Raw genomic sequence first — 115,343 nt, forward strand, 5'->3', positions numbered from 1 at the left:
CTTTGTTTACATTTACACTGAGTTTGGTCATAAAAAGAAAAAAATAAAAACCCGTAGGAACTTTCAAATAGGCAAAATTTTGCCATCTTTGTAAATCAGATACAAAAGTAATACGAAATAACCGTTTTGCGCAATGTCGACCAAAGAATTTATCAAAGAACAGGTGGAAAAATTCAGTTCTTCGTTTACCCCGGGGCAGTTTACAGAACTTTCCATGATGGAAAATTCCCTTATTATATTGGAGGTTCCGTTGAAAGATTATACACTCACTGAGATAGCACGGATTGTAGAAAGTAACAATGCACATATAACGACTCTCAACGTAATGCCAATTTCCGGAGGGGAATTCCTGCTGATTTCATTAAAACTCGATACAGATGACGTGTCCGTTCTTTTAAGAAGTTTTGAGCGGTTTAATTATAATGTAGTTTACTATTTTATGAAAGAAGGAGAAGTGACCGATACCCAAAAGGAGCGGTTGGATGAGTTGATGTATTATTTGGAAATGTGATGGTTGATCTACTGATGTGATGATTTACTGATGTACTGATGTACTGATTCATCAAGTCAACGATTGGATAATTAAACGATTAAGAAAAAATGAAATTTGCTTTATTCGGGAGTATGTTTCCCGACAGGACCGCCAAAGCCGAAGAACAGATATGTGGGGTATGTGAAGCTATCGGGCGAAACGGGGGAGAATTATGTTTACCTGTGGACTTCTTCTACAGCTTGCCGACCCCTCTTCGCCAACGGATCGCTCCTCTCTGTACACTTGAGGAGAAATTAATCCCGGTGGATATGGCTGTGAGTGTGGGGGGCGACGGTACTTTCCTGAGAACGGCCGGTACGGTCGGTGATTCGGGTATTCCTATTCTGGGTATCAATACAGGACGATTGGGCTTTTTGGCAGCGATTAATTATGCCGATATGGAAGAAACGTTACAGGAGGTAATGAAGGATAAATACAAAGTGGAAGAGCGCTCATTGCTGAAGTTGTCGACCGATGAGGCGTTTCCTCCGGAGCATTTTAATGTGCATGCCCTCAATGAAGTGGCCGTCCTGAAACAGGATACGGCTTCCATGCTTTCAATCCATGCTTATATCAATAACGATTATCTGACCTCTTACCAGGCAGACGGATTGGTGATATCCACGCCTACCGGATCTACTGCCTATTCATTGAGTATTGGGGGTTCCATTTTATCACCCACTACCCCCAGCATTATCCTTTCGGCTATTGCCCCCCACAATCTTACATCGAGATCGTTGGTAGTGGACGACAGCAGTATTATTTCGTTAAAAGTAGAGAGCCGCAGCCATATGTTCCTTGTCTCAGTGGATGGTGAGTCACGCGTATTGGACGAGTCGATAAGTATCCAAGTGAGAAAAGACGATTATACACTCCGTGTGGTGAAGCGGATAGGGCACACTTTTTACGAAACACTCCGGGATAAACTGATGTGGGGGGCTGATGTCAGGAAGCAAAATAAATAGTAGACAGAACCACTTTTCATTCTTCACTCTCTTCCTCTTCGGATATCTCCTCCATAAATTCTTCCACCGGTTTTTCTTCCTGATAGGGAAGGTATTTGTCGAGCGCAAGGATAATCAGGTAGAAAAAGGACATAAAAATAAAAATTCCTACCATCCCTATGGTAGCGATGAACAGCGTTGTTTGTATGGTTGATGTCATAGTCTTTGTTTTTAAGCAAGTAAAGGAACCAGTGTCAATATAATACCTCCTGCCACTACCGAGCCTATCTGTCCCCCTACATTGGCACTGATGGCCGGCATAAGCAGATAGTTATAGGGATCTTCTTTTTGCCCCATCTGGTGGATCACGCGAGCCGACATCGGGAATGCTGAAATGCCGCAAGCACCAATCATCGGATTGATTTTGTTGCCTTCTTTTCGGAACAGGTTCAGGAATTTCGCAAAGATCACGCCACCAAAAGTGTCGAAGATAAAGGCGAAGAGTCCCAGGGCAATAATGATCAGGGTGTCTGTGCGGATAAACCTGTCGGCTGTCATTGTACTGGCGATGGTGATTCCAAGCAATATGGTAACCAGGCTCGAGAGTTCGTTCTGGGCCGACTGAGACAATTTATTCAATACGCCGCATTCACGGATCAGGTTGCCAAACATCAGGAAGCCGATCAGCGACAGAGAAGAAGGAGCGATAATACCTGCTGCCACGGTAATTACAATAGGGAATGCGATAAGTGCTTTTTTGGATATCTTCTTATTGTTGTGGCTTGCCGATGACATCCTGATTAGCCGTTCCTTACGGGAAGTCAGTAGCCGTATCACCGGTGGCTGGATAATGGGCACGAGTGCCATATAAGAATAAGCTGCCACGGAGATGGGACCCAGCAGGTTGGGCGCGAAACGTGAGGCCACCACGATAGAGGTAGGTCCGTCGGCGGCGCCTATAATACCGATGGATGCGGCTTCACGGATATCATATCCCAGCAGTGTGGCGAATATCATTGTTATGAAAATACCGAATTGTGCAGCCGCACCGAATAGGAGTAATGAGGGATTCCGGAATAAGGGAGCAAAATCGATCATTGCCCCGATTGCGATAAATATGAGCAAGGGGAAAATCTCGGTGGCAATACCGGCATCGAAGAAAATATTCAGTACGCCTTCCACGGCTTCTCCCGTGGCGGGATCGATTTGTGTGAGTGCGGATGATAAGGGGATATTCACTAAGATAGCACCAAATCCCATCGGCAACAAAAGTGTAGGTTCATAATTTTTCGCGATGGCCAGATAAATCAGGATGAGGCCTATGCCAATCATCACCAAATGCTGCCATGTCATGCCGGCTATTGCCGGTAACAGTTGTTCTAATCCCATGAAATATCAATCTTTTATATACTCTGTACTTGAATTTGCTATATCGAAAGAGGCGAGACTACTGTCCCGCCTCTGTTTTTGAATAACTCAATATGGTTAATATAAGAATCCCAACAGGATACCGGCAGCTACCGCTGAACCGATCACACCGGCCACATTGGGACCCATGGCGTGCATCAACAGGTAATTGCTGGGTTCGTATTCCAATCCGATTATCTGGGAGATACGGGCTGAATCAGGTACGGCTGAAACGCCGGAATTCCCAATCAGCGGGTTGATCTTCTTCTCTTTCGGCAATATCAGATTGAATAACTTCACGAAGAGGATTCCTGCACAAGTAGCAATGACGAAAGATAATGCACCGATAGCAAATACTTTCAGCGACTCAATCCGCAAGAAAGTCGTTGCCTGTGTAGAAGCACCTACGGTGAGTCCCAACAGGATAGTAACGATGTCGATTAGCGGACCACGTGCCGTTTCAGCCAAACGACGGGTTACACCCGATTCTTTCAACAGGTTACCGAAAAACAGCATTCCCAACAAGGGAAGGCCCGAGGGTACCAGGAATGTAGTCAACAATAACCCCATGATGGGAAACAGTACTTTTTCGGTTTGTGAAACCACACGGGGTGTTTTCATCTTGATGACCCGTTCTTTCTTTGTTGTCAACATCCGCATAAAGGGAGGCTGGATAACGGGCACCAACGCCATATAAGAGTAAGCTGAAATAGCTACCGCACCCAACAGGTGAGGGGCGAGTTTCGAGGTGGTAAAGATGGCGGTAGGACCATCTGCCCCGCCAATGATACCGATGGCTCCTGCTTCATTGGGCGCGAATCCCATTTGCAATGCGATTATATAAGCTCCGAAAATACCGAACTGGGCAGCCGCTCCAATCAGGATTAACTTAGGGTTGGCTATCAGAGCCGAGAAATCCGTCATAGCCCCGATACCGAGGAAGATCAACGGGGGATACCATCCCTTCACCACACCCTGGTACAGAATATTTAAGACCGATCCTTCTTCATAAATACCTACCTGCAGGTTGGCAGCCTCGTTGAACGGAATGTTCCCGATTAGGATACCAAATCCGATGGGGATCAACAGGAGGGGTTCATACTCTTTTGTGATGGCAAGGTAAATGAAAATTAACCCGATGAGGATCATCACTATATGGCCTATCTCCGCATTGGCAAACCCGGTATAGCCCCAGAATGTCCGTAGATTGTCTGTTAATGATAATAATGTGTTCATACTTCATCCCGGGTTTTATTCAATGACTACAAGATCGGCTCCTTCGAGTACCGAGTCTCCTTTCTGTATAAGAATTTCCGTTATTTTTCCATTCCCGTTGGCAAGGATATTGTTTTCCATCTTCATTGCCTCAAGGATCATAAGGGTTTGTCCTTTCTTTACTGTATCTCCCACTTTGCAACGGATATCCAGGATGACTCCGGGAAGCGGGGATTGAATGGTGTTTTTACCGGCAGGAGCGGATGGTTTTGTTACGAGAGGAGTGGATGCACCTTGTGGTGTGGGACCTTGCGCGGAAGTAGGCTGCCGTTGTACGACAGCTTTGGGCTTTGATGCTTTAGGCGCTATTTCAACCGTGTAGGGTGTACCGTTCACTTCAAGTTCTACAAGTTCATTGTCCGACTTGTTAATTACAACCCTGAAAGGGGCACCGTTGATTTTATAATTGAACTCTTTCATATTGATTATTATGTCTTTATTCTTTACTCTTTGTTTTTTATTCTATCTCCTACTTTGGTAATTTCCTTAATGTCTGCAGTTTGGAATTCCACGGAGAATAGTTTCTCTTCACATGTTGGATAGTGAGAATGGTAGATTCTATATCATGCTGATCCTCTTTCATCTCGTGAATAGCGGCAGAGATCGCGGCCAGTACTTCTCCTGATAAATGTGAATGGCTTCTCGCTGCGGAGAGGGTGCCGCTTTTGGCTACCTTCCTCTCTGACATCCGGTTGGCTACATTTCCGGATATTTTGAAAAAGAAGTAGAGTGCAATCAGTGCGGAAAATACCACCAACATGGAGGTGATGGTAAGCATCCCTCCCCATGAGTCGGTTTCCTGAAGGCCGACCACTTTGGGATTTTCTTCCAGAATGGCGTTATTACTGCTGGGGGTTACCCGCTCAAGGTGAGTGGCGAGATTTTTCCCTTCCTCATCAAGTTTAATGCCATCCTGCGGATAGCCGTAGGTCTGGTCAGCCAACATGCCGGCCGGGATCACGATCTCGTCGAGCAGTGTTTTCCCGTCATTTTCATATAATGCGATATAGTTCTCTTTCGTAGGATCGAGCTTGAAGTTCACATGGAATGTTCCGTTGAAAGGTTCGTCATCGGCCCAGAACAAGGCATGTTGATGGGGGGGGATCTTCGTCAAGACATCTCCACGGGGGATTGGGTACTTTTTCGGATTATTGCGGTCGTTGGTGAGGTATCTTCCCCCCAGATCCTGCGTTTTTGCCGTATTGTTGTATATTTCAATCCATCCGTTCCGTTGGCCGAAATCATCCATATAGCTGCCTTCGTTAAGAACCATGACTTCGTTGATTACCCAGGCCGGATTCTTCTGTTTGGAACTGCATCCGGAGGCTAATAGTACCGCGGTGAAAAGAAATAATACTATTTTTAGGTTTCTCATATTCAACTGCATTTAAAGAGGTAGATTATCATGCTTTTTGGCCGGGTTCTGCAATTTTTTGGTTTGCAGTTGCTGTAATGCACGAATAACACGGAAACGGGTGTTCCGCGGCTCAATCACATCATCAATATATCCGTAGCGCGCTGCCACATATGGGTTAGTGAAGAGGTCGTTATATTCGTTCTTCTTTTCTTCCTTCACTGCAACCACTTTTTCAGGATCTTTTTCAGCCGCGATCTCCTTACTGTAAAGTACTTCTACAGCCCCATCAGCACCCATCACCGCGATTTCTGCAGTAGGCCAAGCATAGTTGATATCGCCCCGGAGTTGTTTACAACTCATCACAATATGTGCACCGCCGTAAGATTTACGCAATGTAACTGTTACTTTCGGTACGGTCGCCTCACCATAAGCATACAACAGTTTGGCCCCGTGGGTGATTACTCCACCATATTCCTGTCCTGTTCCGGGAAGGAAGCCCGGTACATCTACCAGAGACACGATGGGGATATTGAAAGCATCGCAGAACCGGACAAAACGGGCCGCTTTGCGCGAAGCGTTGATATCGAGTACGCCGGCCAGGAATTTAGGCTGGTTTGCCACAATACCTACCGATTGTCCGTTGAAACGGGCAAAGCCTACGATGATATTTTTTGCATAATCGGCATGGACTTCCAGAAATTCGCCCTTGTCGATGATCGCGCCGATCACTTCATACATATCGTATGGTTTGTTGGGACTGTCGGGGATAATTTCGTTAAGTGCGTCATCCAGCCTGTCAATGGGATCATCATTGGGTTGCAGGGGCGCTTCTTCCAGATTGTTCTGTGGAATAAAACTGAGCAGGTGACGGATCAGTTTCAATCCATCCTCTTCAGTTTGTACCTGAAACTGGGAAACACCTGATTTGGTAGAATGCACTGAAGCTCCTCCCAGTTGTTCCTGGGTAACATCCTCTCCCGTGACTGTTTTCACTACTTTGGGGCCGGTGAGGAACATATAAGAAGTTCCCTGGGTCATGATGATAAAGTCGGTCAGGGCAGGAGAATACACTGCACCGCCGGCGCAGGGACCAAAAATACCCGATATTTGGGGAATTACACCTGACGCGAGGATATTACGTTGGAATATTTCGGCATATCCTCCCAATGCGTTGATACCTTCCTGGATACGGGCACCACCCGAGTCGTTGATACCAATCACAGGAGCACCCATTTTCATTGCCTGATCCATCACTTTGCAGATCTTTTGTGCTTGCATTTCGGACAGGGAACCGCCGGAAACGGTAAAATCCTGTGCAAAAACATACACAAGACGTCCGTAGATTGTTCCGTAGCCTGTTACCACACCATCTCCCAGGAATGTGGTTTTTTCCATTCCGAAGTTGTGGCAACGGTGTTCCACAAACATGTCGAATTCTTCAAAACTTCCTTCATCCAGAAGCATGGCGAGTCTTTCACGTGCCGTGTATTTTCCTTTGAGGTGTTGCGATTCAATTCTTTTTTCGCCCCCCCCTAAACGAGCTTTTTCACGCAGTTGGATAAGCTCTTTTACTTTCTCGAGTTGGTTGCTCATATAAAAATGTTAATTTAAAACGGTGTAAATATTTTCTATCAATCTGGTGCCGGAGAGGAAATCTTCCGGATTATTCGGGATGTTCGCACAATTCGGTCAGAACACCGCCGGTAGATTTGGGATGCAGAAAAGCGATATTCAATCCTTCGGCTCCCGGGCGTGCTTCATGGTCGATCAGCCGTACCCCTTTTCCTTCCACTTCTTTCAAGGCGTCATTGACATTTTCTGTGGCAAAAGCCATGTGATGGATCCCTTCACCTCTTTTTTCAATGAATTTGGCGATGGTGCTCTCTTCACTGGTGGGTTCCAATAATTCAATCTTGGTTTGTCCCACCTTGAAAAAGGCCGTTTTAACTTTTTGGTCTTCTACTGTCTCGATGTTATAGCATTTTAACCCCAAAACCCCTTCATAATAAGGCAGTTGCTCTTCGATGCTCTTTACAGCAATCCCGATGTGCTCGATGTGTGTAATCTTCATATTATTATATTCTTATGATATTTCAGTATTTAGCTACAAAAGTACGTCTTTCAATTATAAAAAAGAATTAAAAACAGATATTTATTTTTTGAGAACGTGATGTAAGGGGATAACTATCAGATAGAGGAGATACGTAATACCTCCAGGAGTTCCCGGCTGATTTCCCTCTCTTTCTTAATGGCCCGTTTAAACGGGACATATGCGATTTCGTTTTCCCGTATACCGATCATCACATTTCGTTGATTTTCCATCAATGCTTGTATGGCAGCAACACCCATGCGGCTTGCAAGGATACGGTCCTGTGCCGTGGGTGAACCGCCGCGCTGCAAATGTCCGAGTATGGACACACGCACATCATATTGAGGATATTCTGTTTTTACCCTTTCGGCCAATTTCATGGCGCCACCGGTCACTTCACTTTCGGTGACAAGTACCATGCTGCTGCTTTTTGATTTGCGGAAGCCCTGTTCTATGAGTTCTCCCAACTGGTCTTTTTCGATACTTATTTCCGGGATGATCGCAGCTTCGGCTCCCGAAGCAATCGCACTGTTGAGCGCGAGGTAGCCACAATTGCGTCCCATCACTTCTACAAAGAACAAACGTTCGTGTGAAGTGGCTGTATCACGTATTTTGTCCATCGATTGCATGATGGTGTTCAAGGCTGTATCGTACCCGATAGTCGTGTCGGTACCGTTCAAGTCATTGTCGATGGTGCCGGGGAGCCCTACGACGGGTATATTATACTCGCCGGCGAAAATAGAGGCGCCCGTGAGAGATCCGTCACCACCAATCACCACCAATGCTTCTATACCATGTTGCTGCATATTCTCGTAAGCGATCCTGCGCCCTTCCTCCGTCATAAAATCTGTAGACCGGGCTGTCTTCAGCATGGTTCCCCCTTGCTGGATAATATTGCTTACGCTATTGGTTTTGAATTCCACTATTTCGTCAGAGATCAGGCCTCTGTACCCACGGTAAATGCCGTATACCTTCATGCCATTGAATATTCCGGCACGGGTTACCGCGCGGATGGCTGCATTCATGCCAGGTGCGTCTCCCCCCGAGGTGAGGACACCTATACTTTTTATATTAGAGTCCATAATTGAAATGTTAGTCTTTGAAGATTTGGATGTTATTTACCCGAACTTTTTGAAAAACTCTTTTAAATAACGAAGCGCAAAGATAGATTTTTTTTATGATGCATACAAAAAAAGCTGCTTAAAAAGCAGCTTTTTCAACTTCCATCTGGGGCTGTAGTTTTATTATATTCCGGGCTACGGCCTCCATTTGCGACATAGGCGTGGAGGTTGCCCCGCAAATGCCTATACTGATATCTTCTTTTAAAAGGGATGGGTCTATCTCATCCGGATGGTGGATCAGGTATGAATTGGGATTCTTTTTTTTGCATTCGGCAAACAATACTTTACCATTGGAACTTTTTTCACCGGCGATAAAGAAGATGAGATCATGATTTTCTGCAAACTCCTGTATATTGGGAACCCTGTTCGATACTTGCCGGCAGATAGTATCATAAAATTCAAATTTGGCCCCGTTCTGCATTCGGGATTTAATCAGTTCCCCCACTTCCTGAAATCCTTCAAGGGATTTGGTCGTTTGTGAAAAGAGGCTGATATCTTTTGTAAAGTCTAATTTATCTATTTCCTCTTTGCTCTCTATGACGATCGCTGTCTCATTTGTCTGGCCAAGCAGTCCATTCACTTCTGCGTGTCCTTTCTTGCCAAAAATAACGACTTGGGCGTCCTCAGTTTCAGCATGGGTATATTTTTTCTTGATTCGTTTCTGCAATCCCAACACTACGGGACAAGAAGCGTCAATCAGCTCTATATTGTTTTGTTTGGCTATTTCGTAAGTGCTGGGTGGTTCACCGTGTGCACGAAGCAATACCTTTACATTCTTTAATTCCTTGAACTGCTCATGGTTGATGGTGATCATTCCCATTTTTTCCAGGCGTTCCACTTCTATGTTGTTGTGCACAATATCACCCAGACAATACAGTATGCCCTCTTTTTGCAGTTCCTCTTCAGCTCTGGAGATAGCTTTTGCTACTCCGAAGCAGCAGCCGGACTGCCTGTCTATTTCAATTCTGTTCATTTTTTTGCTGTGATTCTATTAAATAAATGTATAGCCCATTGCAACTGACCCTCAATATCTACATGCGTATTGTCGAGTTCAATAGCGTCGTCGGCCTTACGTAACGGACTTTCTGCACGAGTGGTGTCACGCAGGTCACGTTCCTTTACATTGGCCAGTATCTCTTCATATGCCGGGGGATTGATTCCTTTTGCCTTCATTTCATCGAAACGGCGTTGTGCCCGTATCTCAGCCGGTGCGGTGATGAAGAGTTTCAATTCGGCATCCGGAAAAACAACTGTGCCGATATCGCGGCCATCCATTACCACCCCTTTCTCTTTACCCATTTCCTGTTGCTGGCGGACCAGTTCTTTCCGCACAAAGCCGAGTGTACTTACCCGGCTGGCGCCATTGGCCACTTCCAGGGTGCGGATCTCGTCTTCCACATTCTCTCCGTTCAGATAAGTATCCTGCCTTCCCAGTGAGTTGGGGCTAAATGTTATCTTTATCTCCGCGATATGTTCACGAAGCGCTTCCTCATCCATGGCGGTCTCTGTTATCCACCCTTTCCGGATGGCATATAAAGCGACCGCGCGATACATGGCGCCACTGTCGATATAGGTGTATCCCAATTCCCTGGCCAGGTCCTTGGCCATTGTGCTTTTGCCACACGAGGAAAAGCCGTCGATGGCAATATTGATCTTTTTTGCGTGCATATCCACATGAATAATCTCCTCATCCGATATTTACCTGCGATAACCTGCAAAGGGTCAATGCCCCGAATGAGATAAACAAAGTACAAAGATAGAATGTTTTTACGGAATATTTATTTAACAGATAATGAAACAGTCTTTTGACAATTTTATAGAAGGTGAATGACCGATATCAGAGGGCTTATTTTTCGAATGCCAACAGGTATTTATCGATATAGAGTTGTTTCTCCTTTGATTTGTATTGCTGGATATAGCGTGGATGTTCCAATACCGTCATCCGGTCAAATAGTTTTTCTTTTTTATTGAGTTTGGCTATAAAATCTGCGTTCTTCTTCCCCAGGATAAATACTTCGGAAGTATCCAGTCCTATCTCAATATGTTTCCTGAGTGATTCGATCATAAACCCTTTTACCATTTCGAACAGGGTCTTGTCGTCATAGTAATTGGCATTAAGCCAATTGCCGTCTTTTGTGGCACGAATGATGGCCAACGGAAAAGGTGAGTTGATATAAAACTGGCTGTAAAATGCCTCTGCGCCTCCATAAGCTTCAATCATATCGTACATGAACCACGAAGAGACCTCGTGGGTATGGGCAGAATGCATAGTGATTCCGCATACGCTTTCCAACCGTTTGGTATCGGTAAAGGGGACACCTGTAACCCCTGCACCGTGGCGGCTGGGGTTGATGCCGATAATAAATCTGCGTGGATTCGTGTCGTTATAGTATTTGCGGTAGAATGCCTCCATCACCTGCATCGTTTCCGGATTTTCCAGAAAAGGGTTCAGTACCTGAAAGCCCTCCGGCAACTCACCGGCATAACGCAATCCTCTGTTGAAAGCAATAACCTTGTCTGCGATATTGTTTGTCATTCTTACACCTGTCTCTTCGTGACCGCTAAATATGCGTTGTCAATAACGGAAAGTATTCGTTTCACACTTTAATTTTCATTTTACTCCAATCATTGATTTATAATCAAACAAGTTTAAAACTTTTAGAGATTTCTTGACAGGCGTCTGTAGCTCCTTTTTATCTCCTGATACTAGGAAATTACTATGAGACTTGTATGCCAGATCGAACAAAAAATTGTCTTTGGCATCTGCACAATCTTTGAATTTTTCCTCCGTCTTACAATAAATAGTTATCCTTTCGTAAAATGCAAGATGTTCATCGATATTCAAAGGGAAATATTTTTTTATTTTTGGGCGTAACATGACCTCCGTTAGTTCCTGTGTCAACTCATCTGAACGATATAATACCACTCCTTTGTTCAATACCATATCAACTAGTTCAGTCAGTTTGCCTGTTATAAAGTAACTAACCCAGAGATTGGTGTCGAATACCGTTTTATGATCCCGTATATCTGTTTTTTCGTACAGCATTGACTTCTTCTAGAATTTCCTCTATAGTAATACTATTATTTGACACAGATGCATCTAATCTGGCTGCATCTGATAAGAGATAAAGCCTATTTAGTTCTTTTTCCAATAAATCTGGTTGTTTCTTTTTTAATTCACGTACAAAAAAATCAATCCGTTGAGATCTTGTTTTAACTGTTGCATCCATAACCGTTTAATTAAAATATTATATAAGCAAAGATATAAAATAAAACTATCCCGCCATGGATAACGGCGGGATAGTTTTATAAAATTACTCTTCCAGAAAGTTGGGATACATATAATCCGTAGCCGGAACAAATGTTTCCTTGATACATTGCGGTGACACCCAGCGGAGCAGGTTGAACACCGAACCGGCTTTGTCGTTGGTTCCCGAGCCGCGTCCGCCGCCGAACGGTTGCTGGTCGACTACCGCACCGGTGGGCTTGTCGTTGATATAGAAATTCCCGGCAGTGTGAGTCAACCGGGCCGTCATCTTTTCGATATTAGCCCTGTCGGCGGAGAAGATTGCCCCTGTAAGCGCATAATCGGTAGTGGTATCGAGGATGTCCAGCGTCTTGTCGAGATCTGCCGGGTCGTACAGATACACGGTGAGTATCGGACCGAATAGCTCTTCTTTCATTGTGATATAGTCGGGCTTCTTGGCCAGAATGATAGTGGGGTGGATGAAATAACCTTCCGACTTGTCGTAGGTGCCGCCACAAACGATTTCCGCATCGGGGGATGCTTTGGCATCGTCGATCGCCTTGGCCAGTTTATCAAACGAATCTTCATCGATCACCGCATTCACGAAATTGGAGAAATCTTCGGGTACACCCACTTTTATTTTAGAGAGATCATCGCTTACAAACGTCTTTACTTCTTCCCATAGAGTGGTGGGGATATAAGCACGCGAAGCGGCTGAACATTTCTGCCCCTGGTATTCGAATGCTCCACGGGTAAGCGCTGTAGCCACCTGCCTTGGATTGGCTGTGGCATCGGCAAAGACATAGTCTTTTCCTCCCGTTTCACCCACAATACGCGGATAGGATTTGTATTTCGACATATTGCCGGCGATTGTTTGCCACATACCGTTGAATACTCCGGTAGAGCCGGTAAAGTGCAGGCCTGCAAACTCACGATGGTTGAAGATCACATCAGCAGCAGCCCTTCCGTCGGCATAGACGAGATTGATCACACCGTCAGGCAATCCGGCTTCCTGCAATACCTTCATGATAAGGTGTGCAGAATAGATGGCTGTCTTTGAAGGTTTCCATACCACCGTATTTCCCATCAGTGCGGGGGCACCGGGCAGGTTACCGGCAATAGAGGTGAAATTGAAAGGTGTGAGTGCAAAGACGAATCCTTCGAGTGGACGCCATACCATGCGGTTCCATATACCGGCCGAGGAGTTGGGCTGCATCCGGTAAATCTGATCCATATTTTTCACGTTGTAGCGGAAGAAATCGATCAATTCGCACACCGCGTCTATTTCGGACTGATAAGCATTCTTCGATTGGCCTATCATGGTGACAGCATTGAATTCGTAACGATATGGACCGGCAATCAGTTCAGCAGCTTTCAGGAAAATGGCTGCACGGCTTTCCCATTGCATGGCTTCCCATGCCGGTTTGGCTTGTAATGCCGCGTCGATAGCCATCTGCACCTGAGTTTTGTCGCCTTGGTGATAATGACCTAAAAGATGGCGGTGATTGTGAGGAGGACGAATATCCTTGAGGTTACCGGTACGCACTTCCTTTCCACCGATGATCATCGGCAGGTCGAGGCCACCTTGATTCAGTTTTGCCAGTTTTTGTTTTAACGCCACCCTTTCGGGCGTCCCCGGAGCATAGCTCTTCACGGGTTCATTCTTTACTTCGGGTAATTGAAAAACTCCTTTGGACATAAGTTATTCTGTTTAATGAGATTTATTATTGGATGAGACAAATTTACCAAAAAAGTTTGATAAGACCGACTCCATGTGAAATTTTCGTCAAAAAAGTTTGAAGCGCTGGTGTCAAAGGAAATCTTAGCTGAAAAATATTCACATTGGAAATAAACAAGATTTATTTTCGATAATAAAAGAATAAAATCTTTTTGTTATTTTTGTGGACCTTTACAATACTTTTATACAACACTCTTACAGAAAAAGCATGCAATTGAAGGAATCACTACCGGTTTATTTTGAAAACACGGAAATCGCTTTTCGTGGTCAATCCAACGCAAGTTTAAGACAATCTTATCAACTCTTCAGGGTGATGAATAGCCGTACCTTGGTGAATATGGGTAAAAATCTTGTTAATCTGGCATTTGCCGTCCGTTTTCCCGTGGAGGGTATTATCCGCAATACTATTTATAAACATTTTGTGGGAGGTGTGTCTATTGAAGATTGTAGTAAGACGATTGACCGTCTGGCCCGGTGCAAGGTCGATTCTATCCTCGATTATGCACAGGAGGGAGAGGAGTCGGATGAGGCCTTTGATGCTACCTGCCGGGAGGTGATACGTACGGTTGAGTTTGCCGCTAACCATGAAAATGTGCCATTCAGCGTGTTTAAGATCACGGGAGTAGCGCGCTTCGACCTGTTGGCCAAGGTAAGTGAAAATCAGTCCCTGACCGATGAGGAGCAAGCCGAATACCGGCGGGTGGAAGAGCGTGTGGAGGCTATCTTCAGAAAGGGATTTGAATTGGATGTGCCGGTACTGGTTGATGCGGAAGAGACATGGATACAGCCGGTATTGGATGATATGGTGATGAACCTGATGTCACGCTATAATAAGGAGAAAGCTATTGTGCAAAATACTTACCAGATGTATCGACATGACAGTATAGAGCGGATCAAGCAACATCATCGTATGGCATTGGAAGGCGGATTTAAATTCGGACTGAAGATCGTACGGGGCGCTTACATGGAGAAAGAGCGTAACCGTGCTGCCGAACGGGGATACCCGTCACCTATCCAACCTGACAAGCCTGCTACAGACAAAGATTTTGATGATATTATCCGTTATTTTATGGAACATCTGGACAGTATCGACTTTATGGTAGCTACGCACAATGAAGATAGTTCTTTATTATTGGCCCGATTGATCGACGAATATAGATTGCCGAGAAATCATCGGGGAATTTATTTCTCGCAGTTGTATGGTATGAGTGACCATATCACCTATAATCTCGCAGAGAGTGGATATAATGTAGCGAAATATGTACCTTATGGCGCGGTAAGGACCATGATGCCTTATTTGTTCCGCCGGGCAGAGGAGAATTCTTCGGTTAAGGGACAGACCAGCCGCGAACTCAAGATGATCCGGACGGAAATAAAACGGAGAAGGTGATTCAATTGTTATTCGGCTTCGCCGTTATTCGCTTCGCGTTATTTCCCGCTTTGCGGGATAGTACAACCGAATAACGACCTAACTACAACCGAATAACAACTGAATAACAATCGAATAACAACTGAATAACAACTGAATAACAACCGAATTACTTTACTTCCCAAATATTGGAAGAATTAAGCAGAAACTCCGTGAATGATCTTTTCGGAGTCCTTGCCTGTACCTCTTCGATCTGTTTTTCGTATTCTTTTTCGTAAGTAGGTTCTTTCACATTACGGATTACCCCCAGAGCCACCGGGAGACTGTCAGCAGTATCCATCAATGCCAACTTCGTATGCAAAGTATTATCACGGGTGGTGGCGTCGTGTACGAGTACGTCATCCAGCGTATATCCATCTTCACCGATGGTCACTGCTTTGAGTTCCCATCCATCCATAACAATACCTCTGTTTTCCTCTTTTCCAAAGATCATCTTCTCGCCGTGCTGCAATATTATAGTGTTGTCGGCTTTCCAGTTGCGGTCACTGATCCTGTTATGGATCCCATCATTGAAGATTACACAGTTCTGCAGCACTTCTACAACCGAGGTGCCTTTGTGTTTGGCAGCCTCTATGATTACATCGGTTTGGTTTTTGATATCGACATCGATGGCACGGGCAAAGAAAGTCCCTCGTGCACCGAAAGTCAATTCTGCAGGACGGAAAGGATCCTCCACTGTCCCAAAGGGAGATGATTTGGAAACAAAGCCCCTGTCTGAAGTAGGAGAATATTGCCCTTTTGTAAGGCCGTATATCTTATTATTGAAGAGTAGAATATTGAGATCCACATTTCGGCGGATAGCATGGATGAAATGATTCCCGCCGATGGCGAGAGAGTCGCCGTCGCCGGTCGCTACCCATACGCTCAACCCGGGATTTGCCACCTTCACTCCCGTGGCGATAGCTGCCGCACGGCCGTGTATACTGTGAAAGCCATAGGTGTTCATGTAATAGGGCAGGCGGGATGAACAACCGATACCGGAGATGACAGCTATCTGGTGCGGCTCGATATTCAATTCCGCCATCGCTTTTTGGAGGCTGGTTAGAATAGCATAGTCACCACACCCCGGACACCAGCGGATGGCATTTTCACTTTTATAGTCTTTGGGAAGACGTTTCTGATATCTCAATTCCTTTGCTGCTATTTCACTTACTTCCATATTACTTTTCCTCCATAATTTTCGTAAACTCTTCGATCAATGTACTCACTTTGAACGGTTGTCCTTCTATCCGGTTGTATTTGTGGATATTGTCCAAATCCTGGAATCTACCGCTCAGGTAAGCGGCAAACTGCCCGTTGTTTTGTTCTGCCACAATTACTTTTTTATATTTTTTCAGCAGTTGGTGGGTATTTCGGGGGAGGGGATAAATATGCCTGAAATGCGTGTAGGCAACTTTCTTGCCGTTTGCATTGAGGCGTAGCGAAGCTTCCAGCAGATGACCGTATGTGCCGCCCCATCCTACGATCAACGTATCGGCATGTCTGTCGCCTGTCACCTGTTGTTCGGGAATGAAATCGGCTATTTTTTCGATTTTTGCACTGCGGACGTTTACCATCAACTGGTGATTATCCGGATTTGAGGAGATGATACCGGTAAGACGGTCTTTTTCCAATCCCCCGATACGGTGTGTATATCCGGGTGCACCTGCCGGGCTCCAATACCTGACGAGAGTCTCTTCATCACGGAAATAGGGTCTCCACTCTCCCGCGTCCCCCTTATAGTTGTCCTGCACATAAGGCGGTTTGATATCAGGATAGTCGTTCATGTCCGGAATTTTCCACGCCGATGAACCGTTGGCGATATACCCGTCGGTCAGCAAAATCACGGGAGTCATATGTTCCAGGGCGATCTTCGAAGCTGTGAAAGCCGTTTCAAAACAGTCGGTAGGTGCTGCTGCTGCCATCACCACCAGCGGGCTTTCACCGTTTCGTCCGTAGAGTGCCTGGTTGAGGTCACTCTGTTCGCTTTTAGTCGGCATCCCTGTGGAAGGGCCACTGCGCTGCACATCGATCACTACCAGGGGTAGTTCGGTCATCACCGCCAGTCCCAATGCTTCGCTTTTAAGCGATAATCCCGGCCCCGATGTGGAAGTGGCAGCCAGGCACCCTGCAAAACTGGCTCCGATTGCCGAAGTGATACCGGCAATTTCATCTTCCATCTGCAGGGCTTTCACCCCGAAGTCTTTCCGTTTGGTCAGTTCCTGTAGTATGTCGGTTGCCGGCGTGATAGGATAGGAACCGAGGAAGAGTTGTACACCTGCCTTTTCGGCAGCGGCGATCAATCCATAAGCCACGGCGGTATTCCCATTGATATCAGTATAGAATCCTTTGGCCGTCTCAATGGGGTCGATGCGGTAGGTGGAGGCGGTCATATCGGTGTTGTTCCCGTAGTTGTAACCATCGGTGAGCGCCTTGATATTGGCTTGTACCAGTATCGGTTTTTTTGAGAATTTTTGTTCGAGTAGTTTATCGGCTATTTCCAGCGGCCGGTTAAACAACCAACACACAATACCCAGGGCGAACATATTTTTACTGCGGAGTATTTCCTTGTTCTCCAATCCCGAGTCTGTCAGTGAGGCTTTTGTCAGGGTAGTAATATTTACTCCTATGGGTTGCACATAATCGAGATTGAGCTCGGCAAACGGATCTAATGTCTGGAAAAGTGCCTTGTCGAGATCTCTTTTCTGGAAGGAATCGGTATCGAACAGCACGATAGATCCTTTTTTCAGAAACTGAGCGTTTACTTTGAGTGCAGCAGGATTCATGGCGACCAATACATCGGTCTTGTCCCCTGAGTTATAGACATCCTTGGCACCGATTCTCACCTGGAATCCCGAAACGCCGTGTAATGACCCTTGCGGAGCGCGGATTTCAGCGGGAAAATCGGGGAATGTGGCAATTTCATTCCCGAAGATAGCCGATAACGTGGAGAATAAAGTCCCCGAAAGTTGCATTCCGTCACCGGAGTCACCTGAAAAACGAATGGTTACTTGTTTAATGTCGGTCACGACCGGATTCGTTGGCATAATTTTTTGTGGTGTTGAATAATTATAATGTAATATTACGGTTCCACAAAGCAAAATGGTATTTGTGGAATTCTCTTATAAAATGATTACTTTATTGTGCTAAAATTCCACCCCCTCCGTCCTGATCAATGGAGTTAGAGAATGGATATGTAATATTTTGCAGATAATCATATTAAAATTACCTACAAAGTAATAAAAGACTTGCCGAAAAAGCAAATATTTTTGAAGGAAAAGGCTGAATCTATTTCCTTTCAATCCTTGCTCCCAATGCATTCAACCGTTTGTCTATATTTTGGTATCCCCTGTCGATCTGGTCGATATTATGGATGGTACTCATGCCTTCGGCGCTCATGGCAGCAATCAACAATGAGATACCGGCACGGATGTCGGGGGACGTCATCGTCATGCCTTTGAGCCGGAGCCGGTTACCCATGCCGATCACGGTCGCCCGGTGGGGATCGCAGAGTATGATTTGCGCACCCATGTCAATCAATTTATCCACGAAGAAGAGGCGGCTTTCGAACATCTTCTGGTGGATCAATACGCATCCTTCCGCTTTGGTGGCGACCACCAGCATCACGCTGAGGAGGTCCGGCGTAAGTCCCGGCCAGGGTGCGTCGGCAATAGTGAGGATAGATCCGTCGATAAATGATTCAATGGTATAGTTATCCTGTGGAGGAATATAGAGATCGTCCCCACGTTGTTCCACAATAATACCTAAGCGGCGGAAACTTTCGGGAATAATACCGAGATGGGTTACCGAAGTATCTTTGATGGTGATCTCTGAGGCAGTCATGGCCGCCATACCGATAAAACTGCCGATCTCGATCATGTCGGGCAGCAAACGGTGACGGCAACCGGAAAGGAAGGAGACTCCGTTTATTGTCAGCCTGTTGGAGCCGATCCCTTCGATTCTGGCTCCCATACGTACCAGCATCCGGCTCAATTGCTCTACATAAGGCTCACAGGCAGCGTTGTAGATGACTGTCTCCCCTTCGGCAAGGACAGCCGCCATCAGCAGGTTGGCAGTACCGGTAACGGAGGCTTCATCGAGAAGGATGTATTGTCCGGTTAACTTTTGTGCAGATAGCGTAAAGAGTTGCTTTTGCTCGTTAAAGATCAACTCGGCACCTAATTTCATGATACCGTTAAAGTGGGTATCCAACCGCCGGCGACCTATCTTGTCACCCCCCGGTTTGGGTACGACCGCTTCTCCGAATCGTGCCAGAAGAGGCCCTACGATCATGATCGATCCCCGCATGGCAGCGCTCTTTTCCATGAAGTCTTTCGATTGGGTGTAGGTGAGATTTATTCTTTCCGCTTTGAAGGAATAGGTACTGCTATTCAGTTTTTTTACCTCTGCACCCATATCCGAGAGTAATGCAATGAGATTGTTTACATCTAAGATGTCGGGTACGTTCTCTATGATCACTTCTTCTTGTGTGAGCAGGGTGGCACAAATCACCTGAAGTGCCTCGTTTTTGGCTCCCTGGGGTGTGATTTCTCCTTTGAGGCTGCATCCGCCTTCAATGATAAATGATGACATATTGACCGTTTTTTTATAGTTAATAGATGCGCACTTCCGGTTCGAGCATCAAGCCGAATTGTTGCCGTACATCCTGTTGTATCTCCTTCATGAAATGGATGATTTCCTCTCCCTTGTCAGTCCCGTAGTTTACAATAATGAGTGAATGGTGTGCATAAGTTCCTACCATCCCCCGGCGTTTCCCCTTATATCCGGCCTTATCGATCAGGAATGCCGCCGAAGTTTTGAATTGTCCTTCTCCAGCGTTGTAGATAGGAACATCCGGCAATTTTTGTAACAAATGCTCTTTTTCTACCCCGGTAAGGATAGGATTTTTAAAGAAACTTCCCGCATTAGGCAGTTGTGTGTGATCCGGCAGTTTCCGGGTGCGGATACGAATAATGGCATCCCGTACCTGCGTGAGGGTGGGAGAGGGAATAGCTTCCAATTCCCGACTTAAATCGATATATTTTTCTTTGTACTGAAACGATTTGTCCAGCCTGAAAACTACGGATGTAATCACATAACCTCCGGTACGTTTAAAGATACTGTCGCGATAGCCGAACCCGCACTCGTCATTAGAAAGCTCCCTGTAGTGACCCGTTTGTAGTTCTACCGTCTTTACTTTGGTGATCACATCCATCACTTCTGTACCATAGGCTCCGATATTTTGCACAGGGCTTGCTCCCACTGAACTGGGGATAAGAGACAGGTTTTCGATGCCGGCGTAACCGTTCTCCACGCAATACGCTACAAACCGGTCCCAATCTTCGGCCGCCCCGGCTTCAATTTCTATATGCCGATCAGTTTCCGACAGGATATGAATGCCTTGCATGGATGGTTTGATTATCAAACCATCGAAATCTTTGGTGAAAAACGAATTGAATCCGTTCCCGAGCACCAATTTTTCTTCAGCGGGAAAAGTACGGATTATTTCCGAAAGTTCTTCTACCGATTGCGGCTCGCCGAATATTTTAGCTGACGCTTTCGTCCGGAAAGAGTTATAGGGTTGCAGTTGTACGTTATATCTTATGGTCATTACGGAATTGCTGTAATAGAGATGCAAATATAACGAATCCTATCCAATTTCCCGCCAACTGATAAATTATAAACTGGTTTTATGTTTTGCATAGAAAATGGTGATTCTTTATGTAAATCTGTAAATAGACTTTATGAATTACATAATTTGGGTTACCATAGATATTTTAATTTTTATCGAGCTTCGGACTAGAGGCCTTAGCTTATCTCGGTACATATCCGCTCTCTTCTATGATCTTTTTCGCCAATTTCTTTCCTTCTACTTATAAAGATGAAAAAATGAAAAAAACGTTGCATCGTGTTTGAATTAAAATTATTTTGTAATTTTGTATCCAATCGGATACATATTTAGCAAATGTACTTTATTGAAAAAACAACGGAATTTGACAAGTGGTTTAGAAAGCTGAACGATTTAAGAGCCAAAGCCAAAATCATTTTCAGAATATAAGAGATAGAGAATTATGAACATTTTGGCGATTGTAAACCTGTGGGAGAGGGTATTAGCGAATTGAGGATAAACTATGCAAAAGGGTATCGGGTTTATTTCAGAGAGCAGGACGGAAAAATAATCCTTTTACTTATTGGTGGAGATACATCCACGCAACAGCAAGACATCGAAAAAGCAAAAGAGATTTGGAAAAAATTAAGAAAATAAGAAAAATGGAAACTTCAAAATTTGACATCGCAGACTATTTAGACAGCAACGAAATGATTGCTGAATATCTTAATGCCGTTTTGGAAGAGGGCAACGATGTAGATATAATTACCGCAATCGGGCATATTGCCAAAGCTGTCGGAATGACCAAAATAGCCGAACAGACAGGAATGAGCCGAACAAGTCTGTACAAAGCATTATCAGACGGAGCAAAACCGCAGTTTGAAACCATTATGAAAGTATTGAAAGCTATAGGTGGACAAATCAAAGTAACGCCTGTGTCGGCTTAATCGTGAATAAAAGCCTTATTTTCAACTCAAAGGGCTTTTTCCTGAAAACTTTTAAAATATGAAGAAACTATTTACATACCGAAATAAAAGAGGTCGGAAATCGAATCTATCTTTATGTGCTCCAAAAATAATGTCGGGAGGTTTATATTTTCCAGGGTGAAAAAAACGACAGTCATATAAAGTAAACCGTAAATTCCACCGGAGATATGCGCCGAGTGGTTGATACGTCCTGTTTGTTTCCTGTCGAGATAAAAGGAGACCAGCAGGAAAATGATGCCGAAGAGAAAGGCAGGGAGCATGACCGGAATAAACATGATTCCCATGAAATTCATCGGATTGACCAACACATAGGCGAAAACTATGGCCGAAACTGCCCCGGAAGCACCGAGACCCCGGTAAGCATGGTTGTTCTTCTGTTTGAAATAGGTTGGAAGGATGGATATTGCCAGTGAAGAGATGTATAGGACAATAAAACAGATGGAACCAGTGTTGCTGCCGAGCGCCAACTTGCATATCCTTTCCACCTCCATCCCGAAAAAATAGAGGGTAAACATGTTAAAAATAAGGTGGGGGTAGTCGGCATGGATCCCCCCATACGTGAAAAGCCTGTGCCATTCTCCTGCCTTAACCTTTTGTGGGTCAAACATCAGTTTATCCATAAGGTTGTGGTCTTTGAAAGCCCTCATGGATAGCAGTACTGTCAGGATGATGATAGTGATGGTAATCATTTTACGATTTCGTCTGAGGTCAAATCGTTGATTATTTTTTCAATAGTCAATTGTAGAGGAGGGAGGTGTTTTTTCAATGTTACTAAAACCATTTCCGGATCAATATCGGCATATTGGTGTGAAATAAAATTCCGCATACTGTAAATTTGTTTCCAAGGAATTTCCGGATATTCTGAAAATAGAAGCTTATCTGTTTTTCTATCTATTGATGAAATTGCTTCGCCTATAAATTGAATACGCATGAGGGTTGCATCTAAAATAGTCATACCCCAAGGTGAAGAGGCATAATCTTCAATAGAAACAATATCTTCGTTCCTTTCCTGTATAATAGAAATTGATTCTAAAACCAGTTGAAGTCGTTCGATAATTTCCTTATTATGCGTATATTGCATCTTTTTCAATTCGTTGAAGCAGGTGTTTATTTAATCCTTTTCTAAGGCGTATCAAATCGACATTACATTTACAAATTTCCTGCAGATCATCATGAATATAAGCCATAATTACCGGATCAGCTTCGTGAAGTTCCACGAAAATATCCAAATCACTACCTTCTCGTTGTTCACCTCTTGATACAGATCCGAAGATACCTATTGATGTAATGCCATATTTCTCTGCATTCATACGTGTATATGAACGAAGTAGGGTAATATATTCGTTAACCGTTTTCATTCTTCATCAATTCGTCAGACATCTTTGCCAAATATGATTACAAATATAGCATCACCCGGCCGATTTTCCTAATCTTGATAAAACAAAATTATCTCTCATATGTAGTTATGTGATTCTTTTTTACTTGTTTCTGTGCCCTGAATATGATTTTTTCTTTTATTTTCCTCCTCTATAAATCAAAAAAACTGTCGGTTTCTTATGCATGTCGGGCAGTTTGCCCTTCCATGCCTTCACACTCCTTGTTACAATGGATTCGTCCTCGCAGGAGATGTTCATGGCAATACAGAGCAGGGTTTGGGGTTTGCAGTGCTGTAAAACATCTTCGGCAAGTTTATGGTTTCGAAAGGGCGTTTCAATAAAAACCTGGGTCTGGTCTTCGTTGTAAGCCCTTGCTTCCAATTGTTTCAGTTTTTTTGCCCGTTCACCTGCATCGATTGGAAGGTAACCGTGGAAAGCAAAACTCTGTCCGTTGAACCCGGAAGCCATGACGGCCATCAGAATGGAAGAGGGTCCCACCAGCGATACAACCTTATATCCTTCCTCTTGCGCTATTGCCACTACATCTGCGCCGGGATCGGCCACGGCAGGACAACCGGCCTCGGAAATCACCCCCATGCTTTCGCCCGATTTCATGGGCTGTAAGTAATCCGCAATTTGGTTAGGGTTGGTATGCTTGTTCAATTCGTAAAAGGTGAGGCTATCTATATCAATATCGGGATTACATTTTTTCAGGAATCGACGTGCCGATCGAACGTTCTCCACGATAAAATATTTCAGACCGGATACCACTGTTGTGTTAAACGACGGAATTACCCTCTCGACAGGCGTATCACCTAACGTGACGGGAATTAAATAAAGTGCCGGATTCTTCATTGCTTGTTCGTAGACATTTTGATTGCGAAAATAAAGTTTGATTGCAAAAATAACGAAAATAGGGTAAAGAAGAGATGCTTTTTGGTATATATCTTAAAAATAGTTTGGTTGAAGGTGGAATTAATCTGATCAAAATGGTACTTTTGCAAATCAATACATTTTCAGAATTATGACTACAACGACGGCCAAACATCCCAAAGGGCTTTATTTCGTGTTTTCTATTTCCATCGCGGAACGTTTCGGTTACTATGGTATGCGCGCACTATTCGTGCTATACATGATCAATGCGTTGATGATGGATAAAGAGCTTTCAGCACTTGTCTATGGTAACTATACCGGATTGGTTTACCTCACGCCGCTGATTGGCGGTTATGTGGCCGACAAATATTGGGGGATGCGCCGTTCTACCTTCTGGGGTATTGTCCTGATGGTGATCGGACAATTGCTGATGTTTTTCAGCGCCCTCAATTTTCAACACCCGGAGCCGGCACGATGGCTGATGTATTCGGGGTTGGGCTTCCTGATTTTCGGAAATGGTTTCTTTAAACCTAATGTGTCCACTTTTGTGGGGCAACTCTATGAACCGGGTGACAGGAGGCTAGATTCTGCTTATACCATCTTTTATATGGGAGTAAACCTTGGAGCATTTGCTGCTCCCCTTATCTGCGGATTTCTGGGTGATACGGGTAATCCTGCCGACTTCAAATGGGGGTTCCTCGTGGCAGCGTTCGTCTCGGTGGTCTGCCTTATCCTTTATGTGCTGCGGAAAGACAAATATCTGGTTGATCCTGCCGGCAATCCTATCGGGGTTGAAGCTGCCGCAAAGAAAAAGAGGGATACAGACATAATCAAAACAACTGATAACTCTGATCCTAATGCTATTGACTCGACGGATACAACGATTAAAATTGATGCGAATGATACAATCCCCACTCCGATCGTGAAGTACACCTTCAGGGAGATAGCATTATGGCTTGTAGCTGCAGGCGGCTTGTTCGCACTGTTTATGCACCTGTTCAAGGATGACCTGATCGGAGCTTTTATCTTCACCGCCACATTGGTTGTCCCTGCTTTTGTGATATCCGACAAGTCGCTGACGAAAATTGAACGCCAGCGTATCTGGGTGATCTATATCATTGCCTTTTTCGTCATCTTCTTCTGGTCCGCTTTTGAACAGGCGGGCATATCATTGACCTATTTTGCGGCAGAGCAGACCAACCGGAATATTATGGGATGGACCATGCCCACCAGTTGGTTCCAGTCGTTCAATGCCGTATTCGTGATTCTTTTGGCTCCGCTGTTTGCGCAACTGTGGCTTGCCCTGGGAGCGAAAGACCGGGAACCTTCCTCGCCCGTGAAACAGGCCATCGGATTGCTGTTGTTGTCATTGGGCTATCTCCTGATCGCCATTGGTGTGCAGGGCGTGGAACCGGGGGTAAAGGTGAGCATCCTGTGGCTGGCAGGACTTTACTTTATCCATACTATGGGCGAACTTTGTCTTTCCCCTATTGGACTGTCGATGGTGAATAAGTTGTCACCCATACGCTTTGCTTCCCTGCTGATGGGGGTGTGGTATCTTTCTATGGCTACAGCCAATAAGCTGGCCGGAGCATTGAGTTCACTCTATCCCGAAGAGGGAAAAGTGAAACATCTTTTCGGCATTGAGATCGCCACCCTGTTTGATTTCTTTATGGTGTTTGTGGTGATGGCCGCCATAGCTTCTCTCATCCTCTTTCTCTTATCGAAAAAACTGCAAAAGCTGATGCATGGCGTGCGGTGAGAAAAGAGGCCGCCTATTTGCCATACAATGCCATATATTTCCAAAGTGGGGCTGCCATAGTAGCCTGGAGAATATTGCCGCTTTCGAGAAGTTTCTTTAATTCCTCAAAAGAGAGGAGATGTACCGTCAGTTCTTCCGATTCGTCCAAATGCTGATCTCCCATCTCCTCTACATCCTCAGCAATAAAGCAGTAAGAGTAGTTATTCGTTGCACTGGCATTGGGGGATACACACATGAATTCGCTCCATGTCCCGCCGCCGTAACCGGTTTCCTCCATCAATTCGCGTTGCGCCGAGGCAAGGGGAGACACATCCTCTTTTTCGCATACTCCCGCACAAAGTTCGAGACAGGTCTTTTCGATCCCCGGCCTGTATTGTTTTACCAGGATAAATTTTTTTTCTTTGGTAATGGCGATGATATTCACCCAGTTGGGATACTCCAGTACGTAATACTCAGGGACAATGGTACCGTCCGGCATTTGTAATGAATCCCGGCGCACAGTCAGCCAGGGACGCCTGTGGAGATATTCGCGCTCAATTACCTTCCAGCGCATACTGTCGTTTCCACAATCCATGTCAATCATTTGAAATCTGTTTTATCTTTTTAAAAAAGCAGAACAAAGGTACGTTTATCTATGGAAATTAAAAAAGGGGAAGTCCTTTTATTTGGACTATCCCCTTTAGACTTTTATATCTGCAACCTCGTTATCTTTCTTGCAATAGGCGTAACATTATTTTTCCTTTGTGGCTGCAATTACGCCCCTGAAGTAACCGATGGATTCGGCGATACCCGAAAAAGGATCTTTCATATTCCGTTCGTGTTCCAGGCTACATACGCCTTCGTATCCTACCTGACGAAGCATTTTTACGAATGCCGGAATATCGATGATACCACGTCCTATCTCCACAGAATATCCGGCTTTGGTTGCACCGGTCACATCTTTGATATGAATGTCGAACACGCGGGTGTGATATTTCTCCAGATCTTTTACTGCATCTTTACCGTTACGGGTATCGTGGCCGATATCGAGACACATGCCGATACGGGTATCCAGGTCCTTCACATTTTCCCATACATCATCCGCATCGGGATAAAGTGGCATATCCGGACCATGCAGGTGGATGGCATAATGAAAGTCATATTCTTTTACTTTCTTGTCTACATAAGGCAGGAGGTCATAATTGGGGACTCCCACGATCAGTTTCACGCCCACTCTTTTTGCATACTCGAAAGCATCATCAATTTCTTTCTCGGAGCGCATGTAGATAGGACCTACCGCATAACCGGTGACTCCTTTGCTTTTCAGTTTGGCATGGAAGTCGGCTATTTCCTTGTCGGTACTTTTGAGAGGAAGATGGAAATCTTTGATACAAAGATATTTCACATCGCATTTTTCCAGCGTTTCCAACGTTTTGTCGAGATCGAAATTGACAAACGTGTAACCTGCCATACCTACGTTGAATTTTTCGAAGGTGTCAGGCGCCGGTTGGGGATCAGGACGCTCTTGCGCGACGATCGAAAGGGATAACAATAATCCCCCAAGAATCAGAATTTTTTTCATACGATTATTTTAATTTCTCATTTTGGTGTATGGAACTCGCGATAATCTTCATCTTGGGTGCAATGATGTTCATGCTCGTTTCATACGATTACATTATTTGGTGTTAATTGTCGTGTTAAAACTGTGTACGTGCACTTTTCATGTAAAAGTACTTCAAATTTCGAAAAATCACACCAAGTCAGCTAAATTTAACAGTATTTTGCATCTATATTTCAAGTTTTGATAGCTAAATGCGCAGAGCACAAATTTGTAAATAATGTATGGGATGTTATCTTTGTAGCTGGAAATACATCAAGCATTTTCGATAAGCAAATAAATGAACCTCCACGCAGATTTCATATCTTCCATCCATCCGTTGCTCGGAAATGAAACAGAATCATTTTTGTCGGTGCTGTCCGGTGATGCCTCGGTCAGTTTCCGTCAGAATCCCTCTAAGGTGGTTCGTAATCCGATGGAACCGGTAATCCCTTGTAAGCGGGTGCCCTGGTCCCAGTGGGGCTTTTATCTGGAAGAGCGGCCTGCTTTTACCTTTGACCCCCTTTTTCATGCCGGATATTATTATGTGCAGGAAGCTTCTTCCATGTTTGTGGAATATGTGGTCAAAGAATTGGTGACCGAACCTGTAATGTGCCTCGATTTGTGTGCCGCACCAGGTGGAAAATCGATCTCCCTGCTTTCCGCCCTTCCTGAAGGGAGCTTGTTGGTGAGCAATGAACTGGTTCGTCAGCGCGCCCATGTGTTATCGGAGACGATGTCGAAATTCGGTCATCCTAATGTGATGGTCACGAATAATAGGGCAAAGGATTTCTCAGCCTTCCCCCACCTTTTTGACCTGGTGTTGGTGGATGCTCCCTGTTCGGGAGAAGGGATGTTTCGTAAAGATGAAATAGCGGTGGAAGAATGGTCGAGGCAAAATGTGGAGATGTGTGCCGTACGACAAAGGGATATTCTAAAGGATATTTGGCCGGCACTGAAACCGGGGGGGCTGCTTATATATAGTACCTGTACTTATAATACCTCTGAAAATGAAGAAAATGCCATTTGGATTGCAGACGAATTGGGCGCGGAATTTGTAAATGTGGAGATAGATAAAGGATGGGGGATCTCTTCATCCTTCGACAAACGGGTAAACGGCTATCGTTTTTTTCCACATAAAACCCGGGGAGAGGGATTGTTTGTGACCCTGCTGAGAAAACCGGGATATGGAACAAAAGAAACGGTTTTAAGTCGGTCCCGGGCAAAAAATAAAAGAAAACCATCTTTTTTTGTGAAGGATCGCACGGCTTATGTGCCTCTATTGTCACATCCCGATTCTTTTCACTTTATAGAGAGTGATAATCGCATTGTAGCACTCCCTGCACAGTATTCCGAGATCCTTGTTGCACTGGGTGAGCAATTGAAAGTAGTATCAATGGGCATAGAGATTGGCGAGAAAAAAGGCAAGGATTTTATTCCATCCCATGCGTTGGCGATGAGCAGGGAGCTTCACTTCGGAGCATTTCCCATGTATGAGGTAACCTATGAGGAGGCTATTTCCTATTTACGGAGGGAAGCGGTCAGCTTTACGGATGCACCCAAAGGCTATTTGATTCTTGTGTATAAGGGAGAACCATTAGGCTTTGTGAAAAATTTGGGTAACCGGGCTAATAATTTATATCCCCATGAATGGCGTATCCGAAGCGGTTATTTACCCGAAAAAAGAGCTGAAATTTTTACTACGTAAATTTTCTGTCGTCACTCATCCTTAGTCCTTCACTTTTAGTTCTTAATTTTCACTTATCATGCATTCCCGACAACTACTCACTTATCTTTTTGTAATCATGGCAATCATTGTTGCCCTGCTGTCGCTAGGGTTGTCGAATAAGCTGGTAAAGGAGTTGGCCGGTGAGGAGCGCAGGAAGATGGAGATTTGGGCGATGGCAACCGAATCGATGGCCATGGATGAAGAGATAGACATGTCATTGGTATTGCGTATCCTGGAGAGTAATACTACTATTCCCATTATATTGTACGATAAAAATTCCGGGAATTTAACGCCACGCAATGTCAGATTACCCGAAAAGGAAGTGGAATCTTATCTCCAAACAAAAAAGGAAGAGTTTGGGCAGAAACATGATCCCATTGCCTTGTATGAAATGAACCAATTACTCTATTATGATGATTCGAAAACATTGAAAATGCTTCAACTTTATCCCTATCTGCAGTTGCTGGTGATTACCTTGTTTGTCGGTCTGGCATTTTTTGCCCTGAACCGTTCTCAAAGGGCGGAGCGGAACAAGGTTTGGGTGGGATTGTCAAAAGAGACCGCCCATCAGTTGGGTACACCCATCTCATCATTGATGGCGTGGATGGAGTATATGAAGCTGAAAGAGGTAGATCAACACTTATTGGTTGAGATCGATAAAGATATCTTCCGTCTGCAAATGATTGCGGAACGTTTCTCAAAGATCGGTTCTGCACCCGCTTTGATACCTGTGGACCTGAGGGAGGTTATTCTGCATACGCTGGAATATCTGGAAAAACGGGTGTCGAGGGAAGTGCTATTCCGAACACGATTTCCGGAATATCCTGTAAAAATTCACCTGAATGAGCCGCTCTTTGGCTGGGTTATTGAGAACCTTGTGAAAAACAGCGTGGATGCGATGCAGGGGCGGGGAAGCATTACTTTTGATATTTTCGAAAAAGGAAGAATGATCCATCTCGATATTTCCGATACCGGCAAAGGGATGCCGAAATCAAAATTCAAGACCATCTTTTCACCCGGCTACACTACCAAGGAAAGAGGGTGGGGGTTAGGGTTGACCCTTGTGAAAAGGATCATAGAGGAAAACCACAAAGGCGGGATCCATGTCAGGAGATCGGAGCCGGGGAAAGGCACCACTTTCAGGATCCTGCTGAAGAAAAGTTGAAAACGATCGACCTCTTATTAGGACGTCTCTGCCATTAGGCTCCGGTGAGTTGATATTGATATTGCGGTGTTTTTCTTACCGTTTGAACCTAAAACTTAAAAGTACTTCACTTGGGCGCAGTTTATCTGTGCGTGTGATGGTGTTAATAGTATTGTAACTACTTGTAACATGCTTTTGCTGATTGAAAATATTCGTCCAGTCCAGACGAACGGTCATTTTGTTGAAAGCATATTGCAAACCCATATCGGCAAACCACAAATTTGTCACGGAAGAATTGGGCGCCTTATTGTAAAAATGCTGTATAGTGGATGAGAATGACAATTCATCGGTTACTCCCCAGAAGGCGTATAATTGATGGTTTATACTTGGAATATAATTTTCCACCGTTTTTTTATTGATACTCACTCCCGAAATGTACGCATCCATTGTATAGTCGAAATTCAGATTGCTTTTGGCGTTCCATCTTAGAGAGGGGGACAGGGCAAAAGAGTGGTTGACATATTGAATGGCCGCTCCCTGCTGTTCCATGATTGACCTGTTTTGGTTATATAGCACGCTTAAGCCGGCCGTCAGTGAGATGTCGACAAACAATTTGGTTGTAGCCAGCCTGTTCATCCAGAAATAGGAGGGCTTGTCCTTGTACTCCCACCAGGTAAAATTGTGATATCCCTGGATAAAGTTGGCGGGAACGAGATTGTTTTTCAAATAAGAATAGGCGCCTGTATACTGCAAGTTGAAAAAATGACCGATATTTTTGTAGAAGAAGCCCCAGTTCAGGCTTTCCATAGCGTTCCTTTGTAACTCTTCGATCCCTTTGGAGAAAAGATTATATCTTTTCAGCACATAACCTGTCTGCATCTGGTTCAAATCGCCATAACGGATGTTATAGGCATATCCGGCGTTCAATTTAATATTAGCGTTTGGTTCATAGATTATCCGAAACTGAGGATTCAGGTAAAGATAATCATCTTCTTTCTTTGAGTAATTTGTCCGCATATAATTGATGGAGGCTGATGAGGTCATTGTCCATTTCCGGTAGTTCAACCGATACGATGGTTCCGCATAGAGTCGTGATGTTCGCCAAGTCAAACTGTTGTGGAAGTTGTCTTCTATCTCAGGTAACGGCATCAGGACCGATTCAATCTCCTGCCACACCCATTCCATACCCGTTTTGATGGTGATAGAATGGTTCCGTTTCTTGTAGTTGAGTGTGGCATAGGTATCACTATAGCCATCATTGAATTTGACAGACTGATCCACCACCTTGCCGGGAAACGGGGAGAGTTCTTCAGGGGATGACAGGGTGAGGGATTGGGGAAGTCTTGTGAACTCTGTATTGTTACCCGCGCTTATTGAGAAATCTTTTATCAATTTCGAGAACGAAGTGCTGTTCTTCAGGTGTATTCGCGGCAAATCCACGTTTTGCCTAATCGTATGATCGTTGGTGTTGATATTGGCCAATGACTCTTTCCAGTGAATGTTCGCATTCAGCTTCTCTTCAAGGTAGTAAGAAGATTTATTTGCCGTGAAAGCCAATTCATTCTCCAGTTTATGCCAATTGACCGTTTGTTCCGTGTGGTCTTTTAATATGATGGAGGATTGATCTTCGAATCGGTATTCAGTCTCCATGTCCAGTTCCCGTTTTTCCCTTTCAAACCCCCAATTTATATTCAGGCGCAGGTCGCTCTCTTCTGCCACACGCCACAGTTGATTGAGCGATGTGATGGTATTTTCGTTAAACCGGGCACGGTCGCGTGTGAAGAACGAGGATGTGCCGGAAAGAGTGGAGAGTTGGTCGGGGATGCCTTCCGGTAACCCCGGACGAAATATCTGTCCCGGCTTTAACGTATGCATTTTTAATTCCATGAAAATATCTTTTCCGGTGTTGTTGGCTTTTCCTATCAGCATGGATTGGTTATTGCGGGCGAACCGGGCGAGTGAAGTGTTGGCATCGTACAGGAGCGGAAATCCACCCATACCGAAATCGAACGTGTGCAGCCATTTTGCCTTTGCGTCTTCCTTCAATTTGATATTGAGCGCGGCCTGTTCCGAGTCGCTGCGGTCGCGGAGCATTTTCACCGGTTCGTGGTTTTCATACACCTGTACCGTGGAGATATCGTTGGGTGAGAGGTTTTTTGTGGCAATGGAATAGCGCTGTTCCAACAGGTTCATGTTTTCGATGTAAAACCGGTTGATGGGTTTGCCTTCATATTGTACGCGGCCGTCGTTCTGCACTTCTATCCCCGGCATCCGGGAAAGTACATCGGCAAGCGTGCGGTCCTGGGGGCGCACGAAACTTGATATAAAATAATCTATAGTATCACCCCGCTGCTTTATCGGGGGTGAAGTTATTTTGACCTCCCTGAGCGGTATACTGCTTTCTTGAAGTTTGATATCTAATTTTTGCGTTTGGCGCGATACTTTTTTTTGCCAGGGAGCATATCCCAAACGTGATGTGGTAAGTAAAAAGTCTATTTGATACTCGTCCGGAATTTCTATCGTATAGAAACCTTTCTCCGTGGAAAAAGAGTAAGAGAGGATACTGCTTCTGTCTTCACTCATCAGCATCACATACACATCCGCTACGGGTTTATCTGAAATGCTGTCGGTGATAACTCCTGAAAGTTTCCGTTGGGCATTTAAAGGCAAGATTGTGACGGAAAACAGAAATAAGACAAGATATTTTCTGATATGTTCAAAATTTACCATGGTTCCAACGGTATATACGGTACACCACCTTTTTGCTTCAGTTTTTGGTATCGACTTTTTTGTTCTTCTGTCTGATAGATTGTACCGCCTTCAACATGAATATGTATCCTGATGTATTCCAATCCATCTTGATAAAATAATTTCTCTAATCTTTGAAATTCTTTTTTACTTACTTCACTGAAGCTCTCACCTCTGCCGGTTTCTACTGTATATATAATTGGGATGGGGTGTTCTTGTTGTTCAAGTCCGGTGAGTTGAAAGAGAAATAAACCATCTTTGTCCTCAGCTTCCAGAATTAATCCGGGTAATCCCCATAATTTCCAGGGCCCAAAACTGATAGGTATTTCCGGAGTGAAAAATGCCGTCCATTCTCTACCTAAATAGGTTCCTGTCGATTTTTGGCATAAATATCCGCCTATTTCTTTTTGTTCAGTATCTATTCTCCATATAGGTATTGATCGAGGTTCCTCATATGTGTAATATTTCATGAGGTTATCTGTAACATAGATTTTATCATCCTCTACTATATGATATACAACTGTTTTTGTGCCTTTTACATATTTTTGCATATTATCAACAATCTCATAGGCGGATAGAGATTTATCTATTCCCTCTTTCTTTATGGAGTCACGGGTCTGCTCATATCGGCTGTAAAATTTTGAAACTCGTTCCCCGATATCCAGATACATCAAGTCCGTTTTAGCATATTCAGTTTGTGCCGGGTTTGTTTTATAGGAAAAATCATAACTCGCCCGGACATATGCATGGTCTATTATTTCCTGTGAATGAACAGGAAGTATAGAAACGGCTATAACTGATAAAAGCTGCCAAGACTTTATATATAGATTTTTAGACTTCATAAAAGGTATAGGTTTATATCTTATTCAATCGCAAGATACATTATTTTAATAGGATTATATTCCGCATTATTGTTAAAAAATAAAAACGATTTTAGATGATTCGCTCGTCTGAAGAGACTCTTCTATTCTTGTGCATAATCCTGCTTCTATAATACATTTACCACGGTTCTAAAGGGATATGGGGAATAGAAGATTTTCCTTCTATTTTTGAGCCATCAGCCCTGGATGTTGATATGGTTTTTACTCCTAAATACACATCCATGAATTCATTATTGTCTTCGTGATATAGTTTCTCAATTTTTCTAAAAGAGGTTTTGTCATTTTTAGTATAGTTCTTTCCATCATGCGTTGTATGAACGAAAACAATGGGGATTTTGTCCTCTAAACTTTTCAGTCCGATCAACGTATAGTTGAAAAAATTATTTTCGTCCGAAGCTTGTATAATTAAACCCGGTAACCCCCACAATTTCCAAGGTCCTTGATTAATGGGAATTTCCAATGCGAAATAAACCGTCCAATCCCTGCCCAGATAGTGCGCTGTGGCTTTTTGGCAATTATAACTCGAAATTATTTTTGTGTCATTTTCTATTTTCCATTGCGGAATTTTAATGGTCTCATCATAATAGGTGAATAAAAAAACAAAATTAGAAGTCTCCGTTCTTTTTTTTTCGTTCTGAAGATTGTAATATACTGAACGGGTACCTCTTGGGTACCCTCGTCTTAGTTCATTTATTTCAAAAGCAGACAATCCTTTTTGCAAGCCCTCTTCTCCAATTGAATCCCTGATTTGCTCGTTTCTGCTATAGAATTTTGAAGCTTTCTTTCCAATATCCAAATACATCAAATCGGTCTTGGAATATTCTATTTGTTTTGGATCGGTTTTATAGGAAAACTCATAGTTTGCCCGGATGTAAGCGTGGTCAAGTATTTCTTGTGAATGCGCCAGCATTGGCGCACTCACAAGGACTAAAAGTAATACTTTTAACTTATCCGCAGTGATTTTCTTCAAGGTGATCATATACGACAAGTAGTTCATTAACAGTTAAATCCCTTGGAAATAAGTAGCAGGTGAGTGTTCCGCATGATGTTATAAAACATTCTGCAGTTGTTTGCACTTTCATTTCTTTTGCCGGCAAAAAACCGGACAACATAAATAAACCTAATCCAACTAATACAATTTTTTTCATGATTACAAAATTTTTAAAGTGAAACATAAATTAACTAAGTTCAAAAGAAAAACATTGTTGCGAGATATGTAAATATTTTTCATTAAAAAAAAGTTAAGCCGGTATAGGTATGTGGAGTTAGTTTGATAGGATATATGTGAGCAATTGGATGCATGGATTTCAACTTTTAGGAAGGATACGCAGTTATGCTGCTTGTCAGTACTTTACTGCAGGATAAATAATCCGGTTGATCGGCGTAAATGAACAGTAATGATCCTCCCTTTATGGTGTCGATGACCGGTTTTGTCAGTTCCCTGGGAAGGGCGGGACAACCGAAACTCCGACCGAGCCGTCCGGTAGCTCTTATCACATTTTCGCTGCAATAGTCGGCTCCGTGAATGACAATAGCTCGCTGCAAGGCTTTATCGTTGATGCCTTTTTCCAGCCCGTCCAACCGAAGAGAATAACCGTTTCCACCATTATAGGTATCGGTTGTACGGTAAAAACCCAATGAACTCTGGTGTGAACCGTCGCGGTTTGAAAATGATGTGGCGTATTTTTCCCCACTGTTTCGACCATGGGCTACATACGAAACAAAAAGGATTTCCCTTTTTGCCAGATCCAGCACATACATCCTTTTCTCGCTGGATGGTAAGCTGAAATCGATCAGGGTAAGCAAAGGATTATTGCTTTTATTTAACTTCTTATAACCCGAGTAGGCCAATTTGAACGCATCCAAACGTATTAATCCGTCCAGATTCATCTGTTCAAATAACTGTTGGCCCTCATCCTCAGGCGACATTGTACTTTCAATTTCCATATCCTTCTCTTTCCCGCCCATAGGGTCAAAAACGCTGATAGAGAATAATATAAGGAGACATAGAATTATTTTGCGCATATTGTATATTACGGAAATACTCGATGAGTATAATAAAATAGTATCCAAATATACATCTTTCTTCTTAATCAATCACGATCACAACTGATTGTTTAACAGTTGCCCAGTCGAAGACAAACTTTGAATGGGATGATGCATTCCTTACGCACATGTGGGAGCGGGGAATTGTACCCAGGGTGGGACTGGATTCGATAATGCCTTGATTGGGGTATTGGGTAGGAACACCATGTACATAAGCGCCGTTGGTAAAGCGTGATGCATAGGGTGCGAAACCGGCTAATTCGCTGGATCCGTCTTTCGTATAGAACATTTTCACTTTCTTTTCCTGTACTGCGAAGATTCCGGTGGGGGTTTCCTGGGCGTAGGGAGGATTATGTACACCTGTCGTGGCATGAGTCATACTGAGTATCTGCCAGGTATCATCTGTTTTTTCCAATGTGGAGATATTCTGGTTAGTGACATCTACGGCCACCACTTTATCGAACCGTGCACTATCACCCCATGATATGATGTAACGTTTAGGTACCAGAAATTCACCCTCAAATGACACACCTTGTACCTTCACCATGTCAGTCGTATCGTTATCCGGCAATTTCACAATCCATCCATCCCTTCCGTAACGGAGTAATGTGGTATCACCATCTGCGGAATAGAGTGGGGCGGATTGATAGCGCTCCACACCGAATTGATCCGAGACCCTTTTGTATTCATTCCTCACGAAATCAGCGACGGTAGGTGCTTCTTTATTCATATTCTTGTAATTGCTCAGAACGCCCCAATTGGCTCCCTCGGTCATCGCGTTTTCAACCACGGCGATCTGCTCCCGGATTTTCTCCCATTGAAAATGGCGGACAGTGTCTTTGTAGGGGTATTCATCGTCGAGCAGGTATTTGTCGTACCGGATATTTTTCTCTAACCGGATGTCCTCGCCTGTTAGTTCTTTCTTGATTTCTTCCTGAGGTTCTACCTCAATTGTATCAGGAGTGGTTTCGAGTTGATCATTGTCATGGGACTGCCTGGGTGTACAGCAGATAGCGGAAAATGCCAATATAATTAAGGATAAAAAGAAAAGTAATTTACCTGCTTGTCTCATAGAGGTGATGGGAAATTTATTTGTAAACTATAACAGTTTTTAAGGCCGAATGTTCACTCCTAATGTAAGGAAAGAAACGAAATTGGGAAAAGATTAATTAGAATGTGATGGAGCAACTTACGCTTAGTAATTTAGTCTCTATGTGCCGGGCTTCCGCATATTTCTTTAATAATTCCACTGAATAATTGGCAGCTTCCTGTAGTCCTTCCTTCCCGGAATAGCCGTTGATAATCATCAGTAAGCGGGTCGTGCCGGAGGTGATTTTCGTGCGTTCTTCATCGCTGGTGGGAGTACCAATGCCGCCTATCTCATCACGGTAAACAGGTAAGCTTTCAATATTGAGGAATCCTCTTCCGATCCCTTCGAATTTTTCTCCCGCTTCACCAACGCCCAAAACAAGATCACCCTGTATCTTCGCATCGTCGAAGCCTCCGATAGAGTAGCCGGTTTTTAGTGAGACAAGATTGATCAGGTCGACCAGCGTATCGATTTGATAAAGCTCCTGCCCTTTCAATATCCGACGACATAACGCCTCTGAGGAAGGACGGTAGCGATTGGGATCTTTCCCTAACTTTTTATATACCTGCCGTGTGGCATAAATGACCGGACGCCGATTGATATCTTCCATTTTATACGTGGAGGCGAACTGACTGTAAAAAGTATCGATCTCCTCCCATAACCCTGCATTATAAGGACTATTCTTGACTTCACATGCGATGGCGGTTATATGGAATTCCGGGCATACAGCCGCAATTTGACCGCTGATTGTTATATTCCTCATTTTATCATTATCCTTTATCTTTCTATCTTCCTATCGTAAGAAGCACATTATCCTCATATCCTCTATCCCAATCCCTAATTCTCAATTTCATATCCAAAGATACAAAATAAGGAATAATTATTTGTTAAACTCCATTTCAATGCTTATATTTGCGTGAGTTTTTGTTTGCATATGGCTGAAGAACATAATAAGCTGCTTGTTGATCTGGAGGTACGAATAAAACAGGTATTGTTTTTATGTGACTCTTTAAAGGAGGAGAATGCCCGGCTAAAGGCGGAAATCCGGTCCGGACGAATTCATTTGGACGAGACGGCAAAAGAGTTAGAGCAGTTGAAGGCAAAATATGATAGTTTGAAGATTGCAAGAACCATCACTGCCGCTTCGGTAGATGTGGACACTGCCAGGGAGAAACTGTCGAAACTGGTGCGAGAAGTAGACAAGTGCATAAATTTGTTGAAATAGTTTTCTGAAAAATTTATGTGATGGGCGACGAGAAATTTTTATTGACATTAGTGATTGCCGGCAGAAAATATCCACTGAAAATTAAACGGTCGGATGAGCAGGCTTTCCGTGATGCCGCCAAAAAGATTAATAATAAAATAAACCAATATCGCGTTGTGTATGGAGGTGAAAACTCCAACATGACAACGCAGGACTTTGTGGTGATGACAGCCATTCAGGCATTGGCAGAAAATTTTTCTCTTGGAGATAAGAATAATACGAAACCCTTTGAAGATAAGATAGATTCGTTAATCGGCGAATTGGATGATTATCTAAAAAATAACTAATCCTCTTGCTAGTCAATAGGATAGTGTGCACGCACCATTTATATGCATCGTTGGAGATGTGTGTAATTGAGTGCGATTTTTTTATGGAATAAAAGAAGACCGGTAAGGTTTTAATAATCAATTTAATAATAGACAATATGGAAATAGTGATAGGTGTTATCGGATTACTGATCGGAGCTGTTATAGCCTGGTACGTGACCGGTAAGATGGCCAATTCGCGGGCTCAGAATATCCTGAGTGACGCGGAAAAAGATGCCGAAGTAATAAAGAAAAAGATATTACTGGAAGCAAAGGAAGAGACGCTTCTGATGAAGACAGAAGCTGAAAAGCAAGCGAACGCACGTACATCCAAAATTCAGATTACTGAAAACAGGTTGAAACAGCGTGAGATGACGCTCAATCAGAAACAGGAAGAACTGAACAAGAGAATGAGCGAGGTGGATGAGGCAAAACAGAACCTGTCAAACCAGCAGGAGTTTCTTGAGAAGAAAGGAACAGAGTTGGAACGTCTCCACAGGCAATCGGTGGAAAAGCTGGAGACTATTTCCGGACTTTCTGCTGATGAGGCCAAAGAGCGGCTGGTGGAATCTCTGAAAGAGGAAGCCAAGACCGGTGCCCAGTCTTATGTGAATGAAATCATGGAAGAGGCCAAAATGACGGCCAACAAAGAGGCTAAACGCATTGTTATCCAGAGTATTCAACGGGTAGCGACCGAAACATCCATTGAAAACTCAATTACGGTATTCCATATCGACTCTGACGAGGTGAAAGGGCGCATCATCGGTCGTGAAGGCCGTAATATCCGTGCTTTGGAAGCAGCTACAGGTGTGGAGATCGTTGTGGACGATACTCCTGAGGCCATTGTCCTTTCCGGTTTTGATCCCGTCCGCCGAGAGATAGCGCGCCTGTCGCTGCACCAGTTGGTAGCCGACGGACGTATTCACCCGGCCCGAATTGAAGAGGTGGTGTCGAAAGTGAAGAAACAGATTGAAGACGAGATCGTGGAGACCGGTAAACGTACGGTGATTGATCTGGGCGTGCACGGCTTGCATCCTGAACTGGTACGTATGGTGGGTAAGATGAAATATCGTTCTTCTTACGGTCAGAACCTGTTGCAACACTCCCGTGAGGTGGCCAATCTTTGTGCCATAATGGCTTCGGAGTTAGGCTTGAATCCCAAGAAAGCAAAACGTGCCGGATTGCTGCATGATATAGGAAAAGTACCCGACGACGAACCCGAATTGCCTCACGCAGTACTGGGGATGAAGTTGGCAGAGAAATTCAAGGAAAAACCCGATATCTGCAATGCCATTGGCGCTCACCATGATGAAGTGGAGATGACCAGCCTGTTAGCACCTATCGTACAGGTGTGCGACGCTATCTCCGGTGCACGTCCCGGCGCTCGTCGCGAGATTGTAGAGGCTTATATCAAACGGTTGAACGATCTGGAGCAATTGGCGCTCTCTTATCCGGGTGTGATAAAGACATATGCCATACAGGCCGGACGTGAGTTGAGGGTGATTGTGGGGGCAGACAAGATCGATGATCAGGATACCGAAAAACTATCATCCGAAATCGCACGCAAGATACAAACCGAAATGACTTATCCCGGCCAGGTGAAGATCACGGTCATCCGTGAAACCCGTGCGGTAAGTTACGCGAAATAACGGGGGAGTGGCTCCCGGTTATAGAACAACCATAATTAGAAATTGAGAGTTTGGGTTTGTTCCCAAACGAAACAAATAAGAAAAGGGTGGATCACAAATAAATGTGTTTCACCCTTTGTATAGTATTGAAAATTTGTAATATTTACTTCTCTGCTTTTTGTACTTTTGGATTCTTTTCCACTAATAGTTCCTCGTTGGTTCCGATCACCTTTTTCAATTCCGACTGAAGACGTTTGATTTCCATCTCCTGATTATGGATGGTGGTAAGAAGTGCGTTCAATTCTTCGTTGTCCACCGTATCGGGATACTGTGCTTTTACACGTCCAATAAAATCACTCAGCACGTTCATATAATTGTTGAAGGCATCGTAAGGCGACATATAGGGACTGAACTGGCTTTGTCCGCTACCGAAATGTTTGGTGGACATATAGTGAAAATGGTCGCTGGTTTGCAGGTAGAGCCAATCCTGTTTAAGCCGTCGATCGGTACATAACCGGACCCTTTCTCCCATTTCGTATAGTGATTTGAGGGCACTTTGCTGTAACTTATTTCCTGTCCAGGCACTCAGGTCCCGCTCCTCGTCTGTCCATGAGATGGGGTTGGGTACATTCATTTCGCCGATTGGTTTGTGGAAATCCAATGCCTCTGCCGGTGTCGCAAAATTGATGTCATGCTCAAATGCAAAACGAGGCAATGCTTTGAAAAATTCAAAAATACCGGTATAGGCAGGCTGAATGTTACCCAAGGTCTCATAGTTCATAAAAAGATTGACAACTTCTTCTTCGGGTGCGCTGCCGGCAATCCATGAAATGAATTTTTCTGCCGTCAGTGGATACTCGTTCCAGCTATAATTAGAAAAACGATAGGTGATGTCATCACTGAAGCGGCTGTTTTTAAGCAATAGTTTCAGTTTGGGTTGTGTAGCCGACTGGTAGACGTAATTCGGACTTTTCCATCCCAATATATGCTTCGCACCCTCAGTGATCATTTTGGTATAGCCCATATCGTATACCATCTCGCCGATCTCGTCGGAGTAAATCAACTCCGTATTGCGTAATACGGTCGGTTTTTGTTCGAAAAGCATCTCTATCCTTTCAGAATGCTGCCTCACCTGATTACGGAATTCTTCCGGATCGTAAAGGCTGACCAGTGAATGGGCGTAGGTTTCGGTCAGAAATTCCACATTACCGGTTTTGGCAAGTTCACGAAGCCCGTCTATTACCTCCGGCGCATACACCTCGAGTTGTTCTAAAGCCACTCCCGAAATGGAAAAGGCTACTTTGAATTTTCCCTTATATTGATTCACCAGGTCGAGTAACATGCGGTTGGCAGGGACGTACGATCGGCCGGCAATCTGCTGTAGTATATCTTCGTTGGCATAGTCATCGAAGTAATAATGATCCCTGCCGATATTGAAAAAGCGATATCTTTTTAGCCGGAACGGTTGATGGATTTGGAAATAAATGCAAATTGTTTTCATATTGTTGCTGGTTACTTGATTTTACATAAGACTATCATAGATCCGGCGGACTTTCCATCCGGCATCTTCCCACTTTATATTGTCCACTTCTATCTTTCCCTCTACTTTCAGGTGTTCTGCCATTGCCGGATAAGTACATATGGAGTAAATGGCATCAGCCATTGCGTCTACGTCCCAGTAATCGGTTTTGATGACATTATTCAGTATCTCAGAACAACCCGATTGGTAGGAGATAATACTTGGTACACCACATTGCATTGCCTCAAGGGGCGATATTCCGAAGGGTTCCGATACGGAAGGCATTACATAGACATCGCTCGATTTCAGCATCTCATATACTTGTTTACCTCGAAGAAAGCCCGTGAAATGGAATTTATGGGCGATGCCACGGTCGGCTACCAGGCGGATCATCTGGTCCATCATGTCGCCACTGCCCGCCATCACAAAGCGGATATGGTCAGTTTTTTTAATTACCTGTGTGGCAGCATCCACAAAGAATTCAGGTCCTTTCTGCATAGTGATGCGTCCTAAGAAAGTAACCACTTTGTCCGATACACCGGAAATCCGTTCAATGGCTTCTATTTCAGGACTGAGTGGTTCTACCGCATTATGCACTGTGGTCACTTTCCAATGAGGTTGATGGTAGTTTTCAATTACAGTGCGCCGTGTCAGATCACTCACGCAGATGATGTGGTCGCAGTTGTCCATGCCGTCTTTCTCGATTCCATAGACGATCGGATTGGGTTTGCCCCTGCTGCGGTCGAATTCGGTAGCGTGTACATGGATGACCAACGGTTTACCGGTCACGGTTTTTGCATGCAGTCCTGCGGGGTAGGTGAGCCAGTCGTGCGAATGGATGACGTCGAAACCATAAGTGCGGGCAATCACGCCTGCCACGATAGAATAGTTATTGGTTTCCTCCAGGATGTTGTTGGGGTATCTGCCCGAAAATTCGATGCATCCCAAATCGTTGGTATGCATGTAGTTGAAATCGGCATAGATATGATCCCGTAAGTGGTAGTATTCCTGTGGATCCATGAATTTTTCCAATCGTGGTTTTACGGTTTCCCATGGTACATCCCGCCAGACGATGGGGGTATTGTTGGCTCCTATGATCTTCATAAAGCTCTGGTCTTCATCGCCCCACGGTTTGGGGATCACAAAAATGGTCTCCAAATCTTCCTGTTTTGCCATCCCCCTTGTGAGTCCGTAACTTGCCGTCCCGAGCCCCCCTAATATATGCGGCGGGAATTCCCATCCGAACATTAATGCTTTCATATTTATCTTATTAGAGCAAAGAATAAAGAGTAAAGAATAAAGACTTTACTCACTATTTGTCCCGATTTATCGGGATTATTCTCATTAGCACATTATTTTCATTATTCACATTGACTTCGTCCATTTTCTGTCGTCACTCGACAAAGCTCAAACAAGTTTGGCTATGTGCTCGTTCCTAAGAAAATTGGCACATCATTTCCCGTTTTCTAACTCTTCGCTGTACCTCTTAATGATCCGTTGCGCCCTCAGCAATTCACCCACACTCATGGCAAAGGAATATCCTCCATGGGCGATAAATGGTGGGTGGGAATCGTAAAATTCAGAGATGCTTCCGATACAGTCGTTTTGTATTTGTCCTTCCATCTCCACCATGATCCTGTCAGCCAATGATAATCCACTCATATTGAACAGGTTCAAGTAGGCTTCAATATAATGGCCGAACAGCCAGGGGAAAGACATTCCGTTGAAATAGGCGAATTTTTTTTCATTTTCCGTTCCGGTGTAGTGAGGTCGGAATTTGTCACTTTTCGGGGTTAATGAACGGATACCACAGGAAGCGAACAGCTCTTTGGTAATAAAATCGATGACTGATTTTTTTTGGCTTCTTTCAAGGGGTGAATAGGGAAGCGATACGGCAAAGAGCATATTGGGACGCACATCCGGATCTTTATGATTCCCGTCGACATAATCATAGAGATAGCCGGCAGGATTAAGGAAGACCTCTTTGAATGAATTACCCACTGAGCGTGCACGTTCTTCAAAATCAGAGGCCACTTTGTCTTTACCCTTTACCCGGGATATTTCTTCAGCGAATTTCAGTGCATTGTACCAAAGGGCATTGAATTCTACCAGATAGCCTGATCTGGGTATAACCGGTTTTCCGTCGATGATCGCGTTCATCCAACTGACAGCAACATCGCGGCCGTAGGTTGATAATAATTCAGTTTCGTGGTCCAATATCAGATTCGGATGTTTCCCGGCAGCGATATAATCGATAATTTCATAGAGGAAATCACTGTATTTTTCTAAGAAAATAGCTTTCTTTTCTTTCCAGAATTGCTGAAGCGCCCATATCACCCATAGTAATACGTCGGGATCGGAGATCTGCTTCAGGTTGCTTTTAGATGACTTGTCCTCCATAAAACTTTTCAGGTGAGGTATAGCCGTATCCATCATCAATTCGAAGTCCTGCGGTTTATCCACTGAAAGTGTACATCCCGGGAGAGCGATAAACTGGTCACGAGCGCGCACTTTGAACCAGGGATATCCTGCCAGAAGGTAATATTCATCCTTTTGAGGTATATAATAAAACTGATGGCTGGAGTTTTTGAGGCAATTATAGAAACAGGACCGGGGAGTTCTTTTATTTATTTCATAGTCAAATTCTTCTGCCAGGGTGGAAGTGTCTACCATAATGTCTCCGGTGGAGAATATGATTTCTTCGCCTTTGGCAATAGACAATTCGAAATAGCCGGGCACATAAAGATCTTCCTGGAATGTGTCGCCGCTCTGCAAGTCCTGCAGATATTCAACGTCGCGGTACCAGTCGGGATGATAGACAAATTCCGGTTTTTTGTTGAATTGCATGAACAGTTCGGGATAGCCGAAATACATACAGGTACTGATGCCGTTCTCCACTTCTCGATAAGATTTATCTACCTGGTCGTTTTCCCGTGTGAGTTGGGAAATTTTCCGGAAAGCCAGGAAAGGTTTAAAACGGATAGTGGTGGGTGAATGGGCGTCCAGCAATGTGTAGCGGATCATTAACCGGTTCTCCTTTGAGGAGAACATGATCTCCTTCGACAGAATCACTCCCCCTACGCGGTAGATAGTTTTGGGCACGCTGTCGCAATTGAACTCCCGGATATATTTGTGTCCTTTCGGATTGTAATTGTCCCCGGCATAGCGGTGAATACCCAGGTTAAATTCTGCCCCGTGCTGTATAACCGTTTCGTCAAAAGAGGAGAGGATGAGATGATTCTCATCGTCAAGGTAAGGTACGGGCATCACAAGAAGCCCCTGGTATTTTGTTGTATTGCAACCCGATATAGATGTATTCTGATAAGCCCCCCTTCGATTTGTTCTCAGAACATTTCGGTATAGAGAATACTCCAGGTTAATCATCAGGTCCTTGTCGAATTTCAAGTAACTCATCGCTGTATAATTTAGGGTAATGGTGTGCCGCTTAATTCCTGCGAAAGATAATCAAATGAAATCAAATCCACAAGCAAAGAATGAATAATTTTTGGGTACGGGACTTATCAAAATAGTTCGTATATTTGTAAACAGCAGATGAAAAGAGGCTATATTTCAGGAAATGAATACAGATAACTCATCATGGTATACGATAGAGAAGAAACGGGCGCGGCTTGCTTTCCTGCCTGCCATTGTGTTTGTCGTGTTGATCTGGTTGGCATTTATTATTGACTATGCAGGCGTGTTTGGAGGAAGATTGCCACGTTTGGGCATATTGCCGGGAACTGTGGACGGGCTGGCAGGGATCATCTTTTCACCATTTATACATAGCTCCTTTTCCCACTTGTTGTCGAATACACTTCCGTTGCTGATATTGATCTGGTTTCTGTTCTATTTTTACAGTAAGATTGCCTTTGGTGCTTTCGCCTGCCTCTGGTTGTCGAGCGGATTTTTTACATGGATCATCGGCCGTGAAACTTACCATGTGGGAGCGAGCGGACTTGTCTTTGCACTTCTTTTCTTCCTCTTTTTTAGTGGTATCTTCAGAAAGTACATCCCTTTGGTCGCGGTATCCCTGATCGTTGCATTTATTTATGGAAGTACTATCTGGAGTATTTTCCCGATTACCGAGATGGTGGATGCTTCCATTTCATGGGAAGGACATCTGTCGGGCGCCATTAGTGGGCTCATTTTTGCGCTGGTTTTTCGTAAACAGGGGCCGCAAAAACCGGAGGTGGTGTGGGAAGAGGAGGAAGATTAACTTCCTCCGGAGACGACGATCATGGCCAGTCCTGCGATAAAAAGGATAAACATAAGCGTCAGCAGCAGATTTACCATTTTTGATGATCCTTTGAACTCCTTCCATATAAATACTCCCCATAGCGCGGCAATCATGGGTGCTCCTTGTCCCAAAGCATAAGAAATGGCCGGACCGGCTTTTCCCGCGGCAATATAACTTAAAACTGTACCTACTCCCCAGATAATACCGCCCAAAATTCCTACTGAATGTGTGCTCAGGTTACCTTTAAAATACTGGGAATAATTCACTGGTTCTCCTACGAAGGGCTTTTTCATAACAACGGTGTTGAAGATGAAGTTGCTTCCCAATATCCCCAGCGAAAAGATAAAGAATGCACCATAAGGGGTCAGCATTCCCGCTGTGGGATTCTCCAGATTATTCAAATCCATTGCAGCTGCGACAAACCGGTAAAAGAAAGACATCAGTATACCGGCACAGATGGCAATGATAATTCCTTTCTTCTTGTTCTTGCTTGCTTCCGTGTTTGAGTTTGTTTTTCCCGAAGCCAGCCCGTTCAGTATAATGGCGACAACAATCAGTGCCACACCCAGGAACAGGATAACGGGATCACCCTTGGGCGCTCCGAAATAGTTGATAAATACGCCTAATACTAATGCCAATCCTACTCCTACCGGGAAAGCAACCGACATTCCTGCCAGTGAGATGGAGGCCGACAACAATATATTGGCTGCATTGAAAATAATACCTCCTACAAAGGCACTCCAGAAATTATGGGTATTCACCTGTAAGATGTCGTCGATAAAACTGCGTCCCTGGTCGCCGATGCTTCCCAACGTGAATCCGAAGATAAGGGAAAGCAACACGATGCCAATCACGTAGTCCCAATAGAACAATTCATACCGCCACGTTTTTGCGGCCAATTTTTGTGTATTACCCCATGATCCCCAGCAAAGCATGGTAATAAGGCAAAGTAATACTGCGAACGGATAGTTTTGTACGATAAACATATAATTCTATAAATTAATGAGCTATTGTGATGTTTTTCAAAAAAATACGCACTTCTGTTTCTGTAGGAATGGATGGTTGTGCCCCCATACGTGTCACACAGATGGCCGCAGCTGCCGAAGCAAATTTCAAAGCCTCATTCCAACCATGCCCTTTGCTTAACTCTGCGGCCAACGCGCCACAGAATGTGTCGCCTGCTCCGGTTGTATCCACTGTATCAACCATAAAAGCCGGTATCTGTAAATATATTTGATCATTTTTCAATATACAGCCTCGTTTACCCAGTGTTAAAACAACTGTTTTCACTCCCAAAGCCAATAATTTGTCAACGACTCCGTCTTCTCCGATATGCTCGATTATTTCTCCTGAAATTGTCTCGGCTTCGGTTTCGTTCACAACCAGAATATCGATCTTTTGAATGATGTCCGTATCTAACTTCTTCGCAGGAGCAACGTTCAACAGTACCCGCTTATTATTTTCATAAGCGATATTACAGACTGTTTTTACTGTGTTGTATGGAATTTCCATTTGCAGCACAATCAAATCTGCTTCAAGTATCTCCTTTTCGATCTCGTGGATATATCCCGACGAAAGTTCATCATTGGCTCCCGGGATGATAACGATGCTGTTTTCACCCTTCTTATCCACCCAAATCATCGCTACTCCTGAAGGAATACCTTCGGCAATGTAGGATAAAGAAGTATCCAATCCCTCTTTCTTAAAATATTCCAGCGAATTTATTCCATTGGAATCTTTCCCCAAGCTGGTGATAAATTTGACATCTCCACCTAACCGGTGAGCGGCCAATGCCTGGTTAGCCCCCTTGCCCCCCATCGCCTGTAAATAGGAAACTCCCTTGATTGTTTCCCCTGCTTTGGGAAACTCTTGTACTTTCGCGATTAAATCCGTATTGGAACTGCCAATTACTACTATCTTACTCATATATTTTCTTTTACTGGTGATTTTTTCAAATAGGGAATATTCTATCAGCGATATTCCTATTTATAAGTTGTATCGGGTTATATCCTATTTATAGGCTCCCGTTTATTGTTCTGAAAATAAATTGTATCGGGATATTTATTTGAAATTTATCGGATGCCGGCTGATTATTTGAAGAAAATGTTGTTTGATATTCTCAGCCTGAACAGAATCTACCATTAAATAATACCGATTTCCGTTTTCATCTGCGGTAAAGCTTGTGGCACCCTTATCGGTTATATCAATCTTACCTGCAGGTGAAATATTGAAATAAGAAGAACCCTCTACCGAATATAATACAGAAGTCAAATCCCATGTAGGACGGTCATAAGGCATTTCGAGATAACATTTATAAGCTTCTACCATAGGATGTACAGATGCCCATCCGAAGTCATTTTCGATGCTGGTAGCCGGATAATTGATCGCAATTCCCACTTCAAACGGTGAAGTTACCAAAGGTGTCGGCCATTCAGTGAAAACTTTTCTTGCAGCCGGGATGTCCTTCACTATATTATACTCATATAGATCCGGATTATTAAAACATCCTGCCATGGTACATAATAATTTCACTTTGCTGGCAACCAATTCCTTTCCGGTAAGAGGAGAGAAGTCATCAGCAGGTGTATCCAGCAATCTGGCAAGATTGGTGGAGAAGCCGACCGAGACAACTGTGACGGAATGATCGGGCTGTTGAGCCAATATTTTGCGATACAAAATATGTGCCTCAGGTAGTTTGGAATAGTCTTTTAAAGAACGTTGGAACATCGGATTCTCGTTCTCATTTTCCATCAGGGATACACATTTGGCATAATTGGTGGCGTCATTTTCACAGTCCGCACCATTAAGAATAATTCCTATAGGAACATCAGGATAACCATACCAAGTATTCATAATATCGGTATATTCTCCAGGATAGGGACCCTCTTTGTTGATCATGATGGCCAATAAATCTATATCCCCGGCGTCCATATATTTATAGAGCATATCCAGGGCTAACGCGTCATCTACATCATTCCCAATATCTGTTTCAAAGATCATCTTTTGCCTATCTGAAACAACTTCCGCACGCTGGCGGTCTTTCGATGTACAGGCACCGAAAGCAATCAGGAACACAAAGCCTGTTATATACAGTTTATTTCCGGAGATGGAACTGCCAATCGCTGATATCTTACTCATATAGTATGGATTAAAAATGAATCTGTTTTTCCGGATCCTTTTCCGAATACATGATCGCGTCCCTGACATGTATAAAATAGTTTTCAGGTATATGTTTCACCTTTACTTGTATGGTATGCTTTCCCTCCGGAAGATCATAATTCCAGGTAACCTCATGTTTGCGGATAAGAGATGAAGTCGGCATTTTTATGGTTTCCGTGAATTTATCATCAATAAGGAGTCGGGAGCATCAAGACCATGCTTTTCAAAAACATCCACAAAAGTCAAATCCATATATACATCGTCATATAAAATGATAGACAAGTAAATTTATATTATTTATATCTCATACACCGATATTCTTTATATTCTTCGAGAGTCACAAACTGTTACTTTTCCATTGGTGAAATAAGACTCATTGACTTCATATTTTTATAATGGTACAAGTCAATAGTTGAAGTTAATCCGCACTTTATTTTATTAAACAATTGCAAATGTATACACAATATTTAATTGGACAAACGTTTTCTCAATTTTATTTAGTTAAATAATATTATTTGATGTTTTATTATCAACTTATTCCGTTATTTCTGTTAGCTTTGTTAAAAAATAAGGTTATGCAGCAAAGATCAAATATCATCGATATTGCCGAAAAATCGGGGTTTTCTATTACCACCGTCTCCCGTGTATTGAATGGCCAGGCTGATAAATATAGAATTAGTAAAGCCACACAGGAGAAGATAAAGGCTACAGCGGAAGAGTTGAACTATGTGCCCAATGAATTTGCAAGGAATTTGCGGACGGGTAAAAGTAAAACGATTGCGCTAATTGTTCCTTCTTTGAAAAATCCTTTTTTTGCTGAAATAGCCAGTGTGGTGAATACGGAAGTGAGAAAGTACAATTATATCACTCTTATCGGCGATAGTGACGACAATATAGAGAATGAAAAAACAGAAGTCTCGCATTTGTCATCGAGAAGCCTGGATGGAATGATCATAGCCCCATGCGGGAACGAGTGGGGGCATTTAGAAAAAATGCAGGAGAAGGGTTTGCCTTTGATCTGTATCGACAGGTATTTTGAAGGTCCGGATATCTCTTTTGTTTCCTCCGACAATTATGAAGGAGGTTATTCAGCTTCAAAATACCTGATTGAGCATGGGCATAGATCCATCGCCTGTATTCAGGGTGTCAGACATTCTACTCCCAATATACAACGGGTAAAGGGATTCGTGGATGCTATGGTCAGTTCGGGAATCACCTCATATACAGTCACCGGTGATGCTTTTAGTGAGCAAAACGGATATTTGGAGACAAAATTATTGCTCCGTCAAAAAGTGAGACCTACCGCTATATTTGCCTTCAGCAATACGATCGCGATGGGATGCATAAAAGCACTTAAAGAGGAGAAGGTGGAAGTGCCGGAAGAGATCTCTTTAATTACTTTTGACGATAATCCCTACCTTGATTATATAGAACCACCGCTTACCTGTATATCCCAACCGGTAGAAGATATTTGTAAGATAGCTGTAAAAATACTGTTTTCGAATATTCTGGAGCATGATACATCTCCTAAGCATGTATTGCTAAAAACCCAATTGAAAGTGAAAGCATCGGTAAGAAATTTAGGCCGTCCATTATAATGGAGAGGCTTTCTCGGCCGATTTGTGTAAAAAATGCCGGAAATATGCTTTGTATATACTTTGTTTTGTCTATTTTTGGGTAAATTTAATGATATTGCGTGATGTCAAGGAAAATCAGAGCAGCCGTAGTTGGCTATGGAAATATAGGGAAATATGTGGTGGAAGCGTTGCAGGCAGCTTCCGATTTTGAGATTGCCGGAATTGTACGGCGGGACGCTACGAACGTTCCTGCCGAATTGAAAGAATATAAGATCGTAAACACTATATCCGGACTTGAAAAAGTGGATGTGGCAGTACTCTGTACTCCAACCAGGAGTGTGGAGAAATTTGCCTTGGAATGTCTGGAGATGGGGATCAATACTGTGGATAGTTTCGATATCCATGGCCTGATCGTGCAACTTCGCTCGTCGCTCGATGCGGCAGCCAAAAAGCATAATGCTGTTTCCATTATTTCGGCCGGATGGGATCCGGGAAGCGACTCAGTGATCCGTACCCTGATGGAAGCCATGGCGCCACGGGGTATTACCTATACCAATTTCGGACCGGGCATGAGTATGGGGCATACGGTAGCCGTAAAGGCTATCGATGGTGTAAAAGCGGCACTCTCGATGACTATTCCCACAGGCACAGGCGTACATCGCAGAATGGTCTATATCGAGTTGGAGGATGGACATGACTTTCAAACAGTCTCCCAGGCCATTAAGGGCGATGATTATTTCGTCCACGACGAAACCCATGTTTTCCAGGTAGAGGATGTGGAAGCGCTCAAGGATATGGGCCATGGTGTGTTGATGGAACGGAAAGGTGTTTCGGGAAATACCCAGAACCAGTTGTTTAAGTTCGAAATGCGTATCAATAATCCCGCCCTCACCGCACAAGTGTTGGTGGCGGCAGCACGCGCATCCTTGAAGCAACAGCCGGGAGCCTATACCATGATCGAGATTCCCGTCGCGGATTTGCTGCCGGGAGAAAAAGAGGCCTGGATCAGGAAACTGGTGTAGGTTCATACTACTCTCATATGGAATCATTTGTTGCCATAGATTTTGAAACAGCCAACCAGTACCGTAGCAGTGTGTGTAGCGTGGGGATGGTGGTAGTTGAGCACGGAATAATTACAGACAGTTTTTATCACCTTATCAAACCCAATCCTAATTTCTATTGTCGTTGGGCGACAGATATTCACGGTATCACTTATTGGGATACGATAGGCGAACAATCCTTTCCCGAAGTGTGGGAAAGGATTGTCGAAAGAATCTTTAATTTACCGTTTGTAGCCCATAACAGCCCATTCGACGAAGGTTGTCTGAAAGCGGTACATGCATTATACGATATGCCTTATCCCGGTTATCAGTTTTATTGTACCTGCCGTGCGGCAAGAAGAGTGTTTCCTGATTTGGTAAATCATCAATTGCACACGGTCTCCTCTCATCTCGGGTTTGAGTTGAAAGATCATCACAATGCTTTGGCCGATGCCGAGGCGTGTGCGCACATTGCGATCAATATTTTATAGTAGTTTTTTCACATTCTGCGTTTCGCATCTTGCGAAATTATTGGAAACGAATTAATTTTCCGGGAAAAAATATCCGGTTAGTATTGGCATATCAATACCTTGAATAATTAACCAGTTCCTTATTGTCTTGGCTCTAAAAATCTTGATTCTTGGTTCTTTTTCACTATCTTTGTCGAAAATATCAATTCTGATGGACATATTACTCTCTGTAACCTGGAATGTAGATCCTGAAATATTTACCATTTTTGGCCGCGAGATCCGCTGGTATGGCCTGTTGTGGGTCATAGGGCTGATTGTTGCCGTGTATGTGGTGCAGCGTATCTTTAAACGTGAGGATCTTCCCGAAAAGTGGTTCGACTCCCTCTTCTTCTATATGATTGTCGGTATTATTGTGGGAGCCCGCCTTGGGCACTGCCTCTTTTATGAACCGGCTTATTACCTGGCCAATCCCGTAGAAATCCTGAAGGTTTGGGAAGGTGGTTTAGCAAGCCATGGAGGTGTGATCGGGATTATCATTGCCGTATGGCTCTATTCACGAAAAGTGACCAAACTCAGTCCATTGTGGACATTTGACCGGGTAATGGTGCCGACGGGATTTACTGCCGCGATGATCCGTTTCGGCAACCTGATGAATCATGAGATCTATGGCGGGCCGACCGATCAACCCTGGGGATTCCGCTTTGTTACCAACCTCCATCAATGGATGCAGGGGGCGGAACCTATCTATTCAGAACCGTCACATCCCACACAGATATACGAAGGTGTGTTCTATCTGCTTGTTTTTGCTGTTACCGTGTTCATGTATTGGAAGACCGATGCCAAAGACCGGCAAGGATTGATTCTTGGAGTAGGTATATTGCTTATTTTCCTGTTCCGCTTTTTTGTGGAATTTCTCAAAAATGTGCAGGTTCAATCCGAAATTGCCATGCGTGAGGATACCGGCCTGATATTAGGCCAATGGCTGAGCATCCCATTTATTATCTGGGGAATATGGCTTATCTGGAACGCTTTGAGACATCCTGCCCGGGTAGCGGTTACACCCAAACAGTCGCAAATGGCACAGCCCAGACCGAAGAAGAAAAAATAATCCCGATGAATCGGGACGAGTCGTGAATAATAAAGCACGGTATTTGTAATTAGTAATTGGTAATTAGTAATTGGTAATTTGTAATTGGTAATTAAGCAACATATATGTACAAACCGATTGAAATAAAGGAAGATATTTTTTATGTGGGTGTGAACGACCGCACCAAAGAGTCTTTTGAGAGCCTTTGGCCCCTGCCGAAGGGAGTTTCTTACAATTCCTATATTATAAGGGGTGAAAAGACGGTGCTTATCGATACCGTCGATATTTGTTACTCCGATCTTTTTATGCGTAAGATTCGATCGGTATTGGGAGATAAATCCATTGACTACCTGGTGGTGAATCACATGGAACCCGACCATTCCGGTTCCATCGAGTTCCTGGTCTCCAAATATCCGGATATCCAGATTGTGGGGAACAAGCGGACCCTTGAGATGCTGAAAGGCTTTTACGGGATTGCCAATAATGTGATTGAAGTGAAGGATCTGGATGAGATGAGCCTGGGAAAACATACGCTTCAGTTCTATATGACTCCTATGGTGCACTGGCCGGAAACAATGATGACCTACGTGAAGGAAACAAAAACCCTGTTTACCGGCGATGCATTCGGTACTTTCGGTACACTCGACGGGGGCGTGTTGGATACCCAACTTTGTCCTGAAAGATACCATGACGAGATGATCCGCTACTATTCCAATATCGTGGGTAAATTTGGGTCTCCTGTGCAAACAGCCTTGAAGAAACTTTCCAATGTGGGGATAGATGTTATCTGTTCCACCCACGGACCTGTATGGACCATCCCGGAAAATATAGACAATGTGGTTGGACTCTACGACAGGTTAAGCCGCTATGAGGCGGAAAAAGGATTGGTCATTGCTTATGGAAGCATGTATGGCCATACCGAGGAGTTGGCTGACATCATCGCAACCGAAGCTGCCGAAAACGGTGTAAAGAGCATCGTGATGCACAATGTATCGAAAAGCCATGACTCGGATATCCTTCGTGATGCTTTTAAATACAAAGGATTGATCATTGGATCACCTACTTATAACAACAAATTATACCCGGCCGTGGATGGTTTGGTTTCCGCCCTCCAAAACCGTAATCTGAAAAATCGGTTCTTCGGATATTTCGGTAGTTTTACCTGGGCTGATGCCACTGCCAGACAATTCGAAGCTTTTGCAGGAGAGATGGAGTTCGAATTAGTGGCCGAGCCTGTAATCATGAAGCAGGCGATGCTGGCCGACGTGGTCGAAAAAGCCCGTAACCTGGGTCGTATCATGGCGCAAAAGCTGACTTCAGATACGCAAGTAGTGCCAAACAATGCAACTGACTGTTAATAAATAAAGAAAGAAATATGAGACTTATTATTCAGCCCAGTGCCGACCAGATGGCACAATGGGCAGCCAATTACATTGCAACAAAGATCAATAATGCAAATCCGTCAGCTGAAAAACCTTTCAAACTGGGATTGCCAACCGGTTCATCACCCTTGAATACCTATAAGGCGTTGATAAAATTGTACGAAACGGGCCGGGTATCATTCGAAAACGTGATCACGTTCAATATGGATGAATATCTCGGTTTGCCGGCAGATCATCCGCAGAGTTACCACACTTTTATGTGGGATAATTTCTTTCAGCATATCGATATTAAGAAAGAGAATGTGCATATCCTCGACGGGATGGCAGGAGATCCTGAAGCCGAATGTGCTGCATATGAACTGGCTATTAAGGAAGCAGGTGGTATCGACCTTTTCCTTGGGGGAATTGGCCCCGACGGACATATTGCATTCAACGAACCGGGTTCATCGCTCAGTTCACGTACAAGAGTAAAAACATTGACCACCGATACGGTAATTGCCAACTCCAGGTTCTTTGATAATGATGTGAACAAAGTACCTAAAACGGCGCTTACAGTAGGGGTCGGTACCGTACTCGACGCTAAGGAGGTCCTTATCCTTGTCAACGGATATCATAAAGCCCGTGCGCTTTATCACGCAGTGGAAGGGGCTGTTAACCATATGTGGACGATCAGCGCCCTGCAATTGCATCAAAAGGGAATCATTGTTTGTGATTATGATGCCTGTGCCGAATTGAAAGTAGGCACTTACAAGTATTTCCTCGATATCGAGCATGATAACCTGAATCCCGATTCACTGTTATAGTGTATCGGTTGATTTGTGACTATTCCTAAATAACCGTTGCAGGTTTATAAGACAAAAAGTGTGGGGCCAGCCCGCACTTTTTTTGTTGATGCCTTAACGTTTTTACTTGATATTTAACAAGTTCCATTAAATTTCTGTTGAACAAGACCCGTTTATTGTTTGTTTATTTATCGAGAAATCATATTATTAATCGCACGAAACAATGAGCAAAATAAAAGATATATTTCGCCTGCTTCCGGGTTTGCTGTTTTTGCTGATTCCGTCCCTTCTTCTTTCAGAAAACAGAAAAAGCGAAACGGAAATAAAAGTGGTCGATTTTAAGCAACTTCAACCTTTGTTAGAGCAGAAGGACGATACGATATATGTGGTGAATTTCTGGGCTACATGGTGTGCACCCTGTATCAAAGAAATACCCTATTTTGAACAGTTCGGCGAAAAATACCGCAGCAGGAATGTAAAAGTTCTTATGGTCAGCCTCGATATGCGCAGCCAATTAGAAACAAAACTAATTCCATTTATTGAAAAGGAAAAGATGAAGAATGAGGTAATTCTTTTGGATGATCCCAAGTTCAATGACTGGATACCTTTGGTGGACAAAAGCTGGACCGGTGCTATACCTGCCACGCTTATTTATGGGAGCGGATTCAGGGAATTTTATCCGAAAGAATTCACTTTAGACGAACTGGAAAAGATTGTACAACCCCTATTGGCAGATTGACAATAGAGGAACGTAGGCAATTCAAACAATCTATCTTTAATAAACATTTTAAAATTACAGTAACAATGAAACGAATCTTAATTTTATCCGTTTTGGTGTTGGGTGCTTTATCATTGAGTGCACAACCTATCGCCGTCGGTTCGGTTGCTCCCGATTTCTCACTGAAGAATATCGACGGTACAACAGTGTCATTGTCCGATTACGCGAGTGAAAAAGGAGTGATGGTAATCTTCTCCTGTAACCCTTGCCCTTATGTGCAAGCATATGAAGATCGGATGATCGCTTTACATAACGAGTTTGCTCCGCAGGGAGTACCTGTGGTATTGATCAACTCGAATGACCCGGTGCAACAACCTGCCGACTCTTTTGATGAGATGAAAAAGAGAGCTGCTGACAAGGGTTATCCTTTCCCTTATCTGGTGGATGAAGGACAGACAGTATATCCTGCCTATGGTGCTACCCGTACTCCGGAGATCTTCCTGTTAAAAAATGAGGGTGAGGGACGGTTTGTGGTAGTTTATACCGGAACCGTGGATGATAATTACCAGGATGCAGCGGCAGTGACAGTTCCTTATGCTGCCAATGCGATACGTGCATTATTGTCAGGTAATACCCCCGATCCTGCGACAACCGTTGCTATCGGATGTGGAATAAAAGCGAAAAAATAGTATTTTTAAGTTTTCGGCCTAATCCCACAGGCTTCTCCCGTGGGTTCATCTCCTGAACGAACCCATATATCACTATAATCATCAGGGCGTCTGCGAAATTTGGCAAGAACATACGAACATGAGGGAATTACCTGATAACCCTTTTCGCGTGCGTAATTGACCAGCTCATTGAACAACATTCCGGCAATACCCTGTCCTTCCAATTCGGGGCGTACGCCTGTATGATAAGCATTCAGTAAATTATCTTTCACCTCGAAGTCAAGTTCGGCAACCTGTCGCCCTTCCTGTTCTATATAGAAACTACCCCGGTTCCTGTCGTTTATTTTGAATTGTACATCCATCTTGTTATATTTTTAATATGTGATCTATCTATTCATAAAACATATTCCTCTTCCGGTTTGTTGACATTGGAAATTATTTAACTGTCAAACAAGAGGTGATTGCAGTAACGAAGTGGATTGAAAATAAGCTTTTTGTAATTTATTTGAAAAAATATTACGAAAAAAGATATTATTTTTTTGGTAGAATGAACAAAAATATACTACTTTTGTTTTTTAAAGTAGAAATTAATAAAGATAGCTACAGTGAATATTTTTTTACAAGATACAACAACACTCTGTGATACTTCAGTAAGAAGGGGATGTTGCATGTGTATGTGTATGGACATGTGTTGTCCTTCAATCTCAGTTGTGTCGGAGTAGCGTAAAGAAAGCATATAAGATAGTAATAATACTTTAGTATAGAACTCTCCTGATACAATAAAAATCAGGAGAGTTTTTTTATATCAGGTTAGTATCAACTAAAAAAATTAAAATAGTATAAACAAAATGAGTAAATACTTTATCCAATATAACAATAATACTTGTGCTGCATGTTGTATGACAATGTGTTGTGGCATGTCTATGTCCATGTGTATGCGTAAGAAATATATCGTATTGGATAGGGGAAAGTGAGAAATCTCATAGTAAGAAAGAGAAAGTATAAAAACTCCACCGATACGGATTCGGTGGAGTTTTTTTTTGATCGAATATTAATTATTTAAAATAGACAGCAATGAAAAAGGTTAGATTTATTAGGTTATCATTAGTAGCGGCGGTGTTGTTTTCAACAAACGTTATAGCACAGCAGAATCCCAAAGAGGTGGTATATATAAAGAGTGCGCGGTTTGCCACGCCACTTATTGAAAAATGGGCTTCTGAGTATCAAAGAGTGAATCCCCAGATAGAAATTAAGTTTACAGAAGGGCAATCATCCGGAAAAGATGTCGATTTAAGTTTTGTTACTTCTATCAATGAAGAGGAACCGGAAAATGATACGCATATTATATCCTATACCGGACGATATGCTTTGCTTCCGGTTACCAATGTGGGCAATCCTCTCTTAGGCGAACTCAACCAGAAAAGGTTGAACGGTAAGAGGTTGGAAAATCTGTTTTTTGAAAATGATGTTTTCGATGAGAAATCCGATTCTCCGAACAAACAAAAGTATGATATAACTATCTATTCCGGTACGAATAATAATTCCTTTGCAAGTGCCTTTGCAACTCATTTCGGATATGCTGCCGCAGATATCAAAGGACGAAAAATATCCGGTGATGATATTTTTCTTATCAATGCCATACAGAAAGATAATTCGGGTGTCACCTTCAATAATCTCGGCTATATCTTCGATATCGAGACACGGGGATTGAAAAATGGTCTGGCCCTGATCCCTTTAGATCTGAAAAAAGAACAGCGTGAAATATTGCAGGAGGCCGATATCGACAAGACCATAGCCTTGCTCGAAAAAGAAAGGATATCTCTTATTCCTGTCGGGAATATCGGATTTACTTATCAGGAAAATAATGTCCGGGCAAAAAGATTTTTGAAATGGATCCTCTCGGAAGGACAGAAATACAATCAGGAATACGGTTTTCTTAAGATAGAAGAGACTATTTTATCGGCTCAGTTAAAAGAGATTGAGGATTTACTTCTTACATCCACTCGCTGATTCATTTGAAGATAAAATAAATACTATCATTCGTCGTAACAAAAAAAGATAAGCGCTCCCATTGGCCAATTGCAGTCGGACGCGGAAGCGCTTATATTCACTCTAAAAAATTAGAATATGACAAATATATCACTTTTTTGCAGGAATATACGATTATCCTGCCTATTAAAAAAAGGCATTTACGTTTTTTTAATCCTTGTTTTTTGTTCTTTCAATATGTATGGACAGCAGACCATACGGGGTATAGTCGTTGATAAGGAGAATCAACCACTTCCCGGTGTGGCTGTGGCTATAAAATCGACCGCTACCGGTACCGTTACCGATATAGACGGAAATTTCAGTTTTACCACAGATCAATCACTGCCATTTGCATTAACGATTAGCTTTTTGGGATACAGAACGCAGGAGGTTGATGTGTATGAGGCAAATGAAATTATCACTATCACTTTATCGGAGGATATTAATTTATTGAATGAAGTAGTAGTAACAGGCGTTGCAGAAGGAACCAGTCGAAAAAGATTGTCGTTTGCTCTCACCAAAATAGATGACGAATTAATCAACATTGTTCCGGCCACAGATGCTTCCACATCATTACGGGGAAAAGTCGCAGGATTGCGTATTGATCAGTCGGGAGGAAATAGGGGCGCATCGGTTTATCTGAGAGGTGCTAAATCAGTGGCCGGCAATATAGAGCCCTTGATTGTCGTGGATGGTTTTGTTACCGGCCTCAAACTTTCGGATATAAGTCCCAATGATATTGAATCGATAGAAGTGGTGAAAGGGGCTGCGGCTTCCGCTTTATATGGTACCCGGGGGGAGGGCGGTATCATACAGATACTTACCAAAAAAGGAAACAAGAACAAACGGATAGCCATTATGGTAGATAATGAAGTCGGTTTCTCAAATGTTCTTTTACTTCCCCCTACTTCAAAATTTCATCATTACAAGGTGAATGCCGATGGTTCTTTTTTATTGGTAGATGACAAAAGGGTTATTGATTATCAGGAGAATGGATTTTCGGTGAACTTACACCCTTACAAAGAGTATCATGATAATGTGAAAAATGTTCTTGGCGATAATACTTATTTTACCAATTCAGTAGCGGTATCGGCGAATGAAGACAAATATACGGCCTATTTATCTGCACAAAACCAGTACAAAGGCGGGATCTCGGATGCAGTGGATGCAGATACCAAACAAAGTGTATTGTTCAACCTGACCTATAAAGCTACGCCAAGAATAACGGCTGATGTCACGGCACAGTACTCCTATGCAAATAATCCTTCCAATGCTGTTTCCACCAGAGCCAACGGACTTTTGTATTCAACTTTATTGGTAGAACCGCACATAAATTTAGCAGAAAAGGATTCAGAAGGGAAATATGTGTTTTTTCCAAAAGGGAGTGATTTGTCGGGACAACAATGGGATAATCCTCTTTATAGACTCTCTAATGCAGAATATAGCTATATTACAGAGAATCTTCTATTAGGGGGAAAATTCAGGTATAGGATAACGGATAATTTAAGTGCCGAAGCTTCTGCCTCGCTGCAGAACAGGCATTATAATACCGAAGAATATTATCCTATAGGATTCAGGACCGTTTCTCCGAATATTGATTTAAATAACGGGAATTATGCATTATCTACCCTGAAGGAAAGTACAAAAAATGGGCAACTGCAATTGAATTATAATCGCAAAACAGGAGATTTTGATTGGGGTATTGCGGCAAAGTATGTTTACGAAGCGTATCAGTTGACAGGATTTAACGCTTCCGGCCGTAATCTCACAGCTCCTGTAAAGAGTCTGGATGTAACTGAGGCAAGTACAAGGGATATATCGTCATCCTGGGCCAAGACAATTAATTATGGCTATTTTCTCAATGCTAAAATAGGATGGAGGGATAAGTTATTTCTGGATGTGCTTGGTCGTTTGGATCAGAGTTCCCGTTTCGGACGGGATGCAAGTACTGCATTCTTTCCCCGCGCTTCTTTGGCATATCGCCTCACGGAGGATGTGAAACTGGGGCCGGTCGATGAATTGAAGTTGCGTGTGGCATACGGACAGGCAGGCAGTTTACCTCCTTTCGGAGCCAGGGAGAGTAAGGTAGCGATTGAAGGTTCGGGAGGTGTAAGTTATACCCAAAACGATAATACAAATCTAAAGAGGGCAATCACGGAAGAAACCGAGTTGGGTTTTGACGCCATACTTTTTAATCGTGTAAATGTCCAGTTCAATTATGCCTTCTCAAATAGTACGAATGACTTCATTTCAGTGCCGGCTTTTGCACCTATTTCGGGTTCGGCAAATATTTATGATAATTTAGGTGCTGTAAAATCCAACTCTTTTGAATTGGAAATTAATGGAAATATCATTGATCAAAAGAATTTTAAATGGAGTTCCGGTATCGCATTTAGCCGGGTTCGTAGTAAGATCACATCATTGGGAAGTGTGCCGGAATTCACTCAAAATGGCTACCGAAAAGCGGTAGGAGCCAGTACAACGGCCATTTATGGCTATAGTATATTTTCAGATCTTTCACAACTCGTGACAAATGGACAAGGGTATGTGACCAATGCCGGTGATGGAACGAAACGAGTAGAAGATTATGTAGTCAACGAGTTCGGGGTGGTTGTTGAAAAAGCAGCTTTAGGCACCGCCAATGAAGCACCGGTATTTTACGTGAATCCGGCCACAGGAAATTCGAAAATCATCGGCGAAGCTTCACCTGATTTTATCGTAGGGTTTAGCAATACATTCAGTGTTGGCCCTGTCACTTTGTATAGTGTGTTCGACTGGCAGCAAGGCGGAGAAAAGTTCAATGAAACGGCTCAGTACCTCTCTTATGTGTATCGTTCGGAGTTCACAGACCTGACAGCACAAGCCGGTAAACCGCTTAATTTTACTACATTGGTGTTTAACGCATCACAGGTAACCGATTACTGGATTGAAAGCACAACCTATCTTGCATTACGAGAGCTATCACTATCCTATAAGATTCCCACTCAAAAATTGGGAATCAATAAATGGGTAAATGATGCCAATCTCTCTTTAATCGGACGTAATTTATTTATCCTGACCAATTATAAAGGGGTGAATGTGGATGGAATTGCACAAGATGGGTTTAATTACCCCACTTACAGGATTATTTCCGGAAAACTAACGATTAATTTTTAAGAAAATGAAGAAACTAATATATTTGACAATTAGCGCATTATTATTGATCTCATGTGAGTCAATTAATTTTGATGATCCCTCTACATTGACCAATGAAGAAGCTGCGCAAAAAATCAAAAGTTTGGGCTATGTGCTGACCAAGAGCAGCATCCAGACAACTTTTAAAACAACCACCAACAATGCCGGAGGATCCCATTTCAGCCTCTGGGCAGATCAATCTACCAATACAAATGGAAGCCAGTCCTGGTGGGATTTTGCTGTTGAACCCAGGATAAGGTTGAATAATAATTCCGCCTATCGCGGAAATGCAGCAGTGCGTGAGATATATTCCAATTTTTATCAGGCAAACCTGGATGCTACAAAAGTAATTGATTTGGTAGAGAATCAACAGATTGTAATTTATGATGATGCAGGGAATGACCGTACTTCCGATTGTTTGGTAGGAGCATATTATGCGAAAGGTATCAGTCAGGGATCTTTGGGTGTAATTTTTGATAGAGGCATTATTGTGGACGATGTGAATCTTACTACACGTGATTTTCCTGATTCATATAAAGAACTCATTGAAAACGGTATTGCTCATCTGGATAAGACATTGGAATTAATATCCGATGCACCCAATCTGAAGTTTGATTTTCTGACCGGTATAACGATCTCGAGAGAGGACCTGGTTAAGCTGATTAACTCTTTTGCCGCCCGTATTCTTTCGTCTGTGGCTCGTGATAAAGAGGAGGCAGGGGCATTGGGTGATGCTTATTGGGAAAGAGTTTTCAGCTATGCGTCAAAAGGATTTACCGGGGATTTCTTAATTCCTACGGTTTCAGGGGGATATTATAATGCTTTAGTCGATGTGTTGGAACGCCCTTACGGTGGGGCATCCTATGTCCCGGTAGATATTAAAATTCCTTATCTGGCCGATAAAAACAAATCGACGCCACTTACTTATCCTGTGAATAATACTATTATTCTCCCTGCTATAGAGACCGATGACGAACGTTTTTACGAATACTTTACTTATACGACAAACTTCGGGATTCTTTTGGAAGCGCGTGGTCGTGGATTATTCAGTAATTATATCAGGTCGCGCTGGATGTACCCGGAAAGATCAACTCTGGATGTGGAAGGAGCGTTAAATCCCTATTTCTTGGCGGAAGAATTACGCCTGTTACGAGCAGAAGCCCAACTATGGTTGAAAAATTACAGTGCAGCTGCCAATGAATTGAATGATATCACCGCGAGCCGAAAAGCCAAAGGAAGGCTTCCGGATGTGAGTGCCAGCTACGACGATTTGTTAGCTACATTACATTATGAATATGCCATTGAAATTGATGCAGCCGGCGGTACTTTTATCCCATTTACCTTTATGAGAAGGCATGATTTGCTACAAGGAGGAACTCCTACGCAATTTCCCGTTCCCCAGATACAGTTGGAATTGATAGGTATAGAAACTTATACTTTCGGCGGAGACGCTTTTCAGGGCGAAAAGGGTATATATGGTGAAACTGCCACGGCAGAAGGTGAGGGATGGAAACAATTTTAATAACAAATTATAGTATAAAAAACAATGAAAAAGAATTTATTATTAGTCGTGATAGCTTTTGTGGCATTCTCATGCAACGACAAAAACAGTCATAATTTGACGCTCAACGGTAGTGTTGATGGCGTGCAATCCGGCACGGTTTATTTGCAGAAGTTCAGTAACAAAACATTTTTTGTAATTGACTCCGCAGAAATAACAGGCGGGAAATTCCATTTTTCCAAAGATGTGGAACTCCCTGAGATCTACGGCTTAACATTGGACACATTGAAAAATTCATTCCTTGTCTTTTTCGATGAGAATCCGGTAACGGTGGTGCTCGACTCGTCCCGTTATTACCGCAGCACGAAAGTGGAAGGTTCCGAGTTGCAGGATTTGTTCTTGGAATACAAGTCGCAACGTCATGTGAAGATCGATTCGTTTATCCGCCAGCATCCTGCATCATTGGTCTCTGCGTATGCCCTTTATCGTGATTTTTCCTACCGGTTGTCTCCAGAAGAGATCAGGTCGAATCTTGCATTGCTTGATCCATCTTTAGCGCAAACACCATACGTGCAAACGTTGGAAGAATTGATAGGTACGCTCGAAGTAGTGGCGATTGGTAAACAGGCACCCGATTTTACGGCGAATAATAAAGACGGAAATCCGGTGAAATTTTCGGAGTATCTGGACGGAGAAGGAGAATATGTGCTGCTTGACTTTTGGGCATCATGGTGCGGGCCTTGCCGCAGGGAAAATCCCAATATCGTGAGGACATACAATAAATACAAAGACAGAGGTTTTGATGTTTTCGCCGTGTCGCTCGATAAGAGTAAAGAAAGATGGCTGGAAGGGATTGAAAAAGACAGCCTTACATGGACACATGTTTCCGACCTGTTATTTTGGGATAGCGAACCGGCAAAATTATACGGCGTGAGAGCTATTCCGGCAAATTTCCTGATAGACAAGAATGGTATTATCGTCGCCAAAAACCTGAAAGGGGAGGACCTGGATAAAACATTGAATGATTTATTGTCAAATTGAAAGTTGGAAATCGGCAAATCATCACGACCTCCTGAAGATCGGGACAACCTGTCCCGATTTATCGGGATGAGTAAAATGTCTTGGGTCCTGATCCTCTCTTGAGAAACAAAATTAAAACCCAACTGTTTCATCCCATTTTTTGAACGGAGAAAACGTTCTGGGATGCTTGGTTCTGATTAAAAAATTGTATGAAGAAAGCAATAACGACAATTATAGTATTAGTTGCTATACTGTTCTCTGTCCATGTGAATGCGGAGAAAACGGATTATTTCTTTGCTCCGGAAATCATATTCGATTCAGAAATTCCGACTCCGGAAGAGTTTTTAGGTTATGAAATTGGCAGCAGGATTACCGAACATAGCAGGATAAATGCATATTATGAAAAACTGGCCGAACTTTCCGACAGGACTTCTCTGATAGAGATCGGACAGACGCACGAAAAGCGCAGGCTGTATGTGCTGATTGTTTCATCTCCGGAAAATATAAGGGATTTGGACAAGTATAAAGAAGTCCGGAAAAAAGTCCGTCAGGGAGAAAAGCCGGATAGTCCACTGGTCGTCTTTTTAGGAAATGCAGTGCATGGCAATGAAATTTCTTCTTCTGAAGCAGCGCTATTGTCGGCTTATTATTACGTAGCAGCACAAAATGATTTCGTGAAGAAACAGCTTGAAGAGGGGATCTATTTCATTGACCCCGTCCGCAATCCCGACGGACAGGAACGTTTCGCCTCATGGGTAAACTCCAATGCAAGCGTAAATAGCTATAATATTTCCCGGTTCGACCGTGAACATACGGAGGGTTGGCCCAGGGGGCGCGGGAACCACTACTGGTTTGACCTCAACCGTGACTGGGTGAATATCGTACATCCTGAGAGTAAGTCACGTGTAGCGTTTTATCAGGACTGGTTGCCTCATGTACAGGCCGACCACCATGAAATGGGGGCAAACAGCACCTTCTTCTTCGAACCGACCGATCCCGATGGGAATGAGAGCCGCTTTGTGCCGCAATCGACTTATCAGCTTAACCGGCTTTTTGCAGACTATTACGCCAGAGCGCTGGATAAGATCGGCTCTTTTTATTACACAAAAGAATCTTACGATAATAAAAACCCGAATTTCGGTTCTACCTATCCCGACTATAACGGAGGAGTGGGAATCCTTTTCGAGCAAGGATCGTCGAGAGGCTTGCAACAGGAATCGGAAAACGGGATCGTGACGCTTCCCTTTACCGTACGGAACCAGTTGGTGACAAGCATCGCGACGGTTGAGGCGGCCATCGCACATAGGGATGCCCTGTTCGACCTTCAAAAGGAATTTTTCACCCCCCGCCGGGGAAAAGAGGCTGCAAAATCATATATTATCGGCGATAGTTATGATTTGTCCCGATTACATAAATTCATTCAATTATTGCTCGACCACCGTCTGGAAGTGTATGAAAACGCCAACGACATCATAATAGACAGCATAAGATACGAAAAAGGAAAATCATTCATTATTCCGGCAGGACAACCTAACAGCGCATTGGTGGGAATTATTTTCGACGATATAAAAGATTATGAGGATCCCTCAAAATTGGGTTACGGAGCTGGTTTTTCCGTAGCTTATTCCACCGGACTTTCCTACGGCATAACAACCTCGTCGTCGCGGGGAGCAAGGGTGCAGATATTACCGCAAGTATATGCCGGTAGTTTGCAACCGTCGGAGTATGCCTATCTGGTGGATTATCGCGACTCCAAAAGCCAGCAGTTGCTTTTCAGATTGTTGGAAAAAGATATTTTGGTTAAGTCTGCTTTTAGGCCTTTTTCTATAAATACCGATAAAGGTGAGAAAGATTTTTCATACGGCAGCTTGCTTATTCCCGTAAAAAACCAATCGATCGCTTCTTCCGGGTTATATGCGGTATTAAAAGAATTGGGAGAGCAGGAAAAAATTGATATCATTCCCGTCTCTACGGGTTATAATGTGAAGGGAGCCGATTTGGGTAGCAACACCTTCAAACGGATAGAGAAACCGAAAGTTTTGGTGGTGACCGGAGGTGATATCTCATCGCTTGAAGCCGGTGAGGTGTGGCATCTGTTCGACCAGCAATTGAAATATGAGCTGGTACGGGTCGATTCCGACGTTTTCCGACGGGTTCCTTTGCTTGAATTCAACCGGATCGTTTTTGTAACCGGAAATTATTCGTTCTTGAATGATTCGGATATCGACAATCTAAAAAGCTGGGTTAGGAACGGAGGTGTGCTGATCACCCTTAACGGAGCTTCCCGGTGGGCAATAAGCAATAAAATTGTTTCTGCGGGATTTGTAGAAAGACCTGATACTGCCGCGCAAAAGCGGGACAGAGGTGTTTCATCCCGTTCGTTCGAAAGATTCGCCACATCCATCTTCCAGACAAAAATAAATCTGGAACATCCTCTGGCTTTCGGGTTGACAAACGAGAAACTACCCGTAGTCCGGGAGAGTACCTTGTTCCTTGCCCCTTCATCCAATGCGGTATCCGTATATACCGACGATCCCTTGCTTAATGGTTATATCTCTTCCGCCCATTTGGAGAAGTTGAAAGGTTCTGCTTCTATTCTGGCGTATAACTCCGGCAGGGGAAGCGTAGTCCTTTTTGCCGAAAATCCGTTGTTCCGGGGAATATGGGACGGAACGGGCCGCACTTTTGTGAACGCGGTCTTATTTGGCAATAATATTTCCGGAAGATTTCGAGAATAAATATTTTAGTCTATATATCAAATAAGTACTTCAAAAAATCGCTGTTGGATAGCCTCTTGAATTTTAGACGAATAAAGGATGACCTAAGAATGATTTTTAGTTTAAAATGTTTTGGTTCTAAATTTTAAATTGTATGAAAAAAATAGTATTCATTGTCTTATGTGTTTCTGTTGTTTTTTCGAACGTTTACGCACAAGCAGAAGAAAGTGAAGGGAATCTGTTGGAGAATGTTTCAATAGAGTATTTAAACGGTTCATTCAACACGTACGATCAATTGCAAAAAACAATATGGGCTAATCCCGAATTAGGTTTTCTGGAATACAAAAGTTCCGGTTTTTTGCAGGATCACCTGAAGGAAAAAGGGTTCACAGTAGAACCCGGAGTGGCCGGCATGCCGACTGCTTTTGTCGCCACTTATGGATCGGGAAACCCTGTTATCGGTATCCTTGCCGAGTTTGACGCACTGCCCGGTTTGTCGCAAGATACCGTGCCCTACGTGAAACCGTTGATAGAAGGCGGTAACGGACATGGATGCGGTCACAACGTGTTTGGCGTAGGGTCGGTTGCCGGAGCCGTGGCCATCAAGGAGTGGCTTGTAAGCAACGGGCATGCCGGTACGGTTAAAGTTTTCGGTACGCCTGCCGAAGAAGGCGGCGGAGGGAAAGTATATATGGTTCGCGAAGGATTTTTCGACGGCGTGGATGTGGTGCTCGACTGGCATCCGGGTACGAACAATGGTGTAAGCGTGGGAAGCGGGACGGCCATACAAATGGTAGATTATACTTTCCACGGAGTGGCGGCACATGCGGCCGGTAATCCCGATAAGGGACGTTCAGCGCTGGATGGTGTAGAAGCAATGAATTATATGGTTAACCTTTTACGGGAACATATTCCCATTACCTCCCGTATTCATTATGTGATCACGAATGGAGGGGAAGCCCCCAATGTAGTACCCCATTACGCAAAAGTGTCCTATTATATCCGCAGCCCGAAAAGAGAGATTTTGAAGGAACTTGCCGAATGGGTCGGGCAGGCGGCGGAAGGAGCGGCAAAGGGGACACAAACAACCGTGACGAGCGAAATAATATCAGGGTTTTACGAGAAACTGCATAATGAGAAACTCGCGGAATTGGTACAAAAAAACCTTGAACTGGTCGGTGGCGTTGCATATGACGAGCGCGAAAGGGAGTTCGCGGAAGCGATAGTAAAAGGATTAAACCAGGATATAAGTACACTGAAAGAAGTACAGGAGATAAAACCTTTAGAAGAAGAAAAACCCTCTTTGGGCGGCGGTTCGAGTGATGTGGGCGATGTGAGTTGGATAGTGCCTACCATCAGTTTCAGGACAGCTGTATTTATTCCCGGCAGCGCAGGGCACAGCTGGCAAAATGTGGCTTCGGGCGGTTCTACCATAGGCACCAAGGGATTATTGAATGCGGCGAAGGTATTTTCCCTTACGGCTATTGACCTGTATACCAATCCGGAATTGATAGAAGCGGCCAAAACGGAGTTTGAAGAACGAAGAGGAAAAGATTTTACCTATGTTCCCTTGCTAGGAGACCGTGCCCCTGCCCTGGATTATCGGATGAAAAAATGAAAAAATAAATTTAATGATACATTGAAGTGAAACGATTATTTTCTAATACAAGTTTCCGGTTATTTCTTGCGGTAATAGCCGGACTGGTGATAGGACGGTTCGCCACGGAAGGAGTCATCGGGATTATCCTTCCGATAAAACATATATTGGGACAGGTCATCTTTTTTCTTATTCCCCTGATTGTTTTCGGATTTATTACTCCTGCCATTACCCGCTTGAAGAGCAATGCCTCAAAGCTCCTGAGCCTGTCGCTTGTTTTGGCGTACGTATCATGTGTAGGCAGTTCGGTATTGGCCGCTTTAGTGGGTTACAACACCATACCACTCCTGGATATTACACCCGGTAATGAAGGGTCAAAGGCGCTTCCTGAAATGATATTCCGTCTGGATATTCCGCCTTTAATGCCGGTATTGAGCGCACTGGTACTGGCTTTTTTAGTAGGAGTAGGCATACTATTGACAAAATCCCGGAGAATAGAAAATGCCTTGTATGAATTTCAGGATATCGTGTTTGTAATGGTTAAAAGAGTGCTGATACCGCTCCTTCCGTTTTTTATCGCGGCAAATTTCAGTGTCTTTGCTTACGAAGGGAATTTAGTGTCAAAGCTACCTGTTTTCCTGTTGATCATTCTGATTACAATTCTTTGCCATATCGCGTGGCTTACTTTTTTATATGTGTCTGCGGGAATATATTCGGGCAAGAATCCGTGGCAGGTGCTCAGGTATTACGGGCCGGTAGTATTGACCGCGTTAGGATCCCAATCGTCGGCGGCAAGCCTGGGTGTTGCTATCGAACAAACCCGGAAAAGTCCCGCGTTGAAGCCGGAAGTAAGGGATTTTTCCATTCCGTTGTTGGGTAATATCCATTTTCCCGGATCTGTTCTGGACATTGTTTTTTTAGCATTGGCTGTGTCGTACTTGCTATATGGAACAATGCCCGGCATTGAAAAAATCGCTCTCTTTATCCCGCTTCTTGCCATTTTTGGTGTTGCCGCCCCGGGACTGCCCGGAGGAACGCTCTTTGCGTCACTTGGGTTGATACAGGCTGTGCTTGGCATAGGTGAGGCCGGAATTGCCTTGATGATCACTATTTTTGCTTTATTGGACAGTTTCGGGACAACGCATAATATCACCAGTGATGGCGCCTTGTCGTTGATCCTGACCAAATATTCCGATAAGAAGGAGCAAAATCTGTCAAAACAGGGTTCACAGTGATTTGAATATAAAATTCGACGTACCTTTTCCCGTTTTTTGTATCTTTGGGAAGTCGATCTACTGATGTGATGATCTACTGATGTGATGATGACTAAATGTGCCAATATGAATAATAAAAAAGAAGTCAAGAAGTTGAGAAGTCAAGAAGTTATTATTTAATTTTTTACTTATAAGTCTTGGTTCTTGGCTCTTGATTCTTGGTTCTAAATAAAATGATACAAATGAAGAGATTTGCAGTTGTTTTCCTATTATTTCCCCTGTTCGCCCCTGGAGTTTTCCCTGCGACAGTTGATACTGTGGGTGTAGTGAGTGAAAAAATGAATCGCGAGATTAAAACGGTCGTTATAAAGCCCCAATCCTATGAAGGGCAAGATGCTTTTCCCGTTCTTTATTTACTGCATGGATATAGTGACCGTTATGATGGATGGGTGAATAAGGTGCCTAAAATCAAGGAATTGTCTGATCAATATGGAATGATTATTGTCTGTCCCGATGGCGCTTTCGGAAGCTGGTACCTTGACAGCCCTGTCGATCCTGCGTTTCAGTTTGAGACATTTGTATCAAAAGAACTGGTCGCATGGGTGGATACGAATTACAAAACCGTTGATTCCCGGGAAGGGCGGGCTATTACCGGCTTGAGCATGGGAGGCCATGGCGGGTTATACCTTGCCTTCCGGAATCAGGATGTGTTCGGTGCATGTGGAAGTATGAGCGGCGGCGTGGATATCCGCCCGTTTCCCAACAATTGGGATATCGCTAAACGGATTGGTTCCCAACATGATTATCCCGAAAGATGGGAAGAAAATACCGTCATGGGATTGTTGCATTTGTTGACACCCGATGCATTGAAAATAATTATAGACTGCGGGACGGAAGATTTCTTTTATGCTGTGAATGAACGGCTTCACAATGAATTGCTGTACCGGAACATACCACACGATTATATTACCCGCCCCGGTGCACACAACTGGGAGTACTGGAGCAATGCTGTGAAATACCAGGTGCTCTTCTTCAATGAATATTTCAAAATGTCCGCAAACAATCGGGTAAAATGAAACGCTTAATCCTGTCGTTTTTATCGCTGGTCGTACTTTGTGGGATATCCGGACAACCGATAGAACCTTTCCGGTTTGCCTTGGTGACCGATACCCATGTGGGTGGAGCGACCGGCAAAGAGGATCTTTGTCGTACCGTACAAGATATCAACTCTCTGGATGGAATTGCGTTTGTCATTGTATCGGGAGATGTGACCGAATTCGGCTCTTATGAGGAACTGCATACAGCGAAGTCACTGCTGGACGGTCTGGATATTCCTTACTATACGATTCCGGGGAATCACGATGCAAATTGGTCGGAGAGTGGCACCAACGATTTTTTGCGGATTTTCGGGAATGAAACATTCGGTTTTGAATACAACGGTTATAAGTTTATCGGACTGGCATCAGGTCCGAATATGCGTATGGGGCCGGGACAGATCCCGCGGGAGAACCTCACTTGGTTTTTCGAAGAGCTGGAGAAGACCGATACCGGTATGCCTATTATCTACGTGAACCATTATCCTATGGATAACGGATTGAATAACTGGTTTGAAGTAATGGACGCGCTGAAGCCTTATAACGTGCAACTGATGCTATGCGGGCACGGACATGCCAATCAGAAACTGGATTTTGAAGGAGTGAACGCAGCGATGTGTCGCTCCAACCTGCGGGCAAAAGAAGAATTTGGCGGATATACCATTATTACTGTTGACAGCGATTCGATCACCCTGCGGGAACGGAAGGCTTCGGGCGAGACGCTCGCCCCATGGCTTGCCTATCCGGCAAGGCAACGGCCGCAATGGGAGGCCGATCCGCCCCGTCCCGATTACTCTTTTAACCGTGATCATCACTATGTCTCCGAAATATGGAACGTGCAGGAGAAAAGCGATATGGGTAGTGGTATGGCGTTGCATAACGACCTGCTGATATATACCAATACAGCCGGTGAGGTGAAGGCGGCAAGGGTAGAGGACGGTACTCCCGTCTGGAGTTATAAGACCGGTGGTAAGATCTATTCAACGCCGGTGATACATGAAAACCGCGTTTGGGTCGCCTCTTCCGATTCCTACCTGTATGGTCTGGATCCGCAGGAAGGAAAAAGAGTGTTCCAACTGAAAAATGATAAGGCGATAGTATCTTCTCCTGCCTGTTCGGATAACAAGGTGATGATTGCCGGGGGGGATGGTCATTGCAGGGCATGGGATGTGTCGACAGGAGATCTTGTCTGGCAATTCGACAGTGTGAAGAATTTCGTGGTGACCCGCCCTCTCGTGAAAGATGGAGTCATCTTCTTCGGGAGTTGGGGCAATGAGTTTTATGCCCTTGATGTTGAAACCGGAAAACCGAGATGGGTATGGAACAGCGGACATGCAAACCGGATGCTGTCACCGGCACAAGTGGTGCCCATAGCCACGCACGGACGGATCTATCTGGCTTCGCCTGACCGGTATATGACCGTATTGGATGAACATACAGGAGAGGTAATCTGGCGGTATAATGATCTGGAAAACAGGGTGCGCGAGTCGATTGGCATCTCGGAAGACAGCCATACCGTCTATGCCAAAACCATGGATGGGAATATCCTTGCTATTGAAGCTACTGTTCCCGGAAGAAAAGTAAAATGGATTTCGTCGGGGGAGGATATGGGCTATGAACTTACCCCTACTCCTGTAGTAGAGAAAAATGGCGTGGTATATGCGCCTACCGACAAAGGATTGATTTATGCCTACCGTGCTTCGGATGGATTATTCCTCTGGAAGTACCGTATCTCAAACGGGTTGATCAATATGATCCTGCCGACTGAAAATGGGGAACTGTATGTCTCGGCGATGGATGGCCGGTTAGTGAAGTTGAAAGTCGATTAAGGGCAAAATGGGTCACAAAATATCGTCAGACGAATACTTTAGTTGTAATCAGGTCGGTCATACTTGTACAGCCTTTCCGTTCTTCACATAAAAAACAAACCCTTTCACATTTTGAAAGCCCATTTCCTGAATGGGTCTTACATAGCGTTGCACCTGGCGGATGTATTTCGACTCTTCCGCTTCGCCGAACTTATAATCAACAACAATCACTTCATTGTCGCCAATCATTATCCGGTCGGGGCGGCTGAATCCGGTGTCGGGATGGAGCAGCTGCGTCTCATTCAGCACTGTGTATTTGCCGGAGTACCAGTCGGCGATCTCCGGCTGTGACAGGATATCCGTCAACTTACGGATGGTACCGTCCCTGTCTTCTTCTCCCAACTCCCCCTCGGAGACCTTTTTTTCCACTGCCTGCGCAATATCCGCCAGAGTCTTCACATTACTTACAATGTCGTGCATCATCTGGCCGTAATCGCGGCTGCCGTTGTCGCTGAAATAACCGATGGAGTTGAACCGTAGCTTCAGCCGGTCGCCAAAAGGAACCGATTGCCACTTCCCCGTCTTGTAAGTATTCGCCACCGGCTTCTCTCCCGGTTGGCGGATCGCCGGTTTGCCGTATTCAAAGACAGACTCCGGATCTCCCTCGCTGAAATATTCATTCAGCAGAATATAGCTCCTGCCGGAGCCGGAAGGCATAGGCGGGGGCGACTCCGGATCGGGCGGGGGAGTGTGGTCGGTGATGCTTCTCCACAGCATGTCGGCCACGTCGGATATGTTTTCCGGCTTCCGAGGAATTGGCGCGAAAACGATAAGGCGGTGTTTCGCGCGGGTAAATGCCACGTATAGCAGGTTCAGGTTGTCGATATAGGTAAACCGTTTTTCTTCCAGGTAACTGTCCCTGAAGATGGTATCTTCCAATCCCTTGCCGTATTTCAACGGGGCTATGCCCAAAGTGTTGAACGGTGGCTGCTCCGGTTTGCACCAGATAATATCGTTATGGTATGTATTGTGATCCATCCCCCAATTCACGAACGGCATGATCACGGCACCAAATCCCAACCCTTTCGATTTATGGATGGTAATCAGCCGGATGGCATCCTGGTCTTCCGGTGAAAAGAGCGCTTTCTTGTGACCTTTCTCATCCCACCAGTCCAGAAAGTCATTCAGGTCCGCCGTGGCATTCTCCTTGAATCGAAGGACTATATCCAGGAACGCCTGTGCATAAGCGTTCTCTTTGACATCTAACGCATCTGCCGTAAGTGTGAAGAAATGCTCGCTCATTTCGTAGAAAGGCATCGACGCCAGCTCATTGAGCGTATCTTTTATCTCGTCGGGAAAATCTCCAAGCGACTCTTCCCGGTAGAGTCGTAACGCCTCTTCCGGGGAAACTCCGTATGTATATCGATAGAATTCATAAACCGCCATCATCCGGCGGGTATTATCCTGGGGATTCCTGAAATGACGCATCAGTGCAATGAGAGCCTTCACACTTTGCGCGCTGCGGACAAGGAGTGCCTCGTTGGAGATAATATCATAACGGTAAGGGGATTCCGGATGTTGTTCCCTGTAGGCTAGCAGTGTTTCCGCCACCTGTACCGCTTCGTGGTTCCATCGTACAATGATGGCAATATCTTTCAGTGCAAACCCCTGGTCCTGTAGCGCTTCTATTTCGTGGGGCAGTTGTTCCAGTACATCCGCCTTCCAGTCTCTCTCCTTGTCATCTTTCAAAAAGGTGAGCCTTACTTGTCCGCCGCTATCTGCTTTTTGGGATGGTACCTGTTGATACAGGTCGGCGTAAGCATTGGTAATCTGCGTGTCGTTGTTATTGTCATTCTCACTGTGACCCTCACCATTTGCATGATGCTCCCACTTTTCCACAGTGGCTCCACCTGTCGACGTGTTAAAATCGTTTTGCAGATTGACGGCCGCTTTCATGAAGAAAGCATTGTTGAATTCCACAATATGGGCATCACTACGCCAGTTGGTGTTCAATATGTGTTCCTGTATATTACCGGCTTGAAAATCCTCTTTTACCTGCTCCTCGAGCAACCGCCAATCGGAGTTTCGGAAGCGGTAGATACTCTGTTTCACATCACCCACGATCAGGTTGAGGTTTCCCGAAGCAAGACTTTCCCTGATCAGCGGACGGAAGTTTTCCCATTGCATCCGTGAAGTATCCTGGAACTCATCGATCATATAATGATGTACCCGTGTGCCAGTCTTCTCGTAAATAAAAGGCGAATCGGTACCGGCAATGATATCGTTCAGCAGTTCTGTCGTATCGGAAAGGAAGAGGGTATTATTTTCCTGTTGCAGTTGGCGTAGTCGCTGCTTGATATCGCTAAGAATACCCAGGGTATAGAAATTACGAAGCAAGTGCCTTGCTGTCTGGTAATCCCGGTCATGATCGGAAAGATAAATGATTTGTCTTATGCAATCATTGAGGCCATCGCTATAAGCCGACCGTATAGCGCTCTCTTTCTCCTTGTCGCTGTACCACAGGTCGATATTGTCCGACAGTGCGATAAGGCGGTTGGAGGGTTTCTCCACGGCACCGCCCGCCAGTTTGGTGAATAGCAGGAAGCCGGAATTCCTTTTATGTTTGAAATCATCGTACGACAGGCCATATTGCCGCATAATGGTCACAGCTTTTACTCCTACCGATTTCACCTGGTTCTCGTAGCTTTTTTTGATGCGCATAAGCATCTGTTTGTAGGCTTCGAGTTGTTCCTTATCCTGGAGGGTCGACTGCTCTTCATCGGTAAATGATTTATAAGTCTCGTTGAATAGCTCCCTCGCCAGATCCAGTACCTGCTGTTCTATTTTCCAGCTCTTACCCTCTTCGATATTGTTTTGCATGAACCGGAGGAGCCATTCTGCCAGCATTTTGTTTTCCGGCTTGTCCAACTCCGAAAGCATCAGGTCGATAGTCTCGGTCAGCAGGGCTGTTTCATCCAATTCAATGTTGTATCCACCGGCCAATCCGGTCTCACGGGCAAAGGAACGCATGGTCTGCTGGAAAAAGCGGTCGATAGTGCTGATAGAGAAAGAGGAATAGTCGTGAAGTATGGTTTTCAGAATATTTTTTGCTTTGGTACGGACATCTTCATTGCTCATGGAGAAATCCTTCTTCAAGTCCGCCAGATAAGGAGAGTCGGCACCCGAAGCAAGACGGTGCAGTTCTTCTACGATGCGCGATTTCATCTCGTCGGTCGCCTTGTTGGTAAAGGTTACAGCCAGGATATGCCTGTGATTGTTTGGCGCCGAGAAGAGCAAACGGAGATATTCACCTGTCAGACGGTGTGTTTTGCCCGATCCGGCAGATGCTTTGATTACATGTAAATGCCTGTTGTCAGATGATACGTGATTTGGCATATCCCTCCTTCTGCAAGATGCCCAGTAACTTCTCGCGGTGGTCGCCCTGAATGATGATTTTTCCCTCTTTGGTCGATCCGCCTACGCCGCATTTGGTTTTCAATATACGCCCTAATTCCTCCAGATCGTCGTCACTTCCGATAAATCCGGTGACAAGTGTTACAGCTTTCCCTTTGCGGTTTCTTTTATCGAGGCTGACACGAAGCAGTTGTTTCTCTTTCGGTTGTGTACTCTCTTCTTTTAGTCCCTCTTCCTGATAGTGGTAATCGGGATTGGTGGAGTAAACAATATCCAATCTTTTTTTCCAGTCGTTCATGTTAATTATGTTTTACCTCTAATGATTCAACCACGTTCATGATATAATCCCCCATACGCTCACATTCCGAAATGATGTCCATATAAAAGACGCCATTTTGATAGGAATAGCGGTTTTGATTCAGATTCTCCACATTCTCACGTTTGAGTAGATTCCGTTTTTCGTTGATGCTGCTTTCTATATGTTTGCTTTCTACCAGTTCTGATTCTGTAATTCTTTGATTCTTGAGTAAAGTCTGCATATTTTCAATCGCCTTATCCAACAAATCATACATACTGTTGATATTGTCGATAATGATTTTTTCAAAAACAACATCAGCCTCCATCTTCCGTTTCAAATGTCGTGCTATATTGCAACTCGAATCGGCAATACTTTCTATTTCCGTCACGCCGCGAAGAATGGAACGTACCCGCTCCTTACTCTGGTTACTTAGCCTTCCCTCGGAAACTTTTCCCAGATAGGAACCAATCTCTACCTCCATCCGGTCGCAGATATCTTCATATTTCTCGGTACGGTTATATAGTTTGAGGAATTTTTTATCGTGATGATCCATATTGGTGGATTTCTTCACGAATCCAAACATCTTCTTTACACGTTGTACATACACTTCTTCCTCTTTTTCTGCCTGGAGGATGGAGAGCTCTGCGGTAGATGCCATTCCTGTGGAGATATACTGGAGTACAAATTCTTCGTCTTCCTCTTCGCCCTTCTTCGGCCTTATAACGGCTAGACAAATCTTTTCGTACAGTTTCACGAACCATATCATAATGGCTACATTACAGATATTGTATAGTGTGTGAAATAGGGATAGGCCATAAGATGTAGAAGCCTGATAGCTCAAATACTGGTCTTGCAGGGTTGCCAATGCCGGGGAGAGTTCCGATTTGGAAAGGGTGGTGATTTGACTGTATTCCTCCGGGGAGAGTGAGTTGAGAAATGATGTCATCCCGCTGGGATAGAAAGAGGTCATATTTCCAATGATGCTATCTACCAGTTCCACAAAATATTGGAAGACTATTGTCAACCAGACCAGACCCACTACATTAAATATGAAGTGGGCGAATGCCGCCCTTTTTGCCGATATATTGGCCGGAATAGCCGCTATGTTGGCTGTAAGGGTCGTACCAAGGTTTTCTCCCATCACCATCGCGGCAGCGCTCGGAAAATCGATCCATCCTTTTGCTGCCATAATCAAGGTAAGTGCCACCGTGGCACTTGAGGACTGGACAATGACCGTCAGTATGGTACCGACAAGCAAGAAGAAAAGCACCGAGATGACCCCCCTGTCTGTAAAGTTCTGCAGGAAGGCCAATACTTCAGGGTTATTTTGCAGGTCGGGCATGGAATTCTGTAGCATATCAAGCCCCATAAAAAGAAAGGCAAATCCGAAAACGAATTCGCCCAACGATTTCCTGCCGTTTTTCGAAGAAAAAATAAGAGGAAGTGCCAGCCCCATCAAAGGTATTGACAACGTACCGATCGATAATTTTCCGAATCCGAAAAAGGCGATAATCCATGCGGTCAATGTCGTTCCGATATTTGCCCCCATGATCACCCCGATGGATTGCACCAGGCTCAATAATCCTGCGTTGACAAAACTCACCACCATTATTGTGGTGGCGGTCGATGACTGGATAAGGGCGGTGATTAAAAGGCCGGTCAATACTCCTGTTAGCCGGTTTTTTGTCATCGCCGACAAAATGTTCCTGAGTTTATTACCGGTGAGTTTTTGTAGGCCTTCGCTCATAGTTTTCATACCGTATAAAAACAGAGCCATCGAGCCTAAAAGCTTTAAAAAATCGAAGAAACTATAGTCCATGTGTGAAAAATGGCGTATATTAGCGTGCAAATATTTTCGTGTGCAAATATAGCAAATAATTGTAAAAAGCAAAAATCAAAAATATGACAGATACTGTACGTGTGCATTGTCTTAACACAGATGTTTATAAAGAGGTAAAAATCGGTTCGACTTTAGAAGAGTTAATTGATGTTTTTGGAGTTACATCTCCTTACTTGATCACGAACGCAAAAGTAAATAATAAGACAGAGTCGTTATCCTACCGGATATACCGTCCTAAAACAATAGAGTATGCGGACCTCACTCACTCTTCGGCCATGCGAACTTATGTTCGGTCACTCTGTTTTATTCTTGCCAAGGCGGTAAATGATACCTTATCCCATGCTGAAACCTATATTGAACATGCCGTAGCCAAAGGTTATTATTTTCAGATAGAAGCGGAAGTCCCGGTCGGCAAACCGGAACTGGATGCTATCCGTAAAAGGATGCGGGAGATCGTGAATGCCGATATTCCTTTCGTGCAAGTAGAAGAGGAGACGGTGAAGGTTGTAAAACTATTCCGTGAAAGGGGAATGGAAGACAAAGCAAGGTTACTTGAAACATCTGATTTCCTTTATTCCCGTTACTCGAAATTAGAAGAGTATATCGATTATTTCTACGGTAGCCTGACACCCTCTACCGGATACATCAAATTGTTCGATATCCAGCCGCATAACGGGGGGTATCTCCTAAGGGTTCCTAATCGCGAGAATCCGGTGGAACTGGAGCCTGAAATACAGCAGGAGAAACTGCTGAATGTATACCGCGAACATATTCAATTTTTGAAGATAAGCGGCCTGGATAATGTCGGGGATCTGAATCGGGCAAAACAGGCCGATCGTATGTCAGATGTGATTCAGGTGGCGGAGGCTTATCAGGCTAAACAGATATCCGAGATTGCCGAAGAGATTACCCGTGGATTCAGGGAGGGCGTGCGTGTCGTCCTGATATCGGGACCCTCTTCTTCGGGGAAGACCACCTTCCGTAAACGGCTCGAAGTACAACTGCTGGTGAATCTGCTGAAGCCGCTGGGTATTTCCCTGGACGATTATTTTGTGAATAGGGATCAGACACCATTGGATGAAAAGGGGGAGAAAGACTATGAATCGCTCTATGCACTCGATCTGGCATTATTCGAACAGCATATGCTTGCGCTTATGGCGGGGGAGGAGATTGAACTGCCATCTTACAATTTTATGACAGGTAAGCGTGAATACAAGAAAAACTATCTGAAGATGGAAGAGAACAGTATCCTGATCGTGGAGGGAATACATGGTTTGAATCCGGAATTGACAGCCCATATTCCACGCGAAAAGAAGTTTATGGTCTATGTCTCTGCACTGACTACTATCTCTCTGGACGATCATAACTGGATACCTGCTTCTGATAACCGGCTCATTCGCCGTATCGTGCGTGACTACCGTTACAGGGGCTATTCAGCTGAAGAAACAATCTCCCGTTGGGATAGTGTCAGGCATGGGGAAGATAAATGGATATTCCCTTATCAGGAAAATGCCGATGTAATGTTCAATTCGGCTATGATCTATGAGTTGGCCGCCATCCGGCGTCATGCCGAACCGATCCTGCAGCGGGTACCACGGACTGTGCCGGAATATTCCGAAGCATACCGCCTACTCAAATTTTTAGGATATTTCAATTATATCACCGACCGTGAGTTGCCGCCGACTTCTTTACTCAGGGAATTTGTGGGGGGAAGCAGTTTTAGATATTAGTGTGATGAGTGTGCCAATGTGCCAATGGTTAGATGGCGAGGTGCCTAAGGATGGGATAGATTTATTATGTTATTAGATAAGAGTCCAGTCCCCTGATCCGTACAGGGGCATAAATATGATAGAAGATATAATTTGTGCGATATCTACTCCTCCCGGTATGGGGGCGATAGCTGTTATTCGCCTTTCAGGCGAAGGTAGTTGTGCTTTAACTGATAGGATTTTTCATTCTCCTTCCGGGAGGAAACTGAACGAAGTAGCAGCCAATACCGTTCACTTCGGAAAGATTATGGCGGAGGACGAGGTGTTGGATGAAGTGCTGGTCACTGTCTTCCGTGCTCCCCATTCTTTTACGGGTGAGGAGAGTGTAGAAATATCGTGTCACGGATCGGTCTATATCCAGCAGAGAATTATGGAGTTGTTGTTGGCTCATGGTGCGCGGTTGGCAGGAGCCGGCGAATTTACCCGTCGTGCTTTTCGTAACGGGAAATTCGACTTAAGCCAGGCCGAGGCGGTGGCTGATCTGATATCCTCCTCTTCGCGTGCTTCACATAGGGTTGCGATGAACCAGATGCGGGGTGGCTTTGCCAAAAAACTCTCTGATCTGCGTGATAAGTTGTTACAGTTTGTTTCGTTGATCGAGTTGGAACTCGATTTCTCCGAAGAAGATGTGGAGTTTGCCAACAGGCAGCAACTCTACTTGTTAACACAAGAAATCGAGAGTGAAATAGATAAACTTGTCAGTTCTTTCCGGTTGGGGAATGCTATCAAAAGCGGTATCCCGGTCGCTATTATCGGCGAGACGAATGCCGGTAAGTCCACCTTACTGAACCTGTTGTTGAACGAAGAGAAAGCCATCGTTAGCGATATCCACGGCACTACGCGTGATGTGATCGAAGACACCATGAATATCGGAGGTGTCACCTTCCGGTTTATCGATACGGCAGGTATCCGCCAGACTTCAGATACCATTGAGACGATGGGAATCGAGCGTACTTTCCGAAAAATAGAACAAGCCTCCATCGTGCTGTGGATGATCGACTTGACCACACTGCGTAAAAAAATAGAATCACTGGCAGAGTCCATCGTCCCAAAAACAAAAGAGAAACATCTTATCCTGCTCTTTAACAAAGCCGACCTGATATCCGGAGAAGAACGGACAGAGAAGGAAAATATCCTTCCGGGGGTAGGGAATGACAGGCTCTTTATTTCTGCCAGGCAGCAGTACAACACCGGTCGGTTGCAGGAGTTGTTGGTCGAAGCTGCCGCCATTCCCGCCATTAGTGAAGAAGATGTAATTGTGACCAACCTGCGTCATTATGAATCCCTTACCAAAGCCCTTGAAGCCATCCTCCGTGTAAAAGAAGGTCTGGAGATCGGCATCACTCACGATTTCCTCTCCCAGGATATCCGGGAGTGCATGTTCCATCTTGGCGAAATAACAGGGCAGATATCTACTGATGAAATACTTGGTAATATATTTTCAAAATTCTGTATCGGAAAATAATATATTGATTATCAATAATATAAAAAATCACAAAAACACGCAACCCGCTAACTTATAGCGGGTTTCTTTTTGTTTAGATCTATTGTTATTCCTTTATTTTATTATATATTATCACTATTTTTGTAGCGTAAGGAAAATTTGTTGAAATTGGAAAGTATTTTTACTTATAATCGGGATAAGAAAAAAATATCGGTTATCCGTAAGCAGGTGGAGAAGTACGAACAGTTGGTTAAAGAGCAGGCGGAGAAGATAGAGCGGACGAGGTTGAATGATTCTGAGGTTAATAGGTTGCAAAAGGAAGTGGAAAAGTAAAAAAAATATATTTGAATATGCATGTCTTTGCAATCATGTGTCTTGATTCTATTTGTAAATATTTCAAGGATATATATAGAAGATTTATGCGGGAATTAGTAATATTTGTAATATTCTTGATTTGAACTCTTATATTTGTCAATATAGGACTAATATAATTTTGAAAGAAAAATTATCTACGTAAAATGAATATCTTAAATGCCAAACATAAGCTATTTGAATTGTCAGAACAAAATATTAGGGAAAAATACGAGAACTTATCCGAAGATGAGTATAAAGCCATTTTTTATTCAATAAGAAATCACATACCTTTTAAAGATAAGATTTTAAATATTTCTGTAAAAAAATTTCTTTACTACGGTTCTATAAAATTTGATAAATTTAGTATTCCGTCACCTATTGTATCGACTGAAGATAATTTTATTAATTTTAAATTGTTTTTGAGTGCATTATGGCTTATGGAGGGAAAAGAAAGCGGTAATGCCCCCATACAGGAAATACATAAATTAAAATGGGAAATATATAATCGGTTTAATTTTAAAGATATAAAGGAAGATGATTATGTAGAATTAAACAAATATCTCAATAGGCTTAATCTGCTATCTATTCCAGATTTTTATAAAGAAAAGATTGTCGAATTTGATGAACAAAAACAAAAACTATCATTATTGATACTTGGAATGCTCTCAAATACTTTATTGACAAAAATAAACACAAGGCTTCCTTATAAATTTGCCAACAAAAGAACACTTATTTCATTTGAAATGTATGACGTAAACGTTGAAGTTGAAATAATACCTCATTATTTAGGATGTAACGATTCTTTTCTCCAAGTTGATTTAAATTCAACAATGGAAAGTTACGGTGCTTCTAGATGGCAGAATTTTATTTCTGAAATAAATATAACATTGAAGGGCTTAGTAGACGATTCAAGAAGTGTGCCATCTTTAATGTTAATCACAAGTAAGGATGATGACTGCATTGATGAAAATTGGAATTATTTGTTTGATATAACTTATAGAATCATAGAAAATCTTTGGTGGCATTTCAAGGAAAACAATATAGCCACTTCGAATTGGACACCTGTTCCTAAAGATATTCCATTTATAGAATTTTCTCAGTGGAATAGAGAAACTCAAATAGAATTTAAATTAATGTCGAATCCATGTAATGTTTATCGTATTAGTAACAATAATGTTGAGTTTGAAAAATACAGCATTAAAAACCTAGAGGAAGTAAAGTGGAATACAAAAAGCTATTTGTATGCACAGATTTATTCGGAAATTGGACAGTATAAAGAAGCTTTGTTCTGGCTAAATGTGGCTACAGAGTCTTTAATTGATGGTTTTATTAATTCGGTAATAACAGATAAGAAACTTTTATATGAATTATCAGGAAACGTTTCTTCTTTTGAATCTGCAGAAAGTATATTATCTCAACAATTTCCAGAAATGAAGGGTAAAGTCAAATGGCCTAATTCTACTAAACATCCAAGTGTATACTTTAAGATAAATAAAGTAATTAAAGAATGTAAATTTCCATTGTCAGAGAAAGAAATTCTTAGTAAATATAATAATATTAATTCAGAGAGAAATAAATTATTTCATGGAGTTCCTTTAGATATTCAAGCTAGTAAACTAAAAAAAGCATTTGATGCTTACGAATGGTTAGTGACAAAAATATCTCCTTATCTAACTATTTAGACATAGTATTTCAACAGATTTATAATTATATCCACTTGCATATAAAACCATTTATTTTCCCATTTTTATATGCTTTCAAATATAATTTCATATCTTTGCAACAAAATAACTGCAAAAGCATATAATTATGTCATTAAGTTTAGCCGCATTTATTAAAACAAAACGGAAAGAAGCCAAGCTTACGCAGCAGGAATTTGCCGACAGAGCCGGCGTGGCGCTTACTGTCGTCCGGAAAATAGAGCAGGGCAAAGAAAACCTGAGTTTGGCAAAAGTAAATCAGGTGTTGATGATGTTTGGCAATAAGCTTGCTCCCGTCCATCATAAGGAAATTGAGCCATGAGACAAGGAAAAGTATTCTATAAAGATGACTTTGTCGGAATTCTTGCAGAAACCGATGAAGGCGAATATCTATTTGCTTACGACAAAGCGTATATTCATCATTTCCCGAATCAACCTATAACTTTTTCTATGCCCGTGTCCAATAAAGTATATCAGGATAATCGGTTATTCCCGTTTTTTGAAGGGTTAATCCCCGAAGGTTGGTTGCTGGAAATCGCATCCAAAAGCTGGAAACTCAATCAGAACGACCGTATGGGTTTGTTGTTGGCGTGTTGTAAAAACTGCATCGGAGCGGTAAGTGTAATTCCTATAACAGATGAAAGCAATGAATAAAAAGTGTCTGTATTGCTATCATGAATTAGCTACGGAGGTTGATTTTCATGCTTCGTGTAGTGCACGCTTTTTCGGAAACAACCACCCCCCTGTTTTGAATTACACCATGGCTGAAATGGCTGAATTAGCCAAAGAAGTGGTCGAAAGTTCTGTAACGGTTCCCGGAGTGCAGCCCAAACTCTCTTTGGGCTTTATCAAAGATGTTTTGCAAGATGGCGGTAAGGGACGATTAACAGTCATGGGCGCTTTGGGTGGAAATTATATTCTTAAACCTCAAAATGGCACTTTTCCTCAAATGCCCGAAAACGAGCACCTCACCATGCGAATGGCTGAACTTTGTGGAATTTCGGTAGTTCCCTCTTCATTGATTCGGCTGAAATCGGGCGAACTTTCCTACATTACCAAACGGATAGACCGTACGGAAACAGGCGAAAAAATCCATATGCTGGATATGTTTCAGATTCTGGAAGCTTTTGATAAATACAAAAGTTCTGTAGAAAAGGTAGGAAAAGCAGTTGCCGAACACTCATCGAATACTTTAATGGATTTACTTCGGCTTTTTGAAATTATTGTTTTTAGCTATCTTACCGGAAATAACGATATGCACCTGAAAAATTTCTCATTGATTTTAAACAATGAGGAATGGACATTATCGCCGGCGTATGATTTATTGAATGTAAACCTGCATCTTCCGGAGGATAACGAAGAAACGGCGCTTACTATCAACGGGAAGAAACGAAAACTGACAAAATCGGATTTTATAAACTTGGGATTTAAATTTCAATTGACCGAAAAACAGATTGTGAATACTTTTAATCGATTTATCAAAGCAGAGAAAAAAATGAAACAAGAGATAAAACGCTCTTTTCTTTCTCCGGAAAACCAAGAAAAATATATTGAATTATTGGAAAATCGGTTATTCTTGTTCAAGGAATAGTCAAGTTCTGTGTAATTTGATAAAATACAAATATTTTAATTTATAATCATCTGATAATAAGATATATATTTATGGTTAATTTTATTACAAAAATTAAGTGATACAAATTTGATACAAAACATAAATAATAACTCGCTGTAAATCAAAGAATAGAGACTGTGTGTCAAGCCATTTTTATAACTGTTTGATGCTGATTAACAAAAAAATAAAAAGTAAATTGAAATTTGTATCGTAATTTATTTAAAGTTCTTATTTTTAATTGTTTGCATTTTCCGCATCGGAAAGTGATTGATTACTCATCAACATCTATCGACAACTTGGGATATCCGACGGAATGGTTCAGCATAGGCAATTGGGTATCAGAAAGCTTTAGCAAAGATGCAATGCCTTCCCTGTCCATTCCGGCGCGAGGCCTGGTGCCGATGCCGTTTGCCGCACAGAAGATAGCCATATTCTGCGAAACCAGTCCCAGATCTATTGCTCCCCATTCGCGACGGTCCTCATTTGTCCCCACATCGCCAAACTTGGAAATATCAGTGACAAGAAGAATGATAAGCGGTGACATCCCCCTCTCTCCGAACAGTTTTCTGTGGTCACCCGAAATCACCGGTAATAGTTCATGTTTTGCGGCATCATATAAATGCACGCCCTCCGTCGTGAACGTATAGACCGATACATCCTGCCTGTTCATCGCGGAAGCAGCCGTTCTTTTCCCACTCTCCGGCCGATTAATACCATTAGCAGCCCAAAGCAAATCCGACAAATCATCTATGTTTAACATCCTGTCCGAATACTCGTCCGTTGACCTGCGGTTTTCCAACGCGTTCATCGCAGAACTCCCCCTGTTCATATTCGGTTCTTTTAACTTGATGATCTCTAATTTTTGTGCACTCAACACATTGAAAGCCAGTAATCCCGTAACAAAAAGCACACTTTTCTTCATAAGACTAAAATTATTTGTTTCGTGTAAAGATAGTACTTATTTTTAAATAGAGTGCCAGATGAAGAATCCACAGTATCACTCTATTCAAACCTCATCATATCCACTAACTGCACAAAATAATCATTCGACCAAATATCCAGTTCTTTGGGATTCTTGACAAAAGGAAGCACATCGCTCTTTACCTGATTCATATTTGCCGAAGCCAACTTCTCCTTCAATTGAGCTACGAACACATCACGCTTAATCACTTCTTTGTTGAGTTGAAGAGCACGCTCGGCAAGATGCGCAAAACCAAGCGGTATATTATGACGGACATACCATTCAAAATCGTACCAGTCACGACCCTTCACCCTATTTTTCCATGCCCGATAAACCAATGCGTGCATCTTTCCGGCAAACAGATCCGGAAGAGCGAAGCAACGAGTCATAAAAGAATGAGGCTGTAAAAGCAGTTTCTGCTCTGTCCTGAAATTCAACGGAGGCTGGGTGTCAACCTCAATCTTTATTTTTATAGATTTTTCCGTCTGAAAAGAAATATCATATGCATCTGTATTGTCTTTCAAGAAAGCAGACTCCACTTTGCCAAAACTCCTTTTATCTTTCTTTTTAATCTCTACTTCCCTGCCAACAATGGCAAACTCATCTATGATGGGTTGAAAGTACTTTGTAAAATCGAACTGCTCATCGGAAGCAAGAAGAGAAAAGTCCATATCCTGACTAAAACGCTGAAGGCCATGAAAAATCCGAAGGCAAGTACCCCCGTAGAAAGCAGCCGTGTCAAAGAAGCCGCCATTGTAAAGCCCCGCAAGTATTACCTGCTGGTTTTTACCTCAAAAATCGCATTCCGTTTCTGCTGTTCCGTGGAAAAATCGTATGAGGAAAGCATATTGCCGTAAATATTATTCTTCATTTCTTCAATAATTTCAGTAATGTATGTATTGAATCGGCCTTTTTCCCGACCTTACTATATTCCTCAAATATTTCACTGTTCATGTGCCTGAAATCTTCCAGTTCCAGTCGAATATCCTCTTCCAAATAAATCTCAGCCTCTTTTAGATAGCGGAGGTTTATATGGGTAGAATTGGCAATCAAATCACACAACGCCTTTTCGGGAGTTGCCATCACAAAAGCATATCCATCTTTCTGGATACTGGTCAAGCCTACGGAAAATGCTCTTTTTGAGATATGCGTATATTCAAATCTACCCAGCTGCGTATCAAAAACCTTAGCATGTTTCAAGGTCATTGATTGCTTGGTATATACCGCTTCCGGTATCAAACCGTAATAACGCAGAGCCGACGACATGGAAACATACGAAGGAGCATAAAGATGATTGGCTATCAATTCCGTTGATAGAGTTTTGCCTGTTATTTCCGGGTTGCATACATAAAGCCCCCGCTTGAGACGGATAATTTGCTTATCGCGCTCAAGCAACCTTATTTTTTGGTTTCCCCTCTTGATATGAGGGAAGAGGGATTCCAAGGCGGAAGCCGTGACAGGGATATTGCCTAATTGATGTAATGGGTTGTCCATAGTGCAAAGATAGCTATTTTTTGAATATTAAAACATATTAGACGCGCTTTTCTATTCAAAATATAGCTCCTTTTGGGAGTTCAAATGGAAGAGTTAGAAACAAACCACTCACCCGTACTTCCATTCTGAATCACGATGCATAGGTAGAGGGTCGTTATGCAGCCTTTTTTCGTAGCCAAAATTATTTTTGTTGGTATTCCTATTTTATACCCGATAAAGTATAATAAGTGGATGTAAAACTCTTTTTATACCGGAAGGAGCATCACTTGACCCAAATTGAACTCTCAGAAAAATCGGGAGTCGGTTTACGTTTTGTGCGTGAACTTGAACAAGGAAAAAAGACCTTGCGGTTAGACAAAGTAAATCAGGTGCTAAACCTCGATCCCGATTATCGCCGCTGGGGTCCCGGATATTGGTGGCAGAACACGCGACTGCCTTATATCAGCCTGACTGTTTCAGGCGATTTTGATCTTATGCAGCCTTTCTTTAAGATGTATGCGGACGATATTTATAACCTGTGTAAATACAGGACTAAGAAATATTTCAATTTCGATGGTGTATGTTTTCCTGAGTGCATGTATTTCTGGGGGCTTGTTTTACCAATGATTATGGTTGGACGAAAATGGAAGAGCGTGAGGATAAACTGCAGGATAGTAGATGGCATAAATGGGAATGGGTGGCAGCTCCCGAGTTAGTACACATGATGCTCGATTATTATGATTTCTTATCCGATTCGGTCTTATTACAAGAGAAAATAGTTCCGGTAGCCAATGACATAATGAAGTTTTTCGACAACTTTTACACAACAAACGAAGACGGGAAATGGGTAATGAATCCTTCTAAAATTTACCTGTTGCCGGCATGGCCTAAAGAATGGGATATCGACTTTAAACTACATGCTCCCAAAAATACCGTAATTACGGGGAAAGTGGTGAATGGAGAGATACAGTCATTGGATGTGAATCCTGTTTCACGAAAAAATGATATGGTAATATGTACACCTTAATGAATAACAAGACTTCGACCTTAGGAATAAATTCAATCTGCTGATATTCAGAATAATACAAGTGTGTCAACACTGTTGACACAATTGTATAAGAGACTAGTTTTATCTTTTCTAACGTTGATAAATTGGTCTTTACATAACTTTTTCAGACGTTAGTTCCCGATTGTACAAAATAGTGCAGGGATACTTTAGTACGACTTATTAACATAACCGGAAGGGCGTTTTATCTGGACAATACAATCTCTCTAATATGGCGGTTCAGACCTTTCCATGTAAAAGTCTTTTCATCTTCGCTTAAAACCATGCTATAGTTGTCGCCGAAGAAAAATTTATCCAGGAATAAGTATTCTTCTGAAAAGCGGTCGGAACTGACCGGGAAGGGCTTGCTAATAATCGTGATTTGAAAGGAATAGTTTCATGGTTCAGATAAAAGGATGCTTCCAATTGATTGTATTTTTCCGCATGAATTGGATCATTGTAGATATTGTTTATAAAAATCCTTCCCGGATTGAAAACAACTGAGTCATTCGTAGAATCATCTGAAATATAGCCTTTAGCAATGAGTATTTTCTCTACTTTCCAGTCTCCCCTTACTTTCTCCCTGAAATCTTTTAGAAAGATATTTTCTCGTTCATCGTAGGTTTGATTTTGACCGGTTGGTTCGTCGGAATTGGAACATGATAAAAGTAACCACATGAAAAGAACCAACCCTGTTGATGTGACATACAAATAGTTTGTTTTCATATTAGTCTTAGCTTTATTTAGATTTTAATAAAAGATCCAAATTTAATTGGAATAGTTGATATATCATAAAGTATTCTGAATAAAATTATTCCTGCAAATTGGGCGCAGAATATTTTCTTCTACCTTCAATATTTGGCAGGAAAGCTGTTATTATTCCGATTAGGGGCAAGTAAGCACAAATATTGAACACAAATTCAATATTTGTCTTATCTGCCAACCACCCCCAAAACGCGGAGGCTATGCCTCCCATTCCGAAGGCCAGTCCAAAGAATAACCCGGCGATCATACCCACTTTCCCCGGAACAAGATCGGTTGCATATACCAATATGGCCGAAAATGCGGATGAAAGAATCAAACCTACAAATACGGCAAGGACAATGGTCGCCCAAAGACCAACGTGAGGCATTAAAAGGGCAAAAGGAGCTGTCCCAAGAATTGAGAACCAGATAATGTATTTTCTGCCAAAACGGTCTCCTAATGGTCCGCCGGCAACTGTACCGACAGCCACAGCGGCAAGAAAAATGAACAGGTATAACTGCGAGTGTTGTACGGAGACATTGAATTTTTCAATCAGGAAGAAAGTGAAATAACTTGTCATGCTTGCCATATAAAAGTACTTGGAGAAAACCAGGAAGAATAGGATGATTAATGATCCGATTACCTTTTTTCGGGGGAATGTATTGGCTTTTTCCGTTTGTGCATTTCCCCGGGCCGTCGGTTTTATGTGCAGGTGAGCCTTGTACCATCTCCCGACCCGCAGGAGGATAAGGATTGCCAGCAAAGCAGCCAATGTGAACCATTTAATGGCGGGTTGTCCAAAAGGCAAGACGATCAATGCGGCTAGCAGAGGCCCCAGGGAGCTCCCAAAATTTCCTCCTACCTGAAAAATGGATTGTGCAAGACCTTTTCTTCCTCCTGAAGCCAGTTGTGCCACTTTGGATGATTCCGGATGAAAGACCGATGAACCTATACCCACCAGCGTGACGGCAAGGAGGAAGGTGTGAAAATTGGAGGCCATCGACAAGACGATCAGTCCAACCAGTGTAAAACTCATTCCAATAGAAAGAGAAAATGGTTTTGGATGTTTGTCCGTATAAAATCCTATAAAGGGTTGTAATACCGACGAAGCAAATTGGTATGTAAGCGTGATGATTCCTATCTGCGTAAATGAAAAGTTGAATTTCTCTTTAATAATGGGATATACGGCAGGAATAACCGACTGCATCATATCGTTTAGCAGATGTGCAAAACTAATTGTAAATAAAATGGTATAAATCGTTTTTTGATATATCACTTCTGACTGCACACTACTTGCCGGCTTTTGTCTTTCCTCTGTTTCTGTATATGAATCCATTGTTGAGATATTCTTCTTTTTTTTCTTTCCAATTCTGCTGATTCTGTCTTCCGTCTGTAATAAGAGTCAGGAATGAGGGCGCAAAATTAATAATATTAAGTGACAATGACGACAGAGGGTCCGTTTGTAAGTATTTTTATGACCCCTTTCAGCCTCTTTTAAGAACTATTTATGGTCCGGACTGTTATATTCAGTGCTAAGTGTATTTAAGATTCACAGCGAAGTGTTGTTTAAAATAGTCTGATTGCTTCAGGCTATGTCATACAAAGAAATAGTGCTAAACAGACAGATAGATGATCCAAAATGATTTACCTGCGATTTTTCGTGACTTCGATCCAATAGAAGATAAGATGCTGCAGGTCATCGACAATGAAGGGAATGTGGTGAATGAACCGCTGATGCCCGCATTGGAGGACGAAATAATTATAGATGCTTATAAGCAGATGTTATACGAGCGGCTGGCCGATGAGATGGCTGTCTCTTATCAGCGCCAGGGACGGATGTACACCTATACACCCAATATGGGGCAGGAAGCTATCCATATTGCCGCCGGAATGAATATCCGGAAAGAGGACTGGGTGGTGCCTGCTTTCCGGGAAATGGGTACCCTACTGGCTAAAGGGGTTACCATGAAAGAGATGTTCCTGTTTTATCTGGGAAATGAACAAGGCGGCAGTTTCAAGGATGCCTACCATGTCCTGCCGATCGCGATTTCTATCGGAACGCAATTTCATCATGCCACCGGTATAGGTTATTCCGTGAAATACCGGAAAAAAGATGAAGCGGTATATACTTTTATCGGTGACGGAGGTACTTCGGAAGGTGATTTCAGCGAAGGGCTGAATTTTGCCGGTGTATGGCAGGTGCCGGTCGTCTTTACGATACAAAATAACCAGTATGCTATTTCTGTCCCGGTGAAGTCGCAGACCAATTCGATCAACCTTGCGGTGAAATCGGTCGCTTTTGGTATCCCGGGAATCAAGGTGGATGGCAATGATTTTCTTGCCATGTATCTGGTTTATAAAACGGCCTCCGAATACGTCCGGTCAGGGAAGGGACCCGTGCTGATCGAAGCTGTCACCTATCGTCGTGGTGCCCATACCACCTCGGACGATCCCTCGAAATACAGGTGTAAGGATGAGGAAACGCTATGGGGGCTGACTGATCCGTTGATCCGTCTGAAACGTTTTATGCAGAATAAGGGAATATGGCAGATCGATGAAGAAAAACTTATTGAAGAATACCGGTTGGAGATCGATGCCCAGTTTGTAGATGCGGAAAATAACAAGTCCTATCCCTGGGAAGAGGTATTTGAAAATATGTACACCGACATGCCGGACGAGTTAAAGAGACAAAAGATGGAGTATGCACAATTCTTAAGCTGGAAGGAGAACAGGAGATGAGCGTAATGACAATGGTGAAAGCGATTAATAATGCGCTCGATATAAAGCTGGAAGAAGATAATGATATTGTTGTGTATGGTGAGGATGTAGGCGTGGAGGGCGGCGTTTTCCGTGTGACCGAGGGGTTGCAGCAGAAGTACGGCGTGGAGCGTGTCTTCGACTCCCCCCTGGCGGAGTCGGGGATTGTCGGTACTGCCCTGGGGATGGCTGTGTCGGGTCTCAGGCCTATCGTGGAACTGCAGTTCGAAGGGTTTACCTTCCCTGCCTTTAACCAGATACTCTCCAATGTGTCACGCATGCAGAACCGTTCCCGTAAGAAATACGGAGTGCCGATGGTGATCCGTTTTCCCTATGGTGGTGGTGTCAATGCCCTGGAGCATCATTCCGACAGTCCTGAAGCCCTGTTTGCCCATATACCGGGGCTCAAAGTAGTGATCCCGTCCACTCCCCATGATGCGAAAGGGTTGATGATTTCCGCTATCGAAAGCAATGACCCCATTATCTTTATGGAGCCGAAACGGATTTACCGGGCAATCAAGCAGGAGGTTTCTGAAGAGAAGTTTACCCTTCCCCTTGGCAAGGCCCGCGTGGTGCAGGAAGGGACAGATATAACGATTGTGGCTTTCGGAGCCATGATCCGTGAATGCCAGAGAGCAATCGCAATGGCACAGGAGGCCGGCATTTCGGTGGAGTTGATCGACTTGCGTTCCATTTATCCCATCGACCGGGAAACCGTCGGGAATTCTGTGCGGAAAACGGGACGTATGCTTATCGTGGCCGAAGCACACCAATCTTTCAGTGTCGGGTCGGAGTTAATCGCTATCGCCAATGAGGAGGCTTTCCTCTATCTGGAAGCACCCCCCCGAAGGGTGGCAGGATTCGATACCATTGTTCCGTTGGCACAGGGGGAGAAGTATTATATAATTTCGCCCGAGCGTATTTTTTATGAAATTGAAAAGAGCGTTAAGTTTTAATCCGGATAAATCGGAACAAGTAATGTCAATGAGAATAATCCCGATGAATCGGGACATGTAGTGCCAATGTGACTGATAAAAAAGAAGTCCGAAGTTGAGAAGTAAAGAAGTTGATTTTTCACTTTTTACTTTTCACATTAGTTTAGTTTAGTCTTGGCTCTTGCCTCTAAATATCTAAAAATCAATTATAATGAGGTTTGTATTTAATTTCCCCGACTTGGGCGAAGGATTGGAAGAAGGAACCATATTGGAGTGGTTTGTTTCGGAAGGAGATAATGTGAAAGTGGGTGATTCTCTGGTGCAGATGGAAACAGACAAAGTAGTAGCTGATATTCCTTCTCCCAAAAGTGGCACTGTTATCGCCTGCCACGGCAATGTGGGCGATGTAATTCATGTGGGTTCGCCGCTTGTGGAGATAGAAATAGAGGGCAGTGGAGCGCGCGAGGGTAATACTGAAAAGGAAAATACTGATACCGGCAAACCGATAGTCGTAGATGCGGGATTGCCCGTGGAAGCTATTGTTGAATCGGAAGAGGGTGCAGCGGTAGTAGGAACCATGGAATTGGCCGGTGAAGGCTCTTTACTGGCTTCTAGCAACGAAGTCTCTGCCGAAACAACCAATATGGATAAAGCGGGATGCAAAGTCCTTGCCACACCGGTCGCCCGTGCTATGGCAAAAGAGATGGGGATCGATATCAACCATGTGCCGGGTAGTGGTCCCTCGGGAAGAGTCAAAAAAGAAGATATACTGAATTATACATCACCATCCACAGAGGGGAGTGGTAAAACAAGTGCAATTGCACCCCGGATGGAAGATGTAACCTACAAGCCACTTACCCAGATCAGGAAGACCATTGCAAAGAATATGCTTCACTCCAAACATAACGCGGCACACATGTCGGTTTTTGAAGAGGTGGAGATATCCTTGTTGAAGGAGGTCGTTACGAAATACAAACCCAAATTTGCCGCTAAGGATGTGAAGCTCACCTATCTGGCCTTTGTTGTGAAAGCGGTGGCACAAGCATTGAAACAACATCCCCAGCTTAATTCCCAGATCGATACGGAAAACAACCGGATGATCTTCCGCAACCGTTACCACATCGGTATCGCGGTGGATGCCCCCGATGGATTAGTGGTGCCCGTGATCCGGGATGCAGACCGTTTAACTATTTTCGAAATAGCAAAGGCAATAGGTGAATTGGCCCAAAAGGCACGGGAGAGAAAATTAGTATTGGAAGATATGAAAGAAGGTTCTTTTACCATCACCAGCTTCGGCTCCATTGGCGGTATTTTTGCTACGCCGGTGATCAATTTTCCTCAAGCCGGTATATTGGGTATCGGGCGTATCCTGAAAACGCCTATCGTGAAAGATGACGAAATCGTGGTAGGCAATATCATGCCTGTTTCACTTACCGTCGACCATCGTATTGTGGATGGTGGCGAGACCACCCGCTTTGTTAAGAGGGTAATGGAATACCTCTCTGATCCCGTATCGTTATTGATGGATGATTAGAAAAGTTTATTAAATTTGTACCAGATATTGAAATAAAGTAAATATATGGGATACATTCTTGGTATTGATATGGGCGGTACCTCCATTGTTGGAGGTCGAATAGAAGGTGAGCATATAGCCGGGCAGATTATAGTAGATACCTGTGCCCGGGAGGGGGGTGAAAAAACATTGAATATACTGAAGGGACTTATCCGTCAGCTAAAGACTACTGATACCAGGGCGATCGGAATAGGAGTGCCGAGTGTAGTAGACCGGGAGAAAGGGATTGTCTATAATGTCCAGAATATAAGGAATTGGGATGAAGTACATCTGAAATCCCTTCTTGAAGTGGAATTTGGACTGCCTGTTTATATTGATAATGATGCTAACTGTTTTGCCTATGGGGAGAAAATCTTTGGAAAAGGCAAAAATTTTGAAAATTTTGTGGGTATTACATTAGGAACAGGCGTAGGAGGGGGGATCATTCAGGATAATCATCTGTTATTCGACTCCAACTGTGGTTCCGGAGAATTTGGAGAGATACCCTATCTCGATTCAATCCTTGAGGAATATTGCGGAAGTCGTTTCTTTACCCGGACGACAAGCCGTTCAGGCTATGAAATTGCATTAAAAGCGAGGGAAGGAGATATAGAGTCGATTGAAATATATAACCAATATGGAAAACATATCTCTGCGTTGGTGAAAGTGATATTGTTGATCCTTGATCCGCAGGCTATTATTTTCGGAGGTTCCATATCTAAGTCATTCGACCTCTTTAAAGATTCAATGTATGAGAATCTGAAAGATTTCCCTTATCCCAAGTCGGTGGAGAAAGTTCAAATATTGACTTCCGACCTGCATAATATCGGAATTCTTGGAGCAGGCGCTTTGTGTGTATAGTTTACGGATACCCCTCCGCAATTCTCCGATCTGTTGTGGGCGGCTAACGGCTTTATCCGTGATGGTAAACGCACTGCGCCGACGGCAAACAACCGTCAGGAATTGGACCTGTATGTAATAACCAAGCGTGGAGTCTATTTGAATGATGCCCGTAACCATCTTTTGATATCCCGACTAGCCTCTGTCCCTTGTTTCACTTTCTGTCCTGCCTTCTTCCGTCATGAGGGTAGAATGCTTACCTGTGGAGGAAAAACAAATTTTTAGATGCCCTAAGATAGTTTAATCACAAAATAACAGCCGCGTATGCTAAAAACAACTACTTTTGTTCCTTCATATCGGTTAATGTTGATGTAGGTGGATGAAGGGTAGATCGTTGTATAAGTATTACAGACTGTTTTTCTTGATGAGGCTCATAACCTTTAGCGGGTATGCGCAAACTGTCACATCCGCGTCGGGTTTGGTGCAGGACGCAGTTACGGGTGAAGACTTGCCTTTCGTTACAGTCATGTTTGAAAATTCAACCATCGGCACGGCAACTGATGACAACGGCCAGTTTGAATTGAAAAACACGCAAGGATACCACACCTTGCAGGTCTCTTTCGTCGGATATGAGACGAAAAAAATCCCTTTGAAAGCGGGAACCCATAATGCCGGACTGGAGATATTGCTGACACCGTCCACTATGGAACTCGACGAAGTGGTCATCCGTCCGAAAAGGGAGCGATACCGCAGAAGAAATAATCCCGCCGTCGATTTGATCCGGAATGTGATCGAACACAAGGACCAAAACCGGATCACCTCCCTGGATGAATATCAGGTGGAGACCTACGAGAAAATTTCCCTGGCTTTGGATCAATTTAATCCCGATGCCGGCCAGAACGCATTCCTCCGGCGTTTTCCCTTTCTTGTGAACTATGTCGATTCCTCGGCTATCGACGGAAATCCGATACTGACACTTTCCATACGGGAGAAACTGGCAGACCAATATTACCGCAAAGACCCACGGTCGGAAAAAACAATCTACAAGGCATTGAGACAGGAGGGTATCGACCGGGAACTGGATAATTACGGCGCATTCACTGCCAATCTCGAGGAAATCTTTCACGAGGTGAACATTTTCGACAACGACATTAAATTCCTGCTCAACCGCTTTGTGAGCCCGCTCTCCTCCACGCTGGCGACGGCCTATTATCAATACTTTATTATGGATACCGTGGCAGTAAATGGAGACCAGTGCATCGACCTGGCTTTTGTACCTGCCAATTCACAAAGCTATGGGTTTACCGGACGGCTCTATATTTTGACGGATGGTACCTACGCTGTCAAGAAAGCCACCTTGAACGTTCCGAAACAAATCAACCTCAACTTCGTCAACCATATCCAGATAGAACAGGAGTTCAAACAGACGCCGGAGGGGGTATGGGCACCCGACAGGGTGGATACTTATGTGCAAGGACGATTTGTGAAAGGTACGCAACCGCTGTATGTCCATCAGTTGAAAAGTTACGACCATTACCGCTATGAGGTCACGAACCGCGATTCGGTCTTCGCCTTGCAGGGCGATGTGCATACGGCACCCAACGTTGTCATGAGCGATGCGCTGTGGGCAGAACGGAGGCAAGTACCTCTCCCCGCAAGCGAAGATGCCATGGGAGAGATCATGGATCAGTTTTATGACCGGAACTCGTTCAAGGTCTTCATGAAGGTGCTGGGAGTGGTAGTGTCAGGCTTTATCGAAACCAGTAGGGAACATGATACCAATAAGTTGGATATCGGTCCCATGAACAGCTCTATCTCGTTCAACGAAGTGGAAGGGTTGAGACTGCGTGCCGGGGCTATGACCACGGCCAACTTGCATCCCCACCTCTTTTTCGGAGGATATGCGGCCTACGGATTCAAAGACCATAAATGGAAATATTCGGCCAAGGCAACCTACAGTTTCAACGACAAGGAATACCACGAGAAGGAGACTCCATTGAATAACCTTAGCTTGTCGCACGAGTTCGATATTTTCACACCCGGGCATACATTCTTCAATACCGGCCAGGACAACATGTTGCTCTCCTTTAGGACGGGGAAGGTGATGGATAAGATGAATTATCTCCGCACTACGCGGCTGCAATACGAGAAAGAGTGGCTCAATGGCCTTACGGTAAGCACATGGCTGCAACATCAGAACAATGAGGCCGCAGGCGCGCTGCAATATATCCGGCATGACGGGAACGACCTTTTTACCCAATTGACCGATTTCACCACTGCCGAATGGGGTGCCTCGTTGCGTTTTGCACCGGGAGAACGTCCGTTTAATACCCGTGTGGGAAAAGAATCGGTCGGTAACCTCTCCAACGATACGCCCATCTTTTTCCTTTCCCTCCAAATCGGGACGGACGGTGTGGCAGGAGGCGATTATTCCTACCAACATACGGAGTTGAGCATGGAAAAGCGCATCTGGCTCTCGTCTTTCGGGCATATCGATACGAAGATAAAAGCCGGGAAAGTGTGGGACAAGGTGCCTTTCCCCCTGTTGATCATGCCCAATGCCAATCAATCGTGGACTATCCAGAAGGATGCTTTCCACCTGATGAACGCCATGGAATTTGTCGCCGACCAATATGTTTCAATAACGGCAAATTACCATTTGAAAGGGTTTATCCTCAACCGTATTCCCCTTGTCAACCGCCTGAAAATGCGCGAAGTGGTATCTTTCAGTGGTGTTTACGGGGATTTATCCGATAAAAATAACCCATACCTGACTGACGGGTTATTCCTATTTCCCGAAGGAACTTTTATGTTCGGCAATAAACCCTATATGGAATATAGCGTGGGGGTTGAGAATATACTCAAGGTGCTGCAAATAAGTTACTACCGTCGACTTAGCTACCTCGATCATCCGGAAATCTCCAAAGACGGGATACGGGTAAACCTCAGGTTCACTTTCTGAATGCAAATTCACTGTTTCTATTATTTCTCAAATGAATCTGTTCTGAACGGTACTACCGGTAATTCACGCGTACCGGCAAAGTTCCCTGTCTGAAAGTTACGGAAACAATAACGGACAGCTACCGGTTTGTCAACCCCTTCGCGGAACACTTCCACTTTGCCGTCACGAACTACTGCCACGGCGGGAAGGAACTGTCCGTCTTCGGCAGCAATCTCGAATCCTTCGATACCATCCGTGCGGTTGAATCCCTCTCTTGCATGATCGAAGGAGAGAATTACCTTACCGTCACGAATCTCCATTGAATTATACTCGGGGCCACGGGCAACTACCCGGTCATACCCATAAGTCTGGTTAAGCGCCATGAATGCGAGCCGTTTTCCTACATCCGTTTTATTGCGGGGGTGGATGTTAGTTAACTCATAAGGTTCCACCAAATCGTTCGTGGAGATCATCCCGCTATGAGGAATCAGTTTTTGTGCTTTAAACTGCGCCTCGCGCAGATAGGCTGCACTGCTATCATCTCCATTGCCATAGGCATAAGGAGCAATTTCCACATAGTAAAACGGCAGTTCAGGATTATTCCATTGTTTGCGCCAGAGGGTCACCATATTGTAAAGGCGTTCAGCATAAACCTGATGGGCACCGACATTCGATTCTCCCTGATACCAGATAAAACCTTTTACTATATAATGGGTAAGCGGATGGATCATGCCATTGTACATCAGCAGTGGACGGGCCATTGGATGTAATTTATTGACCGCTTCTTCATTCAGATCCACATCGGGATAAGTCTCGAGGATTTCCCTGCTGGTCCACCCTTCTACTTTAGTACCTCCCCAGGAGGAAACAATAATACCTACGGGTACATTCAGCGACCGGTGGAGTGTTTCGGCAAAGAAAAATGCCGTGGCACTGAATCCCGGTGAATTGGCCGGATTGCATACCTGCCAGCGTCCTTCTACACTCTCTAATGGTTCAAAAGAAGGTGTTTTAGGTATGGTGACAAATCGTATGGCGGGATATTGTCCGGAGAAGGCAATGGTTTCGTTGGCACCCAGTATGGGGTTGTTATTAAAACCTTGTAAGGGCATTTCCATATTGCTCTGTCCGGATGCCAACCATACTTCCCCAATTAGGATATCCTTGAGGACTATCTCTTCTCCATCGGAAATTGTAATGGTCCGTGGGTTAAAGCTTGCTTCGGGCGTTTCGATCACGGCGAGCCAGTTTCCTTCGTTGTCGACTGTGGCTCTCACTGCCGTTTTGCTCCAACAAGGCTTGACCTCTACTGTTTTGCCCGGACCGGCTTTTCCCCATATATTCACTTTGCTATTTTGTTGCAGTACCATCCCGTCGCTCAGGATTTCCGGCAATACCGGCTTTCCGTATAAAACCATACCGAGAATAAGAAGTACCGGTAATAGAAAAAATCGTTTCATTTGCTTTTAGTTTTTTATATGATTGGAACTTAAATGGCTGCATGTTCAATTTCGATTTTATCCTTGTGGAACGATAATGTGATTTCACGAAATGATATAACCGGAATCGTTGTCCATGATTTGCAAATTTAGTAAATTATCCTGATAGAAAGTGAAAATAGGGAAATATTTGAGACGGATTGAATAATTAATTGAAAAAATCAACCTCTGTATTTGCAACAAGCCGGTAATGCATCGTAAGTTGCCTGGTCTGCTTTATCCCTGTCGGTATCATATCCTACCTCGGCAATGGCTTTACTGACAGCATCGAGAGTTGTTTGTTGCGGATTGAAATGCAGATGGAGTTCTTTTTTCTCCACATCCCATTCGGCAGTAGATACTCCGTCTACACTTTTTGCCGCAGTTTCTATATTTTCTTTACACATTTCACAAAGCCCCTGTACACCAAGCACAGCATGCTCGTCCTGATTTTCTGTCCCGGCGGATACTTCCGTTTCAGTCTGTGCTGTTCCGGTTGTAGCAGCACCGCTTTTGGAACTACCCGAATTGCATGCGGCGAACAATGAGGCTGCAACAATCATTGCTGATAATACATACTTTTTCATCATAACTTTTTTCTAATTGTTTATTTAAATCTGAGTTTGCCTTTGTTTAACGAAAATAGGATATTTTTGTTCGTTGTTTCCCATTTTACTTTCTGTACTTACAGCATGCGGGCAGCGCGTCGTATACCTTTTGGTCGGCTTTGTGCTTGTTTGTGTCGTGACCCGCTTTGGCAACGGCCTGGGAGATCTTGTCGAGATCGGTTTGCTGAGGGTCGAAATTCAGGTGTAACAGCTTCGTAGTCCCGTCCCACGAGGCGGAAGATACACCTTTCACACTCATAGCCGTTTTCTCAATACGATCTTTACACATCTCACAAAGTCCTTGTACAGTCATCATTGCATGTTCATGTCCGGCGGGAGCCTGATTATGTACATGTCCTCCGCCTCCCTGCATGGAATGGCCTTCGTGCCCGGTAACGGCGTGGCCGGCTTCATCGTTCATCATACTGCGTTTCCCCGCAAGTTGGGCACTCGCATCAATGGTAAAGGCGCCGTTCGTCACGATCTCATCGCCATCCTCTATCCCTGAAAGAACCAGGTAAGCTTCGCTGAGTGAAGGACCCAGTTCTACTTCCCTGAGGAGGTATGCCGGCGTTTCGGTACCGGGTTGTTTCACATAGACGATGGAACGCTTGCCCGTCCATAGGACGGCTGATTTTGGGATGACGATTTCGTTGTTGTGTTGCTTCAGCGGCGCACTCGCAAGGGCGTTGGCATACATTCCGGGCATCAGTTCAGTGCGGGGATTGGCCGTCTCCACCCTGATTTTGGCAGTACGTGTTGTAGGATCGAGTATAGGATTGATGAAAGATATTTTACCTGAGAATGTTCTTCCGGGAAGAGATTGGAGGGTATACTCCAACCTGTCGCCTACTTTCAGGAAGGGGAGATCGGTTTCATACGCATCGAAAACTGCCCATACCCGGGAAAGATCGGCAATATCAAACAGAATGGTTCCGATGCTGATATAATCACCCTGGTTGACATTCTTGGAAACGACTATACCGCTTGTATTTGCCGTAATATCGATTAACGGAGAGACTTCTCCCGATTGTTCGATGGCGGCTATCTGTTCGTCCGATAATTTCCAGAGGGATAGTTTTTCTCTTACCGCCTGCAGCAATGCCGGCTGGATATCTTTCATCTTTACGGCTTCCAATAATTCCTGTTGCGCACTTAACAATTCGGGTGAGTAGATGGTAGCAATGGTTTGCCCCCGGCGTACACTCTCGCCGGTAAAACTGACCATCAGTTTCTCGATGCGGCCGCCCACATGGGATGTCTGGGATTGTGAGAGCCGTTCGTCCACCTGGATAGTCCCGTAAAGCCGGATATCTTTTACCGGATTTTGCCGGCTGACGACAGTCGTCTGGATATTGGCCAGTGCTACCGCTTCGGTACTTAGTTGAATAGCGTCGGGATCGATAGCGGCATCACCTGATCCGGTTGATTTCAGAGGGATCAGGTCCATCGCGCAGAGAGGACATTTTCCCGGCTTGTCCATCCGTATCTGAGGATGCATGGAGCAGGTCCATATTTCCTCGCCGTGATCATGATCGTGGCCGTGTTCTGCTGTTGCAGCCCCGTCGTTCGACGACGAGCCGCCGGAGAAAATCAACCAACCGAGGAATAGTCCTACTAACAGGATCAATCCGTAGGTAACATACTTATTATTGATCGCTTTCTTTATCTTAGTGTTCATATTTTTTTTAATTAAAAATGTATTCTCAACTTCTTTACTTCTCAACTTCGGACTTCTTTTTAGCTAGTCACATTATCACATCCGTAAATCAACACATCAACTTAGTTACTCTCAAAAGAGATCAGTTTTTGTATCGAAGCTACCATCGTATTGTATTCGGCGATGGCTTCTGCTTTCTTTAACTTATAATCGAGTAATTGGCGCTGTACCTGTATGACATCGGTCAGGTCGCTTTTTCCCGAGATAAACTCCTGTACCAGTAAATGATAGGTTGTTTGTGCGAGTTGTGATTGCTTCTCGTACAGGGCAATTTTTCTCGAGGCATCATCCAGGGAGTGCCTGCTGCGATAAAGTTCAGTATACAAGGTGTTCTGGGTATCGGCATATTGCTGTCGGCTTGCCTGCCAGCGGATATTGCTCTCCTTTTGTTGTGCCTTGTATTTACTTCGATAAATAGGCAGGCTGATAGAGACCATCGGCATGATCATGTCCTTGCCGTTCATATCCGTTACCGGGAGACCTGCATGCCCCATATCCATCCGTTTGCCGATTACCGAATATTGTAACCCTATCCCTAACATCGGATAACCCATTTTTTTGTCCATTTCTGCTTTGGCCCTGTAGGCCGCCCCTTCCTGGTCGATCATCGCCAGCATCGGATTGTTCAGATTGATCTGTTCAGCCGTTAAGGCTACGTCTAATGAAAACGGTATCGCAATGATCGAGTCGGGGAGATGCACCTTGTTGTTGTCCGGTCGGTTCAACAATGCGTTGAAGGCTGCCGTTTCGGCTTCGATTTGCGACAAAATGCTTTCGATACTGTTCTCCAGTTCTGCAATTTCCAATTGGATACGCAATACAACCGACATGCCGGAAGAACTGCCCATACTTTGCATGCTTCCTCCGGAACTCATAGAAGACATAGTGTTGCCGGTAGTTTGAGGCTGGGTCGCTGTTCCTCCCATGGATGACCCCATACTCCCCATATTTCCCGATGCTCCCATACTGCTTGTGGCTGTAGAAGAGGATCCGGTAGCCGGTGTTGTTTGCGTACGTCCCCCGGAACCTGTGGCTCCTGCCGGAGAAGCGGAAAACTTACGTATGGCCAGTGTCTCCAGTTGTTTCAGGTAATCCCGGTTCTCGCGGCTGTTGCTTAATTGCTGCTGCAGACTGCACAGAGTGAACCATTGTGTATAAACCCGCAGGTAAAGGTTGTCGCGCGTCTCCCTGAATTGTTCGAAAGCCATGTTAGCCATGTGTTCTGCTTCGGTGCGTGCAGCTTTGCGCGTTCCGAACCAGGGGAACATCTGCATCAAGGTGAAATCGACAATCTGGCGACCGTCGATGATCTCCATCGGTTGCAGGAAGAAGCCTATTTCCAGTTCGGGATCGGGGTAAGCACCCGCCTGCGGCATCTTTTCCAGTGATGCTTTATAGGCCAAAAAGTCGGCCTTCACTCTCGGGTTATTGCGTGCTGCCACTTCAAGGTAGTGGGGCAGGGAGTCGGAAATCTGAGGTGTCGCAGGTGAGTTGGCCTCCTGTCGGGGGATCGGCAGGCCGGTAGGTGAATCGGCCTGAGCAAACAATGTCCCGGTCATCGCCAAAACGAAGAACAGCGTAATGAAAAATATTCTTATTGTCGACATATCTGTTTTGTTTTTATTCTTTAATGCTACCATGTTTTTTTATCACCGATTCGCGCCACCAGCATTGGAGGACGGGTACAACGAATATCGTCATGGATTGGATCAGCATCCCTCCGAAGGTAGGTATGGCGATCGGCACCATAATATCGGAACCCCTTCCCGTGGAAGTGAGGATAGGCAGTAAGGCGATCAGGGTAACCGCGGTGGTCATCGCTGCCGGGCGTACACGCCGTAAGCCTGCGTACACGACCGCCTCCCTGATCTCTTCTTTGGTCTGCGGGTTGCGTTCGAGGAATGTATCATGAATGAACGATCCCATCAATACCCCGTCGCTTGTGGATATACCGAACAAAGCGATAAACCCTACCCACACGGCGATACTCAGGTTGACCGGGCGCATTTGGAACAGATCGCGCATATTCACGTCGCCCACTGAAAAATTCAGAAACCACGGTTCACCATATAACCATAATAAGATAAACCCTCCGGCAAAAGCGACAAAGACTCCTGAAAAATGGATGAATGACGCGGTAACGGTTTTGAACTGGAAATAAAGGATGACCAGGATCAGGATCAGGCATACCGGAATCAGGATCAGTAACCGATCGGCTGCCCGTTGCTGTTGCTCATAATTACCGGCAAATGTATAGGAGACCCCTTGCGGAAGCCGGAGCTCACCGGAATTTATTTTATCTTTCAGTACTTTGTCCGCTTCCTTTACGACATCGACCTCTGCTTTTCCGGCAATCTTGTCGAAGATGACATACCCTATCAGGAAGGTATTTTCACTTTGAATCATCTGGGCGCCACGGGTATATCCTATGTCGGCCACTTCTTTCAACGGTATCTGTGCGCCGGTGGCGGTGGGGATAATCAGGTTGCCCAGTTCTTCGGGGTTTTCGCGTAGTTCACGTGGATACCGTAACCGTACGGGAAACCGTTCACGTCCTTCCACCGTTGTGGTCAGCGTCATACCGCCCACTGCGGCGCTGATGACATCCTGCAGGTCGGCGACCGTAATGCCGTACCGTGCCATATTCTGCCGGTTCAGGCCAATCTCTACATAAGGAGCACCCACGGCACGGTCGTAAAACACGGTAGAGGGTAAAACTGAGGGTACTTCTTTCAAGGCAGCCTCAAGGAGCTTTCCTCCCTCTTCGATTGTCTCGAGGTTGGGACCTGATACTTTCAATCCCATCGGTGCCCGCATCCCTGTCTGCAACATCACCAACCGTGCTTCGATGGGTTGGAGCTTGGGTGATGAGGTGAGTCCGGGCAGATGGGACACGTTCACGATCTCCTGCCATATATTGTCGGCCGATTTGATTTCCGGACGCCATTGACGGAAATAATCACCTCTGCGGTCGATAACCAGGCTGTCGGCGGGGATCAGTCGGAAACCCTCTTCAGGGTTATAAGTGGCCCCGCTTTTCAGTAGGTATTCGCCTTTGCGGTTGGTTTTAAACCGCATGCGCCGGCCATCCTGGTTGAGGATATATTCCGGGCGGTAATTGATGACATTTTCGAACATTTGCGTGGGGGCGGGGTCAAGCGCCGAATTTACACGCCCCCATTTGCCGACCGTCATTTCCACTTCGGGAATATTGGTTATCCTTTTATCCAATGCTTCCACAAACTGCAGGTTTTGCTCGATACCTGTATGCGGCATGCTTGTCGGCATCAGCAGGAAAGAACCTTCGTTAAGGCTCGGCATGAATTCTTCGCCTATGCCGGGAAACCGATCGGTGGACGCCTGCCAGAAAGCGGTCTGCCGGAAATTTTTCCATCCTGCGGTTTCGAATCCTTTCGCGATAAATCCGAATATAGAGTCGAATCCCAACCAGATAGTGATACCGAATAACACAGTAAAAATCGGGATTACCATAAATTTCCACCGGTTGGCCAGACACCACCGTATCAGTTTTTCGTAGTTGTTGATCAAGAGTGTGAAAAACCCGAGGATCAGCCCGATAAAAACGATCACCATCAGGAAATTAACTACAAAACCTTTTTGAGGTCCCATCGGCAACCATTGGGAAGTCAGGAAGACGGTCGCCGCGAAGATTGCAATGCCTGCGGTAATATAAGTGGTTGTCTTTTTATTTTTCCAGCGGTGGGCATACAAGTTATTTATTCCAAACAGGGGCAATACAATGGCTGCACCTACTCCGGTGAAAATAAACAGCAAGATGCCGCTGACGATAAGCGCGATATTCAGGGATTTTTGTATGGTCCCGGATGATATTCTGATCGAGAAGAAATAGTAGGTGAGGGTGGGGACGACCGTCATTCCCAGTATCAGTGCCGATACCAACGTAATGGTCTTGGTGTAGGCGAGTGGCCGGAAAAGTTTACCTTCCTGTGCTTCCAGAAAAAAAACGGGCAGGAAGCTGACAATGGTGGTAAGCATGGCCACTATGGTGGGTGTGGAAACTTCGCTCACCGCCCGGTGTATCAGTTGCACAAAAGCTTTTCCCTTGGTAATACCTTTGTTCTCCGGTTTCTCCATGTGCTGGATCACGATCTCCACAAAGACGACACCGATATCGGTCATCACCCCGACTGCGATGGCGATTCCCGACAGGGCAACGATATTGGCGTCGATATGTAGCAACCGCATCACGATAAAAGTTGCCAATACCGCTATGGGGAGCAGGCTGGATATGACGACCGACGCCCTCAGATTGACAATGATAATAATGATGACGATGATACTGATGATCATTTCCAGTGTGAGGTCGTCTTCGAGGGTGCCGATTGTCTCCTGGATCAAACCTGAACGGTCGTAGAACGGAACCACCGTTACTTTGGATACAGTGCCGTCGTCGAGTACCTTTTGCGGTAAGCCCGATTCTATCTCATCGATTTTCTTTTTTACGTTATCGATTACCTGAAGCGGATTTGATCCGTAACGGGCAACTACCACGCCGCCTACGGCTTCCACCCCCTCCTTGTCGAGTCCGCCGCGTCGGGTGGCGGGACCAATATTGACGAAAGCCACATCTTTTATCTTCACCGGCACCCCGTTACGCACGGTCACCACAGCTTCCTCCAGGTCGGAGACATTTTTGATATACCCGAGCCCGCGCACAAGGTATTCGGCTTTATTGATTTCGACCGTTTCCGCACCGATATCGAGGTTGCTTTTCTGCACGGCACTCATGATGTCCATGATGGAAACGCCAAAAGCACGCATGGCATTGGGGTTGATCTCTACCTGGTACTCTTTCACAAATCCGCCGATGGAAGCGACTTCCGATACGCCCTCTGCCGAGGAGACCGAATAACGCACGTAGAAATCCTGTACAGTGCGCAGTTCGTCGGGATCCCATCCGCCTGTGGGTTTGCCCGTTTTGGGATCACGTCCTTCCAGGGTGTACCAGAATATCTGTCCGAGTGCAGTGGCATCCGGACCGAGACTGGGTTGAACCCCTTCGGGCAACGTGCCGGCCGGGAGGGAGTTGAGTTTTTCCAGAATGCGTGAGCGGCTCCAGTAGAATTCTATGTCTTCATCGAAGATGATATAGATAAACGACATGCCGAACATGGATGTGCTGCGGATGGTCTTTACACCCGGAATGCCCAGCAGGGAGGTAGTCAGGGGGTAGGTGATCTGGTCCTGGATATCTTTGGGAGAACGTCCCATCCATTCGGTAGCGACGATCTGCTGGTTATCGCCAATGTCGGGGATCGCATCCACGGGTACCGGGTCGCGGGGCAGGATGCCTCCACCCCAGTTGAAAGGAGCGGTGGACAATCCCCATGCAATGATCGCGACTAATAACAGTAGCGTGATAATTCTGTTTTCAAGAAAATATCGAATGATTTTGTTGAGCATAGTGAATTTGATTTTATGATGATATCCCACAGTGATTGAATACTGTCGGATATGGTTACACTAATGATTGGCTTTGTAGTGGAGCCAATGCACATGTTACCGATCATTTTCGTTCAAAACAAACGATCGGGTTCGTAAAATCAAATACGGTAAATACAGATGTAAGTGAGCAGACTTACATCTTTCAGGAAAAGACCTTCAGGAGGAAAGTCCGGATCAAGAGTCTGGATGTTGGTGAATGGATCCGATAATTGATACAACTGAGTCATAACGCCTGCCTGATGCTCTATGGAAAGGGGCAGGAGGCGCAGTTCCGGCTGTTCTACCTTATTCTGGTAGTCATCAGTGGTCAACTCAAGTAGTTGTGTGTCACAGCACCGCTCACCGGGGGCATGCCATTCATAATCGTGATGAGCGGTATCGGTTTTGGGCGCGTCACAACAGGAATGGTTGTTTCCACGCTCTGTTCCATATATGGGACTGGTATTTGTGTTTCCGGGTTGGGCAAACAGGTTGAGTGACTGTAACTCTCCGGCACAATAATGCAGTGCGATGACAGGTTGTATCGCAAAGATCATCATGAGAGGTAGTAATAATATGGCAGTTGTTCTACTCATGTACAGTCACCTTCTTGTTGAAAAAAATATTTCCTTTTTTGCCCGCTGAATGAAATCTCTATCATCAGTACAACAAAGAAACAATTAACAAGTTTGCAAATCTATCCATTTATTTTCTGATAAAAAAATTAAAATGGATATTGAACGTTAAAAACCGGGAATTACAGAAACTGTATTTCCCGGTCAGAATCCGAAATCATCGATCACAATCTCTTCTACCTCTTCGTGTTCAATCTCGATCGTATTTTGTGAACGTAATCCTTCCACATAAATGGCTTTATAGGGGATGGCAGGGCAGACATACTCGCAACCGCCGCAACCCACACAAATCTCCTGCTCGATCTCGGGAATGGTAAGATGTCCTTTGTAGGGTACCATACGGACAGCCTGTGTAGGACAATGTTCCGAACAGGCACCACAGCTTGTCTCATCGTAGTAGACGATGCAGTTCTCAATGATCAATTGCACCTGTCCCATCTGGGTGTGGTTCTTCTCTTCTTTCGTCAGCGGAAGGATGGCCCCGGTCGGACAAACCTCCCCGCAGATGATGCAATCATAATTGCAGAAGCCATGGTCGAAATAGAGTTTCGGCTGCATCATCCCCCCTAAGCCATACTCCAGAAAAGCCGGTTTGATTACGTGCGACGGGCATTTACTTACGCAAAGATGGCATGAGATGCACTTTTCCTGCAAATGATCAAAAGTGAGCGCTCCCGGGGGAGCAATGGGCGTTTGTCGTTTAAAAGCCCTTTTGGGAAGCAGATCGTCCGCTGTCTCTTCCGGCAACAGGCTCCCATTTGTTCCTGCCGGAAATAAACTGTGGGAGGCCGTCCGCGCGGCAAGCTTTCCTGCTGCCAACCCCGTGACCAGTGTCGCGGACAGGAAACGGCGTTTCGATTCATTTACCGGTTTCTCCTCTTTCAGATAAGTGTATGCCGGCACCTCGTTGGCATTCTTTTTAAAGGTATATTTCATCGCGTTGCGGTTACAGCTTTCAATACAATTGAAACAGGTGACGCAACGGCTGTGATCTATCTGCTTGTTTTTGAAATCGATGCAGGATGCTTTACACTTCATGGCGCATAATCCGCACATATTGCATTTTTCGTCTACGAACCGGATCCTGCACAGCGAGAATTTACTCAGAAAACCGAGTATGGTTCCCGCCGGGCAGATGGTATTGCACCAGGTCCTGCCGTTTCTCCATGCCAGGTAACCAATGACTAACAGGGTGATAAGGGCGGTTACAAGCGAAAAGATACTCAGGGTGTAAATGCTGACTTTATAAAAGGTGAAATTATTGAACGAGGTGAAGATCGCCTCCAACAGGTTATTCCCGGCGAGGTAAGCCGGCCGGAACAGATGGGTGACTATTCTGCCATAAGCGCCGTAAGGATCGAGCAATCCCAGCAGAAAGGTGAATCCGGAAACGAATGTCAGGGCCGTACCTGCCAGTACACCCCATCGCAGCAGGGTTTTGGCTTTACTGTAACGGTATTTCTTTTTCCTGTGCACTCTTTTGGAAAGCCATGCTACTATATCCTGGTAAATTCCCATCGGGCAAATGGATGAACAGTAAACCCTGCCGAAAAGAAGGGTGAGTACTGCCAGTGATATCAGGATAACGATATTAAGCGCCAACAGTGCCGGAATAAGTTGTATTTCAGCCAGAAAACTGAGGCGGTCGGGCAAAAATTCCCTGAAATCCAGAAAGTAAAGCGTGATCAGCGTAAAAAGGATCAGAGAGAGTGTGATACGTATTTTTTTCAACATACAATCATATCCGCAATCTTCGGATATTCAGATTATCCAGTTGCATTGTGCCGATGCCCAATTCCTCTCCTTTTGAGATATGTGTCACATTTTTGAGTGGCATCTCCCGCGCTTGATTGAAAAAATTGGCGGCGGCAGTGTCGACCGCGATAATATCCTGGGAAATGAACATGCCTTTGGAGAGTACTACGTCAGAGAGGGATTTTCCCCTCGGACCGCTGGTCTTCATCAACCTGTATGCATCCACTATATTTAAAACCGGTTTCTTGGAATAAGTACACACATCGGCAATACACTGTTGCAGGTCGTTGGCATGGAAATAGCCCCTATCCCAGACAATCCCCATATAATTCTTCATGGAGATAGTGAGTTGTGCACCGCCATGATTTTTCAGGACGGGTACATTGATCCATTTGTCGCTGTCCACGATTGCCTGGTGGATCTTGGCGGTTTTGAGGCTTCTTCCCTTGGGGAGAGATACAGTTTTGTAATAAGACTCCTGATGGGCGGGCATTACTTTGGCCCCCGCTTTTTTTGCCGCCTCCTCAATGCCGCTGCTGTCATACGATTTACGCCAATCGTCGCAGGAATGGTCGAAGACGGTCACTTCCGAGGCGCCGGCATCGAAGCATTGTTTGATGATCTCCGCTACCAGTTTCGGATTGGTGTTGGCTGCCATCTCCACCGGTTGGTCCCATCCGATATTAGGTTTTACACATACTTTATCCCCTTTGCTGATGAAGTTGCCCATTCCTCCTATCTCTGAGATGGCTTTTCGGAACATGGCTTCCGGTTCGCCTCCCATGACGGCGACCAAATCATATTTTTTGGTGGCGTCGGCGGTTTCGAACGACTGGGTGAGTACGCTCATCGCATCTGTCTCTTTTACTGTGGTAAGCGCTGCTCCCGTGAGAGCTACCGCCCGTAAGAAATTCCGTCTGTCCATGGTTGTTTTTTATTGTTTTATTGTTGAATTGTTTTTTGAATAAGAAGTCTGGAGTGAAGAAGTGAAGAAGTGAAGAAGTTGAGAATCTTACATCCTAATTTCTATATCACAAATCTTTATATTATCCAGGGAAATCTGAAGCAGGATTCATCGTAAAGTGAATAATCGGCCTTCCCGTTCACGGCGAATGTTTTTATTTCACGGGCTTCCTGCAAAAGTTCGATGGCATATTGCACTGTTGCCCCCGTTTTTATGCGATCTTCCACCAGCAGGATTGATTTGCCTTTATAATCAAAGTCGATAGGGGAGATTAACTTCGGGCTGTTGTACTTCGGCTGTTGGTTGGGATCACGTAAATTAATCTTTAGAAGTTGTATTTCTATATTCAGCCGTTGGTTGATGATAGCTGCCGGAATGATACCCCCATTGGCAATCGCGACAATCATGTCAAAAGTTTCATGAAAGGTAATCTCACGAAACCGTTGCATGACTTCTTCAAATGATTTTCCTGGGATCATCTTATATTTTGGACAGTGCTTTCAGCACAAGGTAACCGCCAAAGAGTTGAACAAGCATTCCGGGAACACCAAGGCGGAAATCCTGAATGGCAATGGCAAAATTTTGGGTGATAGCCCATTCTATACCCGTGCCGATCAGTTGATAGGCAAGGATGGCCAACAGAATAGCCACAAGGGATACTTTGCCTGCATGTTTGGCTGCGATTGCTGCTGCAATTGCCAGGATTACTGATTTGATCAGGATAGCCGGCAGTACGGCTGCGGGAGGCATACCGAACAGCAAGTGGTTGGCCAGCGGGGATAAGACAGCGGTCAGCAATCCCACGTGGATGCCGTATTTATAGGCGGCGATCAGTGTGAAGAAATAAATGGGCAGGAAGATAAGTCCACCCTGAGGCACAAGGTGCGCCAATTGCGGTAAGAGCAGGTTGCCGACGATAAATATCGCCGCAAACAGATAAGTCTTCGTGTTGGCGAGGTTGAATGAGTACAGTTTGGCTGTTGTTGACATAATTTGTTGTTTTATATCGTAATCTCTACAAAACTATGAATTAAATCTTTGTATCGGAAAAAGGCGGTAGTTATTTTTTATTAAAGAGCATCGGCAGGAATTCCGACAGGTAGATTCGCCAGTTGCGCCATGTATGTCCCCCTCCCGATTCCCGGTAAATATAAAGGAAGTCCATTTCATCCAGTTTTTTCCTGAAATCGATATTGGCCTGATAGAGAAAATCCTCTTCTCCGATAGCGATCCAGTATAACGCATAACCATTGGATTTCTGCGCAGCCAGTGTTTTTTCGATGTTTTCATATACCTTTGATTTGACTGCTTTGTCGGGCATGATGGCAGCGGAGAAAAGCCCCATGTAATCAAACGTATCCGGATAATATCTTGAGATGTGCAAGGTGTGGAATCCACCCATGGAAAGCCCGGCGATAGCGCGTCCTTCTTTTTCAGGGATGGTTCGGTATTGAGAATCGACAAACCGGACAATCTCTCCAAAAGTCTCCTCATATTTTCCATCCATGGTGTGTGGTAACCGGAACCCTGGCTTGTAGAAGCCCAGGCTCGATTCTCCGGGGGCGGCTTCCTGTGCCACATTCCCGTTAGGCATCACAATGATCATGGGTTTTGCTTTACCTTCGGCAATCAGGTTATCCGCAATCTGAGATGCACGTCCGAGGGTCATCCAGGCCTCTTCATCGCCACCCATGCCATGCAAGAGATAAAGAACCGGATAGGAGCTGTTGTTCTCTTCATATCCGGGTGGCGTATAGATGGTGATCCGCCGGGTCATATTGTTGCCGGGCGATTGATACCACCGTTTTGTTATCGTGCCGTGTGGGACACTATTCACCTTATAGAGGTCAGCCTGTCCATCCCCGATAAGCAATACGTTCAGTGTGCTGGCCACGTCTCGCCGGTAATACACGTTGTTGGGATCATTCATCTGTAGTCCGTCCACGTTGAAAGCATAGGTGTACAACTCGGAGGGGAGGGGATGTGTTGTATAACTCCAAACCCCGTCGGCATCTTTTGTCATTTTCGCTTCCTCCCCGGGAGCCAGGAAGTCACCTGTCACAGACACGTCGTTGGCGGTAGGGGCCGTTAAACGGAATGTGACGGAATTGTCGGCATGTGTCTCCGGGGAGATAATCTCTTTTCTTTGGCTGGACGGGAGATTTTCCTGGGCTTGCAATGAGAAAGACAACAATAAAACTACTGCTAAAATTGAGGTAAAATGGATTCTCATTTGTTATTTGGGTTAGAAAGTATATTAATAAATGTTTGAATCGCATTAAAAAGAGGGTTCAGTTCATTTTCGATAATCCACCAAATCTCGTCAGCATCGACATCAAAGTAATGATGAGCAATAAAATCTCTTAACCCCATAATTTTACTCCAGGGAATATTTGGATCTGTACTTAATAACTCTTTGTTGGTTACCTTATCTAATCCCTTTAAACTTTCACCGATTGTTATAAATTGCATACATACCGCATCTAATTTTTCCACATTCCTGGGTTTAGTTAGAAAATCTGACGCACTATGAATTTCCAAAGTCCTATCTTGAATAAGCAAAATAGCCTTTTCAATTTGTTTTAAAATATGTATGGCTAATTCTTTATTATAAGACATAAATTCCTTCTTTTTCAATATGTTCTTTTAAGTATGAATTCATGCTTTCTCTGAATCTAATAATATCTACAGGGCAGCCTAACAAATTTTCCAGATACTCTTTTAAATCCATTATCAGGAAAGGATTCGGCGTCTCAGTTTCCACACATATATCAACATCGCTTATAGACGTGTGTTCATCTCGGGCAACAGAGCCAAAGAGTCGCAAAGATCGAACACCAAATTGTTGTGTTATTAATCTATCCGAAGAGTGAAGTAATTGAATATATTCATCTTTTGTCTTCATACAAACTAATTTTGTTTCACAAAACTAATAAAAACTATCGGTAAAGTAAATAGGTTCAGATTACCAAATACAATCTAATCCATTTTCTTTATAGAGTCTCATTTTATTGTCTTTACTGATTAAAGTGATATTTTGACTGATACACTAACTGTATTTGAGTGCTATTTCCCACAAAGATACTGTACTCACAAAAATCTCGTTTTTACCGTCTTTTATAAATTTAATCGTTTGAGAAGGTAACGCATCACTCTTGCCGATAGTCCACAATAACGTGTGAGTGTCCAACATCAACCGTTTCATTGCAGTGAAATCAATTCTTCGGTTGTCATTTCGAAGTCATCGGCAAATACGATTTTAGCTTTACCGTCCAACACCCCTAGTTTACGATTTCGAATAGTTTTTTTTGAGGAGTCCGCAAGACGGTATTCTTTTAAAAACTGCAACAGGCTGCTTATCATATTCTCATCGGCACTTGTGAGTATTTCACGTGCCAAAAGTGCTTTTTGTGCTTCCAGTTCAGTTGTATTCATAACCGTTATAATTAAATCGTTCATACTCTACCACAAATATAATATAAAACTATCGGTAAAGAAAATTCATCTTGCATTTTTATACAATAAAGTAAATAGGAAACAGGATAAAGGAATAATGTTTAATTTATATATTTTTAACCATCTGATTGTATACTTTTGCAAATCACTTTCCCCTTATTAGTATAAGGGCGTTTTGAACATTCTCATTTAGCAATGTCGCAAAAAGAATTCGTTATATATGTATTGGTCCGATTATGAAAGATATCAGAATTTTCTCTCTTTATTGAAGACAGTATCATGGAGATAGATCTGAAAAAAATGAAAATAAAGAAGGCCGTAAAGATCCGATCCGGTCAGGGTACAGTATTTGACGGGAACGAAGACCTGCTTGCGTTTATGTACAGGACGTATGCGGATAGCCTGTATGCTTATGGCCAGTCGTTTCATTCTGATACAGGACTGATAGAAGATGCAATACATGATGTATTTATAGATATCTATACAAATGAAAAGAGATTCAACCATATTTCCAACTTGCAACAATATCTGATAGCAGCGTTCCGTCATCGGATTTTATTTTTATTAAGAAATAACAAACGCTATGTGGAAATTGTAAATGATGGTTCCGACTCGTTTATCGAAAAAAACAGTCAGGATTTATGGATTGAAAATGA

Annotated in this window: 103 protein-coding genes and 3 pseudogenes (1 of these 106 running past the window's edge); 45 read left to right on the forward strand and 61 right to left on the reverse strand. The window is 44.0% G+C overall.

Annotated features, from left to right (window positions below; translation table 11 throughout):
• Positions 1-133: 133 nt before the first annotated feature.
• On the forward strand, positions 134-511 hold the full coding sequence (locus ABV001_RS10440) for a hypothetical protein (protein ID WP_352422746.1): 378 nt from the start codon (positions 134-136) through the stop codon (positions 509-511).
• An 89-nt stretch (positions 512-600) separates the two neighbouring features.
• Positions 601-1,497 (forward strand): NAD kinase, encoded by an 897-nt coding sequence (locus ABV001_RS10445; protein WP_352422747.1) that lies wholly within the window; start codon positions 601-603, stop codon positions 1,495-1,497.
• Between the two features lie 16 nt (positions 1,498-1,513).
• On the opposite strand, the gene ABV001_RS10450 is transcribed toward ABV001_RS10445, so the two are convergent.
• The 14 genes from ABV001_RS10450 to pruA form a co-directional block, all read right to left on the reverse strand.
• The gene (locus tag ABV001_RS10450) at positions 1,514-1,696 is read right to left on the reverse strand and encodes a hypothetical protein (RefSeq protein WP_352422748.1); all 183 of its coding nucleotides are present in this window, start codon (positions 1,694-1,696) and stop codon (positions 1,514-1,516) included.
• Positions 1,697-1,707: 11 nt separating this feature from the next.
• Positions 1,708-2,865 carry a sodium ion-translocating decarboxylase subunit beta gene (locus ABV001_RS10455; RefSeq protein WP_294082615.1) on the reverse strand — a complete coding sequence of 386 codons (1,158 nt, stop codon included), beginning with the start codon at positions 2,863-2,865 and terminating at the stop codon, positions 1,708-1,710.
• A gap of 96 nt (positions 2,866-2,961) precedes the next feature.
• Complete coding sequence (locus ABV001_RS10460) at positions 2,962-4,119, reverse strand: sodium ion-translocating decarboxylase subunit beta (protein ID WP_352422749.1); 1,158 nt, start codon at positions 4,117-4,119, stop codon at positions 2,962-2,964.
• Between the two features lie 15 nt (positions 4,120-4,134).
• Positions 4,135-4,578, reverse strand: a complete 444-nt coding sequence (locus ABV001_RS10465) for an acetyl-CoA carboxylase biotin carboxyl carrier protein (RefSeq protein WP_294082613.1) — start codon at positions 4,576-4,578, stop codon at positions 4,135-4,137.
• 49 nt (positions 4,579-4,627) lie between these two features.
• Positions 4,628-5,533 (reverse strand): OadG family transporter subunit, encoded by a 906-nt coding sequence (locus tag ABV001_RS10470; RefSeq protein WP_294082612.1) that lies wholly within the window; start codon positions 5,531-5,533, stop codon positions 4,628-4,630.
• Between the two features lie 12 nt (positions 5,534-5,545).
• Entirely contained in the window at positions 5,546-7,108 is a 1,563-nt protein-coding gene (locus tag ABV001_RS10475; RefSeq protein WP_352422750.1) for an acyl-CoA carboxylase subunit beta, read from the reverse strand.
• A gap of 70 nt (positions 7,109-7,178) precedes the next feature.
• Positions 7,179-7,586, reverse strand: a complete 408-nt coding sequence (mce, locus tag ABV001_RS10480) for a methylmalonyl-CoA epimerase (RefSeq protein WP_323424429.1) — start codon at positions 7,584-7,586, stop codon at positions 7,179-7,181.
• A 116-nt stretch (positions 7,587-7,702) separates the two neighbouring features.
• The gene (gene pfkA, locus ABV001_RS10485; protein WP_352422751.1) at positions 7,703-8,686 is read right to left on the reverse strand and encodes a 6-phosphofructokinase; all 984 of its coding nucleotides are present in this window, start codon (positions 8,684-8,686) and stop codon (positions 7,703-7,705) included.
• Between the two features lie 118 nt (positions 8,687-8,804).
• Positions 8,805-9,698 (reverse strand): 4-hydroxy-3-methylbut-2-enyl diphosphate reductase, encoded by an 894-nt coding sequence (locus ABV001_RS10490; protein ID WP_352422752.1) that lies wholly within the window; start codon positions 9,696-9,698, stop codon positions 8,805-8,807.
• Complete coding sequence (cmk, locus tag ABV001_RS10495; protein WP_352422753.1) at positions 9,695-10,393, reverse strand: (d)CMP kinase; 699 nt, start codon at positions 10,391-10,393, stop codon at positions 9,695-9,697. The genes ABV001_RS10490 and cmk overlap by 4 nt, the downstream gene beginning before the upstream one ends.
• 178 nt (positions 10,394-10,571) lie before the next feature.
• A complete protein-coding gene (locus ABV001_RS10500) occupies positions 10,572-11,261 on the reverse strand; it encodes an SMUG2 DNA glycosylase family protein (protein ID WP_352422754.1) in 690 nt (229 codons plus the stop codon).
• A 75-nt stretch (positions 11,262-11,336) separates the two neighbouring features.
• Positions 11,337-11,771, reverse strand: a complete 435-nt coding sequence (locus tag ABV001_RS10505; protein ID WP_352422755.1) for a putative toxin-antitoxin system toxin component, PIN family — start codon at positions 11,769-11,771, stop codon at positions 11,337-11,339.
• Positions 11,737-11,955, reverse strand: coding sequence for a hypothetical protein (locus ABV001_RS10510; RefSeq protein WP_352422756.1), 219 nt, complete (start codon positions 11,953-11,955; stop codon positions 11,737-11,739). The genes ABV001_RS10505 and ABV001_RS10510 overlap by 35 nt, the downstream gene beginning before the upstream one ends.
• A gap of 84 nt (positions 11,956-12,039) precedes the next feature.
• Complete coding sequence (gene pruA, locus ABV001_RS10515) at positions 12,040-13,671, reverse strand: L-glutamate gamma-semialdehyde dehydrogenase (RefSeq protein WP_352422757.1); 1,632 nt, start codon at positions 13,669-13,671, stop codon at positions 12,040-12,042.
• A 247-nt stretch (positions 13,672-13,918) separates the two neighbouring features.
• Here pruA and ABV001_RS10520 point away from each other — a divergent pair, with 247 nt between their 5' ends.
• A complete protein-coding gene (locus tag ABV001_RS10520) occupies positions 13,919-15,100 on the forward strand; it encodes a proline dehydrogenase family protein (RefSeq protein WP_352422758.1) in 1,182 nt (393 codons plus the stop codon).
• A gap of 148 nt (positions 15,101-15,248) precedes the next feature.
• Here the strand turns inward: ABV001_RS10520 and ABV001_RS10525 are convergent, their stop codons facing one another.
• The 4 genes from ABV001_RS10525 to murB form a co-directional block, all read right to left on the reverse strand.
• Positions 15,249-16,298, reverse strand: coding sequence for a 2-oxoacid:ferredoxin oxidoreductase subunit beta (locus ABV001_RS10525; RefSeq protein WP_352422759.1), 1,050 nt, complete (start codon positions 16,296-16,298; stop codon positions 15,249-15,251).
• A gap of 1 nt (position 16,299) precedes the next feature.
• Complete coding sequence (locus ABV001_RS10530; RefSeq protein ID WP_352422760.1) at positions 16,300-18,165, reverse strand: 2-oxoacid:acceptor oxidoreductase subunit alpha; 1,866 nt, start codon at positions 18,163-18,165, stop codon at positions 16,300-16,302.
• Between the two features lie 241 nt (positions 18,166-18,406).
• A complete protein-coding gene (gene murA / locus ABV001_RS10535) occupies positions 18,407-19,711 on the reverse strand; it encodes a UDP-N-acetylglucosamine 1-carboxyvinyltransferase (RefSeq protein ID WP_352422761.1) in 1,305 nt (434 codons plus the stop codon).
• A gap of 19 nt (positions 19,712-19,730) precedes the next feature.
• Entirely contained in the window at positions 19,731-20,729 is a 999-nt protein-coding gene (murB, locus tag ABV001_RS10540) for a UDP-N-acetylmuramate dehydrogenase (protein WP_352422762.1), read from the reverse strand.
• 486 nt (positions 20,730-21,215) lie between these two features.
• Here murB and ABV001_RS10545 point away from each other — a divergent pair, with 486 nt between their 5' ends.
• A complete protein-coding gene (locus ABV001_RS10545) occupies positions 21,216-21,383 on the forward strand; it encodes a type II toxin-antitoxin system RelE/ParE family toxin (protein ID WP_352422763.1) in 168 nt (55 codons plus the stop codon).
• Positions 21,362-21,673 carry an addiction module antidote protein gene (locus ABV001_RS10550; RefSeq protein WP_352422764.1) on the forward strand — a complete coding sequence of 104 codons (312 nt, stop codon included), beginning with the start codon at positions 21,362-21,364 and terminating at the stop codon, positions 21,671-21,673. Before ABV001_RS10545 ends, ABV001_RS10550 begins: the two co-directional genes overlap by 22 nt.
• A 71-nt stretch (positions 21,674-21,744) precedes the next feature.
• Here ABV001_RS10550 and ABV001_RS10555 read toward each other — a convergent pair whose 3' ends face one another.
• The 4 genes from ABV001_RS10555 to ABV001_RS10570 form a co-directional block, all read right to left on the reverse strand.
• Entirely contained in the window at positions 21,745-22,401 is a 657-nt protein-coding gene (locus tag ABV001_RS10555) for a rhomboid family intramembrane serine protease (RefSeq protein ID WP_352422765.1), read from the reverse strand.
• Positions 22,398-22,793 carry a HepT-like ribonuclease domain-containing protein gene (locus ABV001_RS10560; protein WP_352422766.1) on the reverse strand — a complete coding sequence of 132 codons (396 nt, stop codon included), beginning with the start codon at positions 22,791-22,793 and terminating at the stop codon, positions 22,398-22,400. The genes ABV001_RS10555 and ABV001_RS10560 overlap by 4 nt, the downstream gene beginning before the upstream one ends.
• Positions 22,777-23,070: a nucleotidyltransferase family protein gene (locus tag ABV001_RS10565; RefSeq protein ID WP_352422767.1), complete on the reverse strand. Its 294-nt coding sequence runs from the start codon at positions 23,068-23,070 to the stop codon at positions 22,777-22,779. The genes ABV001_RS10560 and ABV001_RS10565 overlap by 17 nt, the downstream gene beginning before the upstream one ends.
• Before the next feature lie 156 nt (positions 23,071-23,226).
• Entirely contained in the window at positions 23,227-23,943 is a 717-nt protein-coding gene (locus ABV001_RS10570) for an SAM-dependent methyltransferase (protein WP_352422768.1), read from the reverse strand.
• A 169-nt stretch (positions 23,944-24,112) separates the two neighbouring features.
• On the opposite strand from ABV001_RS10570, the gene ABV001_RS10575 reads away from it, so the two are divergent.
• Entirely contained in the window at positions 24,113-25,723 is a 1,611-nt protein-coding gene (locus ABV001_RS10575; RefSeq protein ID WP_352422769.1) for a peptide MFS transporter, read from the forward strand.
• A 13-nt stretch (positions 25,724-25,736) separates the two neighbouring features.
• Here the strand turns inward: ABV001_RS10575 and ABV001_RS10580 are convergent, their stop codons facing one another.
• Together ABV001_RS10580 and ABV001_RS10585 are read right to left on the reverse strand one after the other, a co-directional pair.
• Entirely contained in the window at positions 25,737-26,297 is a 561-nt protein-coding gene (locus tag ABV001_RS10580; protein WP_352422855.1) for an NUDIX hydrolase, read from the reverse strand.
• A gap of 156 nt (positions 26,298-26,453) precedes the next feature.
• Positions 26,454-27,284, reverse strand: coding sequence for a sugar phosphate isomerase/epimerase family protein (locus tag ABV001_RS10585; protein ID WP_352422770.1), 831 nt, complete (start codon positions 27,282-27,284; stop codon positions 26,454-26,456).
• A 316-nt stretch (positions 27,285-27,600) separates the two neighbouring features.
• On the opposite strand from ABV001_RS10585, the gene ABV001_RS10590 reads away from it, so the two are divergent.
• Complete coding sequence (locus ABV001_RS10590; protein WP_352422771.1) at positions 27,601-29,007, forward strand: methyltransferase RsmF C-terminal domain-like protein; 1,407 nt, start codon at positions 27,601-27,603, stop codon at positions 29,005-29,007.
• A gap of 97 nt (positions 29,008-29,104) precedes the next feature.
• The gene (locus ABV001_RS10595; RefSeq protein ID WP_352422772.1) at positions 29,105-30,193 is read left to right on the forward strand and encodes a sensor histidine kinase; all 1,089 of its coding nucleotides are present in this window, start codon (positions 29,105-29,107) and stop codon (positions 30,191-30,193) included.
• 75 nt (positions 30,194-30,268) lie between these two features.
• On the opposite strand, the gene ABV001_RS10600 is transcribed toward ABV001_RS10595, so the two are convergent.
• From ABV001_RS10600 to ABV001_RS10630, 7 genes are all read right to left on the reverse strand, one after another.
• Positions 30,269-32,902 (reverse strand): hypothetical protein, encoded by a 2,634-nt coding sequence (locus tag ABV001_RS10600; RefSeq protein WP_352422773.1) that lies wholly within the window; start codon positions 32,900-32,902, stop codon positions 30,269-30,271.
• On the reverse strand, positions 32,896-33,762 hold the full coding sequence (locus ABV001_RS10605; protein WP_352422774.1) for a GLPGLI family protein: 867 nt from the start codon (positions 33,760-33,762) through the stop codon (positions 32,896-32,898). The genes ABV001_RS10600 and ABV001_RS10605 overlap by 7 nt, the downstream gene beginning before the upstream one ends.
• Before the next feature lie 157 nt (positions 33,763-33,919).
• Positions 33,920-34,780, reverse strand: coding sequence for a GLPGLI family protein (locus tag ABV001_RS10610; RefSeq protein ID WP_352422775.1), 861 nt, complete (start codon positions 34,778-34,780; stop codon positions 33,920-33,922).
• A complete protein-coding gene (locus ABV001_RS10615) occupies positions 34,749-34,949 on the reverse strand; it encodes a hypothetical protein (RefSeq protein WP_352422776.1) in 201 nt (66 codons plus the stop codon). Before ABV001_RS10615 ends, ABV001_RS10610 begins: the two co-directional genes overlap by 32 nt.
• Positions 34,950-35,115: 166 nt before the next feature.
• The gene (locus ABV001_RS10620) at positions 35,116-35,826 is read right to left on the reverse strand and encodes a murein L,D-transpeptidase catalytic domain family protein (protein ID WP_352422777.1); all 711 of its coding nucleotides are present in this window, start codon (positions 35,824-35,826) and stop codon (positions 35,116-35,118) included.
• Between the two features lie 64 nt (positions 35,827-35,890).
• Entirely contained in the window at positions 35,891-36,919 is a 1,029-nt protein-coding gene (locus ABV001_RS10625) for a L,D-transpeptidase (RefSeq protein WP_352422778.1), read from the reverse strand.
• A 97-nt stretch (positions 36,920-37,016) separates the two neighbouring features.
• A complete protein-coding gene (locus ABV001_RS10630; protein ID WP_352422779.1) occupies positions 37,017-37,700 on the reverse strand; it encodes a B3/B4 domain-containing protein in 684 nt (227 codons plus the stop codon).
• A 171-nt stretch (positions 37,701-37,871) separates the two neighbouring features.
• Between ABV001_RS10630 and ABV001_RS10635 the strand changes: the two genes are divergently transcribed.
• From ABV001_RS10635 to rny, 3 genes are all read left to right on the forward strand, one after another.
• Positions 37,872-38,162, forward strand: coding sequence for a coiled-coil domain-containing protein (locus tag ABV001_RS10635; protein WP_352422780.1), 291 nt, complete (start codon positions 37,872-37,874; stop codon positions 38,160-38,162).
• Between the two features lie 20 nt (positions 38,163-38,182).
• A complete protein-coding gene (locus tag ABV001_RS10640) occupies positions 38,183-38,488 on the forward strand; it encodes a cell division protein ZapA (protein ID WP_323424400.1) in 306 nt (101 codons plus the stop codon).
• 137 nt (positions 38,489-38,625) lie between these two features.
• A complete protein-coding gene (gene rny / locus ABV001_RS10645) occupies positions 38,626-40,155 on the forward strand; it encodes a ribonuclease Y (protein WP_352422781.1) in 1,530 nt (509 codons plus the stop codon).
• Positions 40,156-40,297: 142 nt separating this feature from the next.
• Here rny and ABV001_RS10650 read toward each other — a convergent pair whose 3' ends face one another.
• The 3 genes from ABV001_RS10650 to ABV001_RS10660 all read right to left on the reverse strand — a co-directional run bounded on the left by ABV001_RS10650 (position 40,298) and on the right by ABV001_RS10660 (position 45,067).
• Entirely contained in the window at positions 40,298-41,635 is a 1,338-nt protein-coding gene (locus ABV001_RS10650) for a glycoside hydrolase family 57 protein (protein WP_352422782.1), read from the reverse strand.
• Between the two features lie 21 nt (positions 41,636-41,656).
• A complete protein-coding gene (locus tag ABV001_RS10655; RefSeq protein WP_352422783.1) occupies positions 41,657-42,913 on the reverse strand; it encodes a glycosyltransferase family 4 protein in 1,257 nt (418 codons plus the stop codon).
• A 192-nt stretch (positions 42,914-43,105) separates the two neighbouring features.
• A complete protein-coding gene (locus tag ABV001_RS10660; RefSeq protein WP_352422784.1) occupies positions 43,106-45,067 on the reverse strand; it encodes a glycogen debranching enzyme N-terminal domain-containing protein in 1,962 nt (653 codons plus the stop codon).
• Positions 45,068-45,230: 163 nt separating this feature from the next.
• Here ABV001_RS10660 and ABV001_RS10665 point away from each other — a divergent pair, with 163 nt between their 5' ends.
• Complete coding sequence (locus ABV001_RS10665; RefSeq protein WP_352422785.1) at positions 45,231-45,869, forward strand: rhomboid family intramembrane serine protease; 639 nt, start codon at positions 45,231-45,233, stop codon at positions 45,867-45,869.
• Here the strand turns inward: ABV001_RS10665 and ABV001_RS10670 are convergent.
• The 4 genes from ABV001_RS10670 to ABV001_RS10685 form a co-directional block, all read right to left on the reverse strand.
• Entirely contained in the window at positions 45,866-46,876 is a 1,011-nt protein-coding gene (locus ABV001_RS10670) for a GRP family sugar transporter (RefSeq protein ID WP_352422786.1), read from the reverse strand. The two genes, ABV001_RS10665 and ABV001_RS10670, sit on opposite strands and share 4 nt — an antisense overlap.
• A 13-nt stretch (positions 46,877-46,889) precedes the next feature.
• Positions 46,890-47,816 carry a ribokinase gene (rbsK, locus tag ABV001_RS10675; RefSeq protein ID WP_352422787.1) on the reverse strand — a complete coding sequence of 309 codons (927 nt, stop codon included), beginning with the start codon at positions 47,814-47,816 and terminating at the stop codon, positions 46,890-46,892.
• 135 nt (positions 47,817-47,951) lie between these two features.
• Positions 47,952-49,028, reverse strand: coding sequence for a nucleoside hydrolase (locus tag ABV001_RS10680; RefSeq protein ID WP_352422788.1), 1,077 nt, complete (start codon positions 49,026-49,028; stop codon positions 47,952-47,954).
• Between the two features lie 10 nt (positions 49,029-49,038).
• Complete coding sequence (locus ABV001_RS10685) at positions 49,039-49,212, reverse strand: hypothetical protein (RefSeq protein WP_352422789.1); 174 nt, start codon at positions 49,210-49,212, stop codon at positions 49,039-49,041.
• A gap of 412 nt (positions 49,213-49,624) precedes the next feature.
• Here ABV001_RS10685 and ABV001_RS10690 point away from each other — a divergent pair, with 412 nt between their 5' ends.
• The 8 genes from ABV001_RS10690 to ABV001_RS10725 all read left to right on the forward strand — a co-directional run bounded on the left by ABV001_RS10690 (position 49,625) and on the right by ABV001_RS10725 (position 56,794).
• Positions 49,625-50,647, forward strand: coding sequence for a LacI family DNA-binding transcriptional regulator (locus ABV001_RS10690; RefSeq protein WP_352422790.1), 1,023 nt, complete (start codon positions 49,625-49,627; stop codon positions 50,645-50,647).
• A 101-nt stretch (positions 50,648-50,748) separates the two neighbouring features.
• A complete protein-coding gene (locus ABV001_RS10695; RefSeq protein WP_352422791.1) occupies positions 50,749-51,648 on the forward strand; it encodes a diaminopimelate dehydrogenase in 900 nt (299 codons plus the stop codon).
• A 17-nt stretch (positions 51,649-51,665) separates the two neighbouring features.
• Positions 51,666-52,157 (forward strand): 3'-5' exonuclease, encoded by a 492-nt coding sequence (locus ABV001_RS10700; protein WP_352422792.1) that lies wholly within the window; start codon positions 51,666-51,668, stop codon positions 52,155-52,157.
• A gap of 196 nt (positions 52,158-52,353) precedes the next feature.
• The gene (gene lgt, locus ABV001_RS10705; RefSeq protein WP_352422856.1) at positions 52,354-53,244 is read left to right on the forward strand and encodes a prolipoprotein diacylglyceryl transferase; all 891 of its coding nucleotides are present in this window, start codon (positions 52,354-52,356) and stop codon (positions 53,242-53,244) included.
• Between the two features lie 104 nt (positions 53,245-53,348).
• The gene (locus tag ABV001_RS10710) at positions 53,349-54,581 is read left to right on the forward strand and encodes an FprA family A-type flavoprotein (RefSeq protein WP_352422793.1); all 1,233 of its coding nucleotides are present in this window, start codon (positions 53,349-53,351) and stop codon (positions 54,579-54,581) included.
• Between the two features lie 17 nt (positions 54,582-54,598).
• On the forward strand, positions 54,599-55,408 hold the full coding sequence (gene nagB / locus ABV001_RS10715; protein ID WP_352422794.1) for a glucosamine-6-phosphate deaminase: 810 nt from the start codon (positions 54,599-54,601) through the stop codon (positions 55,406-55,408).
• A gap of 202 nt (positions 55,409-55,610) precedes the next feature.
• Positions 55,611-56,126, forward strand: coding sequence for a TlpA family protein disulfide reductase (locus ABV001_RS10720; RefSeq protein WP_323424383.1), 516 nt, complete (start codon positions 55,611-55,613; stop codon positions 56,124-56,126).
• Positions 56,127-56,191: 65 nt separating this feature from the next.
• Positions 56,192-56,794, forward strand: a complete 603-nt coding sequence (locus tag ABV001_RS10725; RefSeq protein ID WP_352422795.1) for a thioredoxin family protein — start codon at positions 56,192-56,194, stop codon at positions 56,792-56,794.
• 5 nt (positions 56,795-56,799) lie between these two features.
• Here ABV001_RS10725 and ABV001_RS10730 read toward each other — a convergent pair whose 3' ends face one another.
• Positions 56,800-57,135 (reverse strand): GNAT family N-acetyltransferase, encoded by a 336-nt coding sequence (locus tag ABV001_RS10730; protein WP_352422796.1) that lies wholly within the window; start codon positions 57,133-57,135, stop codon positions 56,800-56,802.
• A gap of 712 nt (positions 57,136-57,847) precedes the next feature.
• On the opposite strand from ABV001_RS10730, the gene ABV001_RS10735 reads away from it, so the two are divergent.
• The 9 genes from ABV001_RS10735 to ABV001_RS10775 all read left to right on the forward strand — a co-directional run bounded on the left by ABV001_RS10735 (position 57,848) and on the right by ABV001_RS10775 (position 72,947).
• Positions 57,848-58,783, forward strand: a complete 936-nt coding sequence (locus ABV001_RS10735; protein WP_352422797.1) for a hypothetical protein — start codon at positions 57,848-57,850, stop codon at positions 58,781-58,783.
• Between the two features lie 216 nt (positions 58,784-58,999).
• Complete coding sequence (locus tag ABV001_RS10740; RefSeq protein ID WP_352422798.1) at positions 59,000-61,957, forward strand: SusC/RagA family TonB-linked outer membrane protein; 2,958 nt, start codon at positions 59,000-59,002, stop codon at positions 61,955-61,957.
• Positions 61,958-61,961: 4 nt separating this feature from the next.
• Positions 61,962-63,497: a hypothetical protein gene (locus ABV001_RS10745; RefSeq protein ID WP_352422799.1), complete on the forward strand. Its 1,536-nt coding sequence runs from the start codon at positions 61,962-61,964 to the stop codon at positions 63,495-63,497.
• Between the two features lie 24 nt (positions 63,498-63,521).
• A complete protein-coding gene (locus tag ABV001_RS10750) occupies positions 63,522-64,517 on the forward strand; it encodes a redoxin domain-containing protein (protein WP_352422800.1) in 996 nt (331 codons plus the stop codon).
• Between the two features lie 188 nt (positions 64,518-64,705).
• Entirely contained in the window at positions 64,706-67,234 is a 2,529-nt protein-coding gene (locus ABV001_RS10755; protein ID WP_352422801.1) for a M14 family zinc carboxypeptidase, read from the forward strand.
• A 133-nt stretch (positions 67,235-67,367) separates the two neighbouring features.
• A complete protein-coding gene (locus ABV001_RS10760) occupies positions 67,368-68,831 on the forward strand; it encodes an amidohydrolase (protein ID WP_352422802.1) in 1,464 nt (487 codons plus the stop codon).
• 26 nt (positions 68,832-68,857) lie between these two features.
• Positions 68,858-70,045, forward strand: a complete 1,188-nt coding sequence (locus ABV001_RS10765) for a cation:dicarboxylate symporter family transporter (RefSeq protein WP_352422803.1) — start codon at positions 68,858-68,860, stop codon at positions 70,043-70,045.
• A 221-nt stretch (positions 70,046-70,266) separates the two neighbouring features.
• A complete protein-coding gene (locus tag ABV001_RS10770; RefSeq protein ID WP_352422804.1) occupies positions 70,267-71,100 on the forward strand; it encodes an alpha/beta hydrolase in 834 nt (277 codons plus the stop codon).
• The gene (locus tag ABV001_RS10775) at positions 71,097-72,947 is read left to right on the forward strand and encodes an outer membrane protein assembly factor BamB family protein (RefSeq protein WP_352422805.1); all 1,851 of its coding nucleotides are present in this window, start codon (positions 71,097-71,099) and stop codon (positions 72,945-72,947) included. Before ABV001_RS10770 ends, ABV001_RS10775 begins: the two co-directional genes overlap by 4 nt.
• Before the next feature lie 57 nt (positions 72,948-73,004).
• Here the strand turns inward: ABV001_RS10775 and ABV001_RS10780 are convergent, their stop codons facing one another.
• Genes ABV001_RS10780 through ABV001_RS10790 form a run of 3 tightly spaced genes read right to left on the reverse strand, consistent with a single transcriptional unit; the run spans position 73,005 to position 78,457 of the window.
• The gene (locus ABV001_RS10780; protein WP_352422806.1) at positions 73,005-76,322 is read right to left on the reverse strand and encodes a UvrD-helicase domain-containing protein; all 3,318 of its coding nucleotides are present in this window, start codon (positions 76,320-76,322) and stop codon (positions 73,005-73,007) included.
• Positions 76,300-76,644, reverse strand: a complete 345-nt coding sequence (locus ABV001_RS10785; protein ID WP_352422857.1) for a translation initiation factor — start codon at positions 76,642-76,644, stop codon at positions 76,300-76,302. The genes ABV001_RS10780 and ABV001_RS10785 overlap by 23 nt, the downstream gene beginning before the upstream one ends.
• Positions 76,640-78,457: a Na/Pi cotransporter family protein gene (locus ABV001_RS10790; RefSeq protein ID WP_352422807.1), complete on the reverse strand. Its 1,818-nt coding sequence runs from the start codon at positions 78,455-78,457 to the stop codon at positions 76,640-76,642. The genes ABV001_RS10785 and ABV001_RS10790 overlap by 5 nt, the downstream gene beginning before the upstream one ends.
• A gap of 83 nt (positions 78,458-78,540) precedes the next feature.
• Here ABV001_RS10790 and ABV001_RS10795 point away from each other — a divergent pair, with 83 nt between their 5' ends.
• The 7 genes from ABV001_RS10795 (at position 78,541) to ABV001_RS10825 (ending at position 85,336) form a co-directional block, all read left to right on the forward strand.
• Positions 78,541-80,208, forward strand: a complete 1,668-nt coding sequence (locus tag ABV001_RS10795) for a nucleoside kinase (RefSeq protein WP_352422808.1) — start codon at positions 78,541-78,543, stop codon at positions 80,206-80,208.
• 115 nt (positions 80,209-80,323) lie between these two features.
• On the forward strand, positions 80,324-81,712 hold the full coding sequence (mnmE, locus tag ABV001_RS10800) for a tRNA uridine-5-carboxymethylaminomethyl(34) synthesis GTPase MnmE (protein WP_352422809.1): 1,389 nt from the start codon (positions 80,324-80,326) through the stop codon (positions 81,710-81,712).
• A 147-nt stretch (positions 81,713-81,859) separates the two neighbouring features.
• Entirely contained in the window at positions 81,860-82,024 is a 165-nt protein-coding gene (locus ABV001_RS10805) for a hypothetical protein (RefSeq protein WP_352422810.1), read from the forward strand.
• Positions 82,025-82,209: 185 nt separating this feature from the next.
• A complete protein-coding gene (locus ABV001_RS10810; RefSeq protein WP_352422811.1) occupies positions 82,210-83,727 on the forward strand; it encodes a hypothetical protein in 1,518 nt (505 codons plus the stop codon).
• A 127-nt stretch (positions 83,728-83,854) separates the two neighbouring features.
• Positions 83,855-84,067, forward strand: coding sequence for a helix-turn-helix domain-containing protein (locus tag ABV001_RS10815; RefSeq protein ID WP_352422812.1), 213 nt, complete (start codon positions 83,855-83,857; stop codon positions 84,065-84,067).
• Positions 84,064-84,399, forward strand: a complete 336-nt coding sequence (locus ABV001_RS10820) for a HipA N-terminal domain-containing protein (protein WP_352422813.1) — start codon at positions 84,064-84,066, stop codon at positions 84,397-84,399. The genes ABV001_RS10815 and ABV001_RS10820 overlap by 4 nt, the downstream gene beginning before the upstream one ends.
• Entirely contained in the window at positions 84,392-85,336 is a 945-nt protein-coding gene (locus tag ABV001_RS10825) for a HipA domain-containing protein (RefSeq protein ID WP_352422814.1), read from the forward strand. Before ABV001_RS10820 ends, ABV001_RS10825 begins: the two co-directional genes overlap by 8 nt.
• Before the next feature lie 292 nt (positions 85,337-85,628).
• On the opposite strand, the gene ABV001_RS10830 is transcribed toward ABV001_RS10825, so the two are convergent.
• The 3 genes and pseudogenes from ABV001_RS10830 to ABV001_RS10840 all read right to left on the reverse strand — a co-directional run bounded on the left by ABV001_RS10830 (position 85,629) and on the right by ABV001_RS10840 (position 87,812).
• The gene (locus ABV001_RS10830) at positions 85,629-86,279 is read right to left on the reverse strand and encodes a nitroreductase family protein (RefSeq protein WP_352422815.1); all 651 of its coding nucleotides are present in this window, start codon (positions 86,277-86,279) and stop codon (positions 85,629-85,631) included.
• An 80-nt stretch (positions 86,280-86,359) separates the two neighbouring features.
• Positions 86,360-87,189, reverse strand: a pseudogene (locus tag ABV001_RS10835) (nucleotidyl transferase AbiEii/AbiGii toxin family protein).
• Positions 87,186-87,812, reverse strand: a complete 627-nt coding sequence (locus ABV001_RS10840) for a type IV toxin-antitoxin system AbiEi family antitoxin domain-containing protein (RefSeq protein ID WP_352422816.1) — start codon at positions 87,810-87,812, stop codon at positions 87,186-87,188. The pseudogene ABV001_RS10835 and the gene ABV001_RS10840 overlap by 4 nt, the downstream one beginning before the upstream one ends.
• Positions 87,813-88,039: 227 nt before the next feature.
• Between ABV001_RS10840 and ABV001_RS10845 the strand changes: the two are divergent.
• Positions 88,040-88,192 (forward strand): annotated as a pseudogene (locus ABV001_RS10845) (helix-turn-helix domain-containing protein); the annotation flags it as partial.
• A 296-nt stretch (positions 88,193-88,488) separates the two neighbouring features.
• Positions 88,489-88,818 carry a hypothetical protein gene (locus ABV001_RS10850; RefSeq protein ID WP_352422817.1) on the forward strand — a complete coding sequence of 110 codons (330 nt, stop codon included), beginning with the start codon at positions 88,489-88,491 and terminating at the stop codon, positions 88,816-88,818.
• Positions 88,819-89,112: 294 nt separating this feature from the next.
• Here ABV001_RS10850 and ABV001_RS10855 read toward each other — a convergent pair whose 3' ends face one another.
• Both ABV001_RS10855 and ABV001_RS10860 read right to left on the reverse strand, forming a co-directional pair.
• Positions 89,113-89,562: a hypothetical protein gene (locus ABV001_RS10855; RefSeq protein ID WP_352422818.1), complete on the reverse strand. Its 450-nt coding sequence runs from the start codon at positions 89,560-89,562 to the stop codon at positions 89,113-89,115.
• A gap of 85 nt (positions 89,563-89,647) precedes the next feature.
• The gene (locus ABV001_RS10860) at positions 89,648-90,916 is read right to left on the reverse strand and encodes an MFS transporter (RefSeq protein ID WP_352422819.1); all 1,269 of its coding nucleotides are present in this window, start codon (positions 90,914-90,916) and stop codon (positions 89,648-89,650) included.
• 293 nt (positions 90,917-91,209) lie between these two features.
• On the opposite strand from ABV001_RS10860, the gene pdhA reads away from it, so the two are divergent.
• The 6 genes and pseudogenes from pdhA (at position 91,210) to ABV001_RS10890 (ending at position 98,626) form a co-directional block, all read left to right on the forward strand.
• Positions 91,210-92,319 (forward strand): pyruvate dehydrogenase (acetyl-transferring) E1 component subunit alpha, encoded by a 1,110-nt coding sequence (pdhA, locus tag ABV001_RS10865; RefSeq protein WP_352422820.1) that lies wholly within the window; start codon positions 91,210-91,212, stop codon positions 92,317-92,319.
• Complete coding sequence (locus ABV001_RS10870) at positions 92,316-93,293, forward strand: alpha-ketoacid dehydrogenase subunit beta (protein WP_352422821.1); 978 nt, start codon at positions 92,316-92,318, stop codon at positions 93,291-93,293. The genes pdhA and ABV001_RS10870 overlap by 4 nt, the downstream gene beginning before the upstream one ends.
• Before the next feature lie 190 nt (positions 93,294-93,483).
• Complete coding sequence (locus ABV001_RS10875) at positions 93,484-94,806, forward strand: dihydrolipoamide acetyltransferase family protein (protein WP_294079934.1); 1,323 nt, start codon at positions 93,484-93,486, stop codon at positions 94,804-94,806.
• 45 nt (positions 94,807-94,851) lie between these two features.
• A complete protein-coding gene (locus tag ABV001_RS10880) occupies positions 94,852-95,685 on the forward strand; it encodes an ROK family protein (protein WP_352422822.1) in 834 nt (277 codons plus the stop codon).
• 24 nt (positions 95,686-95,709) lie between these two features.
• A pseudogene (locus tag ABV001_RS10885) lies at positions 95,710-95,850 on the forward strand (SagB/ThcOx family dehydrogenase); the annotation flags it as partial.
• Between the two features lie 238 nt (positions 95,851-96,088).
• Entirely contained in the window at positions 96,089-98,626 is a 2,538-nt protein-coding gene (locus ABV001_RS10890) for a DUF5686 and carboxypeptidase-like regulatory domain-containing protein (protein ID WP_352422823.1), read from the forward strand.
• Positions 98,627-98,646: 20 nt separating this feature from the next.
• Here ABV001_RS10890 and ABV001_RS10895 read toward each other — a convergent pair whose 3' ends face one another.
• From ABV001_RS10895 to ABV001_RS10960, 14 genes are all read right to left on the reverse strand, one after another.
• Positions 98,647-100,065: a sialate O-acetylesterase gene (locus ABV001_RS10895; RefSeq protein WP_352422824.1), complete on the reverse strand. Its 1,419-nt coding sequence runs from the start codon at positions 100,063-100,065 to the stop codon at positions 98,647-98,649.
• A gap of 200 nt (positions 100,066-100,265) precedes the next feature.
• Positions 100,266-100,673: a heavy-metal-associated domain-containing protein gene (locus ABV001_RS10900; RefSeq protein ID WP_352422825.1), complete on the reverse strand. Its 408-nt coding sequence runs from the start codon at positions 100,671-100,673 to the stop codon at positions 100,266-100,268.
• A gap of 82 nt (positions 100,674-100,755) precedes the next feature.
• A complete protein-coding gene (locus ABV001_RS10905; RefSeq protein ID WP_352422826.1) occupies positions 100,756-102,372 on the reverse strand; it encodes an efflux RND transporter periplasmic adaptor subunit in 1,617 nt (538 codons plus the stop codon).
• Positions 102,373-102,473: 101 nt separating this feature from the next.
• A complete protein-coding gene (locus ABV001_RS10910) occupies positions 102,474-104,018 on the reverse strand; it encodes a TolC family protein (RefSeq protein ID WP_352422827.1) in 1,545 nt (514 codons plus the stop codon).
• A gap of 13 nt (positions 104,019-104,031) precedes the next feature.
• Positions 104,032-107,856: an efflux RND transporter permease subunit gene (locus ABV001_RS10915; RefSeq protein WP_352422828.1), complete on the reverse strand. Its 3,825-nt coding sequence runs from the start codon at positions 107,854-107,856 to the stop codon at positions 104,032-104,034.
• Between the two features lie 140 nt (positions 107,857-107,996).
• On the reverse strand, positions 107,997-108,473 hold the full coding sequence (locus tag ABV001_RS10920) for a hypothetical protein (protein WP_352422829.1): 477 nt from the start codon (positions 108,471-108,473) through the stop codon (positions 107,997-107,999).
• 183 nt (positions 108,474-108,656) lie between these two features.
• On the reverse strand, positions 108,657-110,246 hold the full coding sequence (locus ABV001_RS10925; protein WP_352422830.1) for a 4Fe-4S dicluster domain-containing protein: 1,590 nt from the start codon (positions 110,244-110,246) through the stop codon (positions 108,657-108,659).
• A 4-nt stretch (positions 110,247-110,250) separates the two neighbouring features.
• Positions 110,251-111,192, reverse strand: a complete 942-nt coding sequence (locus ABV001_RS10930; RefSeq protein ID WP_352422831.1) for a DUF362 domain-containing protein — start codon at positions 111,190-111,192, stop codon at positions 110,251-110,253.
• A 116-nt stretch (positions 111,193-111,308) separates the two neighbouring features.
• Positions 111,309-111,710 (reverse strand): phosphoribosyltransferase, encoded by a 402-nt coding sequence (locus ABV001_RS10935; RefSeq protein WP_323424317.1) that lies wholly within the window; start codon positions 111,708-111,710, stop codon positions 111,309-111,311.
• A gap of 1 nt (position 111,711) precedes the next feature.
• Complete coding sequence (locus tag ABV001_RS10940; RefSeq protein WP_352422832.1) at positions 111,712-112,221, reverse strand: ECF transporter S component; 510 nt, start codon at positions 112,219-112,221, stop codon at positions 111,712-111,714.
• Positions 112,222-112,291: 70 nt separating this feature from the next.
• Positions 112,292-113,464 (reverse strand): esterase, encoded by a 1,173-nt coding sequence (locus tag ABV001_RS10945; protein WP_352422833.1) that lies wholly within the window; start codon positions 113,462-113,464, stop codon positions 112,292-112,294.
• Positions 113,461-113,850, reverse strand: a complete 390-nt coding sequence (locus ABV001_RS10950; RefSeq protein WP_352422834.1) for a HepT-like ribonuclease domain-containing protein — start codon at positions 113,848-113,850, stop codon at positions 113,461-113,463. Before ABV001_RS10950 ends, ABV001_RS10945 begins: the two co-directional genes overlap by 4 nt.
• Positions 113,840-114,136 carry a nucleotidyltransferase family protein gene (locus ABV001_RS10955; protein WP_352422835.1) on the reverse strand — a complete coding sequence of 99 codons (297 nt, stop codon included), beginning with the start codon at positions 114,134-114,136 and terminating at the stop codon, positions 113,840-113,842. The genes ABV001_RS10950 and ABV001_RS10955 overlap by 11 nt, the downstream gene beginning before the upstream one ends.
• Before the next feature lie 296 nt (positions 114,137-114,432).
• Positions 114,433-114,690 carry a hypothetical protein gene (locus ABV001_RS10960; protein ID WP_352422836.1) on the reverse strand — a complete coding sequence of 86 codons (258 nt, stop codon included), beginning with the start codon at positions 114,688-114,690 and terminating at the stop codon, positions 114,433-114,435.
• 297 nt (positions 114,691-114,987) lie between these two features.
• Here ABV001_RS10960 and ABV001_RS10965 point away from each other — a divergent pair, with 297 nt between their 5' ends.
• Positions 114,988-115,343 carry the 5' portion of an RNA polymerase sigma factor gene (locus ABV001_RS10965; RefSeq protein WP_352422837.1) on the forward strand. The gene runs 226 nt beyond the window's last position, so the window shows 356 of its 582 coding nt (coding positions 1-356); it begins with the start codon at positions 114,988-114,990; its stop codon lies beyond the right edge, outside the window.

The sequence above is a fragment of the Proteiniphilum sp. genome (genome assembly GCF_040307845.1).
In the GTDB taxonomy this organism is placed as follows: domain Bacteria; phylum Bacteroidota; class Bacteroidia; order Bacteroidales; family Dysgonomonadaceae; genus Proteiniphilum.

Excerpts from the sequence above, each read along its gene's own strand:
- ABV001_RS10505 (WP_352422755.1), bottom strand. The coding sequence starts at position 11,771 with ATGCTGTACGAAAAAACAGATATACGGGATCATAAAACGGTATTCGAC.
- ABV001_RS10925 (WP_352422830.1), bottom strand. The coding sequence starts at position 110,246 with ATGTTGAAAAAAATACGTATCACACTCTCTCTGATCCTTTTTACGCTG.
- ABV001_RS10910 (WP_352422827.1), bottom strand. The coding sequence starts at position 104,018 with ATGTCGACAATAAGAATATTTTTCATTACGCTGTTCTTCGTTTTGGCG.
- ABV001_RS10440 (WP_352422746.1), top strand. The coding sequence starts at position 134 with ATGTCGACCAAAGAATTTATCAAAGAACAGGTGGAAAAATTCAGTTCT.
- ABV001_RS10840 (WP_352422816.1), bottom strand. The coding sequence starts at position 87,812 with ATGGACAACCCATTACATCAATTAGGCAATATCCCTGTCACGGCTTCC.
- murA (WP_352422761.1), bottom strand. The coding sequence starts at position 19,711 with ATGTCATCATTTATCATTGAAGGCGGATGCAGCCTCAAAGGAGAAATC.
- ABV001_RS10490 (WP_352422752.1), bottom strand. The coding sequence starts at position 9,698 with ATGAACAGAATTGAAATAGACAGGCAGTCCGGCTGCTGCTTCGGAGTA.
- ABV001_RS10820 (WP_352422813.1), top strand. The coding sequence starts at position 84,064 with ATGAGACAAGGAAAAGTATTCTATAAAGATGACTTTGTCGGAATTCTT.
- ABV001_RS10770 (WP_352422804.1), top strand. The coding sequence starts at position 70,267 with ATGAAGAGATTTGCAGTTGTTTTCCTATTATTTCCCCTGTTCGCCCCT.
- ABV001_RS10920 (WP_352422829.1), bottom strand. The coding sequence starts at position 108,473 with ATGAGTAGAACAACTGCCATATTATTACTACCTCTCATGATGATCTTT.
- ABV001_RS10870 (WP_352422821.1), top strand. The coding sequence starts at position 92,316 with ATGAGCGTAATGACAATGGTGAAAGCGATTAATAATGCGCTCGATATA.
- ABV001_RS10940 (WP_352422832.1), bottom strand. The coding sequence starts at position 112,221 with ATGTCAACAACAGCCAAACTGTACTCATTCAACCTCGCCAACACGAAG.
- ABV001_RS10555 (WP_352422765.1), bottom strand. The coding sequence starts at position 22,401 with ATGATTACCATCACTATCATCATCCTGACAGTACTGCTATCCATGAGG.
- ABV001_RS10455 (WP_294082615.1), bottom strand. The coding sequence starts at position 2,865 with ATGGGATTAGAACAACTGTTACCGGCAATAGCCGGCATGACATGGCAG.
- ABV001_RS10875 (WP_294079934.1), top strand. The coding sequence starts at position 93,484 with ATGAGGTTTGTATTTAATTTCCCCGACTTGGGCGAAGGATTGGAAGAA.
- ABV001_RS10810 (WP_352422811.1), top strand. The coding sequence starts at position 82,210 with ATGAATATCTTAAATGCCAAACATAAGCTATTTGAATTGTCAGAACAA.
- ABV001_RS10935 (WP_323424317.1), bottom strand. The coding sequence starts at position 111,710 with ATGATCCCAGGAAAATCATTTGAAGAAGTCATGCAACGGTTTCGTGAG.
- ABV001_RS10700 (WP_352422792.1), top strand. The coding sequence starts at position 51,666 with ATGGAATCATTTGTTGCCATAGATTTTGAAACAGCCAACCAGTACCGT.
- ABV001_RS10530 (WP_352422760.1), bottom strand. The coding sequence starts at position 18,165 with ATGCCAACGAATCCGGTCGTGACCGACATTAAACAAGTAACCATTCGT.
- ABV001_RS10445 (WP_352422747.1), top strand. The coding sequence starts at position 601 with ATGAAATTTGCTTTATTCGGGAGTATGTTTCCCGACAGGACCGCCAAA.
- pdhA (WP_352422820.1), top strand. The coding sequence starts at position 91,210 with ATGATCCAAAATGATTTACCTGCGATTTTTCGTGACTTCGATCCAATA.
- ABV001_RS10695 (WP_352422791.1), top strand. The coding sequence starts at position 50,749 with ATGTCAAGGAAAATCAGAGCAGCCGTAGTTGGCTATGGAAATATAGGG.
- ABV001_RS10470 (WP_294082612.1), bottom strand. The coding sequence starts at position 5,533 with ATGAGAAACCTAAAAATAGTATTATTTCTTTTCACCGCGGTACTATTA.
- ABV001_RS10790 (WP_352422807.1), bottom strand. The coding sequence starts at position 78,457 with ATGGACTATAGTTTCTTCGATTTTTTAAAGCTTTTAGGCTCGATGGCT.
- ABV001_RS10525 (WP_352422759.1), bottom strand. The coding sequence starts at position 16,298 with ATGGAAGTAAGTGAAATAGCAGCAAAGGAATTGAGATATCAGAAACGT.
- ABV001_RS10760 (WP_352422802.1), top strand. The coding sequence starts at position 67,368 with ATGAAAAAAATAGTATTCATTGTCTTATGTGTTTCTGTTGTTTTTTCG.
- ABV001_RS10575 (WP_352422769.1), top strand. The coding sequence starts at position 24,113 with ATGACTACAACGACGGCCAAACATCCCAAAGGGCTTTATTTCGTGTTT.
- ABV001_RS10815 (WP_352422812.1), top strand. The coding sequence starts at position 83,855 with ATGTCATTAAGTTTAGCCGCATTTATTAAAACAAAACGGAAAGAAGCC.
- ABV001_RS10660 (WP_352422784.1), bottom strand. The coding sequence starts at position 45,067 with ATGAGTTACTTGAAATTCGACAAGGACCTGATGATTAACCTGGAGTAT.
- ABV001_RS10570 (WP_352422768.1), bottom strand. The coding sequence starts at position 23,943 with ATGAAGAATCCGGCACTTTATTTAATTCCCGTCACGTTAGGTGATACG.
- ABV001_RS10565 (WP_352422767.1), bottom strand. The coding sequence starts at position 23,070 with ATGAAAACGGTTAACGAATATATTACCCTACTTCGTTCATATACACGT.
- ABV001_RS10795 (WP_352422808.1), top strand. The coding sequence starts at position 78,541 with ATGACAGATACTGTACGTGTGCATTGTCTTAACACAGATGTTTATAAA.
- cmk (WP_352422753.1), bottom strand. The coding sequence starts at position 10,393 with ATGCACGCAAAAAAGATCAATATTGCCATCGACGGCTTTTCCTCGTGT.
- ABV001_RS10945 (WP_352422833.1), bottom strand. The coding sequence starts at position 113,464 with ATGAGAATCCATTTTACCTCAATTTTAGCAGTAGTTTTATTGTTGTCT.
- ABV001_RS10780 (WP_352422806.1), bottom strand. The coding sequence starts at position 76,322 with ATGCCAAATCACGTATCATCTGACAACAGGCATTTACATGTAATCAAA.
- pruA (WP_352422757.1), bottom strand. The coding sequence starts at position 13,671 with ATGTCCAAAGGAGTTTTTCAATTACCCGAAGTAAAGAATGAACCCGTG.
- ABV001_RS10590 (WP_352422771.1), top strand. The coding sequence starts at position 27,601 with ATGAACCTCCACGCAGATTTCATATCTTCCATCCATCCGTTGCTCGGA.
- ABV001_RS10890 (WP_352422823.1), top strand. The coding sequence starts at position 96,089 with ATGAGGCTCATAACCTTTAGCGGGTATGCGCAAACTGTCACATCCGCG.
- ABV001_RS10915 (WP_352422828.1), bottom strand. The coding sequence starts at position 107,856 with ATGCTCAACAAAATCATTCGATATTTTCTTGAAAACAGAATTATCACG.
- ABV001_RS10860 (WP_352422819.1), bottom strand. The coding sequence starts at position 90,916 with ATGGATTCATATACAGAAACAGAGGAAAGACAAAAGCCGGCAAGTAGT.
- ABV001_RS10730 (WP_352422796.1), bottom strand. The coding sequence starts at position 57,135 with ATGGATGTACAATTCAAAATAAACGACAGGAACCGGGGTAGTTTCTAT.
- ABV001_RS10680 (WP_352422788.1), bottom strand. The coding sequence starts at position 49,028 with ATGAGTAAGATATCAGCGATTGGCAGTTCCATCTCCGGAAATAAACTG.
- ABV001_RS10855 (WP_352422818.1), bottom strand. The coding sequence starts at position 89,562 with ATGAAAACAAACTATTTGTATGTCACATCAACAGGGTTGGTTCTTTTC.
- ABV001_RS10475 (WP_352422750.1), bottom strand. The coding sequence starts at position 7,108 with ATGAGCAACCAACTCGAGAAAGTAAAAGAGCTTATCCAACTGCGTGAA.
- ABV001_RS10520 (WP_352422758.1), top strand. The coding sequence starts at position 13,919 with ATGCAATTGAAGGAATCACTACCGGTTTATTTTGAAAACACGGAAATC.
- ABV001_RS10655 (WP_352422783.1), bottom strand. The coding sequence starts at position 42,913 with ATGAAAGCATTAATGTTCGGATGGGAATTCCCGCCGCATATATTAGGG.
- ABV001_RS10500 (WP_352422754.1), bottom strand. The coding sequence starts at position 11,261 with ATGACAAACAATATCGCAGACAAGGTTATTGCTTTCAACAGAGGATTG.
- ABV001_RS10775 (WP_352422805.1), top strand. The coding sequence starts at position 71,097 with ATGAAACGCTTAATCCTGTCGTTTTTATCGCTGGTCGTACTTTGTGGG.
- murB (WP_352422762.1), bottom strand. The coding sequence starts at position 20,729 with ATGACCATAAGATATAACGTACAACTGCAACCCTATAACTCTTTCCGG.
- ABV001_RS10950 (WP_352422834.1), bottom strand. The coding sequence starts at position 113,850 with ATGTCTTATAATAAAGAATTAGCCATACATATTTTAAAACAAATTGAA.
- ABV001_RS10710 (WP_352422793.1), top strand. The coding sequence starts at position 53,349 with ATGTACAAACCGATTGAAATAAAGGAAGATATTTTTTATGTGGGTGTG.
- ABV001_RS10955 (WP_352422835.1), bottom strand. The coding sequence starts at position 114,136 with ATGAAGACAAAAGATGAATATATTCAATTACTTCACTCTTCGGATAGA.
- ABV001_RS10560 (WP_352422766.1), bottom strand. The coding sequence starts at position 22,793 with ATGCAATATACGCATAATAAGGAAATTATCGAACGACTTCAACTGGTT.
- ABV001_RS10635 (WP_352422780.1), top strand. The coding sequence starts at position 37,872 with ATGGCTGAAGAACATAATAAGCTGCTTGTTGATCTGGAGGTACGAATA.
- nagB (WP_352422794.1), top strand. The coding sequence starts at position 54,599 with ATGAGACTTATTATTCAGCCCAGTGCCGACCAGATGGCACAATGGGCA.
- ABV001_RS10735 (WP_352422797.1), top strand. The coding sequence starts at position 57,848 with ATGAAAAAGGTTAGATTTATTAGGTTATCATTAGTAGCGGCGGTGTTG.
- rbsK (WP_352422787.1), bottom strand. The coding sequence starts at position 47,816 with ATGAGTAAGATAGTAGTAATTGGCAGTTCCAATACGGATTTAATCGCG.
- ABV001_RS10905 (WP_352422826.1), bottom strand. The coding sequence starts at position 102,372 with ATGAACACTAAGATAAAGAAAGCGATCAATAATAAGTATGTTACCTAC.
- ABV001_RS10620 (WP_352422777.1), bottom strand. The coding sequence starts at position 35,826 with ATGCGCAAAATAATTCTATGTCTCCTTATATTATTCTCTATCAGCGTT.
- ABV001_RS10880 (WP_352422822.1), top strand. The coding sequence starts at position 94,852 with ATGGGATACATTCTTGGTATTGATATGGGCGGTACCTCCATTGTTGGA.
- ABV001_RS10665 (WP_352422785.1), top strand. The coding sequence starts at position 45,231 with ATGAATACAGATAACTCATCATGGTATACGATAGAGAAGAAACGGGCG.
- ABV001_RS10640 (WP_323424400.1), top strand. The coding sequence starts at position 38,183 with ATGGGCGACGAGAAATTTTTATTGACATTAGTGATTGCCGGCAGAAAA.
- ABV001_RS10745 (WP_352422799.1), top strand. The coding sequence starts at position 61,962 with ATGAAGAAACTAATATATTTGACAATTAGCGCATTATTATTGATCTCA.
- rny (WP_352422781.1), top strand. The coding sequence starts at position 38,626 with ATGGAAATAGTGATAGGTGTTATCGGATTACTGATCGGAGCTGTTATA.
- ABV001_RS10610 (WP_352422775.1), bottom strand. The coding sequence starts at position 34,780 with ATGATCACCTTGAAGAAAATCACTGCGGATAAGTTAAAAGTATTACTT.
- ABV001_RS10595 (WP_352422772.1), top strand. The coding sequence starts at position 29,105 with ATGGCAATCATTGTTGCCCTGCTGTCGCTAGGGTTGTCGAATAAGCTG.
- ABV001_RS10600 (WP_352422773.1), bottom strand. The coding sequence starts at position 32,902 with ATGGTAAATTTTGAACATATCAGAAAATATCTTGTCTTATTTCTGTTT.
- ABV001_RS10465 (WP_294082613.1), bottom strand. The coding sequence starts at position 4,578 with ATGAAAGAGTTCAATTATAAAATCAACGGTGCCCCTTTCAGGGTTGTA.
- ABV001_RS10625 (WP_352422778.1), bottom strand. The coding sequence starts at position 36,919 with ATGAGACAAGCAGGTAAATTACTTTTCTTTTTATCCTTAATTATATTG.
- ABV001_RS10690 (WP_352422790.1), top strand. The coding sequence starts at position 49,625 with ATGCAGCAAAGATCAAATATCATCGATATTGCCGAAAAATCGGGGTTT.
- ABV001_RS10630 (WP_352422779.1), bottom strand. The coding sequence starts at position 37,700 with ATGAGGAATATAACAATCAGCGGTCAAATTGCGGCTGTATGCCCGGAA.
- ABV001_RS10750 (WP_352422800.1), top strand. The coding sequence starts at position 63,522 with ATGAAAAAGAATTTATTATTAGTCGTGATAGCTTTTGTGGCATTCTCA.
- ABV001_RS10900 (WP_352422825.1), bottom strand. The coding sequence starts at position 100,673 with ATGATGAAAAAGTATGTATTATCAGCAATGATTGTTGCAGCCTCATTG.
- ABV001_RS10830 (WP_352422815.1), bottom strand. The coding sequence starts at position 86,279 with ATGAAGAAAAGTGTGCTTTTTGTTACGGGATTACTGGCTTTCAATGTG.
- ABV001_RS10615 (WP_352422776.1), bottom strand. The coding sequence starts at position 34,949 with ATGAAAAAAATTGTATTAGTTGGATTAGGTTTATTTATGTTGTCCGGT.
- mce (WP_323424429.1), bottom strand. The coding sequence starts at position 7,586 with ATGAAGATTACACACATCGAGCACATCGGGATTGCTGTAAAGAGCATC.
- ABV001_RS10460 (WP_352422749.1), bottom strand. The coding sequence starts at position 4,119 with ATGAACACATTATTATCATTAACAGACAATCTACGGACATTCTGGGGC.
- ABV001_RS10895 (WP_352422824.1), bottom strand. The coding sequence starts at position 100,065 with ATGAAACGATTTTTTCTATTACCGGTACTTCTTATTCTCGGTATGGTT.
- ABV001_RS10450 (WP_352422748.1), bottom strand. The coding sequence starts at position 1,696 with ATGACATCAACCATACAAACAACGCTGTTCATCGCTACCATAGGGATG.
- ABV001_RS10650 (WP_352422782.1), bottom strand. The coding sequence starts at position 41,635 with ATGAAAACAATTTGCATTTATTTCCAAATCCATCAACCGTTCCGGCTA.
- ABV001_RS10670 (WP_352422786.1), bottom strand. The coding sequence starts at position 46,876 with ATGTTTATCGTACAAAACTATCCGTTCGCAGTATTACTTTGCCTTATT.
- ABV001_RS10725 (WP_352422795.1), top strand. The coding sequence starts at position 56,192 with ATGAAACGAATCTTAATTTTATCCGTTTTGGTGTTGGGTGCTTTATCA.
- pfkA (WP_352422751.1), bottom strand. The coding sequence starts at position 8,686 with ATGGACTCTAATATAAAAAGTATAGGTGTCCTCACCTCGGGGGGAGAC.
- ABV001_RS10960 (WP_352422836.1), bottom strand. The coding sequence starts at position 114,690 with ATGAACGATTTAATTATAACGGTTATGAATACAACTGAACTGGAAGCA.
- ABV001_RS10825 (WP_352422814.1), top strand. The coding sequence starts at position 84,392 with ATGAATAAAAAGTGTCTGTATTGCTATCATGAATTAGCTACGGAGGTT.
- ABV001_RS10685 (WP_352422789.1), bottom strand. The coding sequence starts at position 49,212 with ATGCCGACTTCATCTCTTATCCGCAAACATGAGGTTACCTGGAATTAT.
- ABV001_RS10510 (WP_352422756.1), bottom strand. The coding sequence starts at position 11,955 with ATGGATGCAACAGTTAAAACAAGATCTCAACGGATTGATTTTTTTGTA.
- mnmE (WP_352422809.1), top strand. The coding sequence starts at position 80,324 with ATGATAGAAGATATAATTTGTGCGATATCTACTCCTCCCGGTATGGGG.
- ABV001_RS10930 (WP_352422831.1), bottom strand. The coding sequence starts at position 111,192 with ATGGACAGACGGAATTTCTTACGGGCGGTAGCTCTCACGGGAGCAGCG.
- ABV001_RS10740 (WP_352422798.1), top strand. The coding sequence starts at position 59,000 with ATGTATGGACAGCAGACCATACGGGGTATAGTCGTTGATAAGGAGAAT.
- ABV001_RS10605 (WP_352422774.1), bottom strand. The coding sequence starts at position 33,762 with ATGAAGTCTAAAAATCTATATATAAAGTCTTGGCAGCTTTTATCAGTT.
- ABV001_RS10580 (WP_352422855.1), bottom strand. The coding sequence starts at position 26,297 with ATGGATTGTGGAAACGACAGTATGCGCTGGAAGGTAATTGAGCGCGAA.
- ABV001_RS10755 (WP_352422801.1), top strand. The coding sequence starts at position 64,706 with ATGAAGAAAGCAATAACGACAATTATAGTATTAGTTGCTATACTGTTC.
- ABV001_RS10720 (WP_323424383.1), top strand. The coding sequence starts at position 55,611 with ATGAGCAAAATAAAAGATATATTTCGCCTGCTTCCGGGTTTGCTGTTT.
- ABV001_RS10585 (WP_352422770.1), bottom strand. The coding sequence starts at position 27,284 with ATGAAAAAAATTCTGATTCTTGGGGGATTATTGTTATCCCTTTCGATC.